Genomic DNA, 115,343 nt, shown 5'->3' on the forward strand with positions numbered 1-115,343 from the left:
CACTCAGTCCACCTGCTAAACCGTGCCCTCAGCATTTGCGATCGCTGCGCAATCGAACGCAGCCTTCGGCAGCGACTACAAGTGTGCGTCAACTACCTCTCAACTTCGTAGTAGCTGCCGAAGCCGTCGTTGAACCCGCGCACTCAGTCCACCTGCTAAACCGTGCCCTCAGCATTTGCGATCGCTGCGCAATCGGACGCAGCCTTCGGCAGCGGCTACAAGTGCGAGTCAACCACCTCCCAACTTCGTAGTAGCTGCCGAAGCCGTCGTTGAACTCGCGCACTCAGCCCACCTGCTAAACCGTGACCTCCGCATTTGCGATCGCTGCGCCAGCGGCTACAAATTGTGGGCTACGCTTGGGTATCGCTTACTGTGAGCACCGCCCATGCCGAAGGTTTTGAATGGCAATCTCGATGCGCTAAAGGTTGTGCTGGCGATTTGTGTCGTCGCGTTGCACTGCAAGGTCTTCGGCGGCAATGACACTGCCATCGGTTACATGCTGGGCAACGGGTTGTTTAGGGTCGCAGTACCGGTTTTTTTCATCATCAACGGGTATTACCTGTTCCACACCCTCAGCGAAGGCCATTCTTTCAGCAAGTGGTTCCAGCGCGGGCTGTGGATGTACCTGTTCTGGATGCTGATTTACAGCCCGTTTTACGTCGATCCGGCCACGCTGGGCAGTCTCAAAGGCGTACTGGGTGTGGTGAAGTCTTTGCTGATCGGTTATTTCCACCTCTGGTATCTGGTGGGTATGCTCGGCGGCGGCTTGATTCTGTATGCCCTGCGACACGCGCCAACCCAGCGGCTGATCACGTTAGCGCTGATCGCCTACCTGATCGGTCTGACGCTGCAATACATGCGCGTTTACTACTTGCTGCCCAACCCTTTCTTGCAACACTTCAATCAAAACGATTACGCCGCGCGCAACTTCCTGTTTATGGGCTTCCCGTTCATGTGCCTGGGGTTTGTGTTTGCCAAGCATAAAATCACTCAGACCGTTACACGCCCTGTGGTGTGGATCTGGCTGGTATCCGGCACTGCGTTGATGCTGGCCGAGTCGTACACAAACTACTCGCTGCGGGCCAATCCACAGCTGTACTTCGACTTTATGTTCTCGCTGCCCATCCTCACTCCTGCGCTGTTCATGCTGGCGTGTGTGTACTTCAGGGCGTCGACCAGCAACGTACCGGCCAAGGTGTCCTCGGCGGTGTACTACATTCATCCATTGTTTATTGTGGGCGCCCTGGCAGCGGGTATGGCCTACGGCAATCTGCTTGCACTGCTGGTCATCGGCCTGGCGCTGGTCGCGGCCCCATTGCTGATTGCGCTGAGTAAACGTGTGAGGTTTGTTTTGTAGTGCAAGGCGACGGTCGTCGCGCAAAGAAACCGGCCTCAGGGCTGAGGCCGGTCATTGAAAAACGGCTTAGGCCAGTTTTTCGAACTTCAAGTCCCACACGCCATGCCCAAGACGTTCGCCACGACGTTCGAACTTGGTGATCGGACGCTCAGCAGGACGCGGCACACAGAGGCCGTCTTCAGCCAGGTTGCGATAACCCGGCGCCACGTTCATCACTTCCAGCATGTACTCGGCGTAAGGTTCCCAGTCAGTGGCCATGTGCAGCACACCGCCCACTTTCAGCTTGGAACGCACCAGTTCGGCAAACGACGCTTGTACGATGCGGCGCTTGTGGTGACGGCTCTTGTGCCACGGGTCCGGGAAGAACAACAGCAGACGATCCAGGCTGTTATCGGCCACGCAACGGGTCAGCACTTCAATGGCGTCACAGTCGTAGACGCGCAAGTTGGTCAGGCCCTGGGTCAACACGCCATTGAGCAGTGCGCCCACACCCGGGCGGTGAACCTCGACCCCAATGAAGTCTTGCTCAGGCGAAGCAGCAGCCATTTCCAGCAGGGAGTGCCCCATGCCAAAGCCGATTTCCAGGGTGCGCGGCGCAGAACGACCGAACACCTGGTCGTAATCCACCGGCGCATCGGCCAACGGCAATACATACAGCGGCGTGCCTTGATCGAGGCCACGTTGCTGGCCTTCGGTCATGCGCCCGGCACGCATCACGAAGCTCTTGATGCGACGGTGCTGGCGATCTTCGCCTTCTTCCGGGGTTGGGGTATCGAGTGGTTCAGTCATCAGGGGCTCTTACTTGATCAGACCATCCAGCGGCGAGGAGGCGCTGGCATAGAGTTTTTTCGGCATGCGCCCGGCCAGATAGGCCAAACGACCCGCCTCAATGGCGTACTTCATGGCTTGAGCCATGATGATCGGGTGCTGGGCATTGGCGATGGCCGAGTTCATCAGCACCGCTTCGCAGCCCATTTCCATGGCGATTGTCGCGTCGGAGGCTGTGCCTACGCCCGCATCCACCAACACCGGAATTTTTGCTTCTTCAAGGATGACCCGCAGGTTGTACGGGTTGCAGATGCCCAGACCGCTGCCGATCAGGCCGGCCAGTGGCATCACGGCCACGCAGCCCATGGCTTCCAGCTCGCGGGCGATAATCGGGTCATCGCTGGTGTAAACCATCACGTCAAACCCTTCCTTGACCAGCACTTCGGCGGCCTTGAGGGTTTCGATCACGTTAGGAAACAGGGTCTTCTGGTCGGCCAGCACTTCCAGCTTGACCAGGTTGTGGCCGTCAAGCAGCTCACGGGCCAAACGGCAGGTGCGCACCGCTTCAATGGCGTCAAAGCAACCGGCCGTGTTCGGCAGGATGGTGTAACGGTCGGGCGGCAGCACATCGAGCAGGTTCGGCTCACCGGGATTCTGACCAATGTTGGTGCGACGAACCGCCACCGTGACGATTTCAGCACCCGAGGCTTCGATGGCCAAACGGGTTTCTTCAAGGTCACGGTACTTGCCAGTGCCTACCAGCAAACGCGATTGGTAGGTACGGCCGGCTAAAGTAAACGGCTTGTCGCTGCGAACATTGCTCATCGGTAATCCTCTTGGAATGTGAGTTCTCAGTGGGGCTGGGTTCAAACGTCGGCCCGCAGCCTAGCCGCCACCGATGGCGTGCACCACTTCAACCTGGTCACCCTCTTTGAGCACGGTCTGTGCGTGCTGGCTGCGCGGGACGATGTCCAGGTTCAGCTCAACTGCCACGCGACGGCCGGTCAGCTCGCGCCGCGCCAAAAGGGCCGCGACGGTCTCGCCGTCCGGCAGCTCAAAGGGTTCACCGTTCAACTGAATGCGCATGCGCGACGCTGCCTTCGTTTTTAGGGGGCCAGCATTCTAGCCCGATCCATCAGGTCGACCCAAGCCATTCATCTTGCAGGTTCAGCTCAGGCGCCAGGCGGCCAGCCCCAGACACAACCAGCCGGCCAAAAAGGCGACGCCGCCAATCGGTGTGATGATGCCCAGCTTGCTGATACCGCTCAGGGTCAGCAGGTACAAACTGCCGGAAAACAACACGATCCCCAGCGTGAAGCAGATACCGGCCCACGTCACCAAACGGCTTTGCAACTGCGTCGCGAGCAGCGCTACACCGATAATGGCGAGGGTATGGACCAACTGATAGGTCACGCCGGTGTGAAAAATGGCCAGGTACTGCTCGCTCAAGCGGCCCTTCAAGCCATGCGCGGCAAACGCGCCCAAGGCCACGCCGGTAAAACCAAAGAAGGCAGCCAACATCAGAAATACGCGCAACATGGAACATTCCCCTCAGGATCATCGAATGACGCAGGGTCTGTATAATGGCCCGCTCAACGGGTTCGGCCAAGCCATCTATGCTGCGTTTACTGGTTCATCGTTTGCTCAAAGCCTTGCTGTGGTTCGCAGCGGGCAGCGCGTTGCTCGTTTTAATCTTTCGGTGGGTGCCACCACCAGGCACCGCGCTGATGGTCGAGCGCAAGGTTGAATCCTGGTTCGATGGCCAGCCCATCGACTTGCAACGCAGCTGGCGCCCCTGGGATGAAATCTCCAACGAGTTGAAAGTGGCCGTGATTGCCGGGGAAGACCAGAAGTTCGCCGAGCATTGGGGCTTTGATTTCAGCGCCATTCGCGCCGCTTTTGTGCACAACGAGCGCGGCGGCACACTGCGCGGGGCCAGCACACTCAGTCAGCAAGTGTCGAAGAATGTGTTTTTGTGGTCGGGCCGCAGTTGGCTGCGCAAAGGTCTGGAAGCCTGGTTTACAGCATTGATCGAAGTGCTGTGGCCCAAGCAGCGAATCCTTGAGGTGTACCTCAACAGTGCTGAGTGGGATGACGGCGTGTTCGGTGCAGAAGCGGCCGCACAGCATCATTTTGGTGTAAGCGCTGCACGTTTGAGTCGCCAGCAGGCCAGCCAACTGGCCGCCGTGCTGCCTAACCCGCGCAACTGGAGTGCCAGTCACCCGACGCCGTATGTGAGCACGCGAGCCGCCTGGATCCGCCAGCAAATGCGCCAGCTGGGGGGCGATAGCTATCTCGATACGCTGAATAATTCGCGTAAGGCGCCGTGGGCTGAGTAATCACGCGCCTAAAGGATAGGGCCGAGCATGGTCGCTGAAGCTCGCCGCCTTCGGCAGCTCCTACGGGGTTGCGCATACAAAAACGCCCCAAATGATCGGGGCGTTTTTTTATCGGGCCGGTTTAGGCGGCAATCGACAGTTTGAGCTTGTTCATCGCGCTTTTTTCCAGCTGACGAATACGCTCGGCAGACACGTTGTACTTCTGCGCCAGGTCATGCAGCGTGGCTTTCTCTTCAGCCAACCAGCGCTGATAGAGAATGTCGCGGCTGCGGTCGTCCAGCACTTCCAACGCTTCGTGCAGGTTGCTGGTGGAGTTATCGGTCCAGTCAGCATCTTCCAGTTGACGCGCCGGGTCGTAACGGTGGTCTTCCAGATAATTGGCTGGCGACTGGAACGCACTGTCGTCGTCAGCTTCGGCGGCCGGGTCGAACGCCATGTCATGGCCAGTCAACCGGCTTTCCATCTCGCGCACTTCGCGAGGCTCAACACCCAGGCTTTCAGCCACACGATGCACTTCATCGTTGTTCAGCCAGGCCAAACGTTTTTTCTGGCTGCGCAGGTTGAAGAACAGTTTGCGCTGAGCCTTGGTGGTGGCCACTTTCACGATCCGCCAGTTACGCAGGATGAATTCGTGAATTTCGGCTTTGATCCAGTGCACCGCAAACGACACCAGACGCACACCCATTTCAGGGTTAAAGCGTTTAACCGCTTTCATCAGGCCAACGTTACCTTCCTGGATCAGGTCAGCCTGTGCCAAGCCATAGCCCGAATAACTGCGGGCAATGTGTACAACAAAACGCAGGTGGGCGAGCACCATCTGCCGAGCCGCCTCAAGATCCTGCTCATAATAGAGACTCTCGGCCAGTTCACGCTCCTGCTCCGGTGTCAGCAGTGGAATGCTGTTCACGGTGTTTACGTAGGCCTCAAGGTTCGCACCAGGGACTAACGCATACGCAGGTTGCAAAGAAGTGGTCATACGAAAAACCTCCGACTCACATAACTCGTGCAGTTCAGCACTGCGAAAATTGACCGGGAACCACGAAAAAAGTTCCCACATAAGCTGAAAAGGTCAACAGGTAAAAATGAAACTACTTGGGTGAAAGCTCACGTAAATGACGTGCTACCGCAATCCATGCACCGATATACCCTAACAGCACCGCGCCAAGCAAGAGAGACAGACCATCGGCTACCGGCACACCGGCCAGTGCAAAATTACTGCCGTACAACCCGGCAAGCCCCACAACCGCGTCGTTGAGCCAGTTCAGGCCAAAGGCCAAAACGCCCCACGAAAGTACGCCAGCGCCCAAACCATAAAGCGCACCCATGTATAGAAACGGCCTACGCACATAGCTATCAGTGCCACCGACCAGCTTGGTGACCTCGATTTCGACTCGGCGGTTCTCAATATGCAGGCGAATCGTATTACCGATGACCAGCAACAGCGCCGAGACCAGCAACACCGTCAAACCGAACACAAAACGATCACCCAACTTCAGAATGGCCGCCAGGCGCTCGACCCAGACTAGATCAAGCTGCGCCTGTTGCACCTTCGGCAGCTCGGAAAGACGCTCGCGAAGGGCTTCAAGGGTGGCTTTGTCAACCTGATTGGGGGTCACCAGCACTACGCCGGGCAGAGGGTTATCCGGCAGCTCTTTAAGCGCTTCGCCCAGCCCTGACTGCTGCTGGAACTCTTCGAGGGCTTTTTCGCGGCTGATGAATTCAGCGTCCGCGACCCCTGACATACCTTTTATCTGATTGCTCAGCTGTTCGCCTTGATCACCACTGGCGTCCATCTGCAGATACAGCGAAATCTGTGCCGCACGCTGCCACGAACCGCCCAGGCGCTCTACGTTGTTGAGCAACAACGACAGGCCCATCGGCAAGCTCAGCGCCACCGCCATCACCAGGCAGGTGAAAAAGCTGCCAATCGGCTGTTTGCCTAAACGTCGCAGGCTGTCGAGCAGACTGGCGCGATGCGCTTCGATCCAGGCGTGAAACAACATGCCAAAGGTTGGCCCGTCGTCTTCATCGTGTTTTTTCTTCGACGGCTGTGGATCGGCAGCCTTGGGGGCTACGCGCTCAGACACTTTGGGGCTGCGTGTTGCACTCATTGCCCTGCCTCCCCGTCACCGATCAATCGGCCGCGCTGCAAGGTCAGCATGCGGTGGCGCATGCGGGCGATCAGGGCCAGGTCGTGACTGGCGATCAGGACGCTGGTGCCCAAACGGTTGATGTCTTCGAATACGCCCATGATTTCCGCCGCCAGACGCGGGTCGAGGTTACCGGTGGGTTCATCGGCCAGCAGCAAGGCCGGGCGATGCACGATTGCGCGCGCAATACCCACGCGCTGTTGTTGGCCGGTGGACAAGTCGCCAGGGTACAAATCGGTTTTATCCGACAGCGATACGCGCTCCAGCGCCGAATCAACGCGTTTGGCGATTTCAGCCTTGGACAACCCAAGAATCTGCAACGGCAAGGCTACGTTGTTGAACACGGTGCGATCAAACAGCAGTTGGTGGTTCTGGAACACCACGCCAATCTGACGACGCAGAAACGGGATCTGCGCATTGCTGATCTGGCTCAGGTCCTGGCCGGCCAGCAGCAGTTTGCCGCTGGTGGGCCGCTCCATCGCCAGTAACAGGCGCAACAACGTGCTTTTGCCCGCGCCAGAATGGCCGGTCACAAAAAGGAATTCGCCACGGCGGACCCGAAAGCTCAGCTCGTGCAGGCCCACATGTCCATTTGGATAGCGTTTACCGACCTGCTCGAAACGAATCATGGACGCTCCCGCTCCGCAAACAGAGCTTGGACAAAGGGTTCGGATTCAAAGGTGCGCAAATCGTCGATGCCTTCACCGACACCGATAAAGCGGATCGGGATGCTGAATTGCTTGGCCAGCGCGAAAATCACCCCGCCTTTGGCCGTACCGTCAAGCTTAGTCAAGGCAAGCCCTGTGAGCGCGACGGTCTGGTTGAATTGCTTGGCCTGGCTGATCGCGTTCTGGCCGGTGCCCGCGTCGAGCACCAGCAGCACTTCGTGTGGCGCGTCTGCGTCGAGCTTGCCGATCACGCGGCGCACCTTTTTCAGCTCTTCCATCAGGTTGTCTTTGGTGTGCAGGCGCCCGGCGGTGTCAGCAATCAACACGTCCACGCCACGGGCTTTGGCGGCCTGCACGGCGTCGAAAATCACCGACGCCGAATCAGCGCCCGTGTGCTGTGCAATCACCGGAATGTTGTTGCGCTCGCCCCACACTTGCAACTGCTCAACGGCAGCCGCACGGAAGGTATCGCCCGCAGCGAGCATGACTTTCTTGCCTTCGAGTTGCAGCTTCTTGGCCAATTTGCCGATGGTGGTGGTTTTACCCGCACCGTTGACGCCCACCACCAAAATCACGAAAGGCTTGTTCTGTGATTCGATCTTCAGTGGCTGTTCGACCGGCTTGAGCATCGCCGCCAGCTCGTCCTGCAAGGATTTGTAGAGCGCATCGGCGTCGGTCAGTTGCTTGCGGGCAACCTTTTGCGTCAGGTTCTTGATGATCACCGAGGTGGCTTCAACGCCCACGTCAGCGGTCAACAAGCGGGTTTCGATCTCTTCAAGCAGGTCGTCATCAATGGCTTTTTTGCCCAGAAACAGGCTCGCCATGCCCTCGCCGATGCTGGCGCTGGTTTTCGAAAGGCCTTGCTTGAGGCGCGAGAAGAAACCGCTTTTAGCTTCTGGAACCGGTTCGGCTTTGGGCGCAGGCGCTTCAATGACAGCGGGCGGTGCCTGCACGACAGGTGCAGGGACCGCAGCCGGTTGTACAACCGCGACTGGCGCGATGACCGCGACTGGCTCTGGCTCTGGCTCTGGCTCTGGCTCTGGCTCTGGCTCTGGCTCTGGCTCGACAGGCTCTAGGACGGGTTCAAGCACTTCAAGCACTTCGATCACAGGCGCAGGCGCAATCACCGGCTCAACCGCCACCTCAACCTCGGGCACAGGAATCGGCGGTACAACATGCGGCGCTTGCACGTCCTCAACCAGCGCAACCGGCTCTTCTGCCACCGGCAGAGTTGGCCACGGTTGATGCGTAATTGGCGGCTCGGCAGCAGGCGTTGGTTCAGGCTCAGCGAGCACTGCCACTTCACGCACCGTTTCGATCACGACGGGCGTGGGTTCGATCAGCGGCTCGGGCGTGACTTCGGGAGCAGATGGCTGCTCAACGACGGTTTCCTGCGGCTTTCTGCGCAGCCACCCGAACAGGCCTTTTTTCTCGCCAGCCTTGGCTGGGTTCTTCTTGTCGTCGTTGGAACCAAACATGGAGGACGGCTATCTCATCGTAGCGACGCGCCACTGTGGCGCCCCGGCAAATAATATTCGGTGTGAAAAAGACTGTATTTTCGTCAGCTCGTTCGCACACAACTTAGTCGAAGGGTAAAAAACACCTGCGAAACTTCGTCTTTACTCGGACTTTGAACAGAAAAATCGGCAAAAACATGAAATTTACCGACATGCATCCACATCGCCAAGCGGGCTTCTATACTGCCCGATCAAACGTCGCCTGATCGTCAAAGGCCGGATAGACGTGGCCGCCAGTAAAACGGATCAGTATCCTAGCACCTCCTCACCCGCCGACGCTAAGGCCAAGCGGGCAGCCCAACAGGTTTAAAAACGAATGAATGCTCTAGCCCGCCGCGCTGCTGGCCTGTTGCTCAGCACAGTTTGCCTCCCGCTTTCGGCCCTGGCGGCCGAACCGCAGCCTACCCACGAGTTCCGCCTGGACAACGGCCTTAAAGTCATCGTGCGCGAAGATCACCGTGCGCCGGTGGTGGTGTCACAGGTCTGGTACAAGGTGGGCTCCAGTTACGAGACGCCCGGCAAGACCGGTCTGTCGCACGCCCTTGAACACATGATGTTCAAAGGCAGTAACAAAGTCGGTCCCGGCGAAGCCTCGTTGATCCTGCGCGACCTCGGCGCACAGGAAAACGCCTTTACCAGCGATGACTACACCGCCTATTACCAAGTGCTGGCCCGCGACCGCCTGGGTGTGGCGTTCGAGCTTGAAGCTGACCGCATGGCCAGCCTGCGTCTGCCGCCAGAAGAGTTCAAGCGCGAAATCGAAGTCATTAAAGAGGAGCGCCGCCTGCGCACCGATGACCAGCCCATGAGCAAAGCTTACGAGCTGTTCAGCGCAATGGCCTACCCCTCCAGTGGCTACCACACGCCGACCATTGGCTGGATGGTTGACCTGGAGCGCATGAACGTTGCCGAGCTGCGTGCCTGGTATGAAGAGTGGTATGCCCCCAACAACGCCACACTGGTGGTGGTGGGTGACGTGACCCCGGATGAAGTCAAAAAGCTGGCCCAGCGTTATTTCGGCCCGGTAACTCAGCGGCACATTCCAATTGCCAAGGCACCGCTTGAACTGGCGACCCCCGGCGAACGGTTGCTCAAAGTTCACGTTCAAACCGAACTGCCAAGCCTGATGATGGGTTTCAACGTACCGAGCGTGTCGACCGCCAAAGACCCGGTCACCGCCAACGCCTTGCGCCTGATTTCAGCCTTGCTGGATGGCGGCTATAGCGCGCGCATGCCGACACAGCTGGAGCGTGGTGAAGAACTGGTGTCCGGCGCTTCGTCGAGCTACGACGCCTTCACCCGTGGCGACAGCCTGTTCCTGCTCAGCGCCATGCCCAACAGCCAGAAGAAAGTCACCCTGGCTCAAGCCGAAGCGGGTGTATGGCGCCTGCTCGATGAGCTGAAAAAAACGCCGCCTACCGCGCAAGAACTGGAGCGCGTGCGCGCCCAAGTGATCGCCGGGCTGGTCTACGAGCGTGACTCGATCACCTCCCAAGCCACCTCTATTGGTCAACTCGAAACCGTCGGTTTGTCCTGGAAGCTGATGGACACTGAACTGCAAGACTTGCAAAAAGTGACCCCGGCCGACATCCAGCAAGCCGCGCGTACCTATTTCACTCGCGACCGTCTGAGCGTTGCGCATGTACTGCCCGAGGAGAAAACCCATGAGTGAGCGTAAAGGTCCCCGCTACGCCCTGCTCGGCCTGACCACCGCAGTCCTGGTCGGCGCACTCGGCTATTACTTCGCCAGCCCGGCCGTGTCCGTGGCCAGCCCCGCACTTGAAAACGCCAAGGCCGGGCACACGCTCGAGTCGCTGGCCGAACTCGACGGCAAGGCCCCCAGCCATCGCGCGATGAACGTGCAAACCTGGAAAACCGCCGAGGGTTCCAAAGTGCTGTTTGTCGAAGCCCGGCAACTGCCGATGTTCGACCTGCGCCTGACTTTTGCCGCCGGCAGTAGCCAGGACGACAACACGCCCGGCCTGGCCTTGCTGACCAATGCCATGCTCAACGAAGGCGTGGCGGGCAAAGATGTCGGCGCGATTGCCCAGGGCTTTGAAGGCCTGGGCGCTGATTTTGGCAACGGCGCCTATCGCGACATGGCGGTGGTCTCGCTGCGCAGCCTGAGCGACCCGGCCAAACGTGCCCCGGCGCTTAACCTGTTCGCTGAAGTGATTGGCAAACCGACGTTCCCGGCCGACTCGCTGGCGCGCATCAAAAATCAGTTGCTGGCCAGCTTTGAGTTCCAGAAGCAAAACCCCGGCAAACTGGCCAGCGATGAACTGTTCAAGCGCCTGTACGGCAACCACCCGTACGCCCATGCCAGCGATGGCAACGCTGACAGTATCGCGTCGATCACCGCCGATCAGCTCAAAGCCTTCCACAACAAGGCTTACACCGCAGGCAATGCGGTGATCGCGATTGTGGGTGATCTGTCGCGTGAAGAAGCCCAGGCGATGGCGGCGCAGGTTTCAGCTGCACTGCCTAAAGGCCCGGCGCTGCCCAAAACCGTACAACCGGGCGAACCCAAAGCGGGCGCTACCCACATTGAGTTCCCGTCCAAGCAAACTCACTTGCTGTTGTCGCAATTGGGCATTGACCGTGACGACCCGGACTACGCGGCACTGTCATTGGGCAACCAGGTGCTGGGCGGTGGCGGTTTCGGCACGCGCCTGATGACCGAAGTACGTGAAAAACGTGGCCTGACCTACGGCGTTTACTCAGGCTTCAGCCCGATGCAAGCGCGCGGCCCGTTCATGATTAACCTGCAAACACGCGCCGAACTGAGCGAAGGCACGCTCAAACTGGTGCAAGACATTCTGGCCGACTACCTGAAACAAGGTCCGACGCAAAAAGAACTCGACGATGCCAAGCGTGAGTTGGCAGGCAGCTTCCCGCTGTCCACCGCCAGCAACGCGGCAATCGTCGGCCAACTGGGCGCAATGGGCTTCTACGATTTGCCTTTGGACTATCTCGAAACCTTCATGCAGCAGTCCCAGAACCTGACTACCGAGCAGGTCAAGGCCGCCATGAACAAGCACCTGAGCGCCGACAAAATGGTCGTAGTGACCGCCGGCCCAACCGTGCCGCAAAAACCACTGCCACCTCCAACCGACAAACCTTCAGAGCAACCTCTTGGGGTTCCGGAGCATTAATGGCAAAGCCAAAAAACACATCGCACTCGGGTGCGGGTCAGTTACGCATCATTGGCGGGGAATGGCGCAGCCGCAAGCTGGACTTCCCCCACGTAGAAGGTCTGCGTCCTACACCCGACCGGGTCCGTGAAACCCTGTTCAACTGGCTGGCACCGCACATCGGCGGCGCCAAGGTTCTGGACGTGTTTGCCGGTAGCGGCGCGCTGTTCCTCGAAGCCATGTCCCGCGGCGCTGCCAAAGGCGTGGCGCTGGACAGCAACCGCGATGCGATTTCCAACATCCGCGAAAACATGGGCATCCTGCGCTGCACAGTGGGTGAAGTGCAGCAAACCGACGCCCTGCGCTACCTGGATGCAACGCCCAGTGACACCTTTGACGTGGTGTTCCTCGACCCGCCGTTCCACAAAGACCTGCTCAAGCCTGCGTGCGACTTGCTGGAACAACGCGGCTGGTTGGCAGACGAGGCGTGGGTATACACCGAAAGTGAACTGCGCCCCTCTGAACTGGGCCTGCCCACCAATTGGCGCCTGCACCGCGAACAAAAAGCCGGGGGCGTAAACTATGCCCTGTGGCAGCGTGAAGCGCTTCAAGCGTAAAACGTGAACCCAGCCAGCGCACCTATAAACGGTGTGCTGGCTGTTTGGCGCTCTGCCCAGCGACCTGTTGCGCCTCCCGCCCCGTCTACCCGACACATCCGCACTGATTTCTTACCTTGCGCACTATTTATCTACCGCACGCCTAAGTGCTCTGTCCCGCATTCTGCCGCCTCTATCAGTCGTACGCGCACAAGCGCGTCCCAGAGCAATGGAATGTGAAAATGACACTCTTTACCGCGAAACCGACCCATACGTTCACCCTCGACAACGGCTTGCAGGTGATCGTGCGCGAAGACCACCGCACCGCTGCATTTTGTGCATCGTTATTTCATAAAATCGGCACCCGCAATGAACGCCCAGGCCAGCGCGGTCTGGCTTATCTGACAGGCAGCGCAGCATTCAAAGACAAAGCGCTGGTGAAGGCGTCAGGCGGCGTGGCCAACGGCTGGCTCGATTACGATGTGAGCACCTACAGCCTCGAAGCACCCCGCGCAGCGCTAGCCCCGATGCTGAACCTGCTGGCGATGCGAATGCTCGCGCCGGCACTGTCGCAAGAACGTCTCAATGCGGGCATCAAGCACACCCAGACACTGGAGTTGGGTGAACCCTATTTCACCTCTGATTACTGGATTACACCCGCGTTCGAACAACTCATTTTTCCGAACGCCGGCAAAGCCTACAAGTTTGGCGACATCGCCGATCTTGAGCGCATCACGATTGACGACGTGTTGGGTTGGCACAAAAACGGCTACGCCCCTGACAACTCTATTCTGGTGATTGTTGGCGATGTCTCGCTTGAAGAAATCCAACCCGTGGTTCAGCGCCTGTTCGGGGATATCCCGCGGGTCGATGGTTTGGCTCGCCTCGATCAAGCCGCAAGCGACGTACAAACAGACCCGCGCGCACTGACTGAACACCTCGATACCGCGCGTCAACGGCTGCAAATGGCCTTCAATGTACCGAGCCTGGCCACCGTCGCTGACGTGCGCGACATGCGAGCCCTGCAAGTCATCAGTGCGCTGCTGACCTCAGGGCCCGAGGCTTGGTTACCCGGCCGCTTATCTGAAGGCCAGGCAACGTTGAGCAGCGTTATTACGCGCCTGCCAGCGTATCGCCGTTCGGATGACCTTTTCCTGATCGCCGCCACTGCGGGTGAGCACACAGCACTGTCGTTGCAGCACATCGAGCTGGAGATCAAACAGCTGCTGGAGACCCTCAAAACCCAGACACTGGACACCCTCACGCTGGCGTACGCCCAACAACAGGCCATTGAGAAGCTCAGTGAGCTAGAGACCCTTGAGACCCAGACATCAATCATTGGCAACCTGCACGTCATTGGCCAATCCTGGACGTTGAGCGATAGCGAAGCGCAACAACTTCAAAGCATTACGGCCCAGGACATCCAGCGCGTCGCCAGCCTGTACTTCACTCCAGAACGCTTGAGCGTCGCCTACGTCTTGCCGCGCACAGCCTGATCAAAATACCTGTGAATACGGCCTGATAGCTATGTACCACCTTGCAGCCTGAGGGTTGATCCAACCTGTTCTGACATACACGCAGAACACTTAAGGATTGCCCCTCATGAAACGTTCGATACTCGGTCGCTGGCTGATCACGCTGTGGCTACCAGCGACAGCCTTTGCTATCCCCGCGCCTTCCACCCAAGAGTTCATCCTGGATAACGGGCTAAAACTCATTGTTCACGAAGACCACCGTTCGGCCGTGGTGCATACGCATCTGTGGTATCGCGTCGGCTCAAACAACGAACCGCCGGGGCAGTCAGGCATATCGCACGCAGTGGAACATATGGTGTTCAACGGCAGCAGCAAACTCTGTTCGGGTGAGGGCGACCATATTCTCCAGACCCTGGGCGGCAGCGACAATGCAACCACGCGTAATGACACCACGCTGTACTTTCAAACCCTGGCCCCGCATGCGCTCGGCGTGAGCTTTGAAATACTGGCCGATCGAATGAGCACAGCCCACCTGTCCGCCGCGCAATGGTTGGGGGAGCGCGAAGTGATCAAAAACGAGCGCAGTGAGTCCGTTGACAACAGCCACGTGCAACGAGGGCTGGAAATGACACTGCGCATTGCCAGCCCTTCCAGCGCGGCAGGCAACCCGACCATCGGCTGGAAACACGACCTCGATCGACTGAACGTCGAGGAGCTGCAACATTGGTATCGCAGGTGGTACGCACCTAACAACGCCATTTTGGTCGTCACAGGCGGTATTGAGACAGAGCACGTCAAGGCACTGGCCGAGCGTTACTTCGGGGGTATTGCCCGGCGTGAGGTACCCGTGAACAAAATAGCGCTCGAAGTGGCGGCACCGGGCGAGCGCAAAATCACCCAATACTTTGCGCATCAACCGGCCATGTTGCACATGCTCTTCAACGTACCGAGCATGAGCACCCAAACAGACCCGCGGACTGCCCCGTCGCTGGAGCTGCTCAGGGAACTGCTCGCGGGAGGACGCAGCGCCTTGCTCAACGCTCAATTAGTGCATAACGAAGCGCTTCTGATTGCAGTCACAGCGGAATATAACGCCATCAGCCGCAGTGATGAATTGTTCAGCATCACCAGCTTTCCTGACCTTGAGAAGGCCAACTCCACAGACGCTGCCACCCAGCGTATCTGGGCCGTTATCGACTCACTGAAAAATGCGCCTCCCGCCCTCGAAGACCTTGAGCGAGCGCGCACGCAGCTTATTGCCCAACAAGTGTTTAAGCGCGACGAGCTACATGACCATGCACTTCACCTCGGCGAGCTGGAAATTGCCGACCTTTCATGGCGCACAGAACAAGCGCGTCTGGATGTCATGAAGTCCATTACCCCAGAGGACATACAGCGTACCGCGCAGCGCTTTTTGGTCCGTGATCGTTTAACCACCAGCGCTGTACTGCCTCTGGAGCGTGCTCATGAATAACCCAAACTTTATCGCACGCTGTAAAACCGCGTGCGTGCTAGCCCTGCTGTGCGTTGCCCAAGTCTGCGCGGCATACGCTAACGCCACACCTGCCGCGCCCAGCGCTCACCTGCAATCACTGCGCGAGCTGAAGGAGCCGTCGGTGGTGCACCGCTTGCCAGTCATCAAAGCCTGGAAGCTTGCGCAAGGCACTAAAGTGCTATTTGTCGAAAACCACAATTTGCCGATGATCGACCTGAAAATCAGCTTTGCAGCAGGCAGCTATCAAGATGGCGACACACCCGGGCTGGCAGCCATGATGCTGGCTCTCTTCAACGAAGGCTCCACGCTAAAAGACGCCACGGCCCTGGCCAGGGGGTTCGACAATCTGGGCGTGGTAATGGGCAACGGGATCAGCAAAGAGCAAAGCTTTTTCACGCTGCGCACCCTGAGTGCGCGCGAAATAGCAGACCCTGCAATGGCTTTATTCACCGAAATGCTCGCTCAACCCGGGCTGAGCGTTGACGCCATACGCCGGGTCAAATATGAACTCGGCTTACTGCTTAAAGCCGAACAGGAAACGTCGTACGCACGAGCACTGACACGCATTCACCACGCGCTGTACGCCGATCACCCCACGTTGCGCTCAGTGTATGGCTCACCCGCCAGCATCGAACCTATTGAGGCTGCGCACTTGCTCGCGTTCTACCGCCGCGCGTATACCGCTGCCAACGCGCAAATTACGATTGTCGGCGACCTTACGCCCGAACAAGCCCAAAGGATGAGCAAGGCTTTGGCCGATGCCTTGCCGGCAGGTCCCGCACTGCCTGCTCCGGCAGTACTGGTTGCATTGGCAAACACAGACAACACGTTGCATACCGAGGATGACAGCACAAACACCCTGATCATGATGGCGCAAGATGCAGTGCCCCATCAGCACCCCGACACAGTGGCTTTACGCATTGGTAATGTGGTGTTCAACCAGATCCTGAATGAGCATTTGCGTGAGCAGCACAGTGTCACCTACGGCGTTTCGTCCGATATTGCTCAGGTGCGGGGCTCAGCGCCGTGGGTCATTCATCTCAACACGCCGTCACGCTACAGCCTCGACACAATGGCCCACATCAAAACCCTGTTTGCCACTTTTTTGCGGGACGGGCCTACGGATGAAGAGTTGGACGACATCAAAAAATACTTGAACAAAGCTCTGCCACAGCTCACCTCGACCAACAAGGAGATGCGTAACGAACTGTCGATTATCAACCGGTTTAACCAGCCCTTGAGCTTCGAGTACAAAACCCGTGAAGTTCAAAAAATGACCCCCGAACAGATAAAAGCAGCCATGAATCGCCACTTCAAGGCGGACGGCTGGGTCAGCCTGACCTCAGGCCCCCGGGTTGAACAATTACCGCTGCCTGAGATAAGCACTCCCGAGGCGATTGCACAAAACGGCTGCACCTCCACCAATTGACCCGTTCAAGGCAAGCACACAACACTTGGGCACGGGTCTGCGTTGTGGCAACTTAAGCACACCCCTGTCCCCGCTACCCGATGAGAACCCAAGTGCGCGACATCGCTTCCCCTGTCATACCTGCTCAACCGTTTACCCCGGCTTCGGGCCTTGGAAATCCTCATGTCCAAACGCTGTGGGGACCGTTGTGGCGCACCAAACCGCTCATTGATCATCAGCGTGAGCGCCTGTGGCTGGACGACGGCGACTTTCTGGACCTGGATTGGCACGGCACCCCGTCAGCCTATGCGCCGCTGGTGTTGCTGCTGCATGGCCTGACCGGCTCTTCGGCTTCGCACTACATCGTGGGCCAGCAGCGCGCATTGGCGGCGCAAGGCTGGGTCAGCGTCGCCCTGAACTGGCGCGGCTGTTCCGGCGAGCCCAACTTACTGGCCCGCAGTTACCACTCCGGCGCCAGTGAAGACCTGGCCGCCGCGGTGGCTCACCTGCGGGCCAGATACCCACTGGCACCGCTGTATGCCGTGGGCTATTCGCTGGGGGGCAACGTGTTGCTCAAGTACCTGGGCGAAACGGGGGCGGCCAGTGAGCTGCAAGGCGCCGTGGCGGTGTCGGTGCCCTTTCGCCTCGACCAGTGCGCCGACCGCATTGGCCTGGGGTTTTCCAGGGTGTATCAGGCTCACTTCATGCGTGAGATGGTGGCGTACGTCAAAAACAAGCAGCGCCAGTTTGAGCACGATGCCAAACAGGAAGGGCTGGCCACACTGGCCGAACTGGGCACGCTCAAATCCTTGGGCAAAATGCGCACGTTCTGGGAGTTCGACGACCGCGTCACGGCCCCGCTCAACGGATATTTGAATGTCGACGATTACTACCGTCGCGCCTCCAGTCGCTATTTTCTGGGGGCTATTCAAACGCCGACACTGATTATCCAGTCCCAAGACGATCCGTTTGTCTTCACACACAGTATTCCCGAGGCCTGCGAGCTGGCGCCCGACACTGAGCTGGAGCTGCACGCCAAAGGCGGGCATGTCGGTTTCATCGAAGGCTCGCTGAGGACGCCCCAGTACTATCTTGAGCGGCGCATTCCACAATGGCTGGCTTCCCTGCACTGCGGTTCGGCGTGATGGACAGCGAGCAGGGTGAGTCCATCCGGTTTTGGCAAACGCCCCCCTTGGCGGGCGTCGAGTTGCTCACCGCTCGCTACATCGAACACCGCTTTGTGCCGCATGTGCATGATGGCTTTGTGATCGGCATGATCATGGCGGGCGCCCAGCGTTATCGCTATCGCGGTGCAGAGCATCTGGCGGCCACGGGCACGCTGGTGTTGATCAACCCCGACGAGGTGCATAACGGTCACAAGGGGCATGACGCAGGCTGGCGTTATCGCGCTTTCTACCCGGATAACGCGCAAATGCACCGCTTGCTGGCCGAACTGGAACTGCCCGGCGCACACCTGCCCCTGTTCAATGACACCTTGCTGCAAGACCCTGAACTGTTCAGCGGGTTGTGCCAGTTACATCAATTGCTCGAAGGCCCGGAATCAGCGCTGCAACAACAAACGGTGTGGCGCCAGATGATGTTTGCCTTGCTGCATCGCCACGCTCGATTACCCACGCCCGCCAAACCCGGTGTCGAACACCGCGCGGTGAATCAAGCCAAAGAGTTGTTGCAGACGCGTTTGGCACAGCCGCCGTCGCTGGAAGAACTGGCTGCGGCGGTCAATCTGTCGCCGTTTCACTTTGCGCGCGTGTTTCAACGGGCCACCGGCATGCCGCCGCACACTTGGCTGATGCAACAACGCATCGCCCATGCCAGAGCGTTGTTGCAACAAGGGTGTTTACCCGTGCAGGTCGCCGCCCAGTTGGGTTTTGCCGATCAAAGCCACTTGAGCCGGCAATTCAAGAAGGTCTATGGCGTTGGCCCGGGGGCCTATCGCTCAGCGCGTAACAACGCTCATTTGACGTAGCGATCGCAGCTTAATCGCCCGTAGCAACGCCTCGTTGCGCATCGTTGATCCATTCGCTCCACGACCCCGCGTACAGCTTGCCCAGTGGATAACCCGCCAACGCCAGCGCGAACAGGTTATGGCACGCCGTTACCCCGGAACCGCAATATGCCACCAGTGCATCTGACGAACGCCCCGCCAGTTTTTCAGCAAAGCGTTGTTTAAGTTGCTCAGCCGGTAGAAAACGCCCCGTGCTGTCGAGGTTTTCGCCAAACGCTGCACACTGCGCGCCCGGAATATGCCCTGCAACAGGGTCTATCGGCTCAACGTCACCGCGAAAACGCGGCAGCGCGCGCGCATCGATCAAGGTCAATTGCGGATCACCCCGGCGCGTTTGCAGCTGCTCGGCACTCAGTACCAAGTGTTTATCCGGCGCACCCTCGAAGGTGCCGCGCGGCGTCGTCACGGCATCCAGGCTCAACGAGAAACCGGCCGCATGCCACGCTTTCAAACCGCCATCGAGCATAAACACACCGTCGCGCTTGCCCAGCCAGGCAAGCAACCACCATGCGCGTGCGGCAAACGCACCTGGTCCGTCGTCATACACCACCACGTCGCTGTCTGCATTGACGCCCCACGCCTGCAAGCGCTCAACCAATGCCCGCGCATCGGGCAACGGATGACGGCCCGTCACACCTTTGACCACCGGGCCGCTCAGGTCCCGTTCCAGATCTGCATACTGCGCGCCTTCGATATGCCCTTCGCCATAGCTGCAACGGCCATAGTCGGGGTCTTCCAGGGCAAAGCGGCAGTCCAGAATAATCAGGCCGGGTTGCGCCTGACGTTCTTTCAGGGCGTGAGGGCTGATCAGTTGCGCAACGGGCATAGTGAACTCCTGTGAAGGGGTGAAACGCAGTTAGTGATCGTCTAGCGCAAAGTCCAGCGGCACATAATATTCCTGAATCAACTCATCAATGGCATCACGCGCCTGATCGGTCACAAAACCGGCTTCAAGGACCAGCAGTTGATAAACACCCCGTTTGATCGCTTGCTCACTGAGCTGATCACTCGTCTCACGGGTGGTGCACAAAAAACCGATCCACGACGTAAGAATGATCCAGGCATTGAGGGTCACCGATTCGATTTGCAGTGGCGTCATGTTGAGAATGCCAGCGTCGACAAACCCTGAATAAATCGCCTGCGCCTGCTTCAAGCATTGCTGTGAAAAATGCCGATATCGGGTGGCCAGCTCGCTGTCGCTGTGCAGCAAGTGCTCGATATCGCGGTACAGAAAGCGGTAACGCCACATGGCATCGAGCAATTGCTGCAAATAAAAATGTTTATCCGCAACGGTGGGTAAACGCCCTTCGGGAAGGCGCAGAAAACTCAGCACCAGCGCTTCATACTCGTTGAACAACACCGAGATGATCGCCTGCTTGTTGGGGAAGTGGTAATACAGATTGCCCGGAGATATCTCCATATGGGCGGCAATGTGGTTGGTGCTGACAGCGCGCTCGCCCAGCTGGTTAAACAACGCCAGGCTGTTGTTGACTATGCGCTGGCTGGTTTTTATTCGCGTGGCCATAGGCTTGGGCTTTAATTTGAGAACGGACGGCATCTTACGGCCTAACCTCAGTTCGATAAACATCGCGGCGGGCAGGCCCCCTGATTGACAACTTAGAGCATAGGCTCTAGAAACGTCCTTGCTCTCTTAAAAATTACACCTATAAAAATCAGCTCGGAGCGACCCATGTCTGTCGACAGTGCCTACCCCAAAGACGCCTCAGACTTACTGAGTGATCTGCATCTTCTGCTCGACAAACAACGGCAGGCTTACGCTGCGCATCCTTACCCACCCCTTGAGCAACGTCAGCAATGGCTAAAAAGCCTGCGCCAGCTGTTAAGTGATGAGCGTGAAGTCTTAATCGACGCCATCAGCCAGGACTTTAGCCATCGCAGCGCCGATGAGACCTTATTTGCCGAACTGATGCCCAGCCTGCATGGCATCGACTACACCCTCAAACACCTTAAACGCTGGATGAAACCCTCTGCCCGCAGCGTAGACGTCATGTTTCAACCTGCCAGCGCCCACGTCATGTATCAGCCCTTGGGGGTGATCGGCATCATCGTGCCGTGGAACTACCCGCTTTATCTGGCAATAGGCCCGTTGATCGGTGCGTTGGCGGCCGGCAATCGGGTGATGCTCAAACTCAGCGAGTTCACCCCGGCCACCGGGCGCCTGCTCAAAGATTTACTGGGGCGCATCTTTCCTGAAGACTGTGTGGCGGTGGTCTTGGGCGAAGCCGATGTCGCCGTTGCGTTCTCCGGGCTGGCGTTTGATCACTTGCTGTTCACCGGCTCCACCCAGGTCGGCAAGTTGGTCATGCGTGCCGCCGCTGAACACCTCACCCCCGTGACGCTGGAGCTGGGCGGTAAATCTGCGGCCATCGTGTCGGCCGATGTACCGCTCAAAGACGCAGCACAGCGCATTGCCTGGGGCAAAAGCCTGAACGCCGGGCAGACTTGCATCGCCCCGGACTACGTATTGGTGCCAGAAAACCGCGTTCAAGGATTTGTCGACGCTTACCGCCAGGTGATGCACAGCTTCTACCCGACGCTGATCGATAACCCGGACTACACCGCCATCATCAACGAGCGCCAACTGGCCCGGCTTGAACACCTCAAAACAGACGCCGTGGCCAAAGGCGCCCGCCTGATCCCTCTTTATGAACAGGGTCAGGGCCGACGCATGGCCCACTGCCTGGTACTGGATGTCAACGACGACATGCAGGTGATGCAGGAGGAAATTTTTGGTCCCTTGCTGCCCGTCGTGGCATACCGCGACTTGGAGCAGGCGCTGGCCTACATCACTGAGAGGCCGCGACCGCTAGCGCTCTACTATTTTGGTTACAACAAAGTTGAGCAACAGCGTGTGCTGCAAAACTCCCACTCAGGTGGTGTATGCATCAATGAAACCTTGCTGCATGTGGCCGTTGACGACCTGCCGTTTGGTGGTGTCGGGCCTTCCGGTATGGGCCGTTACCACGGCCATGAAGGGTTTCTGACCTTCAGCCATGCCAAGAGCGTATTGGCCAAGCAGCGAGTGAACAGCTCACTGGCCATTTATCCGCCTTATGGGCGAAAGCTGGGGCGTTTGGTTCAGAAGCTGTTCATTCGTTAACGAGGCCCGACCATGCCCGAACCCCGTGTTGAAAACGCGCTGCTCTCTCGTCGTGGCGCCCTTAAAGTGGGGCTGTGTGCCAGCGCGCTACTGGCGACAGCCGGGTTGGGCGCCAGCCTCACAGGCTGCTCGGCCCGTGACAACGCCCGCGGCTTTGCGGTACTGCGCAGCAGCGATCTGGCTTTTTTGCGCACGCTGATTCCGGTGATGCTGGCCGCCAGCACTGCCGCGCCGCTCATGCCCAGCGCTGCCGATGCTACGTTGCACACGCTGGACGACAACCTCAACCGCCTGTCACCCGCCTTGTTCACTCTCACCCGGCAATTATTCGACGTCGTGGCCATGCCCATTACGCGCGGCCCGTTGACTGGCGTCTGGGGCCGCTGGGAAACCGCCAGCCCTGAGCAGGTTCGCCACTTTCTTGAGCGCTGGCAAAACAGCAGCCTGAGCCTGCTGCGCATGGGTCACGCCTCCTTGGTGCAACTGGTGATGATGAGTTGGTACGAGCGGCCAGAGTCCTGGGCCCATTGCGGGTATCCGGGACCGCCCACAGTCTGAATGCCCCCATAAAAACACGTTCGCGCCTACCGGTTTTCAGTGAGCAGACGACCTGCCACTCATAAAAATAAAAAGACAAGGAACACCTTAATGCCCGTACCGGATCTCTTTCGCGAAGGCTTGGCCCGAGGCTGGAAAACCTACAACGGCTCACAACTGGACAGCGACCTGACGCTGCACGCTGATGTGGCCATCATCGGCAGCGGCGCGGGAGGCGGCACCACGGCTGAAATCCTCAGCGCGGCGGGTTTCAAAGTGTTGATCATCGAAGAAGGCCCGCTCAAAACCAGCAGCGACTTCAAAATGCTCGAAGGCGAGGCGTACACCAGCCTGTATCAGGAAGGCGTAGGCCGCATGACCCAGGACGGCGCCATCAGCATCCTGCAAGGTCGGGCCGTGGGTGGTACAACGCTGGTCAACTGGACGTCCAGCTTTCGCACTCCCGCGCAAACCCTTGAACACTGGGCTCGCGAACATCACGTGGTCGGCCACAGCAGCGAACAAATGGCACCGTGGTTCGAGCAGATGGAACAGCGTTTAGGCGTAGCGCCGTGGCTGATACCCCCGAATGCCAACAATCAAGTCATCCGCACCGGCTGCGAAAAGCTCGGCTATAGCTGGCATGTAATCGCGCGAAACGTTCGCGGTTGCTGGAACCTGGGCTATTGCGGCATGGGCTGCCCGACCAACGCCAAGCAATCCATGCTGGTGACCACTATCCCTGCGACCCTCGAAAAAGGCGGCGAGCTGCTGTATCTGGCCCGCGCCCAGCGCTTGATAATCAAGGGCGATCAGGTCACCGGCCTTGAGTGCCAAGGCATGGACCCGCGTTGCGTGACACCCACTGGCCGCACCATCACTGTCAAGGCGCGGCATTACGTGATCGCGGGCGGAGGCATCAACACCCCCGGTTTACTCATGCGCTCAGATGCTCCAGACCCGCATAAAACACTGGGCAAACGCACCTTCCTGCATGTGGTCAACTTCTCTGCGGCAACCTTTCCCACGGCTATTAATGCGTTTGAAGGCGCACCGCAGTCGATTTACTCCGATCATTTTCAGTGGAAAGACGGCACCACCGGCTCAATGGGCTACAAACTCGAAGTACCGCCGATCCACCCCGCACTGGCTGCCACGTTATTCGCCCGCTACGGCGAGAGCAGCGCCGAACACATGGCCCAACTGCCCAATACGCACATGATGTTGGCGCTGATGCGCGACGGTTTTCATCCAGACAGTCGCGGCGGCAACGTCCAATTGCGCAATGACAGCACCCCGGTGCTCGATTACAGCCTCACGCCGTATGTCTGGGAGGGGTTGAAACGCGCTTACCACAGCATGGCCGAGATTCAGTTTGCGGCGGGTGCCAGCGCCGTCATGCCGCTGCACAGCGATGCGCGCTACGTGAACAACTTGAGTGAAACGCGTGAACTGATAGACAGTTTGAGCCTGGAGTTGTATCGGACACGTCTGGCCAGTGCCCACGTCATGGGTGGTTGCGCTATGGGAGAAAATCCCCACATGGCGGTCACCGACAGCCTTGGGCGTCATCATCAATTGCGCAACGTATCGGTCCACGACGGCTCGCTATTCCCCAGCAGCATTGGCGCAAACCCACAATTATCGGTGTATGGGCTCACTGCAAAACTGGCGACTCAGCTAAGCAAGCGTCTTGAAAATCCGTGAAAAAGGACGAATTCGGCGGCGTCTATAGTGCTTTCTTCTGCGAATGGCGACTTGGCCGACCGGGAATGCTGCGATACCATCCGACTCCCCAACGGATTCCCGCCAGGACGACGCGATGAACCGAGTGTTGTACCCAGGTACATTCGACCCTATTACCAAGGGCCATGGCGACCTGGTTGAACGCGCCTCGCGCTTGTTCGACCACGTCATCATTGCTGTTGCGGCCAGCACCAAGAAAAACCCGTTGTTCCCTCTGGAACAGCGTGTTGAGCTGGCACGTGAAGTCACCAAACACCTGCCCAATGTCGAAGTGGTGGGGTTTTCGACCCTGCTTGCGCACTTTGCCAAAGAGCAGAACGCCAATGTGTTTCTGCGTGGCCTGCGTGCGGTGTCTGACTTCGAATACGAATTCCAGCTGGCGAACATGAATCGCCAACTGGCACCAGACGTCGAGAGCCTGTTTCTCACGCCGTCAGAGCGCTATTCGTTTATATCGTCGACATTGGTCCGTGAAATTGCGGCATTGGGCGGCGATATCAGCAAATTCGTGCACCCGGTGGTCGCGGACGCATTGACCGAACGCTTTCGCAAGAAATGACCGCTGAAGCGGCGCCCGCGTGCACTGCGGGCGCCAATGCGGCACAATTGCCCGCATTCGATTTCAGTTGCCCGGGCCGACCGCCCCGGCAGGAGTACCCATGTCCCTGATCATCACCGACGATTGCATCAATTGCGACGTCTGCGAACCCGAGTGTCCGAACGCCGCCATTTCCCAGGGCGAAGAGATCTACGTCATTGATCCGAACCTGTGCACCCAGTGCGTCGGCCATTACGACGAGCCGCAATGCCAGCAAGTGTGCCCGGTCGACTGCATCCCGCTGGACGAAGCCCACCCGGAAACCGAAGCCCAATTGATGGAAAAATACCGGGCGATAACCGGCAAAGCGTAAGTCGGTATCGTCGGCAGCCGTTGCCGAAGGAACGAGGCTACGCCAGAGCCGCGTGCTACTTCGCCAACGTCCTTGCGACATGAGACTTGCGGCTTGCCCGATGCAGAGCAAACCTGATCTCACAACGGGTTCGCTGCCAGACGCAGCGTCGGGCTGCTTGTCAGCGGCTAGGGTTTTTCGTGATTGCGTCTACGACTGGCAGCGCGGGCAAAATACGCTGGAGCGCTGGCCCAGTTTGACCTCGCGTAACTCGCTGCCGCATACCTTGCACTGCTCGTAGGCCCGGCCGTACACAAACAGTTCTTGCTGAAAATAACCGGGCTGACCATCGCCACCGATAAAGTCGCGCAAGGTAGTGCCTCCGCGCTCAATGGCGGCGGCCAAAATCCGTTTGATTTCAATCGCCAGCTTCAAATAGCGGGCCCGCGAGATGCTTTTGGCTTCTCGGCGCGGGTCTATGCCGGCGGCAAACAGCGCTTCGGTGGCGTAGATATTGCCCACACCCACCACCACCGCGTTGTCCATGATGAACGGCTTGACCGCCATGGAACGTTTGCGCGACAGCTGAAACAGCCGGTCGCCATCAAACAGGTCGGTCAGTGGCTCCGGCCCCAATTTGATCAGCAGTTCGTGATTAAGCGCATCGTGGGTCCACAGCATCGCGCCAAACCGGCGCGGGTCGGTGTAGCGCAAGGCCAGCCCGGACTCCAGTTCGATATCCACATGCTCATGCTTGGCCGCCAGCGACCCGGCCTCAACCAGACGCAAATTGCCCGACATGCCCAAATGGCTGATCAGCGTACCCACTTCGGCGTTGATCAATAAATACTTGGCGCGCCGCTCGACCAATACGATTTTCTGCCCCGACAAACGTACATCCAGGTCTTCGGGGATGGGCCAACGCAGCCGCCGTTCACGCACAATTACCCGGCTGACCCGTTGCCCTTCCAGGTGAGGAGCGATACCGCGACGGGTGGTTTCAACTTCAGGTAATTCAGGCATGCAAGGCTCCTGCGGGGAAAAACCTAGTGAGCACCCAGCTCGCGGATGCTCTCTTTGAGGTTTTCAAAGTCGTATTCGGACAAACCGATGTAATCGAGCACCAAGTGGCTGATGCTGTTCCACTCGTGGTCTTCGCGCTGATTACCCAACACCTTGTGCGAGGCGCAAATGTGCTCAGCCATCTTGAGGATCGCCAGCAGGTTTTTCAGTTGGCTGTTGCGCGACGAGTCATCGCTGAAAATCGCCAGCGCATTGTGGTGATTGGCAATGGCGTGGGTCAGGTGTTCCGGCAAGCGCCAGGACTTGGCCGTGTAATAACCGACCACCGCGTGGTTGGTGTTGAAATGGCGGTTTTCGGTGTCAACCACACGGCTGGCCGGGCCGGCATTGGCGTAGGCTTGCTCCAGCACGGTCATGTAGTCAGGGAAGCGCTTGAGCATCAGCGGGATGCCGCAATCGTGAAACAACCCCAGCGCGTAGGCTTCATCGACTGCCTGAGAGCCGGTGCGCTTGGCCAGCGTCATGCTGGTCATGGCCACGTCCTGCGCGGTGTCCCAAAAACGGTTGAGGGTCACGATGGTTTCATCGCACATCTCGCCCTTGATCGACTGCGCGTTGATCAGGTTGATCACGGTACGGCTGCCCAGCAACGTGACAGCACGTTGAATCGAGGCAATTTTGTTGCTCAGACCGTAATGCGGCGAGTTGACGATCTTCATCAAGGCGCCCGATAAACCGGGGTCTTGGGCAATCAGACGGGCGATCACTTCCAGGTCCGGATCGGGCATGTACTGCTCCATCTGCAAATCCACCATGATTTGCGGTTGAGGCGGCACACTGATGCCTTGCAGCGTTTGGCTGATCTGTTCGGATGAAAGCTCTGGGGGCATGACGACACACTCTGGAATAGCCCGCGATTCTAACGGAATTTTCGGCAGGGTTGGGCACGTAATCCGACGCAATGCGGTGAATCAACCAAGCCCCACGCTTGCGTCTAAGGCTATAATCGCGCCCTTTTCAATACCCGGAGCGACGTCATGTCCCTGCCAAGCCTGCGCCTTAAAGCCAATGCCGATCGACGCCTGCGCGCCGGCCACTTGTGGGTCTACAGCAACGAAATCGATGTAGCCACCACTCCGTTGCACGGCTTTAAGGCTGGCGACCAAGCGGTGCTGGAGACTGCTGGCGGCAAATCGCTGGGCATCGTTGCCATGAGCCCTAACAACCTGATCTGCGCGCGCCTGCTGTCGCGCGACGTGAAAGTGCCCTTAGACAAATCGTTTTTGGTTCACCGCCTCAACGTGGCCTTGTCCTTGCGTGATCGCCTGTTCGACAAGCCTTACTACCGTCTGGTGTTCGGCGATTCCGATCTGCTGCCAGGCCTGGTGGTGGATCGTTTCGGCGACATCCTGGTGGTGCAACTGGCCTCTGCAACCATGGAAATGCACAAAGCTGACGTGATTGCAGCCTTGGTCCAAGTGGTCAAGCCAAGCGGCATTCTGTTCAAGAACGACTCGGCTGCCCGTGATGCCGAAGGCCTTGAGCGTTACGTCGAAACCGTCTTCGGCCTGGTGCCGGAGTGGGTCGCGCTGGAAGAAAACGGCGTCAAGTTCGAAGCACCGGTCATTGCCGGCCAGAAAACCGGCTGGTTCTACGACCACCGCATGAACCGTGCCCGCCTGGCACCGTACGCCAAGGGCAAACGTGTCCTGGACTTGTACAGCTACATCGGCGGCTGGGGCATTCAAGCAGCGGCCTTTGGCGCCAGCGAAGTGATGTGTGTTGACGCGTCCTCGTTCGCACTGGACGGTGTTGAGCGTAACGCGGCACTGAACGGTTTTGCCGAGCGTGTGACCTGCATGGAAGGCGACGTGTTTGAAGCGCTTAAAGAGCTCAAAGCCAACGAAGAACGTTTCGACGTGATCGTGGCCGACCCTCCGGCGTTCATCAAACGCAAAAAAGACCTGAAAAACGGCGAAGGCGCGTATCGCCGCCTCAACGAGCAAGCCATGCGCCTGCTCACCAAAGACGGCATCCTGTTCAGCGCATCGTGCTCCATGCACCTGCCCGAAGACGACCTGCAAAACATCTTGCTGACCAGCGCCCGCCACCTGGACCGCAACATCCAGTTGCTGGAACGCGGCAGCCAAGGCCCGGATCACCCGGTACACCCGGCGATCCCAGAAACTCGCTACATCAAAAGCATCACCTGCCGCTTGCTGCCCAACAGCTAAGCAGTAGGGTCAACCCGTAGCCGCCAGCGGCTACGGGTTGCGCTTCATGGCTGGGGTTCGCGGTCCAGTTTGGGGTTCAACTCAACCTCGCCAATCTGCAATGACTGGTAGCGCGGCTTCACCACCTTCACCTTCCCTGCCCGAATCTGATCAATCAGTTGAAGTGGGCTTTCGCCACCTTCATAGGTGCCCGCACGCTTCCATTCGCCTTGCGCATCGCGCGTAAAAAAGTACAGCCCGTCAGACCAACCTTGCTTGGGCAATTGCAGTACTTCCACCTGCCCGTCGTTGTCCAGATCCACGGCCCACAGTGCGCAACCCGGCGCCCAGCACGGCTGCCCGCCTACGCCCGGCAGATCAAATTGCTCACTGCCTTCAACCTTGGGGCCGATCCATTCCAGCACCCGCGCATTCGGCGCTCGAACACCACCGCCGGTGTCTGCATCCTTCAGACGTTTGAGCAGCACTTGGCGCTCAGGCTCCGTCAATACCTGCCCTTGCTCCACTTGCGCCAGCAACGCGTCATAGGCCTGTTTGCCGGGAAGTCCCAAGCGATAGCGCAAGGCATCGGCATCAAAGGTTTCGACCGATGACTGGCCACTCAAGACCCGGTTTATCTGGTTTTTGGCGCTGAACTGCAACGGGCTGAACCACGGGGTGTGAATCGCCAGCAACACCACCACGCTCAGCAGTGCAATTACCGGGTTGCTGACCCGCAAGCGCCACAACCACTGACGCTGCGGCACCACGGCGGCCCAAGCGGCGGCCACGCTGTGCACCAGCATCACGACCACCAGCAGCATCGCCAGTAAACGGGTTGGCGTCAGGCCGTACTGCTCAATTCTTAACCAGCTCGAATACCCGGCCAGCACCACCAGTACTGGCAGGCACAACAGGCACAGGTCGACCATGCGCAGCAGCCACTTCGGATAGCCGCTTTCGTGCTCGCCGTCTTGCACCACACCGTTGAGCAAAAACAGATTGACCGCCACCAGGCACAACATGATCGGCGTCGAATACCCCGTGTCCCAGATCGGGCCTAACCCGGTAAAGGCCAGGGCGAAGGTGAACACGAGGGCAATCAATGCCCCCAGAGGCAGCAAGAAGCGGCATAGCGTGAGCAGAATGCCGCGCAACAGGCCAATGACCCGATCGTTGTCGCGGCCCATCTTCACGCCCAGTGCAAACACTACGGCTGAACTGATGTAGATGAACCCGTCCGTGGAGAACAGTTGGTTAAGCGCCACAATCCCGAGCATCTTGAACAGGCTGCCCCACAGCAGAATCAAGGCCCAGAACACGCCGTTAAGCAGCAACCCCAGCAACACGATGAACACCGTGTCCCACGCGTGACGGAACAAGTCTTCGTAACGCGGACAGCGCCCTTCGCGGGTTGGCCAGCTTAAGATGAAGGCCGTACAAATGTAGGCAATCACCACGGCAAAACACGTCCAGCTGCCGGTCAGCCAACTGCTGGAGCGCCACTGCTCCCCGCCGTCCCAAAACACCCAGGCGCTGATGGCCGACATCACCACCGTCAACGCCACTACCAGCCACAGGGTGCCGCGCTGACGCAGGGCATCGCCCAGTAGCAGCGCATTGGTGCCCCCCACCAAAACCGCCGTGACCAGCGCAAACTTGATGCCATGTTCGCTGATACCGCTGGCCAACCAGAGCAGCAGTCCCTGCACCAGGCCAATGCCCAGGCAAGCCTTGATAGAGCGTGTAATGACCATTGTTCAAAATCCCTGTTGTTAAAACACACCGATACTCTAAGCGCTAAGTTGCAGATCGCCTATACGGCCATTTTTGTAAGGGTGCCGGGGGCGCCCCTACAGTCATCATACTTAGCAAGATTATTCCTACGCAAAGGCGGGCAATAACTTACACAATTCGACGTTGTCATTTTTTATTGAGGAGCTAGTTTTATCAAAGTCACTTTAAGAATGGCACAGCATGAAGTGGCTGAACTTAATATCTGAAGTGTCCTATCCCAATGTAAGGAGCATCAAGATGAAAGCAATCACTCTGGAAGCTAATAAAATCGCCAACCTGGCTTGTCTCGCTGTGATTCAGCGCTAAAGTCACACGGACGATAATGGAACCGGGGAATGTCGGCACCCCGGTTTCATTACCCTCTCACTCCAGAGTTGTTCATCCATGCATATAAATCCTTACTTGTTTATATTGGCCCGATCACCCCACCACATCGTCTGGAACTTCTTTAATCACACACAATACGAACTCGACGCTGATTACAGTGAACGCTTGACCCAACTTATTTCTTGCCCTGAACTGTTCAGTAAACACAATCCGATTGACCAGGCCTTTCTGACAGCCTCGATCATCACTCACGAACATATCCCCAGCCCTGAATGGGGGTGGGACGACTTGTCGAAGATTTTTCATATCGGCACGAAAAACCTGCCACAAGAGCACGTCCCCAAAGATGCCAATGAATGGGCCACACAGTACCTTGCCCACTGTTCGCAAGTGCTGAGTACTCCCGCGCCGCCCCCTCATCGGATTGACCCTCATAACGGGCATATGGTCGCCCTGCCCGCGTGTGCCCCTGCCAAGGTCTTGAAAGGCTCTTTGGCCACTGCCCTGCTCAGCCGAAAGACCTCTCGCTTATTCACCGGGCAAAGCCTGTCCCTCAGCCAGCTCAGTACTTTGCTTTACCTTTCACTGGGGTATCTCAACGAGCGCAAGGGCGATACCAATCTGTCCATCCCGCGTGGCATGGAAGCACGCCGCAGCAGCCCTTCAGGGGGTGGACTCAATGCCTGCGAAGGCTACGTTTATGTGCGCAATGTGAAGGGGATCAAACCCGGCGTTTATGCCTACTCAAGCGAACTGCATGCCCTGAGCCTGATCAATACGCTGCCCGAGGAACCGCTGGGGCAGCTGCTATGTGGGCAACACTTCATCAACCCGTTACCCGTAGGCCTGTTCATCACCTCGCGCTTCGACAAACTGTGGTGGAAATACGAACACTCACGAGCCTATCGAATGGCCTACGTTGAAGTCGGGCATATTTCTCAAACCTTTCAGCTCGTAGCGACACAACTGGGCCTCGATACCTGGCTGACCGGCGCCTTAACCGATGATCGTGTTGAAGCACTGCTGGGTCTGAAAGACAGCCCGGAGCAACCCCTGTTCTTTGTCGGCTGTGGCCAGGGCGATGGTCAGGTTCAGTGCCCGGAGCTGATGGCACTGATCAAGCACCAGGAAGTAGCCTCGTGAGAGAACATTGCCCCCCCGAGCCTTTTGCCCTGTACCCACCCTGTACCCTGCCAGACTGGGATACCAAAGCCAGCGTACGCACGAATCGCTCACCCTACACATTGCCTGCCGACCTGGAGCACCAACTGGGCGAACGCCACTGGTTCGTACCCGACTTCATGCCCTATCTCGACCACCCTGACATCGTATTGGCCGGGCCTTCTGTGGTGCGACGCCTTGAAGCCAATCAACTGGTGTACTTTCTCGACTACACCACGGTCCTGGAACACAAACTGGTTAACCGCGCGGTCGAAACACTGATCCATGACGAACTGGGTGTACCTGTGCCTTGCGCTGTGAAAACTGCCGCTTTGCAGCTGTATACAGACGAGGGTTATCACGCGCTGTTTTCCAATCAAATCGCCGAACAGGTGGCCGAGTTATATGGCATCGACAACCGCTCACGCCCGGCCAGTCGCATCCGCCGCCTGCTGGAGCGGATACAGGCATGCAGCCCGACTGACGAGGCGATGGTTTGGTTTTTGATCGGTTTTGTATCCGAAACCATCATTGCCAAAGAGTTATTGAGCGCGGTCCGCCTGCCCCTTGTTTCTACCGTGTTGCACATGTTCAAGAGCCACCTGGCCGACGAAGCCCGACACAGCCGCTATTTTTGCGACGTGTTCAGCCATCTGTGGCCATTGTTTGATGACTGCCAGCGCACCCTCGCCGCCACGCAGCTGCTCGCCATCCTCGAGATCTTTTTCGAGAGCGACACTCACTGGCTAAAAGAAAGCCTGGCCAGTGTCGACCTGCACCCCGACACCCTCGAATACATCACCACACGCTTGCAGCAACCGCACGCACATCAACAGCGTGTACGTTCTGGCGCCAAAGTCACCCTGCAGGCGTTATTCAACGCCGGTTTTTTCAACATCGCGCATAACCGGCACCTTTTTCAAAACGCGGGTTATATCGATGCCTGAAGCCCCGGACAACCGACGCGGCATGGCCATTTTCTTGTTGCTGAGCATGGTGGTGCTGGGGGTATTCCCGCTGGATGTGGTGTTGCCCTCATTCCCGGCACTGGCTGAGTACTATCAACGCACACCCAGCGATATCGCGCTATCCGTCAGCCTTTTCGCCATTGGCATTTCCATATCGCAACTGCTGATTGGACCCCTTTCTGACAAATTAGGACGCAAGTCCCTGTTGCTGACTGGCATGGCCATGTCGATTGTCGGAGCAGCGGGCTGCGTGCTCTCTACGCACTACCTGGGATTTTTACTGTTCAGGTGTGTGCAGGCAGTCGGGTGTGGATGTTTTGTGTTGTCTCAAGCCTTGGTTCAAGACCTGTTCACCGGTAAAAAACGGGACTCGTTGCGAATCCTGATGGTCACCGCCAGCGGGCTGGCGATTTCACTGTCGCCGCTGGCTGGGACCCTGTTGCAGGAAACATTTGACTGGCCCGGGAGCTTTTGGCTGTTTATTGCACTGGCCTCAGGGGTATGGATCATTGCCTGGCACCAGCTAACCGAGCACGCTGCCCCTGCACAGCCCTCCCACAGCCTGCTGGGAGCCTACGCCATTGTTTGCCGCAGCCCGATGTTCATCAGCTACTGGCTGATTGCAGCCCTTGCCTTTGCCTGTCACTTCTCATTCATCGTCGTTTCGCCATTGCTGTTTCTTGAGCAACTGCAACTGACCAGCTACCGATACTCGCTGATTTTGCTGCTGTATGGTGCAGCCTATGTGAGCGGCGGGTTGATGGCTCACCTGCTGGCCCGGCGCATCAGTGCAAACAGCCAGATCATCGTAGGCCTGCTGTTAATCCTTGTGGCGGGGGTACTCATGTTGCTCCTGTACCAGCTCATGGGCTTAAGCGTGCCAAGTGTGTTGCTGCCCATGATCGTCTGCACTGCAGGCATCACCATTGCCCGGCCCATTGCCACTTCGCGGGCGATGGACGTGTTCCCTGAGTGGGCAGGCACTGCATCGTCCGTCGGCAGCGCGCTCATATTCATTTTCGCAGGCACGGTCAGCGCCTTGGTCAATCTGATCCCCGGCAGCCTGCAAATCACGCTGGCAACGGGCTTTGTGTCAATGAGCCTGATTGCATTGGGCTTGATCGCATGCATTTGCCAGCACCAGCGTATACAACCTGTTGCCTGAGTCTTTTACGATTCAGCCCCATACTTTGGCCCATTCCCTCCGCACGCCAGCCGTGTAGAATCGACGCATTCATCGCCAATCATCCCCGGCGGGTTTATGAGCTCAGGCCCAGGCACGCGGCGATCCCGCAGCGCTCACGGCAGCTTTCGGACACGTAGTCATTTTCTGTGTGGTCCCTCAGTCATTAGAAGCTCACTTCCCTGTTTGTTACCTGATTAGCCGCCCGGAGTTGTTCCATGCCTGACTATCGTTCAAAAACCTCCACCCACGGCCGCAATATGGCCGGTGCCCGCGCTTTGTGGCGCGCCACGGGGATGAAAGATGCCGACTTCAAGAAGCCGATCATCGCCATTGCCAACTCCTTTACCCAGTTCGTACCCGGCCACGTCCACCTCAAAGACATGGGTCAACTGGTTGCCCGCGAGATCGAACGCGCTGGCGGCGTTGCCAAAGAATTCAACACCATCGCCGTCGACGACGGCATCGCCATGGGCCACGACGGCATGCTGTACTCGCTGCCGAGCCGCGAGATCATTGCCGACTCCGTTGAGTACATGGTCAACGCGCACTGCGCCGACGCCATCGTGTGTATTTCCAACTGCGACAAAATCACCCCCGGCATGCTGATGGCTTCGTTACGCCTCAACATCCCGGTGATTTTCGTCTCGGGCGGGCCAATGGAAGCGGGCAAAACCAAGCTCGCCAGCCACGGCCTCGACCTGGTAGACGCCATGGTCATCGCCGCCGACTCCAGCGCTTCTGACGAGAAGGTTGCCGAGTACGAGCGCAGCGCATGCCCCACCTGCGGTTCGTGCTCCGGCATGTTCACCGCCAACTCGATGAACTGCCTGACCGAAGCCCTGGGCCTCGCCTTGCCGGGCAATGGCTCGGCACTGGCCACCCACAGCGACCGCGAGCAATTGTTCCTGCAAGCGGGGCGCACCATTGTCGACCTGTGCCGTCAGTACTACGTCGAAAACGACGAGTCGGTACTGCCGCGTAACATCGCCAACTTCAAGGCGTTCGAAAACGCCATGACGCTGGACATCGCCATGGGCGGCTCGACCAACACCATCCTGCACTTGCTGGCCGCCGCCCAGGAGGCCGAGATCGATTTCGACCTCAAAGACATCGACCGCCTGTCGCGCCATGTGCCGCAGCTGTGCAAAGTGGCGCCAAACATCCAGAAGTACCACATGGAAGACGTGCACCGCGCAGGCGGCATTTTCTCCATTCTCGGCTCGCTGGCCCGTGGTGGCTTGTTGCACACCGACCTGGCGACCGTACACAGCAAGACAATGGCCGAAGGCATTGCCAAGTGGGACATCACCCAGACTGACGACGAAGCCGTCCACACCTTCTTCCGCGCAGGCCCGGCCGGTATCCCGACACAAACCGCGTTTAGCCAGTCAACCCGTTGGGACACGCTGGACGACGACCGTGAAAACGGCTGCATCCGCAGTGTCGAACATGCGTATTCGCAAGAGGGCGGCCTGGCCGTGCTCTACGGCAACATCGCGCTGGACGGCTGTGTGGTGAAAACCGCTGGCGTTGACGAGTCGATTCACGTGTTTGAAGGCAATGCCAAAATCTTCGAAAGCCAGGACAGCGCCGTGCGCGGCATTTTGGCAGACGAGGTAAAAGCCGGCGATATCGTGATCATTCGTTACGAAGGCCCTAAAGGCGGCCCCGGCATGCAAGAGATGCTCTACCCCACTTCGTACCTCAAATCCAAAGGGCTGGGCAAAGCCTGCGCACTGCTGACCGATGGCCGCTTCTCGGGCGGTACTTCGGGCCTGTCCATTGGCCACGCTTCGCCAGAAGCGGCCGCCGGTGGCGCGATTGGTTTGGTACAGGACGGCGACAAAGTGCTGATCGACATTCCCAACCGCTCGATCAACCTGTTGATCAGCGATGAAGAAATGGCCACTCGTCGTGCCGCGCAAGACAAAAAGGGCTGGAAGCCGGTGGAAGTACGCCCGCGCAAAGTCACGACAGCATTGAAGGCGTATGCCTTGCTGGCCACCAGTGCCGACAAAGGCGCGGTGCGTGACAAAGCCTTGCTGGACAAGCTGGTGCCATAAGCCAGGCGGCTCCATTCAAAAATCCCGGCCGCGTGCCGGGATTTTTGTATCGCGCAGGGGGACGAGGCTTATACCCAAAACATAGGTAGTCATTCCAGAACGGTATATTTCTAGCTATATCAACCTGTTAGCATTTCCGGTTCGAAATTGTTACAACCCAAGACTGGTACAAGTCGCCCCCCCGGAGCTTTCATGAATTACCCGCTGATCCTCAATCTGCTGGTGTTCCTCGCGTTGCTGTTCGGCTTGTCGCTGACCCGCCACACCGCGTGGAGCCTGGCGAAAAAAGTCCTGCTGGCGCTGGTTGTCGGTGTGATGTTTGGTCTTGGTTTGCACCTGATCTACGGTGCAGAAAGCCCAACCCTGAAAACCTCTATCGGCTGGTTCGATCTGGTCGGCAGCGGCTATGTGCAACTGCTGCAAATGATCGTGATTCCGCTGGTCTTTGCTTCGATCCTCAGCGCGGTCGCGCGCCTGCACAACGCATCGTCGTTGGGCAAGATCAGCTTTCTGACCATCGGCACCCTGCTGTTCACCACCATGATTGCAGCGCTGGTCGGCATCGGCCTGACCAACCTGTTCGGCCTCACGGCTGACGGCCTGGTGGCGGGCGCAGCTGAAATGAGCCGCCTGCAAATCATCCAGAGCGATTACGCCGGTAAAGTGGCCGACCTGAATGTGCCGCAGTTGCTGCTGTCGTTCATCCCGCAAAACCCGTTTGCTGACTTGGCCCGTGCCAAGCCGACGTCGATCATCAGCGTGGTGATCTTTGCCGCGTTCCTGGGGGTTGCTGCGCTGCAACTGTTCAAGGACGAGCCTGAAAAAGGCAGCAAAGTGCTTAACGCCATCGACACCCTGCAAGCCTGGGTGATGCGTCTGGTGCGTCTGGTGATGAAGCTCACCCCGTACGGCGTGCTGGCCTTGATGACCAAAGTGGTCGCCATGTCCAACCTGCAAGACATCATCAAACTCGGCAGCTTTGTGGTGGTGTCCTACATCGGCCTGGCGCTGATGTTCGTGATTCACGGCGTGATTGTGTCGTTTTCCGGGGTTAACCCGCTGCGTTTCTTCCGCAAAGTATGGCCAGTGCTGACGTTCGCGTTTACCAGCCGTTCGAGCGCCGCCAGCATCCCGTTGAGCATTGAAGCGCAAACCCGTCGCCTGGGGATTCCGTCGTCCATCGCCAGCTTCGCGGCCTCGTTTGGCGCGACCATCGGGCAAAACGGCTGTGCCGGTCTGTACCCGGCGATGCTGGCGGTGATGGTTGCCCCCACCGTGGGTATCAACCCGCTGGACCCGCTGTGGATTGCCACGCTGGTAGCGATTGTGACCCTGAGTTCGGCCGGTGTGGCAGGCGTGGGCGGTGGTGCAACCTTCGCCGCGCTGATCGTCTTGCCAGCGATGGGCTTGCCGGTGTCGCTGGTGGCGTTGCTGATCTCGGTCGAGCCGCTGATCGACATGGGCCGCACGGCCTTGAACGTGAGTGGCGCAATGGTTGCCGGTACGGTAACCAGCCAGATCATGAATGAAACGGATAAAGCCATTTTGGCTGAAGACGATCATGGTGAGCTGGCGCACGCGTAAATTCGCGTAACCCCGTTGGAACTGCCGCAGGCTGCGAGCTTCAAGAGCAAAAGATCGCAGCCTTCGGCAACGCATACGCAACTGCGCGTAAAGCGTTTACAAAATGTTAGACCCTTTCCCACACCTCAAAACTGAAACCCGGCTTGCCCTCTTCAGCCGCATGCGGCTCATTCGACACCCGCGTCCACTGCGCCTGATCAAACTCAGGGAACCACGCATCGCCTTGCGGGCTAAGCCCCACACGCGTCAGGTACAACCGGTCGGCATCTGCCAGCCCCTGGGTGTACAACTGCGCGCCGCCAATCAACATCACTTCGCTCACGCCCTGCTCTTTGGCCCACGCCTGTGCGCGCTCCACGGCCGCATCGAGCGAGGCAAACACCTCGGCACCTTCAAGCTGCAAGTCGGTCTGACGACTGACCACCAGGTTCAAGCGCCCCGGTAAAGGGCGGCCCAGCGAATCCCAGGTTTTGCGACCCATAATGATCGGCTTGCCCAGGGTGGTGGCCTTGAAATATTTGAAATCCGCCGGCAAATGCCACGGCATGCTGTTATCGACGCCGATCACGCGGTTTTCACCGAGGGCTGCGATCAGGCTGAGGGGGAGAGATTTTTTCATGCTGGCGAGGATACCAGAGCGACCCGCGCCCGCAGTACCCCGTGCGACGTAACAGCGGTTATGCTCTTGGCTCACTTGAATGGATTGGCCTGTGACTCAACTTTCCCCTTTGCAACGCCTGTGGCTGACTGAAACCGTGCGCCTGCGCGAAGAACACGCGGGCCCGCTGGATGACCAGGAAGCCAATCGTCGCGCCCGCAGCAGCGGCGGCGACCTGACCCAACGCCTTGAGCATCGTGCCTTGTGGCTGGCTGAACGCGATGGTTTGCTCAGCGCCCTGCACCATTGGCTACAAGGCGCACGGCTGGCGGTGCTGGTGCTGGCGGTGTTGGCCGTGATCAGTGGCGCAGGGCTGGCCTTTGCCGCGCTGGGCAACGGGCAAACCCCGGTTAATGTGTTCTGGGCGCTGGGCAGCCTGCTGGGCCTCAACTCGATTTTATTGCTCAGTTGGGTGCTTGGCCTGCTGTTGGCCGGTGAGCACGGCGCCAGCCTTGGCCGCGTATGGCTGTGGCTCAGCGACAAGCTCGCCCGCGATGCCAAGGCCGCCCAACTGGCCCCCGCCCTCCTGTTGTTGCTGCAACGGCGCAAGCTCAATCGCTGGGCGCTCGGCGCATTGGTCAACGGGCTGTGGCTGCTGGCAATGCTCAGCGCATTGGTGATGATGCTGCTGCTCATGGCCACCCGCCGCTACGGGTTTATCTGGGAAACCACCATTCTGGGGGCCGATGCGTTTGTCGCCGCCACACGGGCGCTGGGCGCTCTGCCGAACTGGCTGGGGTTCAGCGTGCCCACGGTGGAAATGATCCTCGTCAGCACTGACAGCAGCCTCTACAACAACGAACTGGTACGTCAGTCGTGGGCGATCTGGCTTGTCGGCGCGGTCCTTATTTATGGCGTGATCCCGCGCTTGCTGCTTTACCTTTTCTGCCGCTGGCGCTGGAAGAGCGGGCGCAATGCGCTGCAACTGGACCTCAACTTGCCCGGCTACAGTCAACTGCGCGAAACCTTGATGCCGAGCAGCGAACGCCTTGGCGTGAACGACATCGCGCCCGAGCAACTGCACACGGTACAGGCTGGGAACACAGATCTGCACACCGATGGCGCACTGATCGTGGCCATCGAACTCGACGACCAACACCCGTGGCCGCCCACATTGCCCGCAACGGTGAAAGACGCAGGCATCCTCGACAGCCGCGAATCACGCCAAACCCTGCTGGAGCAAATGACCCGTTTCCCGCCTGCGCGGCTGGCGATTGCCTGTGACCCCAGGCGCTCACCGGATCGCGGCAGCCTGGCGTTAATCGGCGAACTGGCCCGCAGCGCTGCTCAAACACGGGTCTGGCTGCTGCAAGCCCCGCCCGGCCAGGCGCTGGACGCCGACCGCCTGAGCGACTGGCACACCGCGCTCAAGCAACTGGGCCTGCCGTTCGCCACCAGCGCCCCCTTGAACTGGCTGGAGACAGGTCATGACTAAGCCACTGACGCTGGCCGTGGTCGGCCACACCAATGTCGGCAAAACCTCGCTATTGCGCACCCTCACGCGGGATGTGGGTTTCGGTGAAGTGTCCCATCGCCCCAGCACCACTCGGCATGTCGAAGGGGCGCGGCTGTCGGTGGACGGCGAGCCGTTACTGGAGTTGTACGACACACCGGGGCTGGAAGATGCCATTGCGCTGCTCGACTACCTTGAGCGCCTCGACCGCCCCGGCGAACGTCTGGACGGCCCGGCGCGCGTCGCGCGCTTTCTTGAAGGCAGCGAGGCCCGCCAGCGCTTTGAGCAAGAAGCCAAAGTGTTGCGCCAATTGCTGGCCTCGGATGCGGGGCTGTACGTGATTGATGCCCGCGAACCGGTGCTGGCCAAGTACCGCGACGAACTCAGTGTGCTGGCCAGTTGCGGCAAACCGTTGCTGCCAGTATTGAATTTCGTCAGCAACCCGCAGCAACGCGAACCCGAATGGCGCGACGCACTGGCGCGTCTGGGCTTGCATGCGTTGGTGCGCTTCGACAGCGTGGCCCCGCCCGAAGACGGCGAGCGCCGTTTGTATGAAAGCCTGGCGCTGCTGCTGGAACACTCACGGGACGCGTTGCAGCGCCTGATCACTGACCAGCAGGCTCAACGCGTGGCGCGCAAGCACAGCGCATTGCGCCTGATCGCCGAATTGCTGATTGATTGCGCCGCGTGTCGGCGCAGCGTAATCAGCGAAAAAAGTGCCGAGCAAGACGCCATCAACCAACTGCGACAGGCCATTCGCCAACGTGAACAACGTTGCGTCGAAGCCTTGCTCAAGCTCTATGGCTTTCGCGCCAGCGACGCAGCGGCCAGCGATTTGCCGCTGCTGGACGGGCGCTGGGGCGATGACCTGTTCAACCCTGAAACCCTCAAGCAACTGGGCGTGCGGGTGGGCGGCGGTATTGCCGCGGGCGCCGCGGCGGGGGCGGGTGTGGACTTGATGGTCGGCGGCCTGACCTTGGGCGCGGCGGCGTTGGCCGGTGCCATTGCCGGTGGCGCCCTGCAAACCGCGCGCAGTTACGGCAGCCGCCTGCTGGGCAAAATCAAAGGTCAACGCGAACTGACCGTGGACGACAGCGTGTTGCGCTTGCTGGCCTTGCGCCAACGCCAACTGCTGCATGCGCTGAATGCGCGGGGGCACGCGGCGGTGGACAGTATCAAGGTGGCAACACCGCAAGAGAAAACCTGGCGCGAAGGCAAACTGCCAGAGGCGCTGAGCAAAGCGCGGGCACACCCGCAATGGTCGTCCCTCAACCCGCACTCGAAACTGAGCCAGGCCGAACGCCAAGCGCAAATCGAAGCGCTGGCCGAGCAGATTTGATGCCGGACGCTGTCGCAAAGAGGCATGAGGCTGCGATGGGTTGCGCAGCGGCCCACTTATGTTGAAGGGCCTGCGGCCCTTATCGCAGCCTGCGCCAGCGACTACACAGCTCAGGCCAGCAGCTTTAACGCTTTGCCCTTGAGCAGGTTCAAGTCGATCAGCGGTACATTCATGGCCTTGGCCTGTTCATCCCACACCCGCATGCGCAAGCTCAGGGCGCACAGCGGGTCTTGCTCGAACGCGTCAGCCTCGGCGTCACTCATGACCCCGCCCTGATAACCCAGGGTTCGCAGGCTGGCCTCACTCAATAGGGCGTAATAGCCCGGCTGACGCAGTGTGAGGTAGCGTTTGGCCTGTACGTGGTACTCCACCAGCTTGGCGATGCGCTCACTGAAGCCTTGATCGCGCAGATACCTGGCGCCCAGCAACTCGTGGCTGATCACACCGTAACCGCCCATGTTGTTCGCGGTTTTGGCGCAAATGTGCCCGATATCGTGAAAGAACGCCGCCAGCACCACTTCATCGTCATACCCTTGCGCCAACGCCAGCTGTGCGGCCTGGGACATGTGCTCGATCTGCGACACCGGTTCGCCGATGTAATCGTCAGCACCATATTGCTGATACAGGCCAAATACCTCTTCAACCACCTGCTGCGCGTTCCTCATCACAGCTCCTCCAGCATCCGGGCGATGTTGCCCTCGGCCATGGCGGGGCCAACGCTCATCCCCACGCCTGTATGCATCAGTGCTGCATTCAGGCCAGGCGCGACGCTTAACCACGTAAACGGTTTGGCGCCTTTAGCGCCATAGACACCTTGCCAGCGCTCGACCACCTGCACGCGACAACCCAGTGTGTCTTCGCACAGTTGCAGCATCCAGTTGTCAACCTGTTCGCCGTTAAAGGGGGATGGATCGTCAGCGTAATCGTGAGAATCGCCGACGATCAAATCCCCATGCGGCGTAGGGCTGATCAGCAGGTGAATGCCGTGTTCATCCAGGTGCGGGCTGTCACGCAGGATGTTCGCCCGCACCGCTGCGGCTTCGGGCAGGTCGGCGAACGCACCGTAATGCACGCAGCTCAAACCCGTGAGCAAGGCGTGTTGCAGGTTTAAATCCACCGCAGGGCGTACGCGCAGCATTTGCAGGCGACAGATTTTCGGGTCAAGCCGCGCCATCGGTTGCGCTAATAGCGTCTGGTAGTCATGGCCCGAACAGACAATGACGTGAGCGCCGCTGAAAGTGCCAGCCGTGGTGTGTACCACGCCCGGTTCAACCTCGCGCACCAGCGTCGAGAAATGAAATTCGACACCCAGCTCGCGGTGCAGAAACTCGATCAATGCCGGGATGGCTTCGCGTGAGTAGACCTGTTGATCGTCCAGCCCGTGCAATGCGGCGCGGTGGTGTTTGAACTGGCCGCCGTACAGATCGCGCAGATCCCCTGCGCGCAGTAACTCGGCGCGATAGCCATAGGCCGGGGCACGATTTTGGCAGAAGGCATCGAGCAGGTGCTCTTCGGCTTCGGTGCGGGCGAACAGGTAAGAGCCGTTGCGCTTGAGTTCGAAGCCTGCCTGTTGTGACCATTGGGCCCAGATGTCGCGGCTGGCGCGGGCCAGGTCCAGCATCACACCGGGAGGCTGGCCGGTGACCAGCGCCTGGCCAAAGTTGCGCACCGAGGCACCCAGTGGCGTGGCGGTGCGTTCGAAAACCCGAACCTTAAGCCCGCGCCTGGCAGCGGCGTAGGCATGGGACAGGCCCAAAATACCGGCGCCGACGATGAGAACTGGAGGGGATGGGGGCATTGCGGATTCCTTGTCTGACTTAACCCTTAGGGACTTTACGGCGCCGCTTTCTCAGACTTGCCGTCATAGCGCTTACGCCATTCGGTCAAAATTTGATCGCGGTTCTGCGAAGCCCACACAAAGTCGTTTTTAATCAGCCGCTGCTCGTAATCAGCGGGCAACTCCGTCTGCGGCTTGGCAATCCCCGGCTGGGCCAACACCGCAAAATTTTCTTTATAAAGCTCCATCGCCTGCGGACTCGCCGAAAAATCCGCCAGCTTTTGCGCCGCTTCCGCATGCGGTGTGCCTTTGATCAGCGCCGTGGCTTCGATCTCCCAGCCCAACCCCTCTTTGGGCAAGATGATGTCCAGGGGCGCGCCCTGACGCTTGAGCTGCACCGCCGGGTATTCAAACGAGATCCCTATCGGAAACTCACCCGCCGCCGCCAATTTGCACGGCTTGGAACCGGAGTGAACGTATTGACCAATGTTCTGGTGCAAGTCGTCCATGAACTGCCAGCCCTGCTTTTCGCCAAAGGTTTGCAGCCACGCGCTCACGTCCAGAAACCCCGTGCCGGACGACGCCGGGTTGGGCATTACGATCTTGCCTTTGTACTCAGGCTTGGTCAGGTCTTGCCAGCTCACAGGCTTGGTCAGCCCCTGTTTTTCAGCCTCGATGGTGTTGAAACACAGGGTCGCGGCCCACACGTCCATGCCCACCCACGCCGGGGGGTTGGCGGCATCGCGGTAGTTCGGGCCGATTTTGCTCAAGTCTTTGGGTGCATAAGGCTGCAACATGCCTTGTTGATCAAGGATCGCCAGGCTTGACGCCGCCAGTCCCCACACGGCATCCGCTTGTGGACGGGCTTTTTCGGCCAGCAGTTTGGCGGTGATGATGCCCGTGGAGTCACGCACCCATCTGATTTCGACGTCCGGGTTGGCTTTCTCGAAGGCTTGTTTGTAGGTCTTGAGCTGCTCGGCTTCGAGGGCGGTGTACACCGTCAACTCGGTTTTTGCCGCAAACGCATTGACGCTAAACGCAGTGAGGACAGCAGCAACAAGAGCAAGAGGCTTGAACATGGTGCGTTTCCTTTTGGTTTTAGGGGCACGAATCATTGCGCAGGTACGTCCTGACGCCAGGCTTGGGAGCGACGCAGCACGCCGCGCGACGCCCAGGCCAACAACAGGGAGACACCCGCCGAGGTGAACAGAATCAAGGTCGACATCGCGGCCGCGCCGCCTACGTTGCCTGCGTCATCCATGTTCAACACCGCCACCGCCGCAAGGATGGTGTCGGGGCTGTAGAGGAAGATCGCAGCCGACACCGTGGTCATGGCCGAGACGAACAGGTAGCGCACGATGTCCAGCAACGCCGGTAGGCAAATCGGCACCGTGACCCGCAAGTAGTGGCGGTACAGCGGCGCCTTGAGCGACAGTGCGGCGGCTTCGAACTCGCTATCGAGCTGGCGCAGGGCCGTGGTGGCGGTCATGTGTGCGGTGGTCAAATAATGAGCAATGGTGCACACCACCAGCAGGATCATGCTGCCGTACAGCACATGCAGCGGATTGCCGGGCACATTGAAAAAGAACACGTAGCCCAGCCCCAACACCAGACCCGGCACAGCCATCGGCACAAAACTGAGCATGCGCAGCGCCAGATTCAGGCCTTTTTGGCCTTTGGTTTTCTCCATCAGGTAGGCACCCGTGAAGATCACCGCGCTGCCGATCAACGCCGTGTACAACGCCATCGTCAGGCTATTGCGATAGGCCAGCCAACCGCCGCCCGCCGTGTCGTTGAACTGATAGTGATGCAACGACAACGACAGGTTGTACGGCCAGAACTTGACCAGTGAGGCGTACACCGCCATCCCGAATACCAGTAACAGAGCGGCGCATATCAGCATCACGATGGCCAGGTAGCAGCGGTCGCGCCCTTTGCCAGGCACAGGCTTGAACACTTGAGCGCGACCGCTCATTGAGTCGCCCTGCTGACGGCGCAGCCACGCATCCACGCCGAAGCTCAACAGCGCAGGCAGCAACAAGACCATGCCAATCAAGGCCCCGCGCCCAAATTGCTGCTGGCCAACCACGGCTTTATAAGCCTCCAGCGCCAGCACTTGGTAATCGCCGCCGACCACGACGGGCACGCCGAAGTCGGTGATGGTCAGGGTAAATACCAGGCAGAACGCTGCGAACACGGCTTGTTTTGTGCCCGGCCAGGTAATGCTGCGAAAGGCTTTGAACGACCCGGCACCCATGCTCGATGCCGCGTCAAACAGGCGCGCATCGGCCAGCGACAACGCCGACAGCAAGATCATCAGCGCATGCGGAAAGGTGTAGATTGCTTCGCCCAGCACGATGCCCCAGAAGCCATAAATGTTGTCTGACACCAGACCGCGCAACAGGCCCTGATTGCCGAACAGGTACACCAGCGCAATGCCCGGCAGCATCGACGGTGCCATCAGCGGCAACAGCGATAGCCCGCGCCACACGCGCTTGCCGGGAATCATCGTGCGTTGCAGGGCGTAGGCAAACAGGTAAGCCAGCGGGACGACAATGACCGCCACGCTCAGCGACACCTTGAGGCTGTTGCCCAGCAACCAATGGAAGTTGTCACTGCTGACCAGCTCCCGCGCAGCGATCCAACCCCCACCCTGGCCGTCTGCTGCACTGAACCCGCGCCAGAAAATCGCCAGCAACGGCATCAACACCGCGACGCCCAATAGCAACAGCAGCAGCCATTTGCCGCCGACCACGAAAATCTTGTCAGCGCGCTCGGCTCGCGACGTGAGGCCGGTCATTTTGCCGGTGTGCGGCAGCGTCATGTCAGCGGCCATCTCAGGCAAACACCTGCAAGCAGCTCGGCGGCAGGGCGACCACGATGTCCTGATTGCCCAGGCGCGGCAGGTCGTGGCTGCCCACTTCGGCCGTCAAGGCGTGGCCCGGCAGGTGGTTGAGTTCAAAACGCATGCGGCAGCGATTGCCGAGAAACGTGATGTCGCGCACCCGCGCCGGGAACAGGTTTTCCTGATGCTGCACCGGATTCACGGTGATGGCTTCGGGACGGCAAAACAGGCGGCCAGACGCCACACCGCTGGCGTCGTCGGCCAAACGCATGTTCAGGCCGCCGACCTGCGCGTGGCTGTCGCTGCTGCGCTGGAACGGCAGCCAATTGCCCTGCCCGACAAACTCGGCCACAAACGGCGTGGCGGGTTTGTTGTAGATGGCCTGCGGGGTTGCGTACTGCTCGACCTTGCCGTGGTTCATCACCGCGATGCGATCGGCCATGAGCATGGCTTCGTCCTGGTTGTGCGTGACCATCAGCGTGGTGATACCGAGCTGGCGTTGCAGTTGGCGCAACTCCGTACACAAATGCTCGCGAACCCTGGCGTCGAGGGCCGACATCGGCTCATCCAGCAACAACAACGAAGGCGCTGGCGCCAAGGCGCGGGCCAGGGCCACACGTTGCTGTTGGCCGCCCGAGAGCTGGCCGGGGAATTTCTTTTCGCTGCCGTTCAGGCCCACCAGTTCGAGCATCTCGCTCACGCGCTTGCGCACCACGTCGCGGTTGCTGCCCGCCAGCCCGTAGGCGATGTTGGCTTCGACACTGAGGTTGGGGAATAACGCGTAGGACTGAAACAAAATGCCGTAATCGCGCGCTTGCGGGGCGAGGTCAGACACATCGCGACTGCCCAGATACAACACGCCGCTGTCCTGACGCTCCAGGCCTGCGATACAACGCAGCAGGGTGGTCTTGCCGCAGCCGGACGGCCCGAGCAGACACACCAGTTCACCGGCGGCAACTTCCAGCGACACATCATCCAGCGCGGTGAAAGCGCCGAAGCGTTTGCTCACATTGCGCACCTTCATCGGCACGCCGGGTTGGGACACAGCGGTTGCGTTCGAGCGGTTCATGGATGCACCTCATCAAGCAGATGAGGGTCATCCTAGAGAGGCAATGCGTACACGATGTGGCAGCGAGGCAAAAGTTGCCGATAGTGGTATTGGTGGATTTGGGTGTGATGCACGATCAAAAGCCCCTCTGCCCCGGGTGAGGGGCGAGGTTGCCCCCGGTCTTACTTCTGCGTCCCGTCATCATGTTGCAAGTTGGCCTGGGTCAGGTTGCACCCAGCCGGTACGCTGCGGGTCAGCCACACATTGCCGCCGATGGTCGAACCCTGACCAATGGTGATGCGCCCCAAAATCGTCGCCCCGGCATAAATCACCACGTCGTCCTCAACAATCGGATGGCGCGGGTGACCTTTTTGCAATTGCCCCGACTCGTCCGCCGGGAAGCGTTTGGCGCCCAGGGTCACGGCCTGATAAATCCTCACGCGCTCGCCAATGATGGCGGTTTCACCAATCACGACGCCCGTCCCGTGGTCGATGAAGAAGCTGCGGCCAATCTGCGCGCCGGGGTGGATGTCGATGCCGGTGGCCGAGTGGGCAATTTCGGCACTGATGCGCGCCAGCAAAGGCAAACCTGCACGGTACAAGTGGTGCGCCAAACGGTGATGAATCACCGCCAGAATCCCCGGATAGCACAGCAGCACTTCGTCCACACTGCGCGCCGCCGGATCGCCGTGATAGGCCGCCAGCACGTCGGTGTCGAGCACGCTGCGCAAGCTCGGCAGGGCCAGGGCGAAATCCTGAATCAATAAAGTGGCCGTGGCATCCACACCGTCATCGAGCTGGCCACTTTGGCGCGCCGCGTAACGCAATTCCAGACGCGCTTGTGCCAGCAGGGCGTTGAGCGCCACGTCCAGCGTGTGGCCGACATAAAAGTCTTCGCTTTCTTCGCGCAGGTCCACCGGGCCAAGACGCATGGGGAACAATGCTCCGCACAGCGCTTCCAGAATATCGGCCATCGCTGCACGCGAGGGCAGTTCACGCCCGCCCAGCTCGCCACTGACACGCCCGTTCTGCGTGCGCCATTGATTACGCGCCGTGCGCAACTGGCTGACGATGGTTTGCAATTGCCAAGGATTGGAACGCTCGCTCACGATGAATACTCCGCACGCTGGCGGCCGGATTAACCGGCCGCGAAATGGCAATGATTTTACGGTATCAAGGGATGTCGGACTCGGACAATTACGCGCTCACTGATGACGATGACGCCAAACACGCCAACCCAGCCCGATCAACACCAGCAGCGCCAGCGCCGCCAGAATCACCCCGCTCAAGCCGTTATAGCTGAACAGCGGCTTTTCGATGCGCACGTAACCCGGCTCTGCAAACAACTGGCGCAACGCATGATTGGCCTCCTCCAGGCTCACAGCCTGCAAGCGTTTGGCCGGATCGGCAAAGCGGCTTTGGTCGTAGTCACCCAGCGCGCTCCAGTAATAATCGGCCAGCGCACTGTTGCCCTGCACCGCCCACGCCTGCCGCGCAATGGCCGCTTGCTTGAGGCGGGCGAAGCGCTGCGGGTCGAGGCCGTCGTTGAGCAGTTGAGCTTTGAGTTGGGACATGACCTGCTGGGCCTTGGCCACATCGTCGCGTTCAAGGTCGGCATTGAGGCTCAAGAATCCTACGCCGCCAAACACCTCGCGCTCTGACCACGGCCCGTACGACAACCCGTGTTTGAGCCGCAGTTCGCTGTACAGCGCCCACTCCAGATAGTCGCGCAGCAAGTCCCAGGTGTCGTCGCTTTGGCCCGCAATCACCGGTTCCGGCAACAGCCAGTGCAGCTTGGCCGTGTCACCGACGACGCCGCGCAGCAACACGCGCTCTGCGTCGGCACGGGCGTCAATGTCGGCCAACGGTTTGTGATCGCTGGGATCGACCGGCTCCAGCGCCCCATAGGTACGCTCCAGATAGGCCGGCAACACGCGGTCGAGTTCGCCGACGATAATCAGCGTCATGTTATTGGGCGCGTACCACGCCTTGCGCACGGTTTCGAGCTGTTCACGGGTGAGGCCCTGAACCTGCGCGCGCTCGGCGCATTTGAGGCCCAGCTCAACCGCCAGTTGATTACTGGCGCTGTGGCCCACGTCCTGCCGATCGAGCCAACGTTGCAAGTGTGAGTAATGGCCGCCGTCTTCGCGCTCAACCACTTGCTTGGCCTCTGCAATGCGCTGTTCGGTGAGCTGGGTTTGCGTCAATAAACTGAGTAACAGGTCGAGCACCTTGCGCTGGTTCTTGGCCGGGGCCTCGATCACAAACGTGGTGTCTGCGTGGCTGGTAAAGGCGTTCCACTCACCGCCCAGCGCCTGCATGCGTTCTTCAAGCCCGCCCTCGCCGGTGTCGTCTGTGCCGCTGAACAACAAATGCTCCAGCAAGTGCGGCAGTTGTTGGTCGGCACAGCTGAAATCGTCCAGCCCGACGCCCACCACCAAACGAATCGACACATGGCCGCTATCACGGGTGGGCTTGAGGATCAGTTGCAGGCCGTTGGGCAGTTGATAGCCCTCAACACTGGAGCGATCAAGGGCAAAACTCTGGGCTGCGCCAAGCAGCAGGCAGATGAACAGCAGGCAACGCATAAAAAATCCCTGAATCCCTGTTGGGTGATGAAGCAGTCAGTGCAGGTTAGTCGCTGCTTAAAGACTGACAACAGTGAATCGCGCAACGTTCAAGGCGAGTGTGTGGTGTCAGTGATCTCATCGAGCAGCAATGCGCCGGTTTCAGAGGTTTCGAGCACCACGTAGGCGCTGGCGCAAAACAACGAGTTGAGGCGTTGCATGTCGGCGATCAGTTCCAGGTGCATGGAGCTGGTTTCAATGCTTTGGGTGATTTTGCGCTGTAAACGGCTGACGTGAGCGTGGGCCAAGCGCCGCTCCTGCGCACGAAAACGGCGTTTTTCACGCAGTAATTGCCGGGCACTTTGCGGGTCACCGGTGAGGAAGACCGTCAGTCCGAGTCGCAGGTTGTCGATCAACTGGCGCTGCAAACCGGTCAACTCTTCAAGCCCGTCTTCAGAGAAGGAGCGGCGTTTGGAGGTCTTCTGTTGCTGCACTTTGCGCAGCATGCGTTCGATAAGGTCACTGGCCAGCTTGAGGTTGATCGCCAGTTCGATGATTTCAGCCCAGCGCCGACTGTCTTGCTCGCCCAAGTCCTCGCGGGGCATTTGTGCCAGATAGAGTTTGACCGCGCTGTAGAGCACTTCGACGTCATCGGCCAGGGTGCGCATCTCTTGGGTGACGGCGGTTTGCTTACCGCGCAGCACGTCGAGCATGTTCACCAGCATGTTGTCGATCAAGTCGCCAATGCGCAGGGTTTCACGTACCGCGTTGGCCAACGCCAGGCTTGGGGTTTCCAGCGCTGTAAGGTCCAGATGGCGGGGTTTGACTGCGCCGTTGGCCTGCTCGCGCTCGGGCAATAACCAGGCGCACGCCCGGGCCATCAGGCCGACGGTGGGCAGCATCAAGAAACACCGCGCGGTGTTGTAGAGCAGATGAAAGCCAATCACCAACTCTTGGGCGCTGTAACTGAGGGTGTCCATCCACGCCACCAGCGGGTCAAGCACCGGGATGATCAACAGCAACCCAAACAACTTGTACAACAGACTGCCCAATGCCACTTGGCGCCCGGCGGCGTTTTGCATGCTGGTGCTGAGAAACGCCAGCACGCCACTGCCGATATTGGCCCCTATGACCAGGCCAATGGCCACCGGCAAGCTGATCACACCTGCGCCCGCCAGTGTGGCCGTGAGCAGCACGGCGGCCAGGCTGGAGTAGGAAATCATGGCGAACAGGGCGCCGATCAACGCATCGAGCAAGATGTCGCCCGTCAACGAGGCGAAAATCACTTTGACGCCTTGGGCCTGAGTGATGGGGGCGGCGGCTTCGACGATCAGTTGCAGGGCCAGAATGATCAGGCCCAGGCCGATGCCCACCCGGCCCAACTGGCCCGCGCGGGTTTGCTTGCGCGACAGGAAAAAAATCACCCCGAGAAAAATCAGCAGCGGCGACAACCACGACAGGTCAAAAGTCAGCACCCGCGCCATCAGCGCCGTGCCGACATCCGCCCCGAGCATCGTGGCCAAGGCTGGCGTCAATGCCATCAAGCCCTGGCCAACAAACGAGGTGACCAGCATCGCGGTGGCGTTGCTGCTCTGCACCATGGCCGTCACCACGATCCCGGCGACAAACGCCAGCATGCGTTTGGACACGTTTTGCCCAATCACATGGCGCAGGTTTGAACCGTAGACCCGCAGAATGCCGGTCCGGACAATGTGCGTGCCCCAAATCAGCAAGGTCACGGCGGAAAGCAGATTAAGCAGGGTCAGCATGCAGGCTCCCTGTGCGATGGATGCCCTGGTGGGCTGGATCAAAGGGCTGCGGCCATTTCCTACAGTCGTTTCTTAAGCTGTAGTCGGCAAATAAGCAGAACGCCAGCATCGCATAGCTGGCGCAGCGTTGAAACATTTCTGAAACACTTACCGGAGGTTGCCGCCATTGCGCAGGAGCCGCCGCAAGCTGCGACCGTTGAACCGCTCGCAGCCTTCGGCAATCTCCTACCAATACTGCGGGTTAGAGCGTGCTGTAGAGCGGGAAGGTGCCCAGCAGTAACGCTGCCACCAAAATGCACAGGCACACTAAAACGGCCCACTTGAGCGTAAAGCGCTGGTGATCGCCAAACTCGATACCCGCCAAGGCCACCAGCAAGTAGGTCGACGGCACCAACGGGCTGAGCAAGTGCACGGGCTGACCGACAATCGAGGCACGGGCCATTTCGACGGCGGTGATGCCGTAATGGCTGGCAGCTTCGGCCAATACCGGCAACACGCCGTAGTAGAACGCGTCGTTGGACATAAAGAAGGTGAACGGCAGGCTGACCAACGCGGTGATCACGGCCAGGTACGGCCCCATCGCTGGCGGAATCACGGCCAGAAGGCTTTTGGACATGGCATCAACCATGCCTGTACCCGAGAGGATGCCGGTGAAAATACCCGCGGCGAAAATCAACCCGACCACGGATAACACGCTGCCAGCATGGGCGGCCACGCGGTCTTTTTGCTGTTGCAGGCACGGGTAGTTGACGATCATCGCAATGCTGAACGCGACCATGAACAACACCGGCAAAGGCAGCAGACCTGCGATCAGGGTGATCATCAACGCCAGGGTCAATGCACCGTTGAACCAGATCAGTTTAGGACGGCGGGCATCCGGGAACTGCGAGACGCTGATTTCGCTGTGGTCCACTTCGTCGCCATGCAGGTGCAGTTCACCCAGCCGCGCACGCTCACGCAAGCCATAGCACCAGGCGATGACCAGAATCGCCGCACAGCCTGCGAGCATGGCCGGGATCATCGGTACAAAAATGTCAGAAGGGTCGACATGCAGCGCACTCGCTGCCCGCGCCGTCGGGCCGCCCCACGGCGTCATGTTCATCACGCCACCGGCCAGGATAATCAGCCCCGCCATGATTCGCGGGCTCATGCCGATGCGCTTGTACAGCGGCAGCATGGCGGCCACGCAAATCATGTAGGTGGTTGCGCCATCACCGTCCAGCGACACCACCAGCGCCAGCACAGCGGTGCCGACGCTGATTTTCAACGGGTCGCCTTTTACCAGCTTGAGGATTTTGCGCACCGCCGGGTCGAACAGGCCGGAGTCGATCATCAGCGCGAAATAGAGGATGGCGAACATCAGCATCACGCCGGTCGGGGCCAGCTTGGTAATGCCTTCAAGCATCATCGGCCCGATTTTGGGCGCAAAACCGCCGAAGACGGCAAACAGGATCGGTACCAGGATTAACGCGATCAGCGCAGACAGGCGCTTGGTCATGATCAAGTACATAAACGTAATGACCATGGCAAAGCCAAGGAAGGTCAGCATAAACAATCACCATTCTTATTGTTGTCGAGTGGGCGCTGGCAACGGCTTACACCGCGGCTCTGGCCTGCCGGTCTAATGCCGGGGGTGACGGGATGCTAGTGATGATTTCTTTCATCCCGCTTTCACGGGTAAGTTTTCTGAGCAGTGGCGCTGAAATACCTGAGAGAACGGGCCTAAAGAGAAGAGTCTGACCACTGGTAGCGGATTATTCCTACGCGCTGGCATATGTTTAATCACAGGCTGATTGCAATGCGCCAGCCCTGGTGTGAAGGACTTGCCTGTGAAGGGTTTCTGCTCCATGCGCGAATCACCGCAGCGGCATTCGGCCAAGGCGTTGATGTGGCTGGCGGGTGGGGTTGTGCTGCTCACACTCACGGCGCCAGCGGCCTGTGCATTCAGTACAGCGCCCGACACCCACGCTGCGCGGGCCTGCAATGAACGCCCGGCCAAACCCGTCAAACGTCGCGCCTGGGTGCCGGACAACCCCGCGCTGGGGTATGTGCCGGGCCAGAGCCTGATCCGCAACCGCCCGCGCCTGTCGGCACCCATCGTGCCGTGGGTGGCGCAGGGCGAGCGTTATCCGTTCCCGTGGCGAGGTGGACCGTTCCGTCTGACCCAAGGCCCTGGCGGGTCTTACAGCCATCAGGACGTGCGCAGCCGATACGCGATGGACATCGCCATGCCCGAGGGCACGCCCATCATCGCGGCGCGCGCGGGCCGGGTGCTGGATCTGGAGAACAGCCAGAGCGGCGCGTGGCCCAACCCATCAGGCAATTTTGTGCGGGTGCTGCACAGCGACGCCAGCACCGGGGTGTACCTGCATCTGAGCCGTGGATCGGTGCGGGTGCAGGTGGGGCAACAGGTGATGCTGGGGAGTGTATTGGGTCTGTCTGGCAACACCGGCCACAGCAACGGGCCGCATCTGCACTTTGTGGTGCAACGCAACTCGGGGCTGGGCTGGGTGTCGATCCCGTTTCAGTTCAACCAACCGCTGCAGGGCCTGCCGAACTTTGCGCTCGGCAGGTAAACCCCCCTGACCTGTCTACGCGCTGGGGTTAGTCCAGCTTGAGGACTTTGGCCAAGACGATTTTCGGGCCTTTCATCTTTTTGATGATGATGCGCAGGCCTTCGACTTCCAGCAGCTCTTCTTCTTCGGGCACCCGCTTGAGGGTGTCGTAGATCAAGCCTGCGACGGTTTCAGCTTCGACGTGGTCCAGGTCAACGCCGAGCAAGCGCTCGATCTTGAACAACGGCGTGTCGCCCCGCACCAGCAGCTTGCCCGGCTGGTACGACAGAATGCCGCGCTCGGCCTTGCGGTGTTCGTCCTGAATGTCGCCCACCAGCACTTCGAGCACGTCTTCCATCGTCAGGTAGCCCACGACCTTGCCGTCAGCTTCTTCGACCAGCGCAAAGTGCGCGCCGCCCTTGCGAAACTGTTCGAGCAACTGCGACAGCGGCATATGGCGCGACACGCGCTCCAGTGGCCGGGTCAGCTCTTCGAGGTTGAAGGTTTCGGGCAGGTGATCAAGGTCAGCCAGCTCCAGCAACAGGTCCTTGATGTGCAACAGCCCGACGAAGGTGTTGTTTTCGGCGTCGTAGACCGGGTAGCGGCTGAACTTGTGGCGGCGGAACAACGCCAGGATTTCTTTGAGTGGCGCCTTGGAATCAAGGGTCACCAGGTCTTCACGCGAATTGGCCCAGTCGACCACCTCCAGCTCACCCATTTCGACCGCCGACGCCAGCACTCGCATGCCTTGATCGCTGGGGTCCTGACCACGGCTGGAGTGCAGGATCAGTTTGAGCTCTTCGCGGCTGTAGGCGTGGTCGTGATGGGCGCCCGGCTCACCTTGGCCGGCAATCCGCAAAATCGCGTTGGCACTGGCGTTGAGCAAGTAAATGGCCGGGTACATGGCCCAGTAGAACAGGTACAGCGGCACGGCCGTCCACAGCGACAGGGCTTCGGGTTTACGAATGGCCCAGGACTTGGGCGCCAGCTCGCCGACGACGATGTGCAGGTACGAAATGATGAAGAAGGCGGTAAAGAACGACACGCCCTTGACCACTTCGGCCGACTCAACGCCCAAGGCGCTGAGCAGCGGCTCCAGCAAGTGCGCGAACGCCGGCTCGCCGACCCAGCCCAGGCCCAGCGATGCCAGGGTGATACCCAGTTGGCACGCCGAGAGGTAAGCATCGAGTTGGTTGTGCACGGTGCGCAGGATACGTCCGCGCCAGCCGTTCTGGTCAGCAATGGCCTCGACCCGGGTCGAGCGCAGTTTGACCATGGCAAATTCGGCCGCAACGAAGAAGCCGTTGAGCAAAACCAGGATCAGTGCAAAAAGAATCATGCCGAAATCGGCGAACAGTGTGGCGAGGGTCAAGCCTGGGGAAGGGTCCATGATGGAGTTTTAATGGTTCCGTTGTTTCAAATAGGGGGAGGGTCAGGTGCCTGAACAACAGGCACATGGCAAGCAATGTAACGACTGACGTAGCCCTTGCCTAGTGGGCTAACGCCGCATGGCTCAGTCGATCAGGTCCACGCTAAGGGTTTTTGTCACCTGAACCGGCGCGAAATGGCAGGTAAACGTACTGCCGTGACCCAACACGCTGCTGATCTCAAGGCGGGCACGATGGCGTAACAGCACATGTTTGACGATGGCCAGGCCCAGGCCGGTGCCGCCGGTGCTGGCATGGCGGCTGGAGTCGACGCGGTAGAAACGCTCGGTCAGGCGCGGCAGGTGTTTGCTGTCGATTCCGACCCCGGAGTCTTGCACGCTCAGGTGCGCACCCGAGGCGTCGGCCCACCAGCGAATCCGAATACTCCCACCGTCCGGGGTGTATTTGACCGCGTTAAACACCAGATTCGAAAACGCACTGCGCAGCTCAGTCTCACTGCCTTTGAGCGCTACATCGGCTTGCGCCTCCAACGTGATGGTCTGGTTGCGCTGACCGGACAACGCCTGTGCGTCGCTTTTGACTGTGCGTAATAAACGCTCGACCTGCACCGGCTGGTTATCTGAGGGGTAATCGGTGGCTTCCAGCTTGGCCAGCAGCAGCAGGTCGTTGAGCAACGTTTGCATGCGCTCGCCCTGTTGCTGCATTTGCGACAGCGGGCGCTTCCAGCGCGGGTTCACGTCGTCGACGTTATCGAGCAGGGTTTCCAGATAGCCACAGATCACTGTCAACGGCGTGCGCAGTTCGTGGGAGACGTTGGCGATGAAATCTTTGCGCATTTGTTCGAGCTGATGAATGCGCGTGACATCGCGTACCAGCATCAAGTGCTCATTGTTGCCGTAGCGGGTGATGTAGAGCTGGATACGCAGGTGATCGTTGACCGGCGAAGGGATGTCCAGCGGCTCAGCGTAGCTGTCCTGTTCGAAATATTCCTTGAAGCGCGGGTGACGCACCAGGTTGGTCACGGGCTGGCCGCTGTCCTGTGGCGTCTTGAGGCCCAGCAAGGTCTCTGCGGCGCGGTTCCACCATTCGAGGTTGCCGTCGCTGTCGAGCATCACTACGGCGTCTTTGAGCGCTGCGGTGGACTCTTGCACGCGGTCGATCACAGCTTGCAAGCGCCCGCGTACCCGTTGATCGCGCCGTTGCAGGTGATAAATGCTGTCGAACACTTCACCCCACAGGCCATAGCCATCAGGGGGGGCTTCGTCGGGTTCGTGATTGCGTAACCAGTCGTGCAGACGTAACAGCTGTTTGAGCGTCCAGCCCAGGTACAGCGTCACACCTGCGGCCAGGCTCCAGCCGTAATAACCGCTGACCAGGCCGATCAACAGGCAGGCGGTGACCAACAGCAACAAATGACGAATCAGCGTGCTATGCCAGTTTTGATTCACGTCGCGCGGGTCCTTGCTTGGCGTTGAGTCTGAAAGTGCAAATCAGGCTTTGGTCGAAAAACGATAGCCCGTGCCGCGCACGGTTTGTACCAGATTCTCGTACGCCTCGCCGAGCGCTTTGCGTAAACGGCGAATGTGCACATCCACGGTGCGCTCTTCGACATAAACGTTGCCGCCCCATACTTGGTCGAGCAACTGGCCACGGGTGTAAGCGCGTTCCTGGTGGGTCATGAAAAATTGCAGCAGGCGGTATTCAGTGGGGCCCATTTCGGCGGGCGTGCCGTCGATGGTGACGCGATGGCTGATGGGATCGAGCAGCAAGCCGCCGATTTCAATCGGTGACTCGCCATCGGCCGGGCCAGCGCGACGCAACACGGCCTTAAGGCGTGCTACCAGCTCGCGTGGGGAAAACGGCTTGGTGATGTAATCGTCAGCGCCGACTTCCAGACCCTGGATCTTGTTGTCCTCCTCACCTTTGGCCGTGAGCATGATGATCGGAATATCGCCGGTCATTTCTTCACGCTTGAGGCGTCGGGCCAACTCAATGCCGGAGGTGCCGCCGGGCAGCATCCAGTCGAGCAGGATCAAATCAGGTTTGCGGTCGACGATGATGGCGTGGGCCTGCTGAGCATTCTCTGCTTCGAGGCAGTCGTAGCCCGCCATTTCCAGGGCGACTGCGATCATTTCGCGGATCGGTGCCTCGTCATCAACAATCAGAATGCTCCTGCCAACCATGCCGTAATCCCCATGTCATTTAACTGTCTTGTGGCGCATTAGATAACGGAATTATTGCAGTCGTGTGACAACTTTGGGCAAGCGCCACGTTCGAAGGGCGAGTGAACTACGCTTGTAGGTTCAAATCGTACAACCACCTAGAGGACGATTCCGATGACTCACAGCTCGTTTTCCCTGAAGTCACTGTTTTTAGGCGCTGTATTGGCGCTGCCTGGCCTGGCGTTTGCCGCAGAACCGGCAATGACCCAAAACGGTGTGCTGGTTGATCATAGCGGCATGACGCTTTACACCTTTGCCAAAGATGCGGATGGCAAATCGATGTGCAATGACAAATGCGCTGAAAACTGGCCGCCGCTCAAAGCTGAAAGCACGGACAAAGGCGAGGGTAAATGGACCACCATTATTCGTGATGACCAGCAGATGCAGTGGGCCTATGACGGCAAGCCGCTGTACACCTTTGTCATGGACAAGAAGGCCGGGGACAAGACCGGGGACGGCAAAATGGAAGGTGCGTGGAAAGTGGCCAAGCCCTAGAAAGCTCAACAGCCCATAAAAAAACCCCGCCCCTGCATGCAGGAAGGCGAGGTTTTTATACCGCTGCCTTAAACCGCGCCGGGCGATTTAGGACGGCGTACATCAGGTTGCTTCCACGACTCTGCCGCCGATTCGTCAATGGCTTGCTGAATAGCCTTTTTACGATGCTCCTCAGCACGACGGCTGAAGAACCACACCATAAAGGTCACCAGCGACACCGCCAGCAAAATCAAGCTGGCCACGGCGTTGATCTCGGGTTTAACCCCCAGACGTACCGCCGAGAACACTTCCATCGGCAAGGTCGTGGAACCCGGCCCGGACACGAAGCTGGCCAGTACCAGGTCATCCAGTGACAAGGCAAACGACATCATGGCGCCCGCCGCCAGCGACGGCGCAATCATGGGGATGGTGATCAGAAAGAACACTTTCCACGGTTTGGCACCCAGATCCATCGCGGCTTCTTCGATCGACAAGTCCAGCTCACGCAGGCGCGATGACACCACCACGGCCACATAGGCCGAGCAGAACGTGGTGTGGGCGATCCAGATGGTGACAATGCCCCGCTCTTGCGGCCAACCAATCATTTGCGCCATCGCGACAAACAGCAGCAGCAACGACAGACCGGTGATCACTTCAGGCATGACCAGCGGCGCGGTCACCAGACCGCCAAACAGGGTGCGGCCCTTGAAGTGGCTGATACGCGTCAGCACGAAGGCGGCCAACGTGCCCAGCGCGACCGCTGCAATCGCCGTGTACAAGGCGATTTCCAGCGAGCGCATCACCGAACCCATCAACTGCGTGTTGTCCAGCAAGCCGGTGTACCACTTCAGCGACCAGCCGCCCCATACCGTCACCAGTTTGGAGGCGTTGAACGAGTAGATCACCAGAATCAACATCGGCAGGTAGATGAACAGCAACCCGACGACCAACATGAAGCTCGAAAAACGGACGCGATTCATATCTTGCCCTCCAGCTCTTTAGCCTGGCTGCGGTTGAACAGGATGATGGGCACGATCAGGATCGCCAGCATGACCACGGCAAGCGCAGACGCTACCGGCCAGTCACGGTTGTTGAAGAACTCTTGCCACAACACTTTACCGATCATCAGGGTTTCGGGGCCGCCCAGCAGTTCCGGGATCACGAACTCACCCACCACCGGGATAAACACCAGCATGCAGCCCGCGATAATGCCGTTTTTGGACAGCGGAACGGTGATTTTCCAGAAGCTGTTGATGGTGCTTGAACCCAGGTCAGACGCGGCCTCCAGCAAGCTGTGGTCGTGCTTCACCAGGTTGGCGTACAACGGCAGGATCATGAACGGCAGGTACGAATAGACGATGCCGATATAGACCGCGATGTTGGTGTTGAGGATCTGCAACGGTTCGCTGATCCAGCCCATCGACATCAAAAAGCCGTTGAGCAGCCCGTTGTTGCTGAGGATGCCCATCCACGCGTACACGCGGATCAGGATCGCCGTCCAGGTCGGCATCATGATCAGCAGCACCAGCACGGTCTGCATCTCTTTGCGCGCATTGGCAATGGCGTAGGCCATTGGATAGCCGATCAGCAGGCATAACGCCGTGCTGAAAAAGGCCATCTTCAACGAGCCAAGGTAGGCAGCGATATACAGCTCATCGTCGCCCAACATGGCGTAGTTGCCCAGGTTCAGCAGGATTTGGATCTTTTGGTCGATGTAGCTGTAGATCTCGGTGTACGGCGGGATCGCAACGTCGGCTTCAGCAAAGCTGATTTTCAGGACGATGAAAAACGGCAACATGAAGAACAAAAACAGCCACAGGAATGGAATCCCGATCACCGCATGGCGGCCCTTGGGGGTTATTCGTTGCAGACGGCGTTTAAGTTTTCGCATGTTCATGAGCGCAGTACCACGCCGCTGTCGTCTTCCCACCACACGTAGACTTCGTCGTCCCAGGTAGGACGCGCGCCACGGCGTTCGGCGTTGGCCACAAACGATTGCACCAGTTTGCCGCTCGGCAGCTCGACGTAGAACACCGAGTGGCCGCCCAGGTAGGCGATGTCATGCACCTTGCCGCGCGACCAGTTGTATTCACAGGTCGGCTTCTCGGTGGTGACGAGCATTTTTTCCGGGCGAATCGCGTACGTGGTGTGCTTGTCTTCAACCGAGGTGCTGACGCCGTGACCGACATAAATATCGTTCTCCAGCTCCGGGCAATTGATGCGCGCATAGCCTTCCGCGTCGTCGACCACTTCACCCTCGAACAGGTTGACGTTACCGATGAACTCGCACACCAGCCGGCTGACCGGGGTTTCGTAAATATCGATCGGGCTGCCGATCTGTGCGATCCAGCCCAAATGCATGATCGCAATGCGCTGGGCCATGGTCATGGCCTCTTCCTGATCGTGGGTCACCATGACGCAGGTCACGCCCACGCGCTCGATGATTTCAACCAGTTCGAGCTGCATTTGCGAACGCAGTTTTTTATCCAGCGCGCCCATCGGCTCGTCGAGCAGCAGCAGTTTCGGGCGTTTGGCCAACGAACGGGCCAGGGCCACACGCTGACGTTGACCACCGGACAATTGGTGCGGCTTGCGCTTGGCGTACTGGCTCATGTGCACCAGCTTGAGCATTTCGTTCACGCGCGCATCAATCTCGGCGCCGGACATTTTGTCCTGCTTGAGGCCGAACGCGATGTTCTGCGCCACGGTCATGTGCGGAAACAAGGCGTAGGACTGGAACATCATGTTGATCGGCCGTTCGTACGGCGGCATATCAGTGATGTCTACACCGTCGAGGAAAATACGGCCCTCTGTTGGGCGCTCGAAACCGGCGAGCATGCGCAGCAAGGTGGATTTGCCCGATCCCGATCCGCCGAGCAAGGCGAAGATTTCGCCTTTGTTGATTTCCAGGGACACGTCGTCCACCGCAATCGTCTCGTCGAATTTTTTCGTGACCCGGTCGATTTTGACCAGCACCTGTTTAGGTGTCTGGTCGCCCTCGAGGGCTTTCTTATAGGCGCCGGAGGCAACAGCCATTACGAAACTCCCAACAAATTTAGCAGCCCGACTTCAATAGCCGGGCCTTGGATAGGCGGTCGCGGGGGTTATTTACCCGTTTTGACCTTGGTCCACGTGCGCGTCATCAGACGCTGCACTTTCGGGGGTAGTTCGGTGGAAACGTACGTTTTGTCCAGCACCGCCTGGGTTGGGTAAACCGCTTCGTCGGCACGAATGGACGCATCCATCACCTTGTCGGCGGCCGGGTTGGGGTTGGCATAGCCGACATAGTCACTGACCTGAGCGATCACTTCAGGCTTGAGCAAGTAGTTGATGAAGGTGTGAGCTTCTTTGACGTTGCCGGAATCTTTGGGGATCGCGAGCATGTCAAACCACAGGGCGCCGCCTTCCTTGGGCACGATGTAGGCGATGTTGACGCCTTTTTTGGCTTCTTCGGCACGCGCTTTTGCCTGGAACACATCGCCGGAGAAACCAATGGCGACACAGATGTTGCCGTTGGCCAGGTCGGAAATGTACTTGGAGGAGTGGAAGTAGGTGACGTATGGACGCACCGACATCAGCACTTCTTCAGCTTTCTTGTAATCCTTGGGGTTGGTGCTGTTGGCATCCAGCCCCAGGTAGTTGAGTACGGTGGGCAGCATTTCATCTGCCGAGTCCAGAAAAGCCACGCCGCAGCTTTGCAGCTTCTTCATGTTTTCGGGCTTGAACACCACGTCCCAGGAGTCGATGGTGTCGACGCCCAGCACTTCTTTGACCTTGTCCACGTTGTAACCAATGCCATTGGTGCCCCACAGGTACGGCACGGCATATTGGTTGCCTGGATCGTTGGCCTGAAGGCGCTTGAGCAGGGCCGGGTCAAGGTTGGAATAATTGGGCAGTTGCGCCAGATCGAGTTTCTGGAACGCGCCCGCTTTGATCTGCTTGCCCAGGAAGTGGTTAGACGGCACAACCACGTCATAACCGGTACGCCCGGCCAGCAGTTTACCTTCCAGGGTTTCGTTGGAATCGAAGACGTCATACACCGGTTTGATGCCAGTGGCCTTTTCAAAATCCACCAGCGTGTTCGGCGCGATGTAGTCCGACCAGTTGTAAATGTGCACGGTAGGTGCTGCTTGTACGCTGACGGCAAGCGTCAAACCAGCGCCGACCAGCAAGGTCCTGCGAAACAAAGATGTAGACACGTGATGGTCCTCAAAATAGTTGGGCCTGAGTTGCCCGCGTCACACGGCAGCAGAACCGCCAAAGACAAAACCGGCGCGCAACTTACCCTCGATAAACGTGCACAGCAAAGTTTTCTGCGATTTATTGCTGTAATGCCCTGATTTAGCGCTGATTTCACCCTAAACCGTAGGAGCTGGCGCAGGTTGCGATCTGTTGAACGTTTATAAAGATCGCAGCCTGTGACCGCTCCTACAGGGTATCGGGTTACTTACCGGACTTGATTTTGGTCCAGCTACGCGTCAGCAGGCGCAAGGTGGTAGGCGGCAAGTCACTGATCGCATACAGCTTGGCTTTCACTTCGTCGGACGGGTAGATGCTCGGGTCGCCCGAGATGTCTTTATTCACCAGCGGCGTTGCAGCCTTGTTACCGTTGGGGAAGCGCACGCTGTTGGTGATTTCGGCCATCACCTCAGGCTGCATCAGGAAGTTCATGTAGGCGTAGGCGGCCTCAACGTTTTCGGCGTCTTTAGGGATGGCGACCATGTCATAGAAGCTGCCAGCACCTTCTTTCGGGATCACGTACTTGAGCTTGACCTTGTCGCCGGCTTCTTTAGCGCGGGAAATCGACTGTTCCAGGTCGCCCGAGTAGCCCACGGCGACGCAGATGTTGCCGTTGGCCAGGTCGGAGATGTACTTGGAGGAGTGGAAGTAACCCACCGAAGGACGGATTTTCAGGAACAGGTCTTCCGCTGCTTTCAAGTCATCCTTGTTCGTCGAGTTGGTGGGCTTGCCCAAGTAATGCAAGGCAGCCGGGATCATTTCGGTCGGCGAGTCGAGGAAGCTGATGCCACAGCTTTTCAGCTTGGCCGCGTTCTCGGGCTTGAACAGCACGTCCCATGAATCAATGGTGTCGACGCCCAGGGCCGCTTTGACCTTTTCAGGGTTGTAGCCGATGCCAATGGTGCCCCACATGTACGGGAACGCGTGTTTGTTATCCGGATCGCTGGCATCGCCAACGGCCTTGAGCAACGCAGGGTCGAGGTTTTTCCAGTTGGGCAGCTTGGACTTGTCCAGTTCCTGGTAAACCCCGGCCTTGATCTGCTTGGCCAGAAAGTTGTTGGACGGCACGACGATGTCGTAGCCGGACTTGCCCGCCAGCAGCTTGGCCTCAAGGGTCTCGTTGCTGTCGAACACGTCGTACACCACTTTGATACCGGTCTGGTCTTCAAACTTTTTCACGGTATCGGGTGCGATGTAGTCGGACCAGTTGTAGATGTGCAGCACTTTGTCGGCTGCCTGAGCTGCCCCCGCCATCACACCCATCAAAGACAGGGCGAGAAGGGTCTTGCCAGCTTTTTTAAAACCTGATGCCTTCATCTGTAATGCTCCACTTATTCTTTTAAACCACCGATTCAGCGTCCTGAGATCAGGGTGACTAAAGCCGGCGGCTAGTCTGGCAAGATCCGGGGCAGGCTTTCAAGGGAAGAGCCTTTATTCTTAAGGCTTAGAGCGTAATTACCTACGTAAAAGCGGTAGTTGTCTTACGCTCGGAGCCTAGCAGTTAACCTTGAAGCACTTCCAAGGTCAGATCCAGGCACTTGCGAGCCTTGGTTACCAGCTCATCGATCTCGTCTTTGCTGATCACCAGCGGCGGCGAAATGATCATGGTGTCGCCCACGGCGCGCATGATCAGACCGTTATCAAAGCAGAACTGGCGGCAGATCATGCCAACCCCACGGCCTTCATAACGTTTGCGCGTGGCTTTGTCCTGTACCAGTTCAATGGCACCCAACATGCCAACGCCGCGCACTTCGCCCACCAACGGGTGATCGTTCAGTTCGCGTAAACGCTTTTGCAAATACGGTGCCGTTTCGGCCTGAACTTTTTCGATAATTTTTTCGTCGCGCAGGATGCGGATGTTTTCCAGCGCAACGGCTGCCGCTACCGGGTGACCGGAGTAGGTAAAGCCGTGGTTGAAATCGCCGCCTTCGTTCAGTACCGCCACCACTTCGTCGCGCACGATCAGGCCACCCATCGGGATATAGCCCGAGGTCAGGCCCTTGGCGATGGTCATCATGTCGGGCTTGAGGCCGTAGAAATCGCTACCGAACCACTCACCTGTGCGGCCAAAACCGCAAATCACTTCATCGGCCACGAACAGAATGTCGTACTTGGCCAGAATCTCTTTGATGCGCGGCCAGTAGGTATCAGGTGGCACGATCACGCCGCCTGCGCCCTGAATCGGCTCGGCAATAAAGGCACCGACGTTATCGACGCCGATTTCGAGAATTTTCTCTTCCAGTTGATTGGCCGCCCAGATGCCGAACTCTTCCGGGGACATGTCACCGCCTTCACCGAACCAGTAAGGCTGCGGGATGTGCGTGATGCCCGGGATCGGCAAGTCGCCCTGTTCGTGCATATAGGTCATACCGCCCAGGCTGGCACCGGCCACGGTCGAACCGTGATAGCCGTTTTTGCGGCTGATGATGGTTTTTTTGTTCGGTTGGCCTTTGATCGCCCAGTAGTGGCGAACCATGCGCAACATGGTGTCGTTGCCTTCGGAGCCGGAGCCGGTAAAGAACACGTGGTTCATGCCTTCAGGCGCAATCTGGGCAATGACTTTTGACAGCTCAAGCACCGGGGGGTGAGCGGTCATGAAAAACAGGTTGTAGTACGGCAGTTCGCGCATTTGCTGACTGGCAGCGTCTGCCAGTTCATCGCGCCCGTAACCGATTGCCACACACCACAGGCCGGCCATGCCGTCGAGAATCTTGTGACCTTCGCTGTCCCACAAATACACGCCCTTGGCGTGAGTGATGATGCGCGGGCCAACTTCCTTCAATTGTTTGAAGTCACTGAACGGCGCCAGGTGGTGATCATTACTGAGGTTTTGCCATTCGCGGGTTTGCGGGTTCTTGTTAGTCATACGGCTTCTCTTTTATTCAGTGGGGAGCCGCGCTTCCCAAGCGCGGCTCCGGCGTGTCAGACGGCGAACAGCAGGAATTCCCGCTCCCACGAACTGATGACGCGCTTGAAGTTTTCGTGCTCGGCACGTTTCACCGCGACGTAGCCGGTGATGAACTTGGTGCCCAGGTACTTCTCGACAGTCTTGCTGTTTTCCATGCGCTCCAGAGCATCTTCGATGGTCAGCGGCAAGCGCAGGTTGCGACGTTCGTACCCGCGCCCCACCACCGGTGCGCTCGGGTTGATGCCTTCAACCATGCCGATGTAGCCACACAGCAAGCTGGCCGCAATCGCCAGGTACGGGTTGGCGTCGGCGCCCGGCAAGCGGTTCTCGACGCGGCGGTTTTGTGGGCCGGCATCCGGCACACGCAAACCTACCGTACGGTTCTCTTCGCCCCACTCCACGTTTACCGGTGCCGAGGTATCAGGCAAGAAACGACGGAAGGAGTTCACGTTCGGTGCAAACAGCGGCAACAGCTCTGGAATGAACTTCTGCAAGCCGCCGATGTGATTGAGGAACAGCTGGCTCATGCTGCCGTCTTCATTAGAGAAGACGTTTTTGCCGGTTTCGATGTCGATGATGCTCTGGTGCAGGTGCATGGCACTGCCAGGCTCGCCGGTCATGGGCTTGGCCATGAAGGTGGCGGCCACGTCGTGCTTGAGCGCGGCCTCGCGCATGGTGCGTTTGAACACCAGAATCTGGTCGGCCAGCGACAGCGCATCGCCGTGACGGAAGTTGATTTCCATCTGCGCGGTGCCGTCTTCGTGGATCAGTGTGTCCAGATCCAGCTCTTGCAGCTCGCACCAGTCGTAGACGTCTTCGAACAGCGGATCGAATTCGTTGGCAGCTTCTATAGAGAAGGACTGACGGCCGGTTTCGGGGCGACCGGAGCGACCGACAGGCGGCTGCAACGGGTAGTCCGGGTCGTCGCTGCGCTTGGTCAGGTAGAACTCCATCTCTGGCGCCACGATCGGCTGCCAACCGTGGTCGGCATAGAGCTTGAGGACCTTTTTCAGCACGTTGCGCGGCGACAACTCAATCGGGTTGCCCTGCTTGTCGTAGGTGTCGTGAATCACCTGAGCCGTAGGCTCAATCGCCCAAGGCACGAGAAATACGGCGTTCTGATCGGGACGGCAGACCATGTCAATGTCGGCCGGATCGAGGAGTTCGTAATAGATGTCGTCTTCGACATAGTCGCCCGTTACGGTTTGCAGCAATACGCTCTCGGGCAGGCGCATGCCTTTTTCGGCAATGAACTTGTTGGTCGGCGAAATCTTCCCGCGAGTAATCCCGGTAAGGTCGGCGATCATGCATTCGACTTCTGTGATCTTGTGGTCTTTCAACCAATCGGTGAGCTGGTCGAGGTTGTTACTCATAAATGCCTCTGGGCTGAGTGTCCTGACTTGAATTAGTCAGGCGTTTACTGACGCATCGGCGTCGCGTTGGGTTGCGCGCCTTCTACAGGCATCGCCAAATGCCTGAAAGATGGCGAGGTAAATCGGGTTAGAGCTTACCTGCCATTCGGGGTGCCACTGAACAGCTAAAGCAAAAGCCTTGCCGCCCTCGACCGAGACGGCCTCTACCAGGCCATCGGGTGCTGTAGCTTCCACCCGTAAACCGGGGGCCAAGCGATCAAGGCCCTGGGTGTGAATGGAGTTGACGCCGAACTCGGCAGGCAAGCCCAAGCCCGCCAATACGCCGCCGGGTTGAACGTGCATGGCGTGGCTGGGTGCGTACTGCACATCGACTGGCGCGCTCGGGTCTTCACGGTGCTCGATAAAGCCTTCGACTTCATGCAGTTTCTGGTGAAGCGAGCCGCCGAGGGCTACATTCAATTCCTGAAAGCCACGGCAAATGCCGAGCACGGGAACGCCGGCAGCCAGTGCCGCGCGAATCAGGGGGAGTGTGGTGCGATCACGGTCAGCGTCGTGCAGCGTGCCGGGCGCGCTGGCAGGACCGTGATACAAATGAGGCTCGATATTGGAAGGTGACCCGGTAAATAGCAGGCCGTCCAGACCGTCAAGAATATCGGTCGGATCAATCAGCTCCGCTAAAGACGGAACGATCAGAGGCAAGCCTTGGGCTGCCACCGCAACTGCTCGCACGTACTTGTCACCGGTGATGTGATAAGGATGCAAACCGATCTGCTTGGTGCAGGCGGTGACGCCGATTAACGGCAGGCGTGACATGTAACACCCCGGTATTATTGCTGTTATGGGTTTGAATCGAGCTTAGCCTTGTTCATTTTTTTACACAACACCCCCGTAAAAAATACAACACGGCCCGCTCAAGCCTGCGGGCGGCACGCTTTTTTTTAGGCATCAGACGCTCTAAAAAGCGTCAAAAATGCCCTTTAAGCGCTTTTTTAGGGCAAAAAAGAGGCTGCTTGACTTCGGTATGCCGTTCGGGTTGACTGAAACCCGTAGCGCTCAATGATTGATATTTTTAACAACAAAGGTGTTGCATCATGTCGGTACCCCCGCGTGCCGTTCAGCTGAATGAAGCGAACGCGTTCCTTAAGGAACATCCTGAGGTTCTGTACGTTGACCTTCTAATTGCGGATATGAATGGTGTAGTGCGCGGTAAGCGCATTGAACGCACCAGCCTCCACAAGGTTTACGAGAAAGGCATCAACCTGCCAGCCTCTCTATTTGCTCTGGATATCAATGGCTCAACGGTGGAAAGCACCGGTCTGGGTCTGGACATCGGCGACGCAGACCGAATCTGTTATCCAATCCCTGACACCCTGTGCAACGAGCCGTGGCAAAAGCGCCCTACCGCGCAACTGCTGATGACCATGCACGAACTTGAAGGTGAACCTTTCTTCGCCGACCCGCGCGAAGTGCTGCGTCAAGTTGTTACTAAATTTGACGAGCTTGGCCTGACCATCTGCGCCGCTTTCGAGCTTGAGTTCTACCTGATCGACCAGGAGAACGTGAACGGTCGCCCGCAACCTCCGCGCTCGCCGATCTCCGGCAAACGCCCGCACTCGACTCAGGTGTACCTGATCGACGACCTCGACGAATACGTCGACTGCCTCCAGGACATTCTGGAAGGTGCGAAAGAGCAAGGCATCCCGGCTGACGCCATCGTTAAAGAAAGTGCCCCGGCGCAGTTCGAAGTGAACCTGCACCACGTTGCCGACCCGATCAAGGCCTGCGACTACGCGGTACTGCTCAAACGCCTGATTAAAAACATCGCCTACGACCATGAGATGGATACCACGTTCATGGCCAAGCCTTACCCAGGCCAGGCGGGCAACGGACTACACGTACATATCTCGATTCTGGACAAAGAAGGCAAAAACATTTTTGCCAGCGAGGATCCCGAGCAGAACGCCGCATTGCGTCACGCGATCGGCGGTGTGCTGGAGACCCTACCGGCGCAGATGGCGTTCCTATGCCCTAACGTCAACTCGTACCGTCGTTTCGGTGCTCAGTTTTATGTACCGAACTCGCCATGCTGGGGCCTGGATAACCGTACGGTGGCTATCCGCGTACCGACCGGTTCGTCTGATGCTGTGCGCATCGAACATCGGGTAGCCGGTGCCGATGCCAACCCGTATCTGTTGATGGCGTCTGTGTTGGCCGGTATTCACCACGGGCTGACCAACCAGATCGAGCCGGGTGCTCCGGTCGAAGGCAACAGCTACGAGCAGAACGAGCAAAGCCTGCCAAACAACCTGCGCGATGCACTGCGTGAGCTGGATGACAGCGAAGTCATGGCCAAATACATCGACCCCAAATACATCGATATCTTTGTGGCCTGTAAAGAGAGCGAGCTGGAAGAGTTTGAACACTCCATCTCCGACCTCGAATACAACTGGTACTTGCATACCGTGTAAACGATTGCTGCTTTAAAAAAACGCCGCCGGCCTTACAGCCTGCGGCGTTTTTTTGTGGCTTTTTCTTTCTTCTTTTACGTCGCTATCCACAAGGAATCAGGAAAAAACCTACATAAAAAAGTACTCCGAGCTCCCAAGATGATCGGCTTAATGAGCCACACGCAGGGTGCTCAGCCATCTTTACCGGACCGCATTTACATGCCTATCGCTAAAAAGCTCCCCTACACAAAACACCATCGCCTCGCGGCGGTCATTTTGTTGATCGGCTTGTTTGTTTGTCACAGTGCACTGTCTGAGGATCAACCTTGGCACTTTGCGACGCCTACCGTGGCCGACGATTGCTCGCAGCAGTCCCCCGAAGGGGCGCCGTACGGGTGTGGAGAGTTGCAGTCACCTATCAACATCAAGCATTCACTGCGCGCTCATCTGCCCGAACTGGACACGCGATACAGTCCAGGGCCAGCAACGGTTAAGCATATTGGCCATACCCTGGAAGTCAGGACCGAAATGAAGGGGCTTATCACATTGGGGACCAAGTCCTACGATTTTGAGCAGTTGCATTTTCATCAGCCTGGAGCAGACCTCATAAAGGGTCGCAGCTACCCGCTGGTCGCGCATCTGGTGCATAGAAGTTCAACCGGCGAAGTGGCTGTGGTCGCCATCGTCTTCAAAAGAGGCCAGGAAAACGCCAATCTTGCACAGTTACTCGCCGTAATGCCGCGTCATAAGGGCGATGCATTTGTCTTGGGGAAATTCGATATCGCTCAACTGCTTCCACAACAGCGTGAGTACTACGCCTATAAAGAATCGATGTCCGCGCAGCCCGACATTGAAGGCATTAACTGGCATATTTTGAAGACCCCGATGGAAGTATCGGATGCGCAACTGCACGCCTTCCAATTGATACTCCCTGCGCACAGGCGGCCGGCGCAGCCTGCGCGCAACCGCGCGGTTCGGGTCGGTGGCTAACCGACTATCCGGCTCGTACAATGTCTGCTGCCCGCAGGAGACACCCATGACGGCCCCCGTGACTTCACGCGCTACACCTCGCAAGGCCCGCGCACGCAGCCAGGCTCGAATCGACACCATATTGAACGCCGCCCGCACACTGCTGGCGACAGAAGGCGTGGCCAGTCTTTCGATTTACAGCGTGGCTGAGCGCGCAAAAATCCCACCCTCTTCGGTGTATCACTTCTTCAACAGTGTGCCCGCCTTGCTTGAGGCGCTGACCGCAGACATACACGCTGCCTTCCGCGCTTGCCTGCAAGCACCTGTGGAACATCAGCACCTCAAGAGCTGGCGGGACCTGGCGCGTCAGGCTGAGCAACGCATGCTAAGGATTTACAACGAGGATGGGGCTGCCAGGCAGCTGATTCTGGCCCAGCACGGCCTGACGGAAGTGACCCAGGCAGACCGTCAACACGATCTGGAACTGGGCCAGCAATTGCAGGCATTGTTTTCACGCCACTTTGAACTGCCTGCCTTGCCCGATGACGTGGATGTTTTTGCGCTGGCAATGGAGCTGGGCGACCGGGTCTATGCGCGCTCCATTCAGCTTCACGCCAGCATTACCCCACGCATGGCCGAAGAAGGCATGCGGGTTTTCGAGGCTTATCTGGCCCTCTACTTACCGCCCTATTTACCTAAACGTGAAGTGCCCGCGCAGTGCGATCACTGATCGGGCGAGGGCTTTTTGAACACATAAAACAGATTCGGCTCACTGACCACGTAGACCGTGCCTTCATCGTCCATCGCAATGCCTTCGGCTTGCGGGACTGATTTTTTCAAGCCATGCCGACCTTTCTTCAACGACAAAGTACTGATCGGGCGCCCTTCGACATCCAGTTCAATCAGCAACTTGGACTCATCCGACAACGCCAGTAAATGACCGCTGCGCTCATCGAACTGCAAACTCGACAAGTCACGTACGAATAATCGCGAATCACGCCGTGGATTATTCACCACGTGAGTCGCATACGGCTGTTGCGGGTTAGCTTGAGGAAAGCCGCGTACTTCATAAATCAGCATGGGATCACGTTCCTTGGCGACAAACAGCCGTTTGCCCGCCGAGTCATACGCCAGCCCTTCAAAGCCCTTGTTGCCCGACAGATTGATGCCAAGGATCAATTGCTCTGCATCAGCGGCATCCAGGGAACGCGTAGCGTCATCTACATGCACTTTGATCAGTCGCTGCTGGCGCTCGTCGGTGATGACGTAGGTGTCGGGGCCAATGAACTCCACGGCCTCTGCATCACCAAACCCGATCAACGGGATACGGCGCAACACCTTGCCGTCCAAGGAGAGTTCAATCAGTTCGGCTTTCTGGTTGGTGACTGTAAACAGGGTTTTTCGTAACGGATCGTAGGTGAGAGCAGACACATCATCCTCAAGCCCTTCGATTTTCTGGCCTTGCAGCACAGCACGATACTCACCCAGGTTGATCGCGTTGGGGTCCATAGGCTCCCAGAGTTGGCGGGCATTGAACCAGGTGCGCTCGAACAAGCGGTAATGTTGTGCAGCAAACCCGCCTGCTACAAAAACCACGAGCAGCAGGCTGATGAAAAACACGGTCGAACGGCTGGCACGGCGCATGGGGGCATGACTCAAAAATCAGATCAGGCCGTGTAGATACCACGGCTGTATGAATTAAACCTTAATCCACAACACCCCTCTTCGCCTTTAAGAATATTCCTACATTAGCCCCAGCTTATTTGGGTGCCTTCTCGAATCGATAAAACAGGTTCGGCTCACTCACCATGTACAACGTGCCGTGCTCATCAATGGCCACGCCTTCGGCACGAGGAATGGTGTTTTTAAGGCCGTTGAAACCGCCAAGCAACGTCATAAAGCTGACTTGTTCGCCCAGTTCATCCAGTTCGAGCAACATGTGCGAGTCTGCTGAGAGCACCAGGGTGTGGCCGGTGCGAGGATCAATGCTCAATGCCGAGAGGTTGCGCAGATCAAGCTCATCACTGGGCACTTTTTGTTTGTTGCCCGTGAGAACCTGACTGCCATCACTCTTCCAGACAAACATGGCAGGTGGACGCTCTTCACCGAGTAATAATTGTTGGCGACGCGGGTCCCAGGCAATGGCTTCGAATGCCTTGTTCTGATCCTTGGAAACACCCAGGTTGTACTTGGGGAAATCGGCAATGTTCAAGCTTTTGGTGTTGGCATCGACCTTCACAATCGTCAACAAATGTTCACGTTCATCAACGATGGCCAACAGCCCGTTCTCCATGACTGTCAGACCTTCCGGGTTACTCCAGCCCACCAGAGGAATTTTGCGTAACACATCACCCTCAAGTGTCAGCTCGACCAGGAAAGGGTTTTTGCCCATGACCGAAAACAATGTTTTGCTGAGGGGGGAATACGCCAGATCGGAGGCTTCGTCCTTCTCCATGCCGGGCAAAGGCTTGGCATCGATGACTGCCGTGTAATCGGGCAGCCAGACGCTTTCGCTCTGCTCGGAGCTGCTTTCAAACCGCTCCAATACCCACAATGCACCCCGATCATCCCAGTGCATGACGGCTGCCACGCCGTAAAGCAATGCTGCCAACAATAAAAGCCAGTAATACCAGCGCAACGAGAAGCGAGAAGGTTGGCGGACAGATGGGGTCAGCAGAGGATCGGTGGCCATTGATGTGCTCTTCCAGAAAATTTTTGCTACGTCTGAGTAACACAAACAGGTTACGCAGGCTGCTCAGGCAAGAGGCATTATGCAGACTGAATGTGAAATTAATGGCAAAAGCGCCACGCGCAGCCCGCAAGACTAGAGGAAACCCGAAAAAATCCAAATAATGGCACTGAGCCATGTGCCGACAGCGTATTAAAGATGACACCCAGAACGCTATACCCCGAAAAATATAAATTTAACGTAGGAAACTTTTACCCTCTGCGCGACAACTTCTCTACGCTTGCGCCGCCAGAAACTAGGCCGCTCTAAATATATTGCACTTTGCACATCGACTTGCACCGCCCACCTATTTAATTATGTGCAGACATTGAGATAACAAATGTCGACCAGGATAATGACTTTCCGGTTCCACCGCCCGCCCGGTAGGATCTTTCTGAATAATAAGACGACATGCGTATTCACCAACTTCAAACTTGACACTCCTCCATCCAGCCTCTTATCTAATAAAACAGATCGGCCCACGCTCGAACTTACCGGCGCTGCACAAGCACCTGTATTGAGCGAACGGCATCGATCACGCGCACTCAGAGACGAAGGCGCCTAGCTCCTGACTTCCACTAGAGAACCGCCCCCTCTGGTGTGCGCGGCCATTTATTAAATTAATGATTTCGGAGTTCATATGCCTTTCACCTCGCACGTCAATAAACTCGCACCCCCCGCTCTTTATCAAACTAATAAGCCGCTGATTTGTGCCCGGGCCGCCGAGCAGCTATTTATTACCGTACCGCCCTACTTAGATATGGAAGAAGGTGACCTGATCGAATTGTTCTGGGACGGCTGCTATGTAACTTCACGGCAACTTGTGAAGTCTGATATCGGCCAACCCTGCCAGCTAAGAGTGCCCGAAAGTTTTATTCAAAATGGCTCGGCGCGACTCTATTACCGCGTGATGCATATCGGCAGCAGTCCTGCTCTTTCAGCCCAACTCAAGGTGTTGGTTAAACTTGATTGCCCCGGCGGCAAAGCCATCGGCGAAGAAAACCAGGGGCTTGCACCGGTGGGGATTCCCGGCCCCATCCAGCGGTATGGGGTCAATGCCAGCCAAATGAAACGCGGTGTGCCCCTGATCATTGAGCCCTACCCCAACATGGCCATCGACGATGCCATTACCCTGATGTGGGGTGATATACGCATGGACGTGCCCAAATTGCGCCGAGAGGACATCGGCCAGGCCGTCAACGTGTTCGTGCCACCCGACATCATTCAGGAAGCCGGGGAAGACACCAAACTGGAAGTCACCTACTGCGTGATTGATCGCGTCGGCAACAACTCACGTTGGGCGCCCGCACGCACGCTCAAGGTGGGTGCTAACAGGCGCTATGTAAACCCGACCTCCAACGCGTTACTGCGCGTCGCTGAACCCAGGCCCAATTGGCGAGACTAGCCCAAACGGGCTGTGAGAAAGGTCTATCCATATTCCTAAAAGTTAGTTCTTTAAATTTTTATACTCGATTAGGGTATATAGACCGGACCACCGGACTCTCTAGCGTTTATTCGCGCCGCTGACACGGCGCTTCCCTGAGATGCGAGGTAGGTATGGTCAGTAACACAATCACCCTTGTGCGTAACGCCAGGGCATTGAGTGCAGCCAAGGAGCGGTACTGATGTCTAACTTGGCTAATGCACATGTGCAAAGCGACCACGATGTCGCGCCCTTGTTGTTATCAGCGCATGTCCTGCGCAACGACAACGAAGCCCTTCAAGCCGCGCATGCCCTGGCTGCCGTGGCCCGCGAACACGCGGCCAAGCGCGATCAGCAACGCAAGTTACCCTGGTCACAGCTCGAAGCGTTTACGCAAAGCGGGCTGGGCAGTATTTCTGTCCCCCGTGAATTCGGTGGGCCTCAGGTGTCTTACGTCACCTTGGCCGAAGTCTTCGCCATCATTTCGGCCGCTGATCCGGCGTTGGGGCAAATCCCGCAAAACCAGGTGGGCATTCTTAACCTGATCCAGAGCACGGCCACCCACGCCCAAAAAGAGCAATTGTTCAGCAGCGTGCTGCAAGGCTGGCGCATCGGTAATGCCGGGCCTGAGCGCGGCAGTAAAAACACCCTCGACCTCAAAGCCCGCATCACCACGGATGGCGACGAGGTCGTCATTAACGGCCAGAAGTTTTACTCAACCGGTGCACTTTTCGCTCACTGGATTGCCGTCAAAGCGCTGAACGAAGACGGCAAACAAGTCATTGCCTTTGTACGACGCGGCACACCGGGCTTGCGCGTGGTCGATGACTGGTCAGGTTTTGGTCAACGCACGACCGCCAGCGGCACCGTGTTGCTCAATGATGTGCGCGTAGACGCCGACCTGGTCGTCGACAACTGGCGCATCAACGAAAGCCCCAATATTCAGGGCGCAGTCTCGCAATTGATCCAGGCAGCCATCGACTTGGGTATCGCCCGCGAGGCCATTGCCGACACCATCAGTTTTGTACGCGAACGCTCACGCCCCTGGATCGACGCCAAGGTGGAGCGCAACAGCGATGACCCTTATGTGATTGCCGACATCGGCAAGCTCAGCATTGAACTGCACGCCGCCCATGCGCTGCTGCGCAAAGCGGGCCGTGTGCTGGATGAGGTCAGCGCAAAGCCGATAGACGCCCAAGCGGCTGCACGCGCCTCGATTGCGGTGGCCGAGGCCAAGGTGCTGAGCACTGAACTGTCGCTATTGGCCAGTGAAAAGCTCTTCGAACTGGCCGGTAGCCGCGCCAGCCTCGCCGAATTCAACCTTGACCGGCACTGGCGCAACGCCCGCGTGCATACCTTGCACGACCCGGTGCGCTGGAAATACTACGCCATCGGGGCGTATCGCCTTAACGGCACCTTGCCTGCCCGACATTCCTGGATCTGACGCTGGAGAACACCATGTCACTGACATCCAAACAGGTCCCGGTGCTGCACAGCGACGCCGAGGCCCTGAAGATCGCCCATGAGCTGGCCGCCGTGTTGAAACGCGACAGCGCACTGCGCGACCGTGAACGGCGCTTGCCGCACGATGAACTCGAACTGTTTTCCCACACCGGACTGTGGGGCATTTCCGTGCCCAAGGCTTACGGTGGCGCCGGGGTTTCCAACACCACGCTGGCCCAAGTCATTGCGTTGATTTCGGCCGCCGACAGTTCGCTGGGGCAAATCCCGCAAAACCACTTTTATGCCCTCGAAGTGCTGCGGGTAAATGGTCGCCCGCAACAAAAGCAACGCCTGTATGCCCAGGTGCTGGCGGGCGAGCGCTTCGGTAATGCACTGGCTGAACTGGGCACTAAAAATGCTCATGAACGCACCACTCATCTGGCCAAGGCCGAACACGGCTTTCGCATTACCGGTCGCAAGTTCTACGCCACGGGTGCGCTGTATGCGCAACGCATCCCCACGCTGGTGGTGGACGACGACGGCGTGCAGCACTTGGCGTTCGTACCCCGCGACAGCGAGGGCCTGAGCATCATTGATGACTGGAGCGGCTTTGGCCAGCGCACCACAGGCAGCGGTTCAGTGGTGCTCGACAACGTTTTTGTGGCCGCCGAAGACGTGGTGCCTTTCCAGAGTGCATTCGAACGTCCCACCACGGTCGGGCCGCTGGCGCAAATCCTTCATGCCGCCATCGACACCGGTATCGCCCGCGCCGCCTTTGAAGATGCGCTGCACTTTGTGCGTACCAAAACCCGGCCCTGGATCGACGCCACCACCGACATCGCCAGTGAAGACCCCTTGACCCTAAAAAGCTTCGGCCATTTGAGCGTACGCCTGAGCGCCGCCGAAGCCTTGCTGGAACGCGCCGGGGAGTTTCTGGACATTGCCCAGGGCGACCCGAACGCCAGCACCGTCGCGGCAGCCTCCATTGCCGTGGCCGAAGCGCGCGCCATCAGCACTGAAATCTCCCTGGCAGCCGGCAGCACGCTGTTTGAACTGGCGGGCAGCCAGGCCACGCTGGCCGAACATGGCCTGGATCGTCACTGGCGTAACGCCCGGGTACACACCTTGCATGACCCGGTGCGCTGGAAGTACCACGCGATAGGTAACTACTACCTCAACGATGAAAACCCGCCACTGCGGGGGACCATCTGATGGCCAAAAAGAAAATCCTGCTCAATGCCTTCAACATGAATTGCATTGGCCATATCAACCACGGGTTGTGGACACACCCGCGCGACAACTCCACACAATTCAACACCCTCGAATACTGGACCGAGCTTGCGCAGTTACTGGAGCGCGGGCTGTTTGACGGGCTGTTTATCGCCGACATTGTGGGCGTCTACGACGTGTACCAGAACTCGGTGCAAGTGCCGCTCAAAGAGTCGATCCAACTGCCGGTCAACGACCCGTTGCTGTTGGTTTCAGCCATGGCTGCCGTCACTAAAAACCTCGGTTTTGGCCTGACCGCGAACCTGACTTACGAGCCGCCGTATTTGTTCGCACGTCGCATGTCGACGCTGGACCACCTGAGCCGTGGACGCGTGGGCTGGAACATTGTCACCGGCTACCTCGACAGCGCCGCCAAGGCCATGGGCCTCAAAGAGCAAGTCGAGCACGACCGCCGTTATGACCAGGCCGACGAATACCTGGAGGTGCTCTACAAACTGTGGGAAGGCAGTTGGGAAAACGGCGCCGTGCTTAACGACCCGACACAACGTATCTACGCCCAGCCCGACAAAGTGCACAAAGTTCAACACGACGGCGAGTTCTATCAGGTGCAGGGCTATCACCTGTGCGAGCCATCACCGCAGCGCACCCCGGTGCTGTTTCAGGCGGGCAGCTCCGAGCGCGGGCTGGAGTTTGCCGGGCGCCATGCCGAATGCGTGTTTATCAGCGGCCAAACCAAGGCTGCGACCAAAACCCAGGTCGACAAAGTGCGCGCCAGCGCAGTGGCGGCCGGGCGCAACCCTGACGACATCAAATTGTTCATGGGCCTTAACGTGATCGTCGCCCCGACCCCCGCTCAGGCGCAGGCCAAACGCGAGGAATACCTGAGCTACGCCAGCGCCGAAGCGGGCGTGGCGCACTTTGCCAGCTCCACCGGCATCGATTTTGCGGACTACGAATTGGACGAACCGATCCAGTACGTGAAAAGCAACGCCATCCAGTCAGCCACCCAAGTGCTGCAAAACAACGACTGGACGCGCCGTAAATTACTCGACCAACACGCACTGGGCGGGCGCTACATGACGGTGGTTGGCTCGCCAGAGCAGGTCGCCGATGAACTGGAGTCATGGATTGAAGAAACCGGGCTGGACGGCTTCAACCTGACTCGCATCGTCACCCCTGAAAGCTACGTCGATTTCATCGACCTGGTGATCCCTGAACTGCAACGCCGGGGTTCGTACAAAACGGCCTATGACAGGGGCAGCTTGCGCCAAAAACTGTTTAGCGAAGGTGATGCGCATCTGCCTGCACGGCATACCGGCGCCCACTACCGCCATAACGCTTAACCCCCCAGCCGCTGGCGCAGGCTGCGTCAGCGGCTGCGGGTTTCGAACTCTTTGACCGGATAACGCCCATGAACAAAAAATACGCACTGGTACTTGCCCTGGGACTGCTCGGCAGCCTCGCGCATGCAGCCGATAAACCGCTCAAAGTCGGCACCACCGCCGCCTTCGCCATCCCGCTGGAAACGGCGGTGGCCGAGGCCGGTAAACAAGGGCTAAACGTTGAACTGGTGGAGTTCACCGACTGGATCGCACCCAACACCACGCTGGCGGCCGGTGATATCGACGTCAATTACTTCCAGCACATCCCCTTTCTGGAAAATGCCAATGCGGCAGCGGGCAGCGATCTGGTGCCGTTCAAACCCGGAATCATCAATAACATCGGGCTGTACGCCAAAAAATATAAAAGCCTGGATGAGTTGCCGGTTGGCGCCACGGTGGCCATCGCCAATGACCCGATCAACAGCGGACGTGGCCTGCAATTACTGGCCAAGGCCGGTTTGATCACCCTCAAGCCCGGGGTCGGGTACAAGGCCACCGAAGACGACATCATCGCCAACCCGAAAAAAATCAAGATTCTGCAAGTCGAAGCGGTGCAACTGGTTCGAGCCTATGACGATGCCGATCTGGTGCAGGGTTACCCGGCTTACATCCGCTTGGCCAAAACGTTTGATGCAGGCTCTGCGTTGCTGTTCGACGGGCTCGATCACCCCGAATACGTGATTCAGTTCGTGATCAAGCCGGACAACAAAGACGACCCGCGCATCGCCAAATTCGTCGACATTTATCAGCACTCGCCGGTTGTCAAAGCGTCGCTGGATAAAACCTACGGCACCTTGTACCAACCGGGTTGGGGAGGCTGATATGAGCGTGGCCATTGCTCGCGTGCAGCTCAACGAGCCGCCGCCCAACGCGACCCAGACCGAGCTGCACCCTGAACTGAGCCGTGCCCATGTGCGTTTCATCGGCGTAGGCAAAACCTATGACGGTCGCCAAGGCCCCGTGGCGGCGCTCAAAGGCATCGACCTGGCGATTCAACATGGCGAAATATTCGGCATTATTGGTCGCAGCGGCGCGGGCAAATCGTCGCTGATCCGCACCATCAACCGTCTGGAGCAACCCAGCAGCGGACGGGTGCTGATCGAGCAGACTGACATCAGCAGCTTCGATGAAAACGCGTTGGTGGGGCTGCGTCGTCAGATCGGCATGATCTTCCAGCACTTCAACCTGATGTCGGCCAAAACCGTGTGGCAAAACGTTGAGCTGCCGCTCAAGGTCGCAGGTGTGCCGAAGCTGCAACGTGAGCAAAAGGTCCGGGAGTTACTGGAGCTGGTCGGTCTGCAAGGCAAGCACGGCGCTTACCCGGCGCAGTTGTCAGGCGGGCAGAAACAACGCGTCGGTATCGCCCGCGCGCTGGTGCACAACCCCGCCATATTGCTGTGCGACGAAGCCACGTCTGCGCTCGATCCAGAGACCACGCAATCGATCCTCGGCTTGCTGCGCGAAATCAATCAGCGCCTGGGCCTGACCATCATCCTGATTACCCACGAAATGGCTGTGATTCGCGACCTCTGCCACCGCGTGGTGGTGCTGGAACAAGGGCACATTGTCGAGCAAGGCCCGGTGTGGCAGGTGTTCGGCGACCCGCAGCACGACGTGAGTAAAACCCTGCTCGCGCCCTTGCAGGACACCGTGCCCCCCGCACTGCAAAGCCGCATCACGGCGCAGCCGCTGTCGGCGCAATCGAGCGTGATTCTGCGCCTGCGCTTCACCGGCCAGCACGCACAAGCGCCAGACCTGGGCGCGTTGTTTAGCGCCCTGGGCGGTCAGGTGCACCTGCTGCACGGCGGGGTCGAACACATACAAGGCCATGCCCTGGGGCAACTGCTGGTCAGCGTAAGCAACAGCTCACTGGGCGCCGAAGCGTTACGCAAACGTGCACAACCGTGGGCACAACAGGTGGAGGTGGTGGGCTATGGGATTTGATCGTTTGTGGCAAGGCGTCATCGACACCTTTTTGATGGTCGGCGTGTCATCGTTCATCGCACTGGTACTGGGCATTCCACTGGCGGTGATTTTGGTCACCAGCGACAAGGGCGGCATCTATCAGGCGCCAGCGCTGAACAAAGCACTGGGCGCGTTCGTGAACCTGTTTCGCTCCATCCCGTTTCTGATTTTGATGGTGGCACTCATCCCGTTTACCCGACTGATTGTCGGCACCACTTACGGCGTGTGGGCCGCGGTCGTACCGCTGACCCTGGCCGCCACACCGTTCTTTGCACGCATCGTCGAAGTCAGCTTGCGCGAAGTGGACCACGGCCTCATCGAGGCGGCCCAGGCGATGGGCTGCAAACGCCATCACATCATCTGGCACGTTCTGCTGCCCGAAGCGCTGCCGGGCATCGTGGGCGGTTTTACCATCACCCTGGTGACCATGATCAACTCTTCCGCGATGGCAGGTGCCATCGGCGCGGGCGGATTGGGCGACATCGCCTATCGCTACGGCTACCAGCGTTTCGACACGCAAGTCATGCTCACCGTGATTGTGTTGCTGGTGGTGCTGGTGGCCGTCATCCAGCTGGGCGGTGATCGTTTGGCGCGGGTGCTGAACAAGCGTTGATAGGGCCAAGGCTGCGGTGCCTTTTTAAGTGCGCGAAGGTCAACACCTTCGCCCTCAATGCCCGTGGCTGCGACCTACATGACTCGGCTCACCTTCGGGGGCACTCACCGAGCCGCTGACTTCCAAACGTTGCAAAATCGCACAATGTTCACCTTCAGGCCCTGCGCCGCACCGTTGGCGCAAGTCCAGCAGTTGCGTCTGTAACGCCAACAAGCCGTCGATACGTGCCTTGACGTGCTGGATGTGCTCATCAATCAATGCGTTCACGCTTTCGCACTGGTCCTGCGGGCTGTCACGCAGGTTGAGCAGGCTGCGGATTTCTTCGAGGGTCATGTCCAGGCTGCGGCAGTTGCGGATGAATGTCAGCCGTTCCACATGCGCCTGCGTGTACAAACGGTAATTGCCCTCACTGCGCGCCGGCTCCGGCAGCAGCCCTTCACGCTCGTAATAACGGATGGTTTCGACCTGACAGTCGGTCAATTTCGCCAGTTCACCGATTTTCATCGCGCATCTCTCCAAAAGGTCGCTTGACCCTATAGTGGCTACAGGGTCTTTACTTGGCAACAAGCACCTTTTTGGACGCACCCTAATGAGCGATTCCATTCACACCCCGCACACACCCGGCGCTGATCACGATCACGATCACGGCGCACAGCATGAGCATGCCGCGCATGCCCACAGTTGCTGCTCGGCCGCTCAAGCCCCGAGCGTGATCACACTTGACGCAACCCCTACCGCGGGCGCCCGGTTGAGCAGCTTTCGGATCGAAGCGATGGACTGCCCGACCGAGCAAACCCTGATCCAGAACAAACTGGGCAAGCTGGCGGGCGTGCAGCAGCTGGAATTCAACCTGATCAACCGCGTTCTCGGCGTGACCCACGATTTGGCGTCTACCGACCCGATAGTCGCGGCTATCAAGTCCCTTGGCATGCAGGCCGAGCCGTTGGAGTCGGGCAGCGAGACCGCGCCTGCGCCAACCGTGCAAAAGCATTGGTGGCCATTGGCTGTGTCCGGTGTGGGCGCGTTGGCGGCCGAAGTGCTGCACTTCACCGATGCCGCGCCGACCTGGGTGATTGCACTGGTGGCGCTGGTGTCGATTTTCAGTGGCGGCCTTGGCACCTACAAAAAGGGCTGGATCGCCCTGAAAAACCGCAACCTGAACATCAACGCCCTGATGAGCATCGCTGTGACGGGCGCCATCCTCATCGGCCAATGGCCCGAAGCTGCAATGGTGATGTTCCTGTTCACCGTGGCCGAGTTGATCGAGGCCAAATCCCTGGACCGTGCGCGCAACGCCATCGGCGGCCTGATGCAAATGGCCCCGGACAAAGCCACCGTGCAACAGGCGGACGGCAGTTGGCGGGAGCAGGACGTCAAAGACATCGCGCTTGAGGCCATCGTGCGCGTGCGGCCCGGCGAACGCATCGGGCTGGACGGTGAGGTGATCTCGGGCAGTTCAACCATCGATCAGGCGCCGATCACTGGCGAAAGCCTGCCGATTGAGAAAACCGTGGGCGATAAAGTGTTTGCCGGCACCATCAATCAGGCGGGGTCTTTGGAGTATCGCGTCACCGCTGCGGCGAATAACTCGACGCTGGCGCGCATCATCCATGCCGTGGAGCAGGCCCAGGGCGCCCGTGCGCCGACCCAACGGTTCGTCGACAGCTTCGCCAAAATCTACACCCCGGTGGTGTTTGTGCTGGCGTTGGCCGTGGCCGTCATCCCGCCGCTGTTCATGGGCGAGCTGTGGTTTGACTGGATCTACCGCGCCTTGGTGCTGCTGGTCGTGGCGTGCCCGTGTGCGCTGGTGATTTCGACCCCGGTGACCATCGTCAGCGGGCTGGCGGCCGCGGCGCGCAAAGGCATCTTGGTCAAAGGCGGGGTTTACCTCGAAAGCGGCCATAAACTCGATTACCTGGCACTCGACAAAACCGGGACCATTACCCACGGCAAACCGGTGCAAACCGATTACCTGCCGCTCGACCCGCAGCTGGCTGACAGCGCCCTACTGCTGGCGGCCAGCCTGGCCTCGCGCTCCGATCACCCGGTGTCACTGGCGGTGGCCAATGCGGCTGTGGATAAAAAGCAGGTCTTGAGCGCTGTGGATAACTTCACCGCACTGGCCGGTCGCGGGGTGCGCGGTGAAATCGACGGCACGCTCTACCACTTGGGTAACCACCGCCTGGTTGAGGAGCTGGGCCTGTGCTCACCTGAACTGGAAGCCAAACTCTTCGCGCTCGAAGAGCAGGGCAAAAGCGTGATCCTGCTGTGCAACGACGCCCGGCCAATGGCGCTGTTCGCCGTGGCCGACACCGTTAAAGCCTCAAGCCGCGAAGCCATTGCCGAGTTGCATGCGCTGGGGATCAAAACCCTGATGCTGACCGGCGATAACCCGCACACCGCCAAGGCCATCGCGGCCCAAGTGGGTATCGACGAAGCGCAGGGCAACTTGCTGCCTGAGGACAAACTCAAGGCGATTGAAGCGCTGTACGCCCAAGGCCATCACGTCGGCATGGTGGGCGACGGCATTAATGATGCACCTGCGCTGGCGCGTGCCGAGATCGGGTTTGCAATGGCCGCAGCGGGCACCGATACCGCGATTGAAACCGCCGATGTCGCCCTGATGGACGATGATCTGCGCAAAATACCGGCATTCATTCGCCTGTCACGTCAGACCTCCAGCATCCTCAAACAGAACATTGCCTTGGCATTGGTCATCAAAGGCATCTTCCTTGCGGTAACCTTCCTCGGTTTGGCCACCATGTGGATGGCCGTGTTTGCCGACATGGGCGTGAGCCTGTTGGTGGTGTTCAACGGGTTACGCCTGTTGCGCAAATAAATAGAGAGGCCGTTGTGCTGAGTGCCGAGCTGAAAGCGTTTTACCGGGTGGCCCAATTGGGCAGCATTACTCAGGCCGCGAAAAAGCTCGGGCTTAGCCAGCCGACCGTGACCACGCAGGTGCGCCAGCTTGAAAGCCACTACGCGGTGGAGTTGTTCTACCGCGGCGGGCGGCGGTTAACCCTGACCGACGACGGTGTGCGCTTGATGCCGATGGTCAAGGCGCTGTTGCAGCAAGAAGCCGACATCGAGTTCTTCCTGCGTAACAGCGGCCAGGGTGCAGGCGCATTGCGTATCGCGGCCACCGCGCCGTATTACATCCTCGATCTGGTCAAAGCTTTTCGCGAGCGTTTGCCGAACATCGAAGTGTCGGTGGACATTGGCAACTCGCAGCAAGTGCTGGAGGCGCTGGAGGAATACCGCGTCGACATCGCAGCGTCCTCACAATTGCTTGAAGACCCGCGCCTGATTCGCCGAGTGCTGGGCAGTGATCCGCTGGTGCTGGCCGTGCACCGCAATCACCCGCTGGCCACACTCGATCATGTGCCGCTTACGGCGCTGGCCGGGCATTGCCTGTTGATGCGTGAAGAAGGCTCGACCACCCGCCGACTGACCGAACAATTGCTCGCCACGGCCGGTATTGGCTTTGGCCCGCTGCTGGAAATCGGCAGCCGCGAGTCAATTCGTGAGGCCGTGCTGCGCAACATTGGCATCAGCATCATTGCGCGTCAGGAAGTACCGCACGACCCGCACTTACGGGTACTGACGCTGGAGAATGCGCCGGTGATCCACGAGTATCTGTACTGCCTCAAGGAGCGAAAAACGGCACGTTTGCCTGCCGCGTTTCTGGGGCTGGCGCAGGAAATGGCGGGGTGCTGAAAAGCCCCTCAGCCTGACCCTCTCTCAAAGGGAGAGGGTTACGGTGAGCGGCTTTTGATCTAGCGAGCCCTGCGTACACCTTCAGCCAATGCCGCGCACAGACTCAACACGCCGTCCACGGCCTGTTCAGGCGTCGCTGCATTTTCGATTTTGTCGATCAGGGCCGAACCCACCACCACGCCATCGGCCAAGCGGGCAATGGCTGCGGCCTGTTCCGGGGTGCGAATGCCGAACCCTACGCTGATGGGCAGGTCGGTATGGCGACGCAGACGCTCAATGGCTTCGCGCACTTGATCGGTGGTGGCCGACCCCGCGCCCGTCACACCCGCGACCGACACGTAATAGACAAAACCCGAGCTGCCCGTCAGCACTTTGGGCAGGCGTGCATCGTCGGTGGTCGGGGTGGTCAGGCGAATGAAGTCCAGCCCCGCTGCTTGTGCCGGGTCGCACAGCTCGCTGTTGTGCTCAGGCGGCATGTCGACCACGATCATGCCGTCGACACCTGACGCTTTGGCCTCGGCAATGAATTTGGCCACGCCGTAATGGTGGATCGGGTTGAAATAGCCCATTAGCACCAGCGGTGTGTCGCTGTTGCCTTCACGGAACTCGCGCACCATTTGCAGGGTTTTGGCGAGGTTTTGTTTGCCTCCCAGCGCGCGAATGTTGGCCAGCTGGATTGCCGGGCCATCCGCCATCGGGTCAGTGAACGGCATGCCCAGCTCGATCACATCGGCACCTGCTGCGGGCAGGCCCTTGAGGATGGCCAGCGAGGTGGCGTAATCCGGGTCGCCGGCCGTGACAAAGGTCACCAACGCAGCGCGGTTTTGTTCTTTGAGTTCAGCAAAGCGAGTGTGCAGGCGGCTCATCAGTGTTTCTCCTGCTGGGACTGTTCGACGTGATGCATCACGGTTTGCATGTCTTTGTCGCCTCGGCCCGACAGGTTGACCACCATCAAGTGATCCGCTGGCAGGGTCGGCGCGCGCTTGAACACTTCGGCCAGGGCGTGGGCGCTTTCGAGCGCCGGGATAATGCCTTCAAGACGGCAGCATTTGTGGAAGGCATCGAGTGCTTCGTTGTCGGTCACCGAGGTGTATTCGACGCGGCCGATGTCGTGCAACCACGCGTGTTCCGGGCCAATGCCGGGGTAATCGAGACCCGCAGAAATCGAATGCGCGTCGATGATCTGACCGTCGTCGTCCTGCAACAGGAAGGTGCGGTTGCCGTGCAGCACGCCCGGTTCGCCGCCATTGAGGCTGGCCGCGTGCTTGCCGGTCTCGATGCCGTAACCGGCCGCTTCGACGCCGATGATTTCAACGCTGGTGTCATCCAGGAACGGGTGGAACAGGCCCATCGCATTGGAACCGCCACCGATGCACGCCACCAGGCTGTCCGGCAGGCGGCCTTCCTGGGCTTGCATCTGCTCGCGGGTTTCCTTGCCGATCACGGCCTGGAAATCACGCACCATCGCAGGATACGGGTGCGGGCCTGCCACTGTACCGATCAGGTAGAAGGTGTTGTCGACGTTGGTCACCCAATCTCGCAGCGCTTCATTCATCGCGTCCTTGAGCGTGCCGGTGCCGGCCACGACCGGGATCACTTCAGCGCCCAGCAGCTTCATGCGAAACACGTTGGCTTGCTGGCGCTCGATGTCCGTGGTGCCCATGTAGATCACGCATTGCAGGCCGAAACGCGCGGCAACGGTGGCGGTGGCTACACCGTGCATGCCCGCGCCAGTCTCGGCGATGATGCGCTTTTTGCCCATGCGCCGCGCCAGCAGGATCTGCCCGATGCAGTTGTTGATTTTGTGCGCGCCGGTATGGTTCAGCTCTTCGCGCTTGAGGTAGATTTTTGCGCCACCGCAGAACTCGGTCAGGCGCTCGGCAAAGTACAGCGGGCTTGGGCGGCCCACGTAGTCGCGCTGAAAGTACGCCAGCTCTTTGATGAATTGGGGGTCGGTTTTGGCCAGCTCGTATTCGCGATCCAGATCGAGGATCAACGGCATCAGGGTTTCGGCCACGTAACGGCCGCCGAATGAGCCGAACAGGCCATTGGCATCCGGGCCGTTACGCAGGTTGGATTGAGTCATGGGACGCTCCAGCTGAAAAGGTACGAAGGTCGATGGGCCTGACTTTACCCGCGACAGCCGTGGATGAAAACCGATAAGATCGCCGCAATCTGTCAGGAAAACTCACATATCCCATGAGCCGCGATCTCCCGCCCTTGAACGCCTTGCGCGCCTTTGAAGCCGCTGCCCGCCTGAGCAGCGTCAGCCAGGCGGCCGAGCAATTGAACGTCACCCACGGCGCCGTCAGTCGGCAGCTAAAAGTCCTTGAAGAGCATCTTGGCGTGAGCTTGTTCGTCAAAGAAGGCCGCGGCCTGAAGCTCACCGAGGCGGGTGTGCGCTTGCGCGATGCCAGCAGCGAAGCGTTTGATCGTTTGCGCAACGTATGCACTGAACTCACGCAAAGCCATATCGACGCGCCGTTTGTGCTGGGGTGCTCGGGGAGTTTGCTGGCACGCTGGTTTATCCCGCGCCTGGGCCGTTTGAATGCGGACCTGCCGGATTTGCGCCTGCACTTGTCGGCGGGCGAAGGTGATCTTGACCCGCGTAAACCCGGGCTGGATGCGTTGCTGGTGTTTGCCGAGCCACCGTGGCCCGCCGATATGCAGGTGTACGAGTTGGGCAGCGAACGTATCGGGCCGGTGCTCAGCCCACGCTTGGGCCGTTATCAACAGTTGTGTCACGCCCCGGCCAGCGCACTGCTGGGCGAGCCTTTATTGCACACCACATCACGGCCACAGGCATGGCCAAGCTGGGCGCAGCAGCATGCGCTCGACGCGAAAGCGTTGAACTATGGGCAGGGGTTTGAGCACTTGTACTACTTGCTTGAAGCGGCGGTGGCGGGATTGGGTGTGGCTATCGCCCCTGAACCGTTGGTGGCCGAAGACCTCAAGGCAGGGCGCCTGGTTGCGCCGTGGGGTTTTAAGCAAACCCCGGCGCAACTGGCGTTATGGCTGCCCAAGCGCGCCGCAGATGGGCGTGCCCGGCAACTGGCGCAGTGGCTCAAGGCTGAGCTTGCGCGTGACGCGGATTAATTACCGCGTTTGCACATCAAGAACGCGGCCAACAGGCCCAGTGCACCGATGGCAACACCGGCAGTGGCATACGGATGCTCTTGAGCGTATTCGCGGGTGGCAATGGCCGTTTCGCGGGTTTTGTCCTTCACTTCCTCGAAGGTTTCGCTGAGCAGGTGACGCGAATGTTTCAGCGCGTTTTCGGCGTTGCCTTTCAGGGCCTTGAGGGTCTTTTTAGACTCGTCCGAGGCGTCGTCCTTGAGGCTTTCCAGAGACTTAAGCAGGCTCTCGATCTCAGCTTCCATGCTTTGCAATGAGGCTTTACGTAAAGAATTGCTAGCCATTAGGGCTCTCCTGCATTGATGAGTGACTGTGTGTGTTAAGTCCGACTGCACCGTTTTCAGAAAGTGCAGTAAACCTGAACTTTTCCTTTCACGGCGCTTCCCAAGTATTGAGCAGATTCGCTGCTAGGCTTTGACCTACGACAAAAGGAGAACGTTATGTCTGACCATCACACCTACAAGAAAATCGAACTGGTAGGCTCGTCCCCGAGCAGCATAGAAGACGCCATCAGTAATGCACTGGCCGAGGCCAACAAAAGCATCAAGCACCTGGAATGGTTCGAAGTACTCGATACGCGCGGTCATATCAAGGACGGCAAGGTGGCGCACTATCAAGTGACCCTCAAAGTGGGATTCCGCATCGCCAGCAGCTGAGTCACGCCATCCTTTTGAACTTAAGGGCTGGCCGTTTGCCATAAACTCCGCTACACCGTCTGGGTGCGACGCTGTGCAAGCGCGGCGCACCCTATTTGTTTTGAACAGGGGATGTGACGGATGAAGAAGATTTTAGTGGCTGTCAGTTTGATGACGCTGGCGAGTACAGCCTTTGCCGCGAAAGACTGTGGTGAGCTGAAAAACGAAATCGCTGCCAAGCTTGACGCCAAAGGCGTTGCACACTACTCGCTGGAGATCGTCGACAAAGGCGCATCGGCCGACGGCAAAGTGGTCGGCACCTGCGGTGGCAACACCAAAGAGATCGTTTACAAGCGCGGTTAACCCAACGCGCACAAAAAAGCCGACGCTGAGCGTCGGCTTTTTTACGCCTGCGAATTTACTTGGACAGGGTTTTAACGCCTTCTGACGTGCCCAGCAGCAGCAAATCGGCAGGTCGCGCGGCGAACAAGCCGTTGGTGACCACACCGACGATGGCGTTGATTTGACGCTCCAGCTCCACCGGATTGGTGATCTGCATGTTGAACACGTCAATGATGATGTTGCCGTTGTCGGTGATCACACCTTCGCGGTACACCGGATCGCCGCCCAGCTTGACCAGCTCGCGGGCCACGTGACTGCGGGCCATCGGGATCACTTCGACTGGCAGCGGAAAGGCGCCCAGCACCGGCACCAGCTTGCTGGCGTCGGCGATGCAGATGAAGGTTTTGGCGACTGCGGCCACGATTTTCTCGCGGGTCAGGGCTGCACCACCGCCCTTGATCAGGTTGAGGTTTTCGTCGCTTTCGTCGGCGCCGTCTACATAGAACTCCAGGTCGCTGACGGTGTTGAGCTCATACACAGGAATGCCGTGACCCTTGAGGCGGGCGGCGGTGGCTTCGGAACTGGCAACGGCGCCGTCAAACGCGCCCTTGTGCTGGGCCAGTGCGTCGATGAAGCAGTTGGCCGTGGAGCCGGTGCCGACCCCCACGATGCTCTTGTCATCCAGCTTGGGAAGGATGAAATCGACCGCCGCTTGGGCGACGGCCTGTTTGAGTTGATCCTGGGTCATTGCGGGCTCCGGGGCGGGAAGGAAAACAGAAGGCCGGCATTATACGGCCAACCATTGAACTGTGGGTGGGGGCTGACAGCGGGTGCGACCTTTGCCCTCACCCCAGCCCTCTCCCCTGGAAAAGGCTGGGTGTATAAACCTTCCATTTCGTATGGTCGCCCGTGTAAACGCTGGGGTAGACTCCCCGGTCCCTGCCAACTCGCACAGTGACGCTTTCCGATGCTCGAACAGTACGTTAAGAAGATCCTCACCTCGCGCGTTTATGACGTTGCCGTTGAAACGCCCCTGCAAGCCGCCAACCAGTTGACCGAGCGGTTGGGCAATCAGATTTTGCTGAAACGTGAAGATCTGCAACCGGTGTACTCGTTCAAGATTCGTGGCGCTTACAACAAACTCATGCACCTGACGGATGCCGAGCGCGCCTGTGGCGTGGTCACGGCATCGGCCGGTAACCATGCGCAAGGCCTGGCGCTGGCCGCCAAGGTGCTGGGGGTCAAAGCCACCATCGTCATGCCTAAAACCACACCCGAGATCAAAATCGAAGGCGTGCGCTCGCGTGGCGGCATTGTGGTGCTGCACGGTGATTCTTTCCCTGAAGCGCTGGCGTATTCGCTGCAACTGGTTGAGCAAAAAGGCTACGTCTACGTTCACCCCTACGATGACCCGCACACCATTGCCGGGCAGGGCACCGTGGCGATGGAAATTCTGCGTCAGCATCCGGCACCACTGGACGCGATTTTCGTGCCCGTCGGTGGCGGCGGACTGATCGCAGGTATTGCGGCGTATGTGAAATACCTGCGCCCGGACATCAAAATCATTGGTGTCGAGCCGGATGACTCCAATTGCCTGCAAGCCGCGATGGCCGCAGGAGAGCGTGTCGTGCTGCCCACCGTGGGGATTTTCGCGGACGGCGTGGCCGTTGGCCAGATCGGCCAGCACACGTTCGACATCTGCAAAGACTACGTCGACGAAGTGATCACCGTCAGCACTGACGAGATCTGCGCAGCGATCAAGGACATCTTCGACGATACCCGCTCAATCACCGAACCTGCTGGCGCGTTGGGCGTGGCGGGGATCAAAAAATACGTCGAACAGCGCGGTGTTCGCGGCCAGACTCTGGTAGCCATCGACTCGGGCGCCAACGTCAACTTCGACCGTTTGCGCCATGTAGCCGAGCGGGCTGAGTTGGGTGAAGGTCGCGAAGCCATCATCGCCGTGACCATTCCTGAAGAAGCAGGCAGCTTCAAAGCGTTCTGCCAGGCGATCGGCAAGCGCCAGATCACCGAATTCAACTACCGCTACCACACCGGCAGCGAAGCGCACATTTTTGTCGGTGTGCAAACCCACCCGGTCAACGATCCGCGCAGTGCCTTGCTGGCGAGCCTTAAAGAGCAAGGCTTCCCGGTGGTCGACCTGACCGACAACGAGCTGGCCAAGTTGCACATTCGGCACATGGTGGGTGGGCACGCGGCCAAGGTCAGTGATGAGTTGTTGTTCCGTTTCGAATTCCCGGAGCGTCCGGGGGCGCTGTTCAACTTCCTCAACAAACTGGGCGGGCGCTGGAACATCTCGATGTTTCATTACCGCAACCACGGTGCTGCCGACGGCCGCGTGATGGCCGGGCTGCAAGTGCCTGCCGATGAGCGTCATTTGGTGCCTGCGGCGTTGGCCGATATCGGTTACCCCTACTGGGATGAAAGTGATAATCCGGCCTATCAGCTGTTTCTTGGCTAAGAGCCGCTACGCTGATTGAACTGCTCAAGGAATCAATGACATGGAAACCTTCACCGCGTTGAAGTTGCTGCATGGCGTGTCGACACTGCTGTTGTTTGTCAGCGCCATCGCTTTGTTGGTGGTGGTGATTCGCCGCTGGCGTGCCGGGGACAAAGACCTGTCGGGTGGCGCCTTGCGTCGCCCGTGGGGGTTTGTCTGGGCGCTGATGGGACTTTGCCTGCTGGCCTTGCCGGTGAGTGGCTGGTGGTTGGTGCACCTGGCGGGCTGGCCGCTGAGTCAACTGTGGTTGTTGGCGGGCAGTTGCCTGTATGGGCTGGGCGCGTTGAGCTGGTTATGGCTGGTGGTACGGCTTAACCGCTTGCGCTTGGGCCGGGTGGCCAAACATCCACGCTTAACGCTGGGGCTGGCAATTTTTTGTGCCGTTTGCTTTATCGCCATTGCGGGGTTGATGGGCGCCAAGCCGGTTTAACGGCCCCGCCCGCTGTAGGAGCCGCCGCAGCCCGCGGCAGCTCCTGCACGTTTTTCAGCGTAGCGAGATGACCGGCCAGCCGCGCTTGAGGGCTTCAGCCCGCAGGTTCTCATCGGGGTCAACCGCCACTGGATGCGTGACTTGCTCCAGCAACGGCAGGTCATTCATCGAGTCACTGTAGAAGTAGCTGTCTTGCAGGCTATAGCCGTTTTCTTGCATCCAGCGATTCAACCGTGTGACTTTGCCTTCGCGAAAGCACGGCACGTCGGTGCTGCGCCCGGTATAGCGGCCGTCGACGATTTCGCATTCGGTGGCGATCAAATGTTCCACGCCAAGTTTTTGTGCAATCGGGCCCGTGACCACGCGGTTGGTGGCGGTGATGATCACCAGCGTGTCGCCAGCTTCGCGGTGTTGGGCCAGCAGGGCCAAGGCCTTCGCCAGCATCAATGGCTCAATGCAGTCGCGCATGAATTCGCGGTGCCATTGATCCAGTTGCGCCATGTCATGGCGGCCAAAAATTTCCATGCTGAAATTCAGGTAGGCGGCATTGTCGAGCTTGCCCGCCAGGTAATCCTGATAGAACGCGTCGTTACGCGCCTTGTACGCGTCGCCGTCCAGAATGCCGCGCTGGCACAGGTAGTCGCCCCACGCGTGGTCACTGTCGCCGCCTAAAAGGGTGTTGTCCAAGTCAAATAAAGCCAGACGCATTGCAATTACCCGCTGAGCTGTCGTTGAAGGCCCACCACAATACGGTCTTTTAATAAGAGTGCACATAAGGCAGGAAGGCGCGTTGCTGCTTTCACAACCTTTGTGGAACAATGCGGCGACATGCGTTTGCGAGGTTGTTGCCGTGATCGACCCCGATGGTTTCCGTCCTAATGTCGGGATTATTCTGACAAATGATGCTGGTCAGGTACTTTGGGCTCGCCGAATCAATCAAGACGCGTGGCAGTTTCCCCAGGGCGGTATCAACCCTGATGAGACGCCGGAAGACGCCTTGTACCGTGAGCTGAACGAAGAAGTTGGCCTTGAACGCGAAGATGTAGAAATTCTTGCCTGTACGCGAGGCTGGTTGCGCTATCGTTTGCCGCAACGTTTGGTCCGTACCCACAGCCAGCCGCTGTGCATCGGCCAAAAACAGAAGTGGTTTTTGCTGCGCCTGATCTCTAACGAGCAGCGGGTGCGGATGGATTTGACCGGTAAACCGGAGTTCGATGGCTGGCGTTGGGTCAGTTATTGGTACCCGTTGGGCCAGGTGGTGACATTCAAGCGCGAGGTCTACCGTCGCGCTCTCAAAGAGCTTGCCCCGCGCCTTTTAACGCGCGCCTGACACGGAGTTCGACCCCGAGCCATGCTCAATACGCTGCGCAAGATCGTCCAGGAAGTTAACTCCGCCAAGGATCTCAAGGCGGCGTTGGGGATTATTGTGTTGCGCGTCAAAGAGGCCATGGGCAGCCAGGTCTGCTCGGTCTATTTGCTTGATCCAGAGACCAACCGTTTCGTGCTGATGGCCACCGAGGGCTTGAACAAGCGCTCGATCGGCAAGGTCAGCATGGCGCCCAACGAAGGCCTGGTGGGCCTGGTGGGCACCCGTGAAGAACCTCTGAACCTCGAAAACGCCGCCGATCACCCGCGCTATCGCTACTTCGCCGAAACCGGTGAAGAACGTTATGCCTCCTTCCTCGGCGCGCCGATCATCCACCACCGCCGTGTGGTGGGCGTACTGGTGATCCAGCAAAAGGAACGCCGCCAGTTCGATGAAGGCGAAGAAGCCTTTCTGGTGACGATGAGTGCGCAACTGGCGGGCGTTATTGCCCACGCCGAAGCCACGGGTTCGATTCGTGGCCTTGGACGCCAGGGCAAGGGCATTCAGGAAGCCAAGTTTGTCGGGGTTCCGGGGTCGCCCGGTGCGGCGGTCGGCACAGCGGTGGTCATGTTGCCTCCAGCTGACCTCGATGTGGTGCCCGACAAAACCATTACCGACATTCCCGCTGAAATCGCCCTGTTCAAGACCGCCCTTGAAGGCGTGCGCAATGACATGCGCGCGGTGTCGAAAAAACTCGCCACGCAACTGCGCCCCGAAGAGCAGGCGCTGTTTGACGTGTACCTGATGATGCTCGATGACGCCTCGCTGGGCAGCGAAGTCAAAAATGTGATCAAGACCGGCCAATGGGCACAGGGCGCGCTGCGCCAGGTGGTGACGGATCACGTCAACCGTTTTGAATTGATGGACGACGACTACCTGCGCGAGCGGGCGTCGGATGTGCGTGATCTGGGGCGCCGCCTGCTGGCCTATTTGCAGCATGATCGCAAGCAAACCATGGTCTACCCCGACCACACGATTCTGGTCAGCGAAGAGCTGACCGCGACCATGCTCGGCGAAGTGCCTGAGGGCAAGTTGGCCGGTCTGGTCTCGGTACTGGGCTCGGGTAACTCACACGTAGCGATTCTGGCCCGGGCGATGGGCATCCCGACGGTCATGGGCCTGGTCGACCTGCCGTACTCGAAGGTTGACGGCATTCAGATGATCGTCGACGGCTATCACGGCGAGGTGTACACCAACCCCAGTGATCTGCTGCGCAAGCAATACGCCGAAGTCGTTGAAGAAGAGCGCCAGCTGTCTCAGGGCCTCGACGCCTTGCGCGAGCTGCCGTGCATCACCCCCGACGGGCATCGCATGCCGCTGTGGGTCAACACCGGGTTGCTGGCGGATGTGGCGCGCGCGCAACAGCGTGGCGCAGAAGGCGTGGGTCTGTACCGCACCGAAGTGCCGTTCATGATCAACCAGCGCTTTCCGAGCGAAAAGGAGCAGCTGGCGATTTATCGCGAGCAACTCGCCGCCTTCCATCCGCAACCGGTGACCATGCGCAGCCTGGACATTGGCGGCGACAAGTCACTGTCGTATTTCCCGATCAAAGAAGACAACCCGTTCCTGGGCTGGCGCGGGATTCGCGTCACCCTCGACCACCCCGAAATCTTTCTGGTTCAGGCCCGGGCCATGCTCAAGGCCAGCGAAGGCCTGAACAACCTGCGGATTTTGCTGCCGATGATCTCCGGCACCCACGAACTCGAAGAAGCCCTGCACCTGCTGCACCGTGCCTGGGGCGAAGTGCGCGATGAAGGCACCGACGTACCGATGCCGCCGATTGGCGTGATGATCGAGATCCCCGCAGCGGTGTATCAAACCAAAGAGCTGGCGCGTCAGGTCGACTTCCTGTCCGTAGGCTCCAACGACTTGACCCAGTATTTGCTGGCGGTAGATCGCAACAACCCGCGCGTTGCCGATTTGTACGACTACTTGCACCCCGCCGTGCTGCAAGCGTTGCAGTCAGTGGTCCGCGACGCCCATGCCGAAGGCAAACCGGCGAGTATCTGCGGCGAAATGGCGGGTGATCCGGCGGCGGCGATCCTGTTGATGGCCATGGGTTTTGACAGCCTGTCGATGAACGCCACCAACCTGCCGAAAGTGAAATGGATGCTGCGCCAGGTCAGCCTGAGCCGCGCCAAGGAACTGCTGGCAGAAGTGATGACCATCGATAACCCGCAGGTCATCCGCAGCACCGTGCAATTGGCGCTGAAAAACATGGGGCTGACCCGCATGATGAACCCGGCGGCGATCAAACCGTATTAAGCGTTAAGCCGGGCGTTCTGCAAGTCGCTGACAAGGCACGAGGCTGCGATAAGGGCCCAAGGCCTTTCAAAGGAACGGGGCGGCTTCGCGGCCCATCGCAGCCTCACGCCTGGTCAGCGACGCCAGCCTTTCGGTTCTCAAACCTGTAGGCGCACCTCGCCCAAACGCCCGCCATAAGGCCCAAAGCTTTGTTCAACCATGACCCTTGAACCGTCTGCTTTGACGATCAATGCCGTGCTGGCGCGCGTCCCATACTTGGGGCTGGCAATAAATACACTCGACAACAAAAACTCGGTGGCCAAACCCACACCGGTATCAGGCAGCTCACTGGCCTGCGCACGGGTCTGATCCCCAAGCAAGTTGAGCAAGGCGCTGGTCTGCGGGTCACTTAACAGCTTATGCAGTTTAGCCTTGGCTTTGATCAACTTGGGCCAGGGGCTATCAAGGCCTGCGTTGGATAAACCATAGACACCGGCGCTCAAAGGCACTGGCGCCGTTTGATGGGAGTTGAAATGCCACAGCTCATCACGTGTGCCCAGCAACAAGTTAAAGCCTGCGTAATCCAGAGAACGTCGCCCAACGTCTTTAAAGTAGTCCCCTATTGGCTGGTTACCACTCAGGAAATCCCCCACCAGTTCGCCCCGCGAACGGCGCGAAACAGGCTTGTGCGACTCCCTAATATTGGTCAGCGCCGCAAAACGGCCATCAGCGCCAATCCCCAGCCATGTGCCACCCGCCTCAAGATCGCGCCCGGCATACACCTGTGGCGCTTCGGCCCACTGGGCCAGCGGTTTGGTGGGGCGTGCATAAAACTCATCACGGTTGGCCGCTACCACCAGCGGCTGTGCATGGCCGGGGCGCCAGGCAAACACAATCAAGCACATGGGCAGTCCTTAATGTTTTTTTAACCCCACTACTTATAGATTGCCCCGGCGTCTCGCGCCATGTGTGGAGCCTAAGCCGTTGCTCCGTTACCATGCGGATCACATTTGGGGGGCGTCATGGAATTTCTGCTCTATCTGGTGCTGGGAGGCTTCGCAGGGGTTTTGGCCGGGCTGTTTGGGGTCGGTGGCGGGATTATCATCGTTCCGGTGCTGGTGTTCAGTTTCACCTTGCAGGGGTTCAACCCCCAGGTGCTGACTCACTTGGCCGTGGGCACGTCTCTGGCGACGATCATCTTTACCTCGATCAACTCGATCCGTGAACACAACCGCAAAGGCGCGGTGCGCTGGGCGCTGTTTGTGTGGATGGCGCTGGGTATTTTGATCGGCGCGGGCATTGGCGCACTCACAGCCGAAGCAATCGCCGGCCCCCATTTGCAAAAGATCATTGGCGTGTTTGCCTTGGTCATTGCCGTACAAATGGCCCTGGAGCTTAAACCCAAGGCCAGCCGAACGGTCCCGGGCAAAGTCGGTCTGACCCTGGCCGGTACGGTAATTGGCTGGGCCTCGGCGATTTTCGGGGTGGGCGGTGGCTCCTTGACCGTGCCGTTCCTGAGCTGGCGCAGTGTGCCGATGCAGCAAGCGGTCGCCACTTCGGCGGCGTGCGGCTTGCCGATTGCGTTGGTGGGTGCATTAAGTTTCATGATCATTGGCTGGCACAACCCCGACCTGCCCGCGCATAGTCTTGGGTTTGTGTACTTGCCGGCGTTGCTGGGGGTTGCCCTGACCAGCATGTTTTTCGCCCGTTTCGGAGCGCGTTTGGCCCATAAGCTTTCGCCGCGTCTGCTGAAACGGCTGTTTGCCGCACTGTTGTTCTGTGTCGGTGTGAGTTTCCTGATCTAACAAGGAGTCGCAATGCTGCCTTACCCGCAGATTGACCCGGTGGCATTGGCCATCGGCCCGCTGAAAATCCATTGGTACGGCTTGATGTACCTGATCGGCATTGGCGCCGCCTGGCTGATCCTGTCGCGCCGCCTCAACCGCTTCGACCCGACCTGGACCAAAGAGAAACTCTCTGACCTGGTGTTTTGGGTGGCGATGGGCGTGATTGTCGGCGGTCGCTTGGGCTACGTGCTGTTCTACGACCTGAGCGCTTACATCGCCAACCCGCTGCTGATTTTTGAAGTATGGAAAGGCGGCATGGCGTTCCACGGCGGGCTGATTGGCGTGATGCTGGCTACCTGGTGGTTTGGCAAGCGCAACAACAAGTCGTTCTTCCAGATCATGGACTTCATTGCCCCGGTGGTGCCGATTGGTCTGGGGGCCGGGCGCATCGGTAACTTCATCAATGCCGAGTTGTGGGGCAAGGCCAGCGACGTGCCGTGGGCGATGATTTTCCCCACCGACCCGCAGCAACTGGCGCGTCATCCGTCGCAGCTTTACCAGTTTGCCCTCGAAGGTGTGGCACTCTTCCTGATTCTTTGGCTGTACTCGCGCAAACCGCGCCCGACCATGGCCGTTTCCGGCATGTTCGCCCTGTTCTACGGCATCTTCCGGTTCATCGTTGAGTTCGTCCGCGTGCCGGATGCTCAGCTAGGCTATCTGGCGTTCGGCTGGGTGACGATGGGGCAAATCCTCTGCATCCCGATGATTGTCGGTGGTCTGCTGTTGATCTGGTGGGCTTACCACCGCGACTCGGCGACACAGAAAACAGCGCAATAAATTCGAATCGCAGGGCTGCCCGGCCCTGCATTCAAACGGTAGGAAAACCATGAAGCAATATCTCGACCTCGTTGCCAACGTCATTAAAAACGGCACCCTGCAAGCCAACCGTACCGGCGTGAAGACCATCAGTCTGCCCGGCGCCATGTTGCGCTACGACCTCAAAGAAGGCTTTCCGGCCATCACCACCCGGCGCATGGCGTTCAAATCGGCGATTGGCGAAATGTGCGGGTTCTTGCGCCCCGTCAACAGTGCCGCCGACTTCCGCGCGCTGGGCTGCAAAGTGTGGGATCAGAACGCCAACGAAAACGCCCAATGGCTGGCCAATCCGTTCCGTCAGGGTGAAGACGACCTCGGTGAAATCTACGGCGTGCAATGGCGCCAATGGCCCGCCTACAAACAAGTGGCACGCAGCAATCAGGCCGCCATCGAGTTGTGCCTGAGCCAGGGCTACCGCCAGATCGCAGAAGGCGAGGAAGACGGCCAGGCTTACGTGGTGCTGTACAAGGCCATCGACCAAGTGCGCCAGTGCGTGGACACCATCATCAACGACCCGGGCAGCCGCCGCATTTTGTTCCACGGCTGGAACTGCGCCCAACTCGACGAAATGGCCCTGCCGCCGTGCCACCTGCTGTATCAGTTCCACCCCAATGTCGAGACCAAGGAAATTTCCCTGACCCTCTACATTCGCTCCAACGATCTGGGCCTGGGCACGCCGTTCAACCTGACCGAAGGCGCGGCGCTGCTGAGCCTGATCGGCCGTCTGACCGGTTACACGCCGCGCTGGTTCACTTACTTCATCGGCGACGCCCATGTGTATGAGAACCACCTGGACATGCTCAACGAGCAACTGACCCGCGAGCCGTTCCCGATGCCCAAACTGGTGATCTCGGACCGTGTGCCTGAGTTTGCCAAGACCGGCGTTTATCAGCCCGAATGGCTGGGTTTGATCGAGCCGAGTGACTTCAGCCTCGAAGGGTATGAGCACCATGCGCCCATGACGGCGCCAATGGCGGTCTGACTCCCCCTGCTACAGATTTCGCCCTTCCCACACGTCAAAAACCCCGAAAGGCTTACGCCGTTCGGGGTTGTGGGTAACCCACGCTTACAACTTGGCGATCGACACTTCGGTGGATTTCACAAACGCGATGACTTCGCTGCCCACCACCAGCTCCAGCTCTTTGACCGAGCGGGTGGTGATGACGGAGGTGACGATGCCCGAAGCCGTTTGTACGTCGATTTCAGACAGCACGTCGCCCAGCACGATTTCCTTGATGTGGCCTTTGAACTGGTTACGCACGTTGATGGCTTTAATGGTCATGGTGTCGATTCCTGTCTTGGGAGAGAAAACTGAGGTTATTGCGCCCAACGCAATTGCGTAGGCAACGGTGCAACGGGTTCTGGCTCAGGCGGCAAGCCAGGTAAAGCAAGCACTCGGTTAAGGACTTCGGTTTCCAGCGCCGCCAGCCGATGTGAGCCACGCACGCGCGGTCTGGGCAGTTCGACGAGGAGGTCCAGCCCCACTTCGCCGTCTTCAATCAGGATCACCCGATCAGCAATGGCCACCGCTTCGCTGACGTCGTGGGTAACCAGCAACACAGTGAAACCATGCTGGCGCCACAAGCGTTCGATCAGTTGCTGCATCTCGATGCGGGTCAGTGCGTCAAGCGCACCCAGCGGCTCGTCCAGCAACAGCAAACGCGGTTGATGAATAAGCGCGCGGGCCAAGGCCACACGCTGTTTTTGTCCGCCCGATAACGCAGCGGGCCACTCGTGGGCGCGCTCGGCCAGACCGACCTCTTCCAGCGCCTTGAGCGCTTTGGCACGCCAATCGCCTTTAAGCCCCAAGCCCACGTTGTCGATGACTTTTTTCCATGGCAGCAAACGCGCTTCCTGAAACATCAAACGGGTGTCGTCGTGCGCGTCTTGCAGCGGCGCGCTGCCTGCCAGCAATTGCCCCGCCGTGGGCTGATCCAGCCCGGCCAGCAGGCGCATCAAGGTGCTTTTGCCACAACCGCTGCGCCCCACGACAGCCACAAATTGACCTGCCGGGATGTGCACGTTGATGTCGCGCAGTACGCGGCGCTCGCCAAAGGATTTTTGCAGGCTGTTGATCGCCAGCGGTATGCCCTGACGCAAGCGCGGGGGTTGTTGAGCCGTCATGCTGCACCGCCTTTAACCACTTGATACGCCGGGTGCCAACGCAACCACACGCGTTCCAGTCCTCGGGCCGCGCTGTCGGCCAACTTGCCGAGCACCGCGTACAAAACAATCGCCAGCACCACCACGTCGGTCTGCAAAAACTCCCGGGCATTCATCGCCAGATAGCCAATGCCGGAACTGGCAGAGATGGTTTCAGCCACGATCAGCGTCAGCCACATAAAGCCCAGTGCGAACCGCACACCCACCAGAATCGAGGGCAACGCGCCCGGCAAAATCACCTGACGAAACAGACTGAAACCGGACAGGCCATAGCTGCGCGCCATCTCCACCAGCGCCGGGTCAACGTTGCGAATGCCGTGATAGGTGTTGAGGTAAATGGGGAACAACGTGCCCAGCGCGACCAAAAAAATCTTCGCCGACTCATCAATCCCGAACCACAGGATCACCAGCGGAATCAGCGCCAGGTGCGGCACGTTGCGGATCATTTGCACCGAGCTGTCGAGCAGGCGTTCGCCCCACTTTGACAGGCCGGTGATAAAGCCCAAGGCCAGGCCAATACTGCCGCCAATGACAAAGCCCAACCCGGCGCGCCAGCCGCTAATAGCGAGGTGCTTCCAGATCTCGCCACTGCGCACCAGCTCAACGCCTGCCGCAAACACGGCACTGGGCGCGGGCAGAATGCGCGTCGACAACCAACCGGCCGACACCGAAAGCTGCCACACCGCCAACAACAACACGGGCAAGGCCCAGGGCGCCACTGTGTGGCCGAAGTTACTAAGGCGTGATGCCTTCGCTGTACTCATGGCCGCCTCAGCTCTGCGACGCGGCTTTGGGGAGGATGTCGTTGGCCACCATTTCGCCAAACGGGCTCACATATCCGGCACTTTTCGGCAGTTCCGGGCGCTCGATATCCAGGTGCGGGAACAACAGCTCCGCCACGCGATAAGACTCTTCCAGGTGCGGGTAGCCGGAGAAGATGAACGTGTCGATGCCCAGGTCGGCATATTCCTGAACCCGTGCCGCGACCGTTGGGCCGTCACCGACCAGCGCCGTGCCCGCGCCGCCGCGCACCAGCCCCACGCCCGCCCACAGGTTGGGGCTGACTTCGAGGTTATCGCGGCTGCCGCCGTGCAGCGCAGCCATGCGTTGCTGGCCCACCGAATCAAAGCGCGCCAAAGAGGCCTGGGCGCGGGCGATGGTGTCGTCGTCCAGATGCGATATCAGCTTGTCTGCGGCTTTCCATGCCTCTTCATTGGTCTCGCGCACGATGACGTGCAAACGAATGCCGAAGCGCACCGTGCGCCCGAGCTTGGCGGCTTTGGCGCGCACTTGTTCAATCTTTTCAGCGACCGCGGCAGGTGGCTCGCCCCACGTCAGCACCATTTCAACTTGTTCGGCGGCCAGATCCTGCGCCGCTAGCGACGAACCGCCAAAGTACAGCGGCGGACGCGGTTGCTGGATCGGCGGGTACAACAACTTGGCGCCTTTGACGCTGATGTGCTGGCCATCGTAGTCCACGGTTTCGCCTTCGAGTACACGGCGCCAGATGCGGGTGAACTCCACCGACGCCTGGTAACGCTCTTCATGGCTGAGGAACAGGCCATCACCGGCCAACTCCTCCGGGTCACCCCCCGTCACCAGATTGAACAGCGCCCGCCCGCCCGACAAACGATCAAGCGTCGCCGCCTGCCGCGCGGCCACGGTGGGCGAAACGATGCCAGGACGCAAAGCCACCAGAAATTTCAGGCGCTGGGTCACCGGGATCAGTGCAGCGGCCACCAGCCAGGAGTCTTCGCAGGAACGGCCGGTGGGGATCAACACCCCGCCAAAACCCAGCCGATCCGCCGCTTGCGCCACTTGTTGCAGGTAACCGTAATCGACAGCGCGGGCGCCTTCGCTGGTGCCAAGGTAATGGCCATCACCGTGGGTAGGCAGGAACCAGAAAATATTGAGGCTCATGGAGTGGTCTCCTAAATGGGTACGGCAAGCGTTAGAGGGCTTTGGCCACAGCGGCCGGGGGCGTCCAGATCACGTCTTTGACCACCAGCGGTTTGGGGATCAACTTGAGCTGGTAAAAACTGTCAGCGATTTTTTGCTGTGCGTTGATCACCTCCGGGGTCAGAAATTGCGCGCCGTAACCCTGGCGTTTGACGGCTGTGAGGGTGATCTCGGGAGACAACCCCAGCAGCGGCGCCACTTGTTGGGTTACCTCTTGAGGGTTGGCTTTGGCCCACTCGCCAATGTTGCGCACTTCATCCACCAGGGTTTCGATCACCTTGGGGTGCTGCTGCGCATACGGCTTGGTCGCCAGGTAGAACTGATGGTTGTCTGCGATACCGCTGGCATCACGCAGGGTGCGCGCTTGCAACTGTTGCTCGGCGGCGGCCTGGTACGGGTCCCAAATCACCCACGCATCCACACTGGCGCGTTCGAACGCCGCACGCGCATCCGCCGGTGGCAGGAATACAGTCTGGATATCGGAATACTTCAGGCCCGCGTCTTCCAGTGCACGCACTAGCAGGTAATGCACATTGGAGCCTTTGTTGAGCACGACTTTTTTGCCCTTGAGGTCTTTCACCGAGGTGATCGGCGAATCCTTGGGCACCAGAATCGCTTCGCTGGTGGGCGCCGGTGGCTCGTAGGCGACGTAGAGCAAATCAGCGCCAGCCGCTTGAGCGAACACGGGGGGTGTTTCACCGGTGACGCCGAAGTCGATTGAGCCGACGTTCAAGCCTTCCAACAGTTGTGGGCCACCGGGGAACTCAGTCCACTGCACCTCGACGCCCTGCTCGGCCAGACGCTTTTCCAGCGTGCCTTTGGCTTTGAGCAGCATCAGCGTGCCGTATTTTTGATAACCGATGCGCAGGGCATCTGCTTGAGCTTCTAACACGACGCCGAAGGACACAGCCGCAGCTAACAGTGCGACCAGACCTCGACGCAAAATGACAGGGCGCATGGCGCTCTCCTTTTGTTATTCGAGATTCGGGTTGCACCTGCCGAGCCGTTAGCGGGTCAGTAAGGTGGGGAAAGCGTTAAATCAGATACTCCAGCGAGCCGCGACCAGGCGCTCGTTCAGAAGGTTGGGGTCCAGCGGCTTGGGGCGACGGGCCAGCGCGCTGTAAAACTGCTCCAGCGACTCGTTCAAGCGCTGTTCCAGTACCGGCGCCAACTGTGCTTGAGCGCTGCCTTCGCCATAAGCAATCTGGCTGTCATCGGCAAAGATACCGTGCAGCATTTCTTGGGCCTTGAGCGCCGACAACACGGGTTTGAGTGCGTAATCCACTGCCAGCATGTGGGCGATGCTGCCGCCCGTAGCAATGGGCAACACCACCTTGTGACTCAGCGCGCGTTCAGGCAGTAAATCGAGGACGGTTTTCAGGGCGCCGCTAAAAGATGCCTTGTACACCGGTGTCGCAATCACCAACCCGTCGGCGTTTTCGATCTGTTGCAGCAGGTCGATGATTTTCGGGCTGTCGAACCGCGCATGCAGCAAATCCTCAGCCGGGAAATCGCGCACCTGGTAACTCACCACTTCGACGCCTTGGCGGTTGAGCCAACCTTTGGCGCGGTCCAGCAATACCCCGCAGCGGGATCGTTGGCTTGGGCTTCCTCCGAGAGTCACAACCAGCATCTAGGTATTTCCTTGCATGAATGTGTGCAAACCGCTGTCAGCGTTTTCGCTTGAGTGAAGAGACCTTAACAGGGGATTTTTATATCTATAAATCATATTTATTCATTTGTTTATTCCTTAAATGAATATGCAGCGCGATGCTTTCAGGCACCCGCCCCGCCTGGATTCGACACCCTCTTAAAACTGCGTCCCCCCGGGCCGTTTACGGGCGCATTCGCGCCTCCATTCGCGGGCGCAAATAACAGCTATGTACCTCCCAGCCTCGGGTCTGGCGACATAGGGTGCAGGTCATTACTCACAAGGAATGCATGATGAGCGAGAGGCCTGCGAACCCTTTTTATTCACCCCTTTCTGTAAAAGAAAGTTTTCTGACCCATGCACGCGAGGCACTGGCGCGCGCAGATATCACGCTGGCTGAAAAACAGTGGATAGACACCTGCGCGACACCCCGCGAGACCGTGCCCGATCCCCCGGTTATCGGCGGCTATGCGTACCATCTCAGCATCAGCTATCCCAATGCGCCGGCTATCACCTTTAAAGGCGTTTGCCTGCTGTGTGCCGAACCCAACGACGCCAGCAGCTACTTCCTGTACTCGCTGGTAGAGGGCTTTAAGACATTTGGCCAATGGTCTGAGGTTGTTGCCCATATACGCCACCGCTTGGCTAACGCGGAGGCTGGGTTGATCTATTCCACGCCTTTCTCTATGCGCCATCGTTTGGCAGAAACCAGCGACGCTGCGTTGGTAAAAACAGGTATAGCGGGCGATGTGTTTGAAAGCATGAGTGAGCGGTTCGATGATCAAAGCGACGCCGATCGGCTTGTCACGGTGACGTTAATGTCCCAACTGCCTTCTGCCCGCTCAGCCCTGTTTCAACGACTTCAAGCAGCCACTCACATTGCCGGGCCATCGACGGGGGCGGTTGAAAAAACCTGCGCCATCACTTCGCTCACGGCCGGGCACCCAATAGTGGATTGGGCATTTGAGTACTACTTGAAAGGCACCATGGTCGACAGTGAGTTCGTTGAATACAGGCCCTCTACTACCTGCAACCCGCCAGTCATCACGAGTCGCAGTGAAATCGAACTCAAGCTGATCAGGATGATGGCAAGTACAACCCATGATCTGGACGCCGAAATTGCCAAGGAACTCTTGGAGGCCTGGACCGCCCTTCAACTGCCCTTTCCGACGTTGCAAGCCACACTGGTCTACGAACTAAGTGACCGCTTTTTGAACGAACTCCTCCAGGCGCGACATTCCGGCCGCGTGAGTTCGAACACATTCAACCAACTGTTTGGGGGGATCTATCTAAACAACGGGGCGCCACTACAAAGTGTTTTGTTGCACATGAATCAAACGCTGTTTTCACCCATCGCCTGGGAGGGGTGGTATGGCATCTTTATTGGCGACACGCGCGGTCAATTCATTGTCATGACCGACAAGGGCCTCGAAGTATTTGATTCGTGGGCGCATTTCACGCTCACCGTTTTGCCTCGCGTCACGTTATCACTGTTCCAAAAACGAGTTGATGGCCCCCAAGGTCTGGAAGCGTCCTTAGCGCGCCATATGGCGCGCGGCGATCGCGCAAATTTAAGCCTGACGTCGCCACTTGCGTTCGGCCACACGTTGCTTCATGGCAACCTGTTTGCAACCGTAGAACAACGGCTTTTTCAAAAAGTCATCGCTGATGCGCATTACTTGTCTGAATGGATAAAAAAGCTGGCTTACCCACAGCGGTCGTATACCGCGAAGGACTATGCCGGTCTGATATCAGCAGTACTGGATGACGCACTGGATATTCGCGCCCTGGTCAACCCGGCGCTGATACCGCTGTTTAATCAGCAGCGCTGGAGCACTCATCTGTCCTTGGGACAAAGCACTATCGCAACCGAAGGTAATGTATTGAGTGTTGTGAAATCCTCCGTCCAGGAAATCAAAACAGATTTACAGGCACTTGATAACCAACTCGACCGGCTCCTGGCAGCCTTTCCCAGTGTCGCGTCATTCGTTAAACACCTGTTCGCTCAGCACTGGTTGAGCACCAACAGACTGGCGCTGGAGATTGAAAAAATAGAGGTGTATGACTCTTCGCTGCTCACCCCCCCTGCCACACCGCCAACCCTGATTGATGCCCTGTTGGAGCACGTGACGGGGCATACGCCGTTACCGATCAAGTACACCCGTGTGCGTTATCAAATAAAACAGCAGGACAGCACCCCCGCCACCCTGATCGACGCAGCCCAAAGTGCAGCGATTCATCGGGTGTTATTCACGATGGCGCAGGGCTTTAGTGCTGCACTGATTGATTACTTCACCGAAGCGCTGCTACACGAACAAAAAACCCCACTGCCAACACCGCCTGACCACCCCATGAGCGGTATTAAAAAACTGGCTGATTTACGCCTTAAGAACCTCTGGGCCGGCGGGCTGTATTTTTATCAATATGACCCCTCACTCTCAACGCACGACACAAGCTGCATTGAAATATTCAACCTGGGCTGGCAGCGCAATGAGCGCCCGTCGTATTACCACTTTGTGTCCGATGTGTTTAAAGTCATTCTTTATTCGCGCCAGGCCGGTATCACCGCCACCCTTGAAGAGTGTTTTCTCATCACGGAACGCGGCGGGCTGGACACCTCCTGTTGCGGGCGAGTTTATTTTTGGTCTCCGGCCAAAAAGTTCGAAGTGTTCGCCACTCTCACGGCCTGCCAGGCCGCCTTGCGCAAACGGCTTTTTGATAACAAAGAGAGCGAGACATTAATCTCGACCCTGGGCCGTGTTCAACGAGCGACCGTGATTGCCAACCGGGCAATGCTGCTGGCCGAAAACAGCGACCTCTTTAGTTTTGAAGTTTTCGAGGACAACTTTTTAGAAGCCTTGTCGCGCAGCAGCATCCAACAACATATACAAGACCTGTCGGCGGTGATGGACGAAGCCATCGACATCAACATGCCAAGTGCCATGCTGCAAGACAGCGTTCTTAATTACAAAACGCGCATCCGCCACAGTTTCAATCTCACGGCCCTCCTTCAATACGTTGACACGCTGCAGTTTGAGGCGGCCCTGCCAAAAGCCTTAAAAGAAGCCCCCTTACAAGACCAACTTGAATACGCCAACCTGTTAGAGCGTTACCGGGATGCGGTCAGAAACAACCACGACTACTTGCACGATATTCCCGATATCAACGACTTCGCCTACAAGGCACTCAAAGCTCAACTGAGCGCGGACTACCCACACACTGAACTGGACCCGCATGACATTGAGGTCACTGTCACCGTTACCACATCACCCGCCTGGACTGCACAAATTGCAGCGGCGGGAGGGGCCGTGTCCAGAACCATCCAATCCTTCACAGCGTATGCGCTTCGAGGATTTGGGCAACTGACAGGGCAGCTATCGCTGCGCTCGCTAAGCGCGAATGTGTTACCGCCAGCGCTCAATGAGTTCGCAGTCAAAACGCTGGTGCGACACTTAAACATCGGTGGCCAGTACCGAGCCTTGCTGGGTGAAAAACTGCCCCGTGGCAAACCGGACTATGCCGCACGGTTCGGGATGTTCTGTAATCAACTGCCTCCTCAAGTTCTGGAAACAGCGTTCAACCTTAAGTTGGCAGGCCAGCTCACAGACGCGGCGTACCGCTGTATTGAACAGGTCATGAACATGCCCGATGGCGGCGCACGCGAACCTGTCAACGGCAAGCGGATCCGTTTGCGGCGCTTACAACTGTGCACATCCAGCGATGCGACCCCCGACCCGGTGAAAGGGGTGTATGTGATCAGCCCCGAGGCCCCTGGCGAAGGGCCTTTTGTGGTGTGGGCCACGTACAGCGAGGATTTTTCATTCAAGGAGTATCCCGATGAACAGCACTTTATTTTCGACCTGTGTTCGCGGGCCACACTGCAAGCGCTAATCCTGAGCAGGCTTACCCCCTACACCCGAAAAAAATACGATAACGGCGGTTTTAAAGAGCCGCACATCACCTACATCTCTCAAGACTTCTTCAGTTTTGATGTGTATTCAACACCCAGCCCCGTCACGCTCTCCAGCGAGGCCATCGAAGGCAATGCATTTTTGACCTTGTACGACGACAACACCGTGATGTTGCTGGATATGGCCAAACAGCAATCGGTCACCACCTCAGAAGCCGACTGGGCATCGTTCAAGACCCTGCTTTCATTGATCGCTGAAACAGCCCTCATGTTTTTGCCGGGTAAGCTCAGCCTGCCCATCACTGTTTGGCAGACACAAGACACATTGAAATCATCGGTACTGGCGGCAGCCGAAGGGCACTGGGGCGAAGCGCTAACCCGTTTTGTAGCCTCCATAATGATGCTGATCACCGCGCGAAGTGGCCCCGCCCAAAGGCCGCATGAACTTCCCGTGGGTATGCACCCAGCCCCCCCGGTCGTCACTCAACCCATCCCCGCCGCTGGCGAAGTTTCGTTATTCAAGGCCCGGCAACTGAATACCCTGCAACCCTATATTGATCACCTCGTATCCCTTCATGACATGACCCTCAATGAAGAAACCGGCATGTATAGCAACGCGGCCAACGAGGCGAACTACATCGTGTTGGCCGGCAATATTTATCGGGTTAAAAAAGACCTTCAACGCTGGCGCATTGATATAGGTGAGCACCGCACAGGGCCAGCAATACAACGTGATCGCCTGAATCGCTGGGAGCTGAACACGCGTGAGCCTTTGTTGGGAGGCGGGCCAATACTGTCCAGACCTGCAGTGCCTGCCAGACGTTTTCCTGACTCGGTGACCGAGGCAGAGGGCATGCCGCAGATCCGTAGCCTTTTTCCTGCTAAAGCCGCTGCGATTGAAGCGGCTCACCAGCGGGCGATTGAATACTTGATCGAGGCAAAAAAGGTTCTAAAGCGTCTGCACAATCCGGGGCGCCAATACGAGCAGCACCGTCAGTGGCTTGAAGATTTTTTCGGCAGCCCAGGCATCATGCCCAGTCAGGTCAAAAAAATTGAAACCGCGATTAATTCAATTTTGGGCCGCCTGCTAAAGCCCTCAATGAACCCCCTTAACTCCGAGCGCTACGTCTTGCTTCGCCATGTGCCCACTAATCAGTCTGAATTGGCCTTCGTACTGATCAATGACACGCGCAAGTACATCTACATTTACGAAGGGTTCTTTCAGACACTGCTTGACCCTTTCAACACCGGCATCATGTTGGGGTTAAAACCCACCCATCCACCGTTCGACTTCAATCTGCACTTTCGCGCAACCACGCTTATTCACGAGGTGTCGCATCAAACGGCCAAGACCGTGGACATTGCCTACTTGAATTCGGGTTCGCCTTACGTCGAGCTACTAAAAAATAGCGCAGCGCCATTTCATAACATCCTCGACCAGCTATCGAGTTTGCAGGCCACGGCATTATCCAGGTCGACAACGATCAGTGACCTGTTCATAAACCAGAACGCGGCCGCCCCTTCGACTACAAGCCTGCCTGCAAATACCCAACAACGCATTCTGGCGGTGACTGGCGCCCCGACACTGGATCAGGCGCGCCTGGCTTTTTTGAACGACCCGCAGGTTCGTTTCAATGTCATTGTTTGTAACGCCGACTCCCTCACCTTGGTGATCAGTCGACTGGGCGGCAATATTGAGCGCTATCAACCCCTCGCTCATCCCTGAGCGCGGGTTGGCCAGGCCCTACTTGTTCGGTTGGGGCGTCAGACGCAGGTAAGGCTTCACCGCGCGGTAGCCTTTGGGGAAGCGTTGTTTGATCTCCTCTTCGTCCTTGATCGAGGGCACGATCACCACGTCGTCACCGTCTTGCCAGTTGGCCGGGGTGGCGACTTTGTAGTTGTCGGTGAGTTGCAGCGAGTCGATTACTCGCAGGATTTCATTGAAGTTGCGCCCCGTACTGGCCGGGTAGGTGATGGTCAGGCGAATCTTTTTGTTCGGGTCGATCACGAACAACGAGCGCACGGTGAGGGTGTCGCTGGCATTGGGATGAATCAGGTCGTAAAGATCGCTCACCTTGCGATCGGCATCGGCCAGGATCGGGAAGTTGACCACGGTGTTTTGCGTTTCGTTAATGTCCTCGATCCACTTGTGGTGCGAGTCCACCGGGTCGACGGAGAGTGCAATGGCTTTGACGCCGCGCTTGGCGAACTCATCTTTGAGTTTGGCGGTGAAGCCCAGCTCTGTGGTGCACACCGGGGTGAAGTCCACCGGGTGCGAAAACAATACGCCCCAACTGTCGCCCAGCCACTCATGAAAATGGATATTGCCAGCGCTGGAATCCTGTTCAAAATCGGGGGCGATATCGCCGAGTCTAAGGCTCATGGTGCAGTTCCTTTTTATAAGAGATGGCGAGGCAGTGAGCGTTCACTCTGCCTGTGGCATGACTTAATTTAAAAGAATGAATGACTATTGACTTAGATCAAAAGTGAATATTAAAAACTGTTTCATTGGACGCACCCCAGCACCGGGTCCACTCTGGGCTCAGGTTTAGGCAAGGGGAGCGGCAGGGAGCTGCGACTATTAATGTGTTGCGAATTGATCGTTCTGGTCTTCGGTAAACACCCTGCCCGGCATTGCGCCGGGCAGGATTTTTCTTACCTTTACGCTACGCCCGAATTACAGCAACGGGATCGAGTAGCTGACGATCAGACGGTTTTCGTCCTGATCGCGTTGGCCAGCAATGTCGTTGCGCCACATGGCGTTTTTCCACATTACGCCCAGATTTTTCAACGGACCTTCTTGCACCACGTAGGCCACCGTGATGTCACGTTCCCACTCGGAAGCGCCATTGCTGGTCTGGCCACTTTTGCCATAGGTGTCGATGTTATCGCCACGCAGGTACACCGCACCGGCCGTCAGGCCCGGTACGCCAACCTTGGCAAAGTCATACGAGTAGCGTGCTTGCCAAGTACGTTCGCCGGCACGGCCAAACTTCTGGATTTGCATGTCAGTGATGGTGTAGTTCGACGAACCGTCACCCTGGTTCAACCACGGGAAGTCGCTGCTGCCGTTGCTCACCTGGTAACCACCACCGAAGGTGTGACCTTCAACGGTGTACAGGAACAAGCCGCTGTACAGGTTGTTGTCGACTTTACCTTTACCGTTTTTCAGCACGCTGTTGCTGTAATCGCCGTTGCTGAAGTACGAGGAGTCATAACCGTTTTTGCCGTCATCACGGCTGTTGAAATAACGCAGATCCGTTTTCAACACGCCCGGACCAATCGACCAGTTATGTACCAGGCCCAGGAAGTTCTGTTTGTAGAACTTGTCTAGGTTGCCGTAGTAGTACTGAAGCAACAGGTCTTTGGTGACCTTGTAGTCGCCACCGGCGTAGATGAACTTGTTGCTGTTGGCTGTGCGAGCGTTCGCACCACCAATCGACATCTGTTCGTTGTTGCTGGAGTTACGGCCTTTAACGTGCTCGATCTGACCACCGATCAGGGTCAGGTCCTTGAACTCATTGGAGGTGATTTGGCCACCTTCAAAGGTCTGAGGCAGCAGACGACCATCGTTATAGGAAATGACCGGCAGTTTGGGCATCAGGGTGCCGTAACGCAGTTCGGTCTGGGAGATCTTGGCTTTGGCTGTCAGGCCCAGGCTGGAATATTCATTTACCGCGTCGCCGTTGGACTTGCTCGGGAAAACCGTGCCGCCATACGAACCAACACCATTAGTCCCGCCGCCCGAATCCAGACGCACGCCCAACAGCGCGATAGCGTCCACACCGAAACCGACGGTGCCTTGGGTGAAGCCCGAGGTGAAGTCCAGCTGGAAGCCTTGGCCCCACTCTTCCTGCTTGTTCTGAGCGCCAGCCGCTTTGGTACCCGAGTCGCGGTTATCGGTATTGATGTAGAAGTTGCGTAGCTTCAGGGTTGCCTTGCTGTCTTCGATGAAGCCGGCAGCGCCTGCTTGTTGCGCCAACAAACCTACGGCCACAGCCACGGCCAAGGTGGACTTGTTCATTGTCTTGCTCCTTTGCTTTTCTAATTTTTGTAGTTCTTTAACCCGAAATCTGACGTTTCGGTGCTAGAGATGCGCGATTAGCGCCAGACCGTGACTGACAAGTCAATCGTAACTATTCATGTCTACGACCTTTGTCTAGTCATCCGTCATTTGTGCGTAGGGTAATGGCTTTTGGTTAAACCCAAAAAGGTTTATTTCTAAACTTTTAAGACCTAATAGCTATATACAAAGAAACTTCCTACGCTCGGGTGGAGGGATGCTATCGGCCTTTGGTCTAATTTCTAAACAGAATTTTATGAAATTTTTAAGCCCCTAAAGGTATAACGCTGCGCGGCAGATCAGCTGTAGAAAAAAACCCCGCATCAGTCGTGTTACGCGCGCGGGTAAGAGGGATGCAGAACTTCATAAGCTAATGCTTAAAAGTTATTTATTTAGCCATTCTTAGATCATTTAACCTCGCACTCTGCCGATCTCCGGCCGCCTGTCGAGGAGCTTCATCGTGAAATTGCATTCTCCCCTTCGCCTTCTGGCGGCTTTGTCTCTGGCGACTGCCAGCTTCTTCGCACAGGCTGCCACCGACGTCACCGTGGCTTACCAAACCACCGTAGACCCGGCGAAAGTCGCCCAGGCCGACGGTGCTTATGAACAGGCCACTCAAGCCGACATCAAGTGGCGCAAATTTGATAACGGCGCCGATATCATTGCCGCCATTGCGTCGGGTGACGTGCAAATCGGCTACCTGGGTTCAAGCCCGCTGACCGCGGCCATCACCCGTAATGTGCCGGTTGAAACCTTTTTGATCGCGACCCAGATCGGCGGCGCTGAAGCCCTGGTCGCCCGCAATGGTTCGGGTATCAACAGCCCACAGGATCTGGTCGGTAAGAAAATCGCCGTACCCTTTGTATCCACAGGGCACTACAGCCTGCTGGCCGCGCTCAAGCACTGGAACATTGACCCCTCAAGCGTGACGATTCTGAACCTGGCACCGCCGGCGATTGTTGCCGCCTGGAAGCGCGGCGATATTGACGCGACCTACGTGTGGGATCCGGCATTGGGTAGCGCCAAAGAAAACGGCAAGGTCCTGATCACCTCGGGCGAGCTGAGCAAATTAGGCGCACCGACCTTCGATGCCTGGATCGTGCGCAAAGACTTCGCGGCCAAACACCCGGACATCGTCAAGGCGTTTGCCAAGGTGACCCTGGATGCCTACGCCGATTACCACAAAGACCCGAAAGCCTGGCTGGCCAATCAGAGCAACGTCGACAAACTGGTGAAGCTCTCGGGTGCCAAAGCCGCTGACATCCCTTTATTGCTGCAAGGCAACGTGTACCCGCTAGCCACCGACCAAGCGGTGTTGCTCGGCGCACCCACCACTAAAGCCTTGGCTGATACTGCGGCCTTCCTCAAAGAGCAAGGCAAGGTTGACGCCGTTCTGCCCGATTACGCGCCTTCAGTAAACGCCCGCTTTATTGCCCAATAACTCACGCTGATTCAGGAGTCGCCCGTCATGGCCTTGTTATCACTGGAGCGCATCAGCGCACAGTATCCGGGGGCTGCTGAGCCGGTACTGTCGGATATTTCCGTCAACCTCGGCCCTCAGCAACTGCTGGTTGCACTCGGCCCGTCGGGCAGCGGCAAAACCTCGTTATTGAATTTGATCGCAGGCTTTGTCGAACCCAGTGGTGGACGCATCACCCTTGACGGGGCTCCGGTTCACGGTCCAAGCGCCGAACGTGGCGTGGTGTTTCAGGATGATGTTTTGTTGCCTTGGCAAGACGTGCTGGCCAACGTCGCGTTCGGCCTGGAGTTGGCAGGCGTTGCACGAGCCCCACGTGAGACACGTGCTCGCGACATGCTGGCCCTGGTGGATTTGTCCGGTTTTGAAAAACGCCGCGTCTGGGAACTGTCGGGCGGGCAAAAACAACGCGTAGGTCTGGCCCGCGCCTTGGCTGCCGACCCTCGGGTATTGCTGATGGACGAGCCGTTTGGCGCGCTCGACGCCTTTACCCGCGAGCAAATGCAAGAGCTGCTCCTGCAAGTGTGCCGACGCACTGCCAAACCGGTATTTCTGATCACGCATGACATCGAGGAGGCGGTGTTTTTGGCCACCGACCTGATTCTGTTGGCCCCCAACCCCGGCCGTATTGTTGAGCGCCTGACCCTGGATTTCGGCCAGCGTTATAACGCGGGTGAATCGGCACGTTCGATCAAGTCAGACCCGCGCTTTATCGAAACCCGCGAGCACGTGCTTGAACGCGTGTTTTCGCAACGCGGCGCCGCTCAGCGGCAGGAGCACGCATGAGCAGTTATGAATTGACAAGCAACCAGGCCCCGGTCGCCGTGCCCCATGCGCCACGCCCGATCAAGCGCAGCCTGAGCACCCGCTGGATCAGTGTGCTGACCCTGATCACGTTGATCGCCCTCTGGTGGGCCGTCACCGCCGCGGGTTTGATCGAGCCGCTGTTTTTACCGCCACCTTCGGCCGTGCTGGAAAAAGGCTGGTTGTTGGCGACAAAAGGCTACATGGACTCAACCTTGTGGCAGCACTTGGGCGCAAGCCTGAGCCGCATCGGGCTGGGCTTGGGCTTTGCGATTTTGACGGCCATCCCGGTGGGCATCGCGATTGGCCATAACCGAATTGCACGAGGGATTTTCGACCCGCTGATCGAGTTCTATCGACCGATCCCACCACTGGCCTATTTGCCGCTGATCGTGATTTGGTGCGGTATTGGCGAACTGTCGAAAGTGCTGTTGATTTACCTCGCCATTTTCGCCCCCATCGCCATTGCCACCGCCACCGGCGTACGCACTGTCGATCCGGCCAAAGTGCGCGCCGCACAATCGTTGGGGGCCAGCCGCTGGCAGTTGATTCGCCATGTGATTTTACCCAGCGCCTTACCGGACATTTTGACCGGCGTGCGCATTGGTTTGGGCGTGGGCTGGTCGACCTTGGTGGCCGCCGAGTTGATCGCAGCGACCAGTGGTTTGGGGTTTATGGTGCAGTCCGCCGCGCAATTTCTGGTCACCGACGTGGTGGTGCTGGGCATTTTGGTGATAGCCATCATCGCCTTCGCCATGGAAATGGGCCTGCGCGCCCTGCAACGCAAGCTGGTGCCGTGGCACGGCCAGGCTCACTAACTTTTTCGAATAAACACGACGCTGATCAATCGGCGCGCTGATGAAGAGAATAACCATGAGCCTGACCCTTACCCCCCTTAGCTCTGCCCTTGGCGCCCAGATTGAAGGCGTTGACCTGACTCAGCCGTTGAGCCTCGAACAGCGCGATGCCATCGAACAAGCGCTGCTCACTCATCAGGTGATCTTCTTCAAGAACCAGTCCATCACCCCGCAACAGCAAGCACGTTTTGCAGCCAATTTCGGCGACCTGCACATTCACCCGATTTACCCCAACGTGCCCGAACAGCCAGAAGTGCTGGTGCTGGACACCGCCGTGACCGATGTACGCGACAACGCGGTCTGGCACACCGACGTTACATTTTTGCCAACGCCAGCCATGGGTGCCGTGCTGAGCGCCAAACAACTGCCTGCGTTCGGCGGTGACACATTGTGGGCCAGTGGCATTGCTGCATTCGAAGGGTTATCAAAACCGCTGCAACGGTTGCTGGATGGGCTGACGGCCACACATGACTTCACTAAATCGTTCCCGCTGGAGCGCTTTGGCTCCACACCCGAAGACTTCGCCCGCTGGGATCAAACCCGTAAAAACAACCCGCCGCTATCACACCCGGTGATTCGCACGCATCCGGTCAGCGGTCGCAAGTCCCTGTTCGTCAACGAAGGTTTTACCACGCGGATCAACGAGCTTTCAGAGGCCGAGAGCGAAGCAATCCTCAAGCTGCTGTTTGCCCACGCCACCCGCCCCGAATACACCATTCGCTGGCGCTGGCAGCAAAACGATGTGGCCTTTTGGGACAACCGCGTCACCCAGCATTACGCTGTGGATGACTACCGTCCGAACCGGCGCGTGATGCACCGCGCCACGATTCTGGGTGATGCCCCGTTTTAATGGCCCGCAGGTTCACTGAGGGCCAGAGGTTTTCCTGCTGATTGTGGTGAGGGCTAAGACCTGAAATGCCCCCTGGGGTCGGTCATGAAGGCCAGGTTTTTACGCTGTGCTTTAGGAACGCTGACTTCTTGCAATACAAAGTGGGTCGCACTCGGGACGAGCGTCCTTACAAGCATTTCAGACAGCCCGGCG

At 58.5% G+C, this 115,343-nt stretch carries 103 protein-coding genes and 1 pseudogene (1 of these 104 running past the window's edge); 52 read left to right on the top strand and 52 right to left on the bottom strand.

Annotation, left to right across the window (positions count from 1 at the left end; genetic code table 11):
• Positions 1 to 385 precede the first annotated feature (385 nt).
• Complete coding sequence (locus AP059_RS19750; protein ID WP_059765583.1) at positions 386 to 1,357, top strand: acyltransferase family protein; 972 nt, start codon at positions 386 to 388, stop codon at positions 1,355 to 1,357.
• A 66-nt stretch (positions 1,358 to 1,423) separates the two neighbouring features.
• Here the strand turns inward: AP059_RS19750 and trmB are convergent, their stop codons facing one another.
• The 4 genes from trmB to AP059_RS19770 all read right to left on the bottom strand — a co-directional run bounded on the left by trmB (position 1,424) and on the right by AP059_RS19770 (position 3,664).
• Complete coding sequence (gene trmB / locus AP059_RS19755) at positions 1,424 to 2,146, bottom strand: tRNA (guanosine(46)-N7)-methyltransferase TrmB (RefSeq protein WP_048364039.1); 723 nt, start codon at positions 2,144 to 2,146, stop codon at positions 1,424 to 1,426.
• A 9-nt stretch (positions 2,147 to 2,155) separates the two neighbouring features.
• Positions 2,156 to 2,950 (bottom strand): thiazole synthase, encoded by a 795-nt coding sequence (locus tag AP059_RS19760; protein ID WP_048364038.1) that lies wholly within the window; start codon positions 2,948 to 2,950, stop codon positions 2,156 to 2,158.
• A 60-nt stretch (positions 2,951 to 3,010) separates the two neighbouring features.
• On the bottom strand, positions 3,011 to 3,211 hold the full coding sequence (thiS, locus tag AP059_RS19765) for a sulfur carrier protein ThiS (RefSeq protein ID WP_048364037.1): 201 nt from the start codon (positions 3,209 to 3,211) through the stop codon (positions 3,011 to 3,013).
• Between the two features lie 81 nt (positions 3,212 to 3,292).
• The gene (locus AP059_RS19770) at positions 3,293 to 3,664 is read right to left on the bottom strand and encodes a DUF423 domain-containing protein (protein WP_048364036.1); all 372 of its coding nucleotides are present in this window, start codon (positions 3,662 to 3,664) and stop codon (positions 3,293 to 3,295) included.
• Positions 3,665 to 3,708: 44 nt separating this feature from the next.
• Here AP059_RS19770 and mtgA point away from each other — a divergent pair, with 44 nt between their 5' ends.
• Entirely contained in the window at positions 3,709 to 4,464 is a 756-nt protein-coding gene (gene mtgA / locus AP059_RS19775; protein WP_082706846.1) for a monofunctional biosynthetic peptidoglycan transglycosylase, read from the top strand.
• A gap of 121 nt (positions 4,465 to 4,585) precedes the next feature.
• On the opposite strand, the gene rpoH is transcribed toward mtgA, so the two are convergent.
• The 4 genes from rpoH to ftsY all read right to left on the bottom strand — a co-directional run bounded on the left by rpoH (position 4,586) and on the right by ftsY (position 8,760).
• Complete coding sequence (rpoH, locus tag AP059_RS19780; protein ID WP_048364291.1) at positions 4,586 to 5,440, bottom strand: RNA polymerase sigma factor RpoH; 855 nt, start codon at positions 5,438 to 5,440, stop codon at positions 4,586 to 4,588.
• Positions 5,441 to 5,552: 112 nt separating this feature from the next.
• Positions 5,553 to 6,575, bottom strand: coding sequence for a permease-like cell division protein FtsX (gene ftsX, locus AP059_RS19785; RefSeq protein WP_048364034.1), 1,023 nt, complete (start codon positions 6,573 to 6,575; stop codon positions 5,553 to 5,555).
• Complete coding sequence (gene ftsE, locus AP059_RS19790; RefSeq protein WP_048364033.1) at positions 6,572 to 7,243, bottom strand: cell division ATP-binding protein FtsE; 672 nt, start codon at positions 7,241 to 7,243, stop codon at positions 6,572 to 6,574. Before ftsE ends, ftsX begins: the two co-directional genes overlap by 4 nt.
• Complete coding sequence (gene ftsY / locus AP059_RS19795) at positions 7,240 to 8,760, bottom strand: signal recognition particle-docking protein FtsY (protein WP_059765584.1); 1,521 nt, start codon at positions 8,758 to 8,760, stop codon at positions 7,240 to 7,242. The genes ftsE and ftsY overlap by 4 nt, the downstream gene beginning before the upstream one ends.
• Positions 8,761 to 9,115: 355 nt before the next feature.
• Here ftsY and AP059_RS19800 point away from each other — a divergent pair, with 355 nt between their 5' ends.
• The 8 genes from AP059_RS19800 (at position 9,116) to AP059_RS19835 (ending at position 18,894) form a co-directional block, all read left to right on the top strand.
• Positions 9,116 to 10,471: a M16 family metallopeptidase gene (locus AP059_RS19800; RefSeq protein WP_059765586.1), complete on the top strand. Its 1,356-nt coding sequence runs from the start codon at positions 9,116 to 9,118 to the stop codon at positions 10,469 to 10,471.
• Positions 10,464 to 11,954, top strand: coding sequence for a M16 family metallopeptidase (locus AP059_RS19805; protein WP_059765588.1), 1,491 nt, complete (start codon positions 10,464 to 10,466; stop codon positions 11,952 to 11,954). The genes AP059_RS19800 and AP059_RS19805 overlap by 8 nt, the downstream gene beginning before the upstream one ends.
• Positions 11,954 to 12,550, top strand: coding sequence for a 16S rRNA (guanine(966)-N(2))-methyltransferase RsmD (rsmD, locus tag AP059_RS19810; protein WP_059765590.1), 597 nt, complete (start codon positions 11,954 to 11,956; stop codon positions 12,548 to 12,550). The genes AP059_RS19805 and rsmD overlap by 1 nt, the downstream gene beginning before the upstream one ends.
• A 221-nt stretch (positions 12,551 to 12,771) precedes the next feature.
• Positions 12,772 to 14,025, top strand: coding sequence for a M16 family metallopeptidase (locus tag AP059_RS19815; RefSeq protein WP_059765592.1), 1,254 nt, complete (start codon positions 12,772 to 12,774; stop codon positions 14,023 to 14,025).
• 106 nt (positions 14,026 to 14,131) lie between these two features.
• Positions 14,132 to 15,478, top strand: coding sequence for a M16 family metallopeptidase (locus tag AP059_RS19820; protein WP_059765594.1), 1,347 nt, complete (start codon positions 14,132 to 14,134; stop codon positions 15,476 to 15,478).
• Positions 15,471 to 16,928: a M16 family metallopeptidase gene (locus AP059_RS19825; RefSeq protein ID WP_059765596.1), complete on the top strand. Its 1,458-nt coding sequence runs from the start codon at positions 15,471 to 15,473 to the stop codon at positions 16,926 to 16,928. The genes AP059_RS19820 and AP059_RS19825 overlap by 8 nt, the downstream gene beginning before the upstream one ends.
• 92 nt (positions 16,929 to 17,020) lie before the next feature.
• A complete protein-coding gene (locus AP059_RS19830) occupies positions 17,021 to 18,052 on the top strand; it encodes a hydrolase (protein ID WP_256209963.1) in 1,032 nt (343 codons plus the stop codon).
• Positions 18,052 to 18,894: an AraC family transcriptional regulator gene (locus tag AP059_RS19835; RefSeq protein ID WP_177332422.1), complete on the top strand. Its 843-nt coding sequence runs from the start codon at positions 18,052 to 18,054 to the stop codon at positions 18,892 to 18,894. The genes AP059_RS19830 and AP059_RS19835 overlap by 1 nt, the downstream gene beginning before the upstream one ends.
• A 10-nt stretch (positions 18,895 to 18,904) precedes the next feature.
• Here AP059_RS19835 and AP059_RS19840 read toward each other — a convergent pair whose 3' ends face one another.
• Together AP059_RS19840 and AP059_RS19845 are read right to left on the bottom strand one after the other, a co-directional pair.
• The gene (locus AP059_RS19840) at positions 18,905 to 19,759 is read right to left on the bottom strand and encodes a sulfurtransferase (RefSeq protein ID WP_059765602.1); all 855 of its coding nucleotides are present in this window, start codon (positions 19,757 to 19,759) and stop codon (positions 18,905 to 18,907) included.
• A 30-nt stretch (positions 19,760 to 19,789) separates the two neighbouring features.
• Complete coding sequence (locus AP059_RS19845; protein ID WP_059765604.1) at positions 19,790 to 20,458, bottom strand: TetR/AcrR family transcriptional regulator; 669 nt, start codon at positions 20,456 to 20,458, stop codon at positions 19,790 to 19,792.
• Positions 20,459 to 20,623: 165 nt separating this feature from the next.
• On the opposite strand from AP059_RS19845, the gene AP059_RS19850 reads away from it, so the two are divergent.
• The 5 genes from AP059_RS19850 to AP059_RS19870 all read left to right on the top strand — a co-directional run bounded on the left by AP059_RS19850 (position 20,624) and on the right by AP059_RS19870 (position 25,248).
• Positions 20,624 to 22,054 (top strand): coniferyl aldehyde dehydrogenase, encoded by a 1,431-nt coding sequence (locus AP059_RS19850; RefSeq protein ID WP_059765607.1) that lies wholly within the window; start codon positions 20,624 to 20,626, stop codon positions 22,052 to 22,054.
• Between the two features lie 12 nt (positions 22,055 to 22,066).
• On the top strand, positions 22,067 to 22,612 hold the full coding sequence (locus tag AP059_RS19855; RefSeq protein WP_059765609.1) for a hypothetical protein: 546 nt from the start codon (positions 22,067 to 22,069) through the stop codon (positions 22,610 to 22,612).
• 90 nt (positions 22,613 to 22,702) lie between these two features.
• Positions 22,703 to 24,298, top strand: coding sequence for a GMC family oxidoreductase (locus tag AP059_RS19860; RefSeq protein WP_059765611.1), 1,596 nt, complete (start codon positions 22,703 to 22,705; stop codon positions 24,296 to 24,298).
• Between the two features lie 115 nt (positions 24,299 to 24,413).
• Complete coding sequence (gene coaD / locus AP059_RS19865) at positions 24,414 to 24,896, top strand: pantetheine-phosphate adenylyltransferase (protein WP_019409197.1); 483 nt, start codon at positions 24,414 to 24,416, stop codon at positions 24,894 to 24,896.
• A 100-nt stretch (positions 24,897 to 24,996) separates the two neighbouring features.
• A complete protein-coding gene (locus AP059_RS19870) occupies positions 24,997 to 25,248 on the top strand; it encodes a YfhL family 4Fe-4S dicluster ferredoxin (RefSeq protein ID WP_048364018.1) in 252 nt (83 codons plus the stop codon).
• A 189-nt stretch (positions 25,249 to 25,437) separates the two neighbouring features.
• On the opposite strand, the gene mutM is transcribed toward AP059_RS19870, so the two are convergent.
• Both mutM and AP059_RS19880 read right to left on the bottom strand, forming a co-directional pair.
• The gene (mutM, locus tag AP059_RS19875; RefSeq protein ID WP_048364017.1) at positions 25,438 to 26,250 is read right to left on the bottom strand and encodes a bifunctional DNA-formamidopyrimidine glycosylase/DNA-(apurinic or apyrimidinic site) lyase; all 813 of its coding nucleotides are present in this window, start codon (positions 26,248 to 26,250) and stop codon (positions 25,438 to 25,440) included.
• A gap of 23 nt (positions 26,251 to 26,273) precedes the next feature.
• A complete protein-coding gene (locus AP059_RS19880; protein ID WP_165599953.1) occupies positions 26,274 to 27,086 on the bottom strand; it encodes an HDOD domain-containing protein in 813 nt (270 codons plus the stop codon).
• 201 nt (positions 27,087 to 27,287) lie between these two features.
• On the opposite strand from AP059_RS19880, the gene AP059_RS19885 reads away from it, so the two are divergent.
• Positions 27,288 to 28,484 (top strand): class I SAM-dependent rRNA methyltransferase, encoded by a 1,197-nt coding sequence (locus AP059_RS19885; RefSeq protein ID WP_048364015.1) that lies wholly within the window; start codon positions 27,288 to 27,290, stop codon positions 28,482 to 28,484.
• A 44-nt stretch (positions 28,485 to 28,528) separates the two neighbouring features.
• On the opposite strand, the gene AP059_RS19890 is transcribed toward AP059_RS19885, so the two are convergent.
• Positions 28,529 to 30,220, bottom strand: coding sequence for a DUF4153 domain-containing protein (locus tag AP059_RS19890; RefSeq protein ID WP_059765616.1), 1,692 nt, complete (start codon positions 30,218 to 30,220; stop codon positions 28,529 to 28,531).
• 424 nt (positions 30,221 to 30,644) lie between these two features.
• On the opposite strand from AP059_RS19890, the gene AP059_RS19895 reads away from it, so the two are divergent.
• The 5 genes from AP059_RS19895 to AP059_RS19915 all read left to right on the top strand — a co-directional run bounded on the left by AP059_RS19895 (position 30,645) and on the right by AP059_RS19915 (position 37,549).
• A complete protein-coding gene (locus tag AP059_RS19895) occupies positions 30,645 to 31,730 on the top strand; it encodes a SagB/ThcOx family dehydrogenase (RefSeq protein WP_059765618.1) in 1,086 nt (361 codons plus the stop codon).
• Entirely contained in the window at positions 31,727 to 32,695 is a 969-nt protein-coding gene (locus AP059_RS19900) for a diiron oxygenase (RefSeq protein WP_059765620.1), read from the top strand. The genes AP059_RS19895 and AP059_RS19900 overlap by 4 nt, the downstream gene beginning before the upstream one ends.
• Positions 32,688 to 33,881, top strand: a complete 1,194-nt coding sequence (locus tag AP059_RS19905) for an MFS transporter (RefSeq protein ID WP_059765622.1) — start codon at positions 32,688 to 32,690, stop codon at positions 33,879 to 33,881. The genes AP059_RS19900 and AP059_RS19905 overlap by 8 nt, the downstream gene beginning before the upstream one ends.
• A 236-nt stretch (positions 33,882 to 34,117) precedes the next feature.
• Positions 34,118 to 35,965 carry a dihydroxy-acid dehydratase gene (gene ilvD / locus AP059_RS19910; protein ID WP_059765624.1) on the top strand — a complete coding sequence of 616 codons (1,848 nt, stop codon included), beginning with the start codon at positions 34,118 to 34,120 and terminating at the stop codon, positions 35,963 to 35,965.
• 192 nt (positions 35,966 to 36,157) lie between these two features.
• A complete protein-coding gene (locus tag AP059_RS19915) occupies positions 36,158 to 37,549 on the top strand; it encodes an L-cystine transporter (protein ID WP_059765627.1) in 1,392 nt (463 codons plus the stop codon).
• 106 nt (positions 37,550 to 37,655) lie between these two features.
• On the opposite strand, the gene AP059_RS19920 is transcribed toward AP059_RS19915, so the two are convergent.
• The gene (locus AP059_RS19920) at positions 37,656 to 38,168 is read right to left on the bottom strand and encodes a dihydrofolate reductase (RefSeq protein WP_059765630.1); all 513 of its coding nucleotides are present in this window, start codon (positions 38,166 to 38,168) and stop codon (positions 37,656 to 37,658) included.
• Between the two features lie 91 nt (positions 38,169 to 38,259).
• On the opposite strand from AP059_RS19920, the gene AP059_RS19925 reads away from it, so the two are divergent.
• Together AP059_RS19925 and AP059_RS19930 are read left to right on the top strand one after the other, a co-directional pair.
• Positions 38,260 to 39,642, top strand: a complete 1,383-nt coding sequence (locus tag AP059_RS19925; protein ID WP_059765633.1) for a DUF2868 domain-containing protein — start codon at positions 38,260 to 38,262, stop codon at positions 39,640 to 39,642.
• Positions 39,635 to 40,999, top strand: a complete 1,365-nt coding sequence (locus AP059_RS19930; RefSeq protein WP_059765635.1) for a GTPase/DUF3482 domain-containing protein — start codon at positions 39,635 to 39,637, stop codon at positions 40,997 to 40,999. The genes AP059_RS19925 and AP059_RS19930 overlap by 8 nt, the downstream gene beginning before the upstream one ends.
• Before the next feature lie 110 nt (positions 41,000 to 41,109).
• Here AP059_RS19930 and AP059_RS19935 read toward each other — a convergent pair whose 3' ends face one another.
• From AP059_RS19935 to AP059_RS19975, 9 genes are all read right to left on the bottom strand, one after another.
• The gene (locus AP059_RS19935) at positions 41,110 to 41,664 is read right to left on the bottom strand and encodes a phosphonate degradation HD-domain oxygenase (protein WP_059765637.1); all 555 of its coding nucleotides are present in this window, start codon (positions 41,662 to 41,664) and stop codon (positions 41,110 to 41,112) included.
• On the bottom strand, positions 41,664 to 42,797 hold the full coding sequence (locus AP059_RS19940; RefSeq protein WP_059765640.1) for a TIGR03364 family FAD-dependent oxidoreductase: 1,134 nt from the start codon (positions 42,795 to 42,797) through the stop codon (positions 41,664 to 41,666). The genes AP059_RS19935 and AP059_RS19940 overlap by 1 nt, the downstream gene beginning before the upstream one ends.
• A 35-nt stretch (positions 42,798 to 42,832) precedes the next feature.
• A complete protein-coding gene (locus AP059_RS19945) occupies positions 42,833 to 43,855 on the bottom strand; it encodes a putative 2-aminoethylphosphonate ABC transporter substrate-binding protein (protein ID WP_059765642.1) in 1,023 nt (340 codons plus the stop codon).
• Between the two features lie 32 nt (positions 43,856 to 43,887).
• Positions 43,888 to 45,612 (bottom strand): putative 2-aminoethylphosphonate ABC transporter permease subunit, encoded by a 1,725-nt coding sequence (locus AP059_RS19950; RefSeq protein ID WP_059765644.1) that lies wholly within the window; start codon positions 45,610 to 45,612, stop codon positions 43,888 to 43,890.
• Position 45,613: 1 nt separating this feature from the next.
• Complete coding sequence (locus AP059_RS19955) at positions 45,614 to 46,690, bottom strand: putative 2-aminoethylphosphonate ABC transporter ATP-binding protein (protein WP_059765646.1); 1,077 nt, start codon at positions 46,688 to 46,690, stop codon at positions 45,614 to 45,616.
• A gap of 161 nt (positions 46,691 to 46,851) precedes the next feature.
• Positions 46,852 to 47,778, bottom strand: a complete 927-nt coding sequence (gene epsC, locus AP059_RS19960; protein WP_048364000.1) for a serine O-acetyltransferase EpsC — start codon at positions 47,776 to 47,778, stop codon at positions 46,852 to 46,854.
• Between the two features lie 96 nt (positions 47,779 to 47,874).
• Positions 47,875 to 49,257, bottom strand: coding sequence for a M16 family metallopeptidase (locus AP059_RS19965; protein ID WP_059765648.1), 1,383 nt, complete (start codon positions 49,255 to 49,257; stop codon positions 47,875 to 47,877).
• Between the two features lie 89 nt (positions 49,258 to 49,346).
• Entirely contained in the window at positions 49,347 to 51,005 is a 1,659-nt protein-coding gene (locus tag AP059_RS19970; protein ID WP_048402276.1) for a Na/Pi cotransporter family protein, read from the bottom strand.
• Positions 51,006 to 51,246: 241 nt separating this feature from the next.
• Positions 51,247 to 52,554 carry a CitMHS family transporter gene (locus tag AP059_RS19975; RefSeq protein ID WP_059765650.1) on the bottom strand — a complete coding sequence of 436 codons (1,308 nt, stop codon included), beginning with the start codon at positions 52,552 to 52,554 and terminating at the stop codon, positions 51,247 to 51,249.
• A gap of 562 nt (positions 52,555 to 53,116) precedes the next feature.
• Between AP059_RS19975 and AP059_RS23260 the strand changes: the two are divergent.
• Positions 53,117 to 53,581, top strand: a pseudogene (locus AP059_RS23260) (M23 family metallopeptidase); the annotation flags it as partial.
• A 28-nt stretch (positions 53,582 to 53,609) separates the two neighbouring features.
• On the opposite strand, the gene AP059_RS19985 reads toward AP059_RS23260, so the two are convergent.
• The 3 genes from AP059_RS19985 to phoB all read right to left on the bottom strand — a co-directional run bounded on the left by AP059_RS19985 (position 53,610) and on the right by phoB (position 57,131).
• A complete protein-coding gene (locus tag AP059_RS19985) occupies positions 53,610 to 54,950 on the bottom strand; it encodes a hemolysin family protein (protein WP_048363996.1) in 1,341 nt (446 codons plus the stop codon).
• 123 nt (positions 54,951 to 55,073) lie between these two features.
• The gene (gene phoR / locus AP059_RS19990; RefSeq protein WP_059765652.1) at positions 55,074 to 56,396 is read right to left on the bottom strand and encodes a phosphate regulon sensor histidine kinase PhoR; all 1,323 of its coding nucleotides are present in this window, start codon (positions 56,394 to 56,396) and stop codon (positions 55,074 to 55,076) included.
• Positions 56,397 to 56,438: 42 nt separating this feature from the next.
• Positions 56,439 to 57,131, bottom strand: coding sequence for a phosphate regulon transcriptional regulator PhoB (gene phoB / locus AP059_RS19995; RefSeq protein ID WP_048363994.1), 693 nt, complete (start codon positions 57,129 to 57,131; stop codon positions 56,439 to 56,441).
• Between the two features lie 153 nt (positions 57,132 to 57,284).
• Here phoB and AP059_RS20000 point away from each other — a divergent pair, with 153 nt between their 5' ends.
• Positions 57,285 to 57,665 carry a COG4315 family predicted lipoprotein gene (locus AP059_RS20000; RefSeq protein ID WP_059765654.1) on the top strand — a complete coding sequence of 127 codons (381 nt, stop codon included), beginning with the start codon at positions 57,285 to 57,287 and terminating at the stop codon, positions 57,663 to 57,665.
• 68 nt (positions 57,666 to 57,733) lie between these two features.
• Here AP059_RS20000 and AP059_RS20005 read toward each other — a convergent pair whose 3' ends face one another.
• The 8 genes from AP059_RS20005 to AP059_RS20040 all read right to left on the bottom strand — a co-directional run bounded on the left by AP059_RS20005 (position 57,734) and on the right by AP059_RS20040 (position 66,977).
• Positions 57,734 to 58,624, bottom strand: coding sequence for an ABC transporter permease subunit (locus AP059_RS20005; protein ID WP_059765656.1), 891 nt, complete (start codon positions 58,622 to 58,624; stop codon positions 57,734 to 57,736).
• Positions 58,621 to 59,541, bottom strand: a complete 921-nt coding sequence (locus AP059_RS20010; RefSeq protein WP_048363991.1) for an ABC transporter permease subunit — start codon at positions 59,539 to 59,541, stop codon at positions 58,621 to 58,623. The genes AP059_RS20005 and AP059_RS20010 overlap by 4 nt, the downstream gene beginning before the upstream one ends.
• Positions 59,538 to 60,680, bottom strand: coding sequence for an ABC transporter ATP-binding protein (locus tag AP059_RS20015; protein ID WP_048363990.1), 1,143 nt, complete (start codon positions 60,678 to 60,680; stop codon positions 59,538 to 59,540). The genes AP059_RS20010 and AP059_RS20015 overlap by 4 nt, the downstream gene beginning before the upstream one ends.
• A 68-nt stretch (positions 60,681 to 60,748) precedes the next feature.
• Positions 60,749 to 61,843 (bottom strand): polyamine ABC transporter substrate-binding protein, encoded by a 1,095-nt coding sequence (locus AP059_RS20020; RefSeq protein ID WP_059765658.1) that lies wholly within the window; start codon positions 61,841 to 61,843, stop codon positions 60,749 to 60,751.
• Between the two features lie 244 nt (positions 61,844 to 62,087).
• Entirely contained in the window at positions 62,088 to 63,200 is a 1,113-nt protein-coding gene (locus tag AP059_RS20025; RefSeq protein ID WP_059765659.1) for a polyamine ABC transporter substrate-binding protein, read from the bottom strand.
• Between the two features lie 184 nt (positions 63,201 to 63,384).
• Entirely contained in the window at positions 63,385 to 64,749 is a 1,365-nt protein-coding gene (locus tag AP059_RS20030) for an aspartate aminotransferase family protein (RefSeq protein ID WP_048363987.1), read from the bottom strand.
• Positions 64,750 to 64,805: 56 nt separating this feature from the next.
• Positions 64,806 to 66,164, bottom strand: coding sequence for a glutamine synthetase family protein (locus tag AP059_RS20035; RefSeq protein ID WP_048363986.1), 1,359 nt, complete (start codon positions 66,162 to 66,164; stop codon positions 64,806 to 64,808).
• Between the two features lie 36 nt (positions 66,165 to 66,200).
• The gene (locus AP059_RS20040; protein ID WP_059765660.1) at positions 66,201 to 66,977 is read right to left on the bottom strand and encodes a gamma-glutamyl-gamma-aminobutyrate hydrolase family protein; all 777 of its coding nucleotides are present in this window, start codon (positions 66,975 to 66,977) and stop codon (positions 66,201 to 66,203) included.
• Positions 66,978 to 67,255: 278 nt separating this feature from the next.
• Between AP059_RS20040 and AP059_RS20045 the strand changes: the two genes are divergently transcribed.
• The 3 genes from AP059_RS20045 to AP059_RS20055 are packed head-to-tail and all read left to right on the top strand — an operon-like array spanning position 67,256 to position 70,310.
• Entirely contained in the window at positions 67,256 to 68,632 is a 1,377-nt protein-coding gene (locus AP059_RS20045) for a glutamine synthetase family protein (protein WP_059765661.1), read from the top strand.
• Positions 68,633 to 68,686: 54 nt separating this feature from the next.
• A complete protein-coding gene (locus tag AP059_RS20050) occupies positions 68,687 to 69,601 on the top strand; it encodes a carbonic anhydrase family protein (protein ID WP_059765662.1) in 915 nt (304 codons plus the stop codon).
• A gap of 58 nt (positions 69,602 to 69,659) precedes the next feature.
• A complete protein-coding gene (locus AP059_RS20055) occupies positions 69,660 to 70,310 on the top strand; it encodes a TetR/AcrR family transcriptional regulator (protein WP_059766207.1) in 651 nt (216 codons plus the stop codon).
• On the opposite strand, the gene AP059_RS20060 is transcribed toward AP059_RS20055, so the two are convergent.
• Positions 70,304 to 71,224, bottom strand: coding sequence for an SdiA-regulated domain-containing protein (locus AP059_RS20060; RefSeq protein ID WP_059765665.1), 921 nt, complete (start codon positions 71,222 to 71,224; stop codon positions 70,304 to 70,306). The two genes, AP059_RS20055 and AP059_RS20060, sit on opposite strands and share 7 nt — an antisense overlap.
• Before the next feature lie 115 nt (positions 71,225 to 71,339).
• Positions 71,340 to 72,272 (bottom strand): SdiA-regulated domain-containing protein, encoded by a 933-nt coding sequence (locus AP059_RS20065; protein ID WP_059765666.1) that lies wholly within the window; start codon positions 72,270 to 72,272, stop codon positions 71,340 to 71,342.
• 676 nt (positions 72,273 to 72,948) lie between these two features.
• Here AP059_RS20065 and AP059_RS20070 point away from each other — a divergent pair.
• The 7 genes from AP059_RS20070 to AP059_RS20100 all read left to right on the top strand — a co-directional run bounded on the left by AP059_RS20070 (position 72,949) and on the right by AP059_RS20100 (position 80,364).
• Positions 72,949 to 73,713 (top strand): hypothetical protein, encoded by a 765-nt coding sequence (locus AP059_RS20070; protein WP_059765668.1) that lies wholly within the window; start codon positions 72,949 to 72,951, stop codon positions 73,711 to 73,713.
• Positions 73,714 to 73,933: 220 nt separating this feature from the next.
• The gene (locus AP059_RS20075) at positions 73,934 to 75,175 is read left to right on the top strand and encodes an SfnB family sulfur acquisition oxidoreductase (RefSeq protein WP_059765671.1); all 1,242 of its coding nucleotides are present in this window, start codon (positions 73,934 to 73,936) and stop codon (positions 75,173 to 75,175) included.
• Between the two features lie 14 nt (positions 75,176 to 75,189).
• The gene (locus AP059_RS20080; RefSeq protein WP_059765673.1) at positions 75,190 to 76,386 is read left to right on the top strand and encodes an SfnB family sulfur acquisition oxidoreductase; all 1,197 of its coding nucleotides are present in this window, start codon (positions 75,190 to 75,192) and stop codon (positions 76,384 to 76,386) included.
• Positions 76,386 to 77,747: an LLM class flavin-dependent oxidoreductase gene (locus AP059_RS20085; protein WP_059765675.1), complete on the top strand. Its 1,362-nt coding sequence runs from the start codon at positions 76,386 to 76,388 to the stop codon at positions 77,745 to 77,747. The genes AP059_RS20080 and AP059_RS20085 overlap by 1 nt, the downstream gene beginning before the upstream one ends.
• 68 nt (positions 77,748 to 77,815) lie before the next feature.
• Positions 77,816 to 78,607 (top strand): MetQ/NlpA family ABC transporter substrate-binding protein, encoded by a 792-nt coding sequence (locus tag AP059_RS20090; protein ID WP_048363977.1) that lies wholly within the window; start codon positions 77,816 to 77,818, stop codon positions 78,605 to 78,607.
• Between the two features lies 1 nt (position 78,608).
• Complete coding sequence (locus tag AP059_RS20095) at positions 78,609 to 79,730, top strand: methionine ABC transporter ATP-binding protein (RefSeq protein ID WP_059765678.1); 1,122 nt, start codon at positions 78,609 to 78,611, stop codon at positions 79,728 to 79,730.
• The gene (locus tag AP059_RS20100; protein ID WP_059765680.1) at positions 79,720 to 80,364 is read left to right on the top strand and encodes a methionine ABC transporter permease; all 645 of its coding nucleotides are present in this window, start codon (positions 79,720 to 79,722) and stop codon (positions 80,362 to 80,364) included. Before AP059_RS20095 ends, AP059_RS20100 begins: the two co-directional genes overlap by 11 nt.
• A gap of 54 nt (positions 80,365 to 80,418) precedes the next feature.
• Here the strand turns inward: AP059_RS20100 and cadR are convergent, their stop codons facing one another.
• The gene (gene cadR, locus AP059_RS20105) at positions 80,419 to 80,868 is read right to left on the bottom strand and encodes a Cd(II)/Pb(II)-responsive transcriptional regulator (RefSeq protein WP_048363974.1); all 450 of its coding nucleotides are present in this window, start codon (positions 80,866 to 80,868) and stop codon (positions 80,419 to 80,421) included.
• Positions 80,869 to 80,953: 85 nt separating this feature from the next.
• On the opposite strand from cadR, the gene AP059_RS20110 reads away from it, so the two are divergent.
• Entirely contained in the window at positions 80,954 to 83,203 is a 2,250-nt protein-coding gene (locus tag AP059_RS20110) for a heavy metal translocating P-type ATPase (protein ID WP_059765683.1), read from the top strand.
• Between the two features lie 14 nt (positions 83,204 to 83,217).
• Positions 83,218 to 84,081, top strand: coding sequence for a LysR family transcriptional regulator (locus AP059_RS20115; protein ID WP_059765685.1), 864 nt, complete (start codon positions 83,218 to 83,220; stop codon positions 84,079 to 84,081).
• Positions 84,082 to 84,140: 59 nt separating this feature from the next.
• Here AP059_RS20115 and trpA read toward each other — a convergent pair whose 3' ends face one another.
• Positions 84,141 to 84,947 (bottom strand): tryptophan synthase subunit alpha, encoded by an 807-nt coding sequence (gene trpA / locus AP059_RS20120; protein ID WP_059765686.1) that lies wholly within the window; start codon positions 84,945 to 84,947, stop codon positions 84,141 to 84,143.
• Positions 84,947 to 86,167 (bottom strand): tryptophan synthase subunit beta, encoded by a 1,221-nt coding sequence (trpB, locus tag AP059_RS20125; RefSeq protein WP_059765688.1) that lies wholly within the window; start codon positions 86,165 to 86,167, stop codon positions 84,947 to 84,949. The genes trpA and trpB overlap by 1 nt, the downstream gene beginning before the upstream one ends.
• A 113-nt stretch (positions 86,168 to 86,280) precedes the next feature.
• Between trpB and AP059_RS20130 the strand changes: the two genes are divergently transcribed.
• Positions 86,281 to 87,177: a LysR family transcriptional regulator gene (locus tag AP059_RS20130; protein WP_059765690.1), complete on the top strand. Its 897-nt coding sequence runs from the start codon at positions 86,281 to 86,283 to the stop codon at positions 87,175 to 87,177.
• On the opposite strand, the gene AP059_RS20135 is transcribed toward AP059_RS20130, so the two are convergent.
• Positions 87,174 to 87,500: a DUF883 family protein gene (locus AP059_RS20135; RefSeq protein ID WP_048363968.1), complete on the bottom strand. Its 327-nt coding sequence runs from the start codon at positions 87,498 to 87,500 to the stop codon at positions 87,174 to 87,176. The genes AP059_RS20130 and AP059_RS20135 overlap by 4 nt on opposite strands.
• A 156-nt stretch (positions 87,501 to 87,656) precedes the next feature.
• Here AP059_RS20135 and AP059_RS20140 point away from each other — a divergent pair, with 156 nt between their 5' ends.
• Together AP059_RS20140 and AP059_RS20145 are read left to right on the top strand one after the other, a co-directional pair.
• Entirely contained in the window at positions 87,657 to 87,872 is a 216-nt protein-coding gene (locus tag AP059_RS20140; protein WP_048363967.1) for a dodecin, read from the top strand.
• A gap of 120 nt (positions 87,873 to 87,992) precedes the next feature.
• Positions 87,993 to 88,214 (top strand): DUF1161 domain-containing protein, encoded by a 222-nt coding sequence (locus tag AP059_RS20145; protein ID WP_059765692.1) that lies wholly within the window; start codon positions 87,993 to 87,995, stop codon positions 88,212 to 88,214.
• Positions 88,215 to 88,269: 55 nt separating this feature from the next.
• Here the strand turns inward: AP059_RS20145 and rpiA are convergent, their stop codons facing one another.
• Positions 88,270 to 88,941, bottom strand: coding sequence for a ribose-5-phosphate isomerase RpiA (rpiA, locus tag AP059_RS20150; protein WP_059765694.1), 672 nt, complete (start codon positions 88,939 to 88,941; stop codon positions 88,270 to 88,272).
• Between the two features lie 219 nt (positions 88,942 to 89,160).
• On the opposite strand from rpiA, the gene ilvA reads away from it, so the two are divergent.
• Both ilvA and AP059_RS20160 read left to right on the top strand, forming a co-directional pair.
• Positions 89,161 to 90,675: a threonine ammonia-lyase, biosynthetic gene (gene ilvA, locus AP059_RS20155; RefSeq protein WP_059765697.1), complete on the top strand. Its 1,515-nt coding sequence runs from the start codon at positions 89,161 to 89,163 to the stop codon at positions 90,673 to 90,675.
• Between the two features lie 40 nt (positions 90,676 to 90,715).
• Positions 90,716 to 91,144 carry a DUF2269 family protein gene (locus AP059_RS20160; protein ID WP_059765698.1) on the top strand — a complete coding sequence of 143 codons (429 nt, stop codon included), beginning with the start codon at positions 90,716 to 90,718 and terminating at the stop codon, positions 91,142 to 91,144.
• A gap of 54 nt (positions 91,145 to 91,198) precedes the next feature.
• Here the strand turns inward: AP059_RS20160 and AP059_RS20165 are convergent, their stop codons facing one another.
• Positions 91,199 to 91,852, bottom strand: coding sequence for an HAD family hydrolase (locus tag AP059_RS20165; protein WP_059765700.1), 654 nt, complete (start codon positions 91,850 to 91,852; stop codon positions 91,199 to 91,201).
• Between the two features lie 142 nt (positions 91,853 to 91,994).
• Here AP059_RS20165 and AP059_RS20170 point away from each other — a divergent pair, with 142 nt between their 5' ends.
• Positions 91,995 to 92,474 carry an RNA pyrophosphohydrolase gene (locus tag AP059_RS20170; RefSeq protein ID WP_047278492.1) on the top strand — a complete coding sequence of 160 codons (480 nt, stop codon included), beginning with the start codon at positions 91,995 to 91,997 and terminating at the stop codon, positions 92,472 to 92,474.
• A gap of 21 nt (positions 92,475 to 92,495) precedes the next feature.
• On the top strand, positions 92,496 to 94,775 hold the full coding sequence (gene ptsP, locus AP059_RS20175; RefSeq protein WP_048363961.1) for a phosphoenolpyruvate--protein phosphotransferase: 2,280 nt from the start codon (positions 92,496 to 92,498) through the stop codon (positions 94,773 to 94,775).
• Between the two features lie 137 nt (positions 94,776 to 94,912).
• Here ptsP and AP059_RS20180 read toward each other — a convergent pair whose 3' ends face one another.
• Positions 94,913 to 95,659: an NRDE family protein gene (locus tag AP059_RS20180; protein ID WP_059765703.1), complete on the bottom strand. Its 747-nt coding sequence runs from the start codon at positions 95,657 to 95,659 to the stop codon at positions 94,913 to 94,915.
• Positions 95,660 to 95,776: 117 nt separating this feature from the next.
• Here AP059_RS20180 and AP059_RS20185 point away from each other — a divergent pair, with 117 nt between their 5' ends.
• Genes AP059_RS20185 through AP059_RS20195 form a run of 3 tightly spaced genes read left to right on the top strand, consistent with a single transcriptional unit; the run spans position 95,777 to position 98,399 of the window.
• Positions 95,777 to 96,559 (top strand): sulfite exporter TauE/SafE family protein, encoded by a 783-nt coding sequence (locus AP059_RS20185; protein WP_059765705.1) that lies wholly within the window; start codon positions 95,777 to 95,779, stop codon positions 96,557 to 96,559.
• Positions 96,560 to 96,571: 12 nt separating this feature from the next.
• Entirely contained in the window at positions 96,572 to 97,378 is an 807-nt protein-coding gene (gene lgt / locus AP059_RS20190; protein ID WP_048363959.1) for a prolipoprotein diacylglyceryl transferase, read from the top strand.
• A 49-nt stretch (positions 97,379 to 97,427) separates the two neighbouring features.
• Positions 97,428 to 98,399 carry a thymidylate synthase gene (locus AP059_RS20195; RefSeq protein ID WP_059765707.1) on the top strand — a complete coding sequence of 324 codons (972 nt, stop codon included), beginning with the start codon at positions 97,428 to 97,430 and terminating at the stop codon, positions 98,397 to 98,399.
• Between the two features lie 84 nt (positions 98,400 to 98,483).
• Here the strand turns inward: AP059_RS20195 and AP059_RS20200 are convergent, their stop codons facing one another.
• The 6 genes from AP059_RS20200 to ssuE form a co-directional block, all read right to left on the bottom strand.
• Positions 98,484 to 98,699 (bottom strand): TOBE domain-containing protein, encoded by a 216-nt coding sequence (locus AP059_RS20200; protein ID WP_003444581.1) that lies wholly within the window; start codon positions 98,697 to 98,699, stop codon positions 98,484 to 98,486.
• A gap of 35 nt (positions 98,700 to 98,734) precedes the next feature.
• Positions 98,735 to 99,541, bottom strand: coding sequence for an aliphatic sulfonates ABC transporter ATP-binding protein (gene ssuB, locus AP059_RS20205; protein ID WP_059765710.1), 807 nt, complete (start codon positions 99,539 to 99,541; stop codon positions 98,735 to 98,737).
• Complete coding sequence (ssuC, locus tag AP059_RS20210; RefSeq protein WP_059765712.1) at positions 99,538 to 100,344, bottom strand: aliphatic sulfonate ABC transporter permease SsuC; 807 nt, start codon at positions 100,342 to 100,344, stop codon at positions 99,538 to 99,540. Before ssuC ends, ssuB begins: the two co-directional genes overlap by 4 nt.
• A gap of 7 nt (positions 100,345 to 100,351) precedes the next feature.
• Positions 100,352 to 101,500, bottom strand: coding sequence for an FMNH2-dependent alkanesulfonate monooxygenase (gene ssuD / locus AP059_RS20215; RefSeq protein ID WP_059765715.1), 1,149 nt, complete (start codon positions 101,498 to 101,500; stop codon positions 100,352 to 100,354).
• Positions 101,501 to 101,531: 31 nt separating this feature from the next.
• Positions 101,532 to 102,497, bottom strand: coding sequence for a sulfonate ABC transporter substrate-binding protein (locus tag AP059_RS20220; RefSeq protein WP_059765717.1), 966 nt, complete (start codon positions 102,495 to 102,497; stop codon positions 101,532 to 101,534).
• An 81-nt stretch (positions 102,498 to 102,578) separates the two neighbouring features.
• On the bottom strand, positions 102,579 to 103,172 hold the full coding sequence (ssuE, locus tag AP059_RS20225; protein WP_059765719.1) for an NADPH-dependent FMN reductase: 594 nt from the start codon (positions 103,170 to 103,172) through the stop codon (positions 102,579 to 102,581).
• A gap of 311 nt (positions 103,173 to 103,483) precedes the next feature.
• Here ssuE and AP059_RS20230 point away from each other — a divergent pair, with 311 nt between their 5' ends.
• Positions 103,484 to 108,826: a dermonecrotic toxin domain-containing protein gene (locus AP059_RS20230; protein ID WP_059765722.1), complete on the top strand. Its 5,343-nt coding sequence runs from the start codon at positions 103,484 to 103,486 to the stop codon at positions 108,824 to 108,826.
• An 18-nt stretch (positions 108,827 to 108,844) separates the two neighbouring features.
• On the opposite strand, the gene AP059_RS20235 is transcribed toward AP059_RS20230, so the two are convergent.
• Entirely contained in the window at positions 108,845 to 109,483 is a 639-nt protein-coding gene (locus AP059_RS20235; protein ID WP_059765724.1) for a peroxiredoxin, read from the bottom strand.
• Positions 109,484 to 109,777: 294 nt separating this feature from the next.
• Positions 109,778 to 111,124, bottom strand: coding sequence for an OprD family porin (locus AP059_RS20240; protein WP_059765726.1), 1,347 nt, complete (start codon positions 111,122 to 111,124; stop codon positions 109,778 to 109,780).
• Positions 111,125 to 111,623: 499 nt separating this feature from the next.
• Here AP059_RS20240 and tauA point away from each other — a divergent pair, with 499 nt between their 5' ends.
• Genes tauA through tauD form a run of 4 tightly spaced genes read left to right on the top strand, consistent with a single transcriptional unit; the run spans position 111,624 to position 115,151 of the window.
• Positions 111,624 to 112,604 carry a taurine ABC transporter substrate-binding protein gene (gene tauA / locus AP059_RS20245; protein WP_059765730.1) on the top strand — a complete coding sequence of 327 codons (981 nt, stop codon included), beginning with the start codon at positions 111,624 to 111,626 and terminating at the stop codon, positions 112,602 to 112,604.
• Between the two features lie 27 nt (positions 112,605 to 112,631).
• Entirely contained in the window at positions 112,632 to 113,426 is a 795-nt protein-coding gene (gene tauB, locus AP059_RS20250) for a taurine ABC transporter ATP-binding subunit (RefSeq protein ID WP_059765732.1), read from the top strand.
• Positions 113,423 to 114,262, top strand: coding sequence for a taurine ABC transporter permease TauC (gene tauC, locus AP059_RS20255; protein ID WP_059765734.1), 840 nt, complete (start codon positions 113,423 to 113,425; stop codon positions 114,260 to 114,262). The genes tauB and tauC overlap by 4 nt, the downstream gene beginning before the upstream one ends.
• 55 nt (positions 114,263 to 114,317) lie before the next feature.
• Positions 114,318 to 115,151 (top strand): taurine dioxygenase, encoded by an 834-nt coding sequence (gene tauD / locus AP059_RS20260; RefSeq protein ID WP_048363946.1) that lies wholly within the window; start codon positions 114,318 to 114,320, stop codon positions 115,149 to 115,151.
• A 53-nt stretch (positions 115,152 to 115,204) separates the two neighbouring features.
• Here the strand turns inward: tauD and AP059_RS20265 are convergent, their stop codons facing one another.
• Positions 115,205 to 115,343: the final stretch of an RHS repeat-associated core domain-containing protein gene (locus tag AP059_RS20265; protein ID WP_059765736.1), read on the bottom strand. It continues 2,789 nt past the right edge of the window; only the last 139 of its 2,928 coding nucleotides appear in the window; its start codon lies beyond the right edge, outside the window; its stop codon occupies positions 115,205 to 115,207.

The sequence above is a fragment of the Pseudomonas sp. TAA207 genome, assembly GCF_001529285.1.
Classification (GTDB): domain Bacteria; phylum Pseudomonadota; class Gammaproteobacteria; order Pseudomonadales; family Pseudomonadaceae; genus Aquipseudomonas; species Aquipseudomonas weihenstephanensis.

Bases quoted from the DNA above. Each gene is read 5' to 3' on its own strand.
- AP059_RS19750 (WP_059765583.1), top strand. From the start codon at position 386: ATGCCGAAGGTTTTGAATGGCAATCTCGATGCGCTAAAGGTTGTGCTG.
- trmB (WP_048364039.1), bottom strand. From the start codon at position 2,146: ATGACTGAACCACTCGATACCCCAACCCCGGAAGAAGGCGAAGATCGC.
- AP059_RS19760 (WP_048364038.1), bottom strand. From the start codon at position 2,950: ATGAGCAATGTTCGCAGCGACAAGCCGTTTACTTTAGCCGGCCGTACC.
- thiS (WP_048364037.1), bottom strand. From the start codon at position 3,211: ATGCGCATTCAGTTGAACGGTGAACCCTTTGAGCTGCCGGACGGCGAG.
- AP059_RS19770 (WP_048364036.1), bottom strand. From the start codon at position 3,664: ATGTTGCGCGTATTTCTGATGTTGGCTGCCTTCTTTGGTTTTACCGGC.
- mtgA (WP_082706846.1), top strand. From the start codon at position 3,709: ATGGCCCGCTCAACGGGTTCGGCCAAGCCATCTATGCTGCGTTTACTG.
- rpoH (WP_048364291.1), bottom strand. From the start codon at position 5,440: ATGACCACTTCTTTGCAACCTGCGTATGCGTTAGTCCCTGGTGCGAAC.
- ftsX (WP_048364034.1), bottom strand. From the start codon at position 6,575: ATGAGTGCAACACGCAGCCCCAAAGTGTCTGAGCGCGTAGCCCCCAAG.
- ftsE (WP_048364033.1), bottom strand. From the start codon at position 7,243: ATGATTCGTTTCGAGCAGGTCGGTAAACGCTATCCAAATGGACATGTG.
- ftsY (WP_059765584.1), bottom strand. From the start codon at position 8,760: ATGTTTGGTTCCAACGACGACAAGAAGAACCCAGCCAAGGCTGGCGAG.
- AP059_RS19800 (WP_059765586.1), top strand. From the start codon at position 9,116: ATGAATGCTCTAGCCCGCCGCGCTGCTGGCCTGTTGCTCAGCACAGTT.
- AP059_RS19805 (WP_059765588.1), top strand. From the start codon at position 10,464: ATGAGTGAGCGTAAAGGTCCCCGCTACGCCCTGCTCGGCCTGACCACC.
- rsmD (WP_059765590.1), top strand. From the start codon at position 11,954: ATGGCAAAGCCAAAAAACACATCGCACTCGGGTGCGGGTCAGTTACGC.
- AP059_RS19815 (WP_059765592.1), top strand. From the start codon at position 12,772: ATGACACTCTTTACCGCGAAACCGACCCATACGTTCACCCTCGACAAC.
- AP059_RS19820 (WP_059765594.1), top strand. From the start codon at position 14,132: ATGAAACGTTCGATACTCGGTCGCTGGCTGATCACGCTGTGGCTACCA.
- AP059_RS19825 (WP_059765596.1), top strand. From the start codon at position 15,471: ATGAATAACCCAAACTTTATCGCACGCTGTAAAACCGCGTGCGTGCTA.
- AP059_RS19835 (WP_177332422.1), top strand. From the start codon at position 18,052: ATGGACAGCGAGCAGGGTGAGTCCATCCGGTTTTGGCAAACGCCCCCC.
- AP059_RS19840 (WP_059765602.1), bottom strand. From the start codon at position 19,759: ATGCCCGTTGCGCAACTGATCAGCCCTCACGCCCTGAAAGAACGTCAG.
- AP059_RS19845 (WP_059765604.1), bottom strand. From the start codon at position 20,458: ATGGCCACGCGAATAAAAACCAGCCAGCGCATAGTCAACAACAGCCTG.
- AP059_RS19850 (WP_059765607.1), top strand. From the start codon at position 20,624: ATGTCTGTCGACAGTGCCTACCCCAAAGACGCCTCAGACTTACTGAGT.
- AP059_RS19855 (WP_059765609.1), top strand. From the start codon at position 22,067: ATGCCCGAACCCCGTGTTGAAAACGCGCTGCTCTCTCGTCGTGGCGCC.
- AP059_RS19860 (WP_059765611.1), top strand. From the start codon at position 22,703: ATGCCCGTACCGGATCTCTTTCGCGAAGGCTTGGCCCGAGGCTGGAAA.
- coaD (WP_019409197.1), top strand. From the start codon at position 24,414: ATGAACCGAGTGTTGTACCCAGGTACATTCGACCCTATTACCAAGGGC.
- AP059_RS19870 (WP_048364018.1), top strand. From the start codon at position 24,997: ATGTCCCTGATCATCACCGACGATTGCATCAATTGCGACGTCTGCGAA.
- mutM (WP_048364017.1), bottom strand. From the start codon at position 26,250: ATGCCTGAATTACCTGAAGTTGAAACCACCCGTCGCGGTATCGCTCCT.
- AP059_RS19885 (WP_048364015.1), top strand. From the start codon at position 27,288: ATGTCCCTGCCAAGCCTGCGCCTTAAAGCCAATGCCGATCGACGCCTG.
- AP059_RS19890 (WP_059765616.1), bottom strand. From the start codon at position 30,220: ATGGTCATTACACGCTCTATCAAGGCTTGCCTGGGCATTGGCCTGGTG.
- AP059_RS19895 (WP_059765618.1), top strand. From the start codon at position 30,645: ATGCATATAAATCCTTACTTGTTTATATTGGCCCGATCACCCCACCAC.
- AP059_RS19905 (WP_059765622.1), top strand. From the start codon at position 32,688: ATGCCTGAAGCCCCGGACAACCGACGCGGCATGGCCATTTTCTTGTTG.
- ilvD (WP_059765624.1), top strand. From the start codon at position 34,118: ATGCCTGACTATCGTTCAAAAACCTCCACCCACGGCCGCAATATGGCC.
- AP059_RS19915 (WP_059765627.1), top strand. From the start codon at position 36,158: ATGAATTACCCGCTGATCCTCAATCTGCTGGTGTTCCTCGCGTTGCTG.
- AP059_RS19920 (WP_059765630.1), bottom strand. From the start codon at position 38,168: ATGAAAAAATCTCTCCCCCTCAGCCTGATCGCAGCCCTCGGTGAAAAC.
- AP059_RS19930 (WP_059765635.1), top strand. From the start codon at position 39,635: ATGACTAAGCCACTGACGCTGGCCGTGGTCGGCCACACCAATGTCGGC.
- AP059_RS19935 (WP_059765637.1), bottom strand. From the start codon at position 41,664: ATGAGGAACGCGCAGCAGGTGGTTGAAGAGGTATTTGGCCTGTATCAG.
- AP059_RS19940 (WP_059765640.1), bottom strand. From the start codon at position 42,797: ATGCCCCCATCCCCTCCAGTTCTCATCGTCGGCGCCGGTATTTTGGGC.
- AP059_RS19945 (WP_059765642.1), bottom strand. From the start codon at position 43,855: ATGTTCAAGCCTCTTGCTCTTGTTGCTGCTGTCCTCACTGCGTTTAGC.
- AP059_RS19950 (WP_059765644.1), bottom strand. From the start codon at position 45,612: ATGGCCGCTGACATGACGCTGCCGCACACCGGCAAAATGACCGGCCTC.
- AP059_RS19955 (WP_059765646.1), bottom strand. From the start codon at position 46,690: ATGAACCGCTCGAACGCAACCGCTGTGTCCCAACCCGGCGTGCCGATG.
- AP059_RS19965 (WP_059765648.1), bottom strand. From the start codon at position 49,257: ATGCGTTGCCTGCTGTTCATCTGCCTGCTGCTTGGCGCAGCCCAGAGT.
- AP059_RS19970 (WP_048402276.1), bottom strand. From the start codon at position 51,005: ATGCTGACCCTGCTTAATCTGCTTTCCGCCGTGACCTTGCTGATTTGG.
- AP059_RS19975 (WP_059765650.1), bottom strand. From the start codon at position 52,554: ATGCTGACCTTCCTTGGCTTTGCCATGGTCATTACGTTTATGTACTTG.
- AP059_RS19985 (WP_048363996.1), bottom strand. From the start codon at position 54,950: ATGGACCCTTCCCCAGGCTTGACCCTCGCCACACTGTTCGCCGATTTC.
- phoB (WP_048363994.1), bottom strand. From the start codon at position 57,131: ATGGTTGGCAGGAGCATTCTGATTGTTGATGACGAGGCACCGATCCGC.
- AP059_RS20000 (WP_059765654.1), top strand. From the start codon at position 57,285: ATGACTCACAGCTCGTTTTCCCTGAAGTCACTGTTTTTAGGCGCTGTA.
- AP059_RS20005 (WP_059765656.1), bottom strand. From the start codon at position 58,624: ATGAATCGCGTCCGTTTTTCGAGCTTCATGTTGGTCGTCGGGTTGCTG.
- AP059_RS20010 (WP_048363991.1), bottom strand. From the start codon at position 59,541: ATGAACATGCGAAAACTTAAACGCCGTCTGCAACGAATAACCCCCAAG.
- AP059_RS20015 (WP_048363990.1), bottom strand. From the start codon at position 60,680: ATGGCTGTTGCCTCCGGCGCCTATAAGAAAGCCCTCGAGGGCGACCAG.
- AP059_RS20025 (WP_059765659.1), bottom strand. From the start codon at position 63,200: ATGAAGGCATCAGGTTTTAAAAAAGCTGGCAAGACCCTTCTCGCCCTG.
- AP059_RS20030 (WP_048363987.1), bottom strand. From the start codon at position 64,749: ATGACTAACAAGAACCCGCAAACCCGCGAATGGCAAAACCTCAGTAAT.
- AP059_RS20035 (WP_048363986.1), bottom strand. From the start codon at position 66,164: ATGAGTAACAACCTCGACCAGCTCACCGATTGGTTGAAAGACCACAAG.
- AP059_RS20040 (WP_059765660.1), bottom strand. From the start codon at position 66,977: ATGTCACGCCTGCCGTTAATCGGCGTCACCGCCTGCACCAAGCAGATC.
- AP059_RS20045 (WP_059765661.1), top strand. From the start codon at position 67,256: ATGTCGGTACCCCCGCGTGCCGTTCAGCTGAATGAAGCGAACGCGTTC.
- AP059_RS20060 (WP_059765665.1), bottom strand. From the start codon at position 71,224: ATGCGCCGTGCCAGCCGTTCGACCGTGTTTTTCATCAGCCTGCTGCTC.
- AP059_RS20065 (WP_059765666.1), bottom strand. From the start codon at position 72,272: ATGGCCACCGATCCTCTGCTGACCCCATCTGTCCGCCAACCTTCTCGC.
- AP059_RS20070 (WP_059765668.1), top strand. From the start codon at position 72,949: ATGCCTTTCACCTCGCACGTCAATAAACTCGCACCCCCCGCTCTTTAT.
- AP059_RS20075 (WP_059765671.1), top strand. From the start codon at position 73,934: ATGTCTAACTTGGCTAATGCACATGTGCAAAGCGACCACGATGTCGCG.
- AP059_RS20080 (WP_059765673.1), top strand. From the start codon at position 75,190: ATGTCACTGACATCCAAACAGGTCCCGGTGCTGCACAGCGACGCCGAG.
- AP059_RS20085 (WP_059765675.1), top strand. From the start codon at position 76,386: ATGGCCAAAAAGAAAATCCTGCTCAATGCCTTCAACATGAATTGCATT.
- AP059_RS20090 (WP_048363977.1), top strand. From the start codon at position 77,816: ATGAACAAAAAATACGCACTGGTACTTGCCCTGGGACTGCTCGGCAGC.
- AP059_RS20095 (WP_059765678.1), top strand. From the start codon at position 78,609: ATGAGCGTGGCCATTGCTCGCGTGCAGCTCAACGAGCCGCCGCCCAAC.
- AP059_RS20100 (WP_059765680.1), top strand. From the start codon at position 79,720: ATGGGATTTGATCGTTTGTGGCAAGGCGTCATCGACACCTTTTTGATG.
- cadR (WP_048363974.1), bottom strand. From the start codon at position 80,868: ATGAAAATCGGTGAACTGGCGAAATTGACCGACTGTCAGGTCGAAACC.
- AP059_RS20110 (WP_059765683.1), top strand. From the start codon at position 80,954: ATGAGCGATTCCATTCACACCCCGCACACACCCGGCGCTGATCACGAT.
- trpA (WP_059765686.1), bottom strand. From the start codon at position 84,947: ATGAGCCGCCTGCACACTCGCTTTGCTGAACTCAAAGAACAAAACCGC.
- trpB (WP_059765688.1), bottom strand. From the start codon at position 86,167: ATGACTCAATCCAACCTGCGTAACGGCCCGGATGCCAATGGCCTGTTC.
- AP059_RS20130 (WP_059765690.1), top strand. From the start codon at position 86,281: ATGAGCCGCGATCTCCCGCCCTTGAACGCCTTGCGCGCCTTTGAAGCC.
- AP059_RS20135 (WP_048363968.1), bottom strand. From the start codon at position 87,500: ATGGCTAGCAATTCTTTACGTAAAGCCTCATTGCAAAGCATGGAAGCT.
- AP059_RS20140 (WP_048363967.1), top strand. From the start codon at position 87,657: ATGTCTGACCATCACACCTACAAGAAAATCGAACTGGTAGGCTCGTCC.
- AP059_RS20145 (WP_059765692.1), top strand. From the start codon at position 87,993: ATGAAGAAGATTTTAGTGGCTGTCAGTTTGATGACGCTGGCGAGTACA.
- rpiA (WP_059765694.1), bottom strand. From the start codon at position 88,941: ATGACCCAGGATCAACTCAAACAGGCCGTCGCCCAAGCGGCGGTCGAT.
- ilvA (WP_059765697.1), top strand. From the start codon at position 89,161: ATGCTCGAACAGTACGTTAAGAAGATCCTCACCTCGCGCGTTTATGAC.
- AP059_RS20160 (WP_059765698.1), top strand. From the start codon at position 90,716: ATGGAAACCTTCACCGCGTTGAAGTTGCTGCATGGCGTGTCGACACTG.
- AP059_RS20165 (WP_059765700.1), bottom strand. From the start codon at position 91,852: ATGCGTCTGGCTTTATTTGACTTGGACAACACCCTTTTAGGCGGCGAC.
- ptsP (WP_048363961.1), top strand. From the start codon at position 92,496: ATGCTCAATACGCTGCGCAAGATCGTCCAGGAAGTTAACTCCGCCAAG.
- AP059_RS20180 (WP_059765703.1), bottom strand. From the start codon at position 95,659: ATGTGCTTGATTGTGTTTGCCTGGCGCCCCGGCCATGCACAGCCGCTG.
- AP059_RS20185 (WP_059765705.1), top strand. From the start codon at position 95,777: ATGGAATTTCTGCTCTATCTGGTGCTGGGAGGCTTCGCAGGGGTTTTG.
- lgt (WP_048363959.1), top strand. From the start codon at position 96,572: ATGCTGCCTTACCCGCAGATTGACCCGGTGGCATTGGCCATCGGCCCG.
- AP059_RS20195 (WP_059765707.1), top strand. From the start codon at position 97,428: ATGAAGCAATATCTCGACCTCGTTGCCAACGTCATTAAAAACGGCACC.
- AP059_RS20200 (WP_003444581.1), bottom strand. From the start codon at position 98,699: ATGACCATTAAAGCCATCAACGTGCGTAACCAGTTCAAAGGCCACATC.
- ssuB (WP_059765710.1), bottom strand. From the start codon at position 99,541: ATGACGGCTCAACAACCCCCGCGCTTGCGTCAGGGCATACCGCTGGCG.
- ssuC (WP_059765712.1), bottom strand. From the start codon at position 100,344: ATGAGTACAGCGAAGGCATCACGCCTTAGTAACTTCGGCCACACAGTG.
- ssuD (WP_059765715.1), bottom strand. From the start codon at position 101,500: ATGAGCCTCAATATTTTCTGGTTCCTGCCTACCCACGGTGATGGCCAT.
- AP059_RS20220 (WP_059765717.1), bottom strand. From the start codon at position 102,497: ATGCGCCCTGTCATTTTGCGTCGAGGTCTGGTCGCACTGTTAGCTGCG.
- ssuE (WP_059765719.1), bottom strand. From the start codon at position 103,172: ATGCTGGTTGTGACTCTCGGAGGAAGCCCAAGCCAACGATCCCGCTGC.
- AP059_RS20230 (WP_059765722.1), top strand. From the start codon at position 103,484: ATGAGCGAGAGGCCTGCGAACCCTTTTTATTCACCCCTTTCTGTAAAA.
- AP059_RS20235 (WP_059765724.1), bottom strand. From the start codon at position 109,483: ATGAGCCTTAGACTCGGCGATATCGCCCCCGATTTTGAACAGGATTCC.
- AP059_RS20240 (WP_059765726.1), bottom strand. From the start codon at position 111,124: ATGAACAAGTCCACCTTGGCCGTGGCTGTGGCCGTAGGTTTGTTGGCG.
- tauB (WP_059765732.1), top strand. From the start codon at position 112,632: ATGGCCTTGTTATCACTGGAGCGCATCAGCGCACAGTATCCGGGGGCT.
- tauC (WP_059765734.1), top strand. From the start codon at position 113,423: ATGAGCAGTTATGAATTGACAAGCAACCAGGCCCCGGTCGCCGTGCCC.
- tauD (WP_048363946.1), top strand. From the start codon at position 114,318: ATGAGCCTGACCCTTACCCCCCTTAGCTCTGCCCTTGGCGCCCAGATT.